Annotated in this window: 94 protein-coding genes and 2 pseudogenes (1 of these 96 cut by a window edge); 51 read left to right on the top strand and 45 right to left on the bottom strand. The window is 71.8% G+C overall.

The genetic code is table 11. From position 1 onward, the window contains the following. A protein-coding gene (locus ACZ7LS_RS31650; protein WP_385132853.1) for a PP2C family protein-serine/threonine phosphatase crosses the window boundary here: on the top strand, positions 1-1,242 show its 3' portion. Its footprint begins 177 nt before the window's first position; 1,242 of the gene's 1,419 nt are visible here — the last part of the coding sequence; its start codon lies beyond the left edge, outside the window; its stop codon occupies positions 1,240-1,242. 98 nt (positions 1,243-1,340) lie between these two features. Here the strand turns inward: ACZ7LS_RS31650 and ACZ7LS_RS31645 are convergent, their stop codons facing one another. Beyond that, entirely contained in the window at positions 1,341-2,834 is a 1,494-nt protein-coding gene (locus ACZ7LS_RS31645) for a DNA-binding protein NsdB (RefSeq protein WP_382526857.1), read from the bottom strand. Positions 2,835-3,065: 231 nt separating this feature from the next. Here ACZ7LS_RS31645 and ACZ7LS_RS31640 point away from each other — a divergent pair, with 231 nt between their 5' ends. Together ACZ7LS_RS31640 and ACZ7LS_RS31635 are read left to right on the top strand one after the other, a co-directional pair. Continuing rightward, positions 3,066-4,196 carry an aminoglycoside phosphotransferase family protein gene (locus ACZ7LS_RS31640; protein ID WP_385132856.1) on the top strand — a complete coding sequence of 377 codons (1,131 nt, stop codon included), beginning with the start codon at positions 3,066-3,068 and terminating at the stop codon, positions 4,194-4,196. A gap of 388 nt (positions 4,197-4,584) precedes the next feature. Then, positions 4,585-6,561 (top strand): N-acetylmuramoyl-L-alanine amidase, encoded by a 1,977-nt coding sequence (locus tag ACZ7LS_RS31635; RefSeq protein ID WP_385132859.1) that lies wholly within the window; start codon positions 4,585-4,587, stop codon positions 6,559-6,561. 141 nt (positions 6,562-6,702) lie between these two features. On the opposite strand, the gene ACZ7LS_RS31630 is transcribed toward ACZ7LS_RS31635, so the two are convergent. The 5 genes from ACZ7LS_RS31630 to ACZ7LS_RS31610 form a co-directional block, all read right to left on the bottom strand. Beyond that, positions 6,703-7,812: a baeRF3 domain-containing protein gene (locus ACZ7LS_RS31630; RefSeq protein ID WP_382526866.1), complete on the bottom strand. Its 1,110-nt coding sequence runs from the start codon at positions 7,810-7,812 to the stop codon at positions 6,703-6,705. 186 nt (positions 7,813-7,998) lie between these two features. After that, the gene (locus ACZ7LS_RS31625) at positions 7,999-10,350 is read right to left on the bottom strand and encodes a glycoside hydrolase family 95 protein (protein ID WP_382526869.1); all 2,352 of its coding nucleotides are present in this window, start codon (positions 10,348-10,350) and stop codon (positions 7,999-8,001) included. A gap of 146 nt (positions 10,351-10,496) precedes the next feature. Continuing rightward, positions 10,497-10,997 (bottom strand): hypothetical protein, encoded by a 501-nt coding sequence (locus tag ACZ7LS_RS31620; protein ID WP_030353882.1) that lies wholly within the window; start codon positions 10,995-10,997, stop codon positions 10,497-10,499. A 105-nt stretch (positions 10,998-11,102) separates the two neighbouring features. After that, on the bottom strand, positions 11,103-11,345 hold the full coding sequence (locus ACZ7LS_RS31615; RefSeq protein ID WP_129767557.1) for a DUF397 domain-containing protein: 243 nt from the start codon (positions 11,343-11,345) through the stop codon (positions 11,103-11,105). Between the two features lie 93 nt (positions 11,346-11,438). Then, the gene (locus ACZ7LS_RS31610; RefSeq protein ID WP_382668734.1) at positions 11,439-11,720 is read right to left on the bottom strand and encodes a hypothetical protein; all 282 of its coding nucleotides are present in this window, start codon (positions 11,718-11,720) and stop codon (positions 11,439-11,441) included. Between the two features lie 84 nt (positions 11,721-11,804). On the opposite strand from ACZ7LS_RS31610, the gene paaK reads away from it, so the two are divergent. Continuing rightward, positions 11,805-13,091, top strand: a complete 1,287-nt coding sequence (gene paaK, locus ACZ7LS_RS31605; protein WP_385132863.1) for a phenylacetate--CoA ligase PaaK — start codon at positions 11,805-11,807, stop codon at positions 13,089-13,091. A gap of 120 nt (positions 13,092-13,211) precedes the next feature. Here the strand turns inward: paaK and ACZ7LS_RS31600 are convergent, their stop codons facing one another. Then, positions 13,212-14,750: a fatty acyl-CoA synthetase gene (locus ACZ7LS_RS31600; protein ID WP_385132866.1), complete on the bottom strand. Its 1,539-nt coding sequence runs from the start codon at positions 14,748-14,750 to the stop codon at positions 13,212-13,214. Between the two features lie 113 nt (positions 14,751-14,863). Continuing rightward, the gene (locus tag ACZ7LS_RS31595) at positions 14,864-15,970 is read right to left on the bottom strand and encodes a calcium:cation antiporter (RefSeq protein WP_385132869.1); all 1,107 of its coding nucleotides are present in this window, start codon (positions 15,968-15,970) and stop codon (positions 14,864-14,866) included. A gap of 154 nt (positions 15,971-16,124) precedes the next feature. Between ACZ7LS_RS31595 and ACZ7LS_RS31590 the strand changes: the two genes are divergently transcribed. After that, positions 16,125-18,035, top strand: coding sequence for a serine hydrolase (locus tag ACZ7LS_RS31590; protein WP_385132871.1), 1,911 nt, complete (start codon positions 16,125-16,127; stop codon positions 18,033-18,035). A 130-nt stretch (positions 18,036-18,165) separates the two neighbouring features. Here ACZ7LS_RS31590 and ACZ7LS_RS31585 read toward each other — a convergent pair whose 3' ends face one another. Both ACZ7LS_RS31585 and ACZ7LS_RS31580 read right to left on the bottom strand, forming a co-directional pair. Next, positions 18,166-20,502: a serine/threonine-protein kinase gene (locus ACZ7LS_RS31585; protein WP_385132873.1), complete on the bottom strand. Its 2,337-nt coding sequence runs from the start codon at positions 20,500-20,502 to the stop codon at positions 18,166-18,168. Then, the gene (locus ACZ7LS_RS31580) at positions 20,484-21,461 is read right to left on the bottom strand and encodes an oxygenase MpaB family protein (RefSeq protein WP_385132876.1); all 978 of its coding nucleotides are present in this window, start codon (positions 21,459-21,461) and stop codon (positions 20,484-20,486) included. Before ACZ7LS_RS31580 ends, ACZ7LS_RS31585 begins: the two co-directional genes overlap by 19 nt. A gap of 136 nt (positions 21,462-21,597) precedes the next feature. Between ACZ7LS_RS31580 and ACZ7LS_RS31575 the strand changes: the two genes are divergently transcribed. Then, a complete protein-coding gene (locus tag ACZ7LS_RS31575) occupies positions 21,598-23,253 on the top strand; it encodes an ATP-dependent DNA ligase (RefSeq protein ID WP_385132878.1) in 1,656 nt (551 codons plus the stop codon). 150 nt (positions 23,254-23,403) lie between these two features. On the opposite strand, the gene ACZ7LS_RS31570 is transcribed toward ACZ7LS_RS31575, so the two are convergent. Beyond that, positions 23,404-24,438 carry a phosphatidylinositol-specific phospholipase C domain-containing protein gene (locus ACZ7LS_RS31570; protein WP_382526896.1) on the bottom strand — a complete coding sequence of 345 codons (1,035 nt, stop codon included), beginning with the start codon at positions 24,436-24,438 and terminating at the stop codon, positions 23,404-23,406. A gap of 255 nt (positions 24,439-24,693) precedes the next feature. On the opposite strand from ACZ7LS_RS31570, the gene ACZ7LS_RS31565 reads away from it, so the two are divergent. Beyond that, a complete protein-coding gene (locus ACZ7LS_RS31565) occupies positions 24,694-25,290 on the top strand; it encodes a TetR/AcrR family transcriptional regulator (RefSeq protein ID WP_382526898.1) in 597 nt (198 codons plus the stop codon). A 148-nt stretch (positions 25,291-25,438) separates the two neighbouring features. Here ACZ7LS_RS31565 and ACZ7LS_RS31560 read toward each other — a convergent pair whose 3' ends face one another. The 10 genes from ACZ7LS_RS31560 to ACZ7LS_RS31515 form a co-directional block, all read right to left on the bottom strand. Further along, entirely contained in the window at positions 25,439-25,639 is a 201-nt protein-coding gene (locus ACZ7LS_RS31560; RefSeq protein ID WP_382526901.1) for a hypothetical protein, read from the bottom strand. Between the two features lie 108 nt (positions 25,640-25,747). Beyond that, the gene (locus ACZ7LS_RS31555) at positions 25,748-27,679 is read right to left on the bottom strand and encodes a potassium channel family protein (protein ID WP_385132979.1); all 1,932 of its coding nucleotides are present in this window, start codon (positions 27,677-27,679) and stop codon (positions 25,748-25,750) included. Positions 27,680-27,895: 216 nt separating this feature from the next. Continuing rightward, positions 27,896-29,059, bottom strand: a complete 1,164-nt coding sequence (locus tag ACZ7LS_RS31550) for an NAD-dependent formate dehydrogenase (protein ID WP_382526904.1) — start codon at positions 29,057-29,059, stop codon at positions 27,896-27,898. A gap of 102 nt (positions 29,060-29,161) precedes the next feature. Then, entirely contained in the window at positions 29,162-30,115 is a 954-nt protein-coding gene (locus tag ACZ7LS_RS31545) for a LysR family transcriptional regulator (RefSeq protein ID WP_382526907.1), read from the bottom strand. A 79-nt stretch (positions 30,116-30,194) separates the two neighbouring features. Beyond that, positions 30,195-32,150 (bottom strand): ABC transporter permease, encoded by a 1,956-nt coding sequence (locus ACZ7LS_RS31540; protein ID WP_382526910.1) that lies wholly within the window; start codon positions 32,148-32,150, stop codon positions 30,195-30,197. Positions 32,151-32,181: 31 nt separating this feature from the next. After that, entirely contained in the window at positions 32,182-32,997 is an 816-nt protein-coding gene (gene modA, locus ACZ7LS_RS31535) for a molybdate ABC transporter substrate-binding protein (protein ID WP_385132881.1), read from the bottom strand. Between the two features lie 182 nt (positions 32,998-33,179). Continuing rightward, positions 33,180-33,575, bottom strand: a complete 396-nt coding sequence (locus tag ACZ7LS_RS31530) for a TOBE domain-containing protein (RefSeq protein ID WP_385132884.1) — start codon at positions 33,573-33,575, stop codon at positions 33,180-33,182. Between the two features lie 125 nt (positions 33,576-33,700). Beyond that, entirely contained in the window at positions 33,701-34,999 is a 1,299-nt protein-coding gene (locus ACZ7LS_RS31525) for a methyltransferase (protein WP_385132886.1), read from the bottom strand. Positions 35,000-35,161: 162 nt separating this feature from the next. Continuing rightward, positions 35,162-35,404, bottom strand: coding sequence for a hypothetical protein (locus ACZ7LS_RS31520; protein WP_382526920.1), 243 nt, complete (start codon positions 35,402-35,404; stop codon positions 35,162-35,164). Between the two features lie 4 nt (positions 35,405-35,408). Further along, on the bottom strand, positions 35,409-36,383 hold the full coding sequence (locus ACZ7LS_RS31515) for a TetR/AcrR family transcriptional regulator (protein ID WP_385132889.1): 975 nt from the start codon (positions 36,381-36,383) through the stop codon (positions 35,409-35,411). 254 nt (positions 36,384-36,637) lie between these two features. On the opposite strand from ACZ7LS_RS31515, the gene ACZ7LS_RS31510 reads away from it, so the two are divergent. Beyond that, a complete protein-coding gene (locus tag ACZ7LS_RS31510; RefSeq protein WP_385132891.1) occupies positions 36,638-37,990 on the top strand; it encodes a DUF2252 domain-containing protein in 1,353 nt (450 codons plus the stop codon). A gap of 28 nt (positions 37,991-38,018) precedes the next feature. Here ACZ7LS_RS31510 and manD read toward each other — a convergent pair whose 3' ends face one another. Then, the gene (gene manD / locus ACZ7LS_RS31505; RefSeq protein WP_382668702.1) at positions 38,019-39,260 is read right to left on the bottom strand and encodes a D-mannonate dehydratase ManD; all 1,242 of its coding nucleotides are present in this window, start codon (positions 39,258-39,260) and stop codon (positions 38,019-38,021) included. A 127-nt stretch (positions 39,261-39,387) separates the two neighbouring features. Next, positions 39,388-39,942 carry a TetR/AcrR family transcriptional regulator gene (locus tag ACZ7LS_RS31500; protein WP_385132982.1) on the bottom strand — a complete coding sequence of 185 codons (555 nt, stop codon included), beginning with the start codon at positions 39,940-39,942 and terminating at the stop codon, positions 39,388-39,390. Between the two features lie 151 nt (positions 39,943-40,093). Between ACZ7LS_RS31500 and ACZ7LS_RS31495 the strand changes: the two genes are divergently transcribed. Beyond that, positions 40,094-40,552 (top strand): nuclear transport factor 2 family protein, encoded by a 459-nt coding sequence (locus tag ACZ7LS_RS31495; RefSeq protein ID WP_382873012.1) that lies wholly within the window; start codon positions 40,094-40,096, stop codon positions 40,550-40,552. Positions 40,553-40,623: 71 nt separating this feature from the next. On the opposite strand, the gene ACZ7LS_RS31490 is transcribed toward ACZ7LS_RS31495, so the two are convergent. After that, a complete protein-coding gene (locus ACZ7LS_RS31490; RefSeq protein ID WP_382526938.1) occupies positions 40,624-41,373 on the bottom strand; it encodes a DUF4118 domain-containing protein in 750 nt (249 codons plus the stop codon). Between the two features lie 299 nt (positions 41,374-41,672). Between ACZ7LS_RS31490 and ACZ7LS_RS31485 the strand changes: the two genes are divergently transcribed. Beyond that, the gene (locus ACZ7LS_RS31485; RefSeq protein WP_382668688.1) at positions 41,673-42,182 is read left to right on the top strand and encodes a GNAT family N-acetyltransferase; all 510 of its coding nucleotides are present in this window, start codon (positions 41,673-41,675) and stop codon (positions 42,180-42,182) included. Between the two features lie 52 nt (positions 42,183-42,234). Here the strand turns inward: ACZ7LS_RS31485 and ACZ7LS_RS31480 are convergent, their stop codons facing one another. Next, positions 42,235-42,453, bottom strand: coding sequence for a hypothetical protein (locus ACZ7LS_RS31480; RefSeq protein ID WP_382526944.1), 219 nt, complete (start codon positions 42,451-42,453; stop codon positions 42,235-42,237). A 494-nt stretch (positions 42,454-42,947) separates the two neighbouring features. Here ACZ7LS_RS31480 and ACZ7LS_RS31475 point away from each other — a divergent pair, with 494 nt between their 5' ends. The 3 genes from ACZ7LS_RS31475 (at position 42,948) to ACZ7LS_RS31465 (ending at position 46,755) form a co-directional block, all read left to right on the top strand. Beyond that, positions 42,948-44,198: an FUSC family protein gene (locus ACZ7LS_RS31475; RefSeq protein WP_382873007.1), complete on the top strand. Its 1,251-nt coding sequence runs from the start codon at positions 42,948-42,950 to the stop codon at positions 44,196-44,198. A 436-nt stretch (positions 44,199-44,634) separates the two neighbouring features. Continuing rightward, positions 44,635-45,279 carry an LAETG motif-containing sortase-dependent surface protein gene (locus ACZ7LS_RS31470; protein ID WP_382526950.1) on the top strand — a complete coding sequence of 215 codons (645 nt, stop codon included), beginning with the start codon at positions 44,635-44,637 and terminating at the stop codon, positions 45,277-45,279. 417 nt (positions 45,280-45,696) lie between these two features. Further along, positions 45,697-46,755 (top strand): PHP domain-containing protein, encoded by a 1,059-nt coding sequence (locus ACZ7LS_RS31465; RefSeq protein WP_382668678.1) that lies wholly within the window; start codon positions 45,697-45,699, stop codon positions 46,753-46,755. A gap of 123 nt (positions 46,756-46,878) precedes the next feature. Here the strand turns inward: ACZ7LS_RS31465 and ACZ7LS_RS31460 are convergent, their stop codons facing one another. The 3 genes from ACZ7LS_RS31460 to ACZ7LS_RS31450 form a co-directional block, all read right to left on the bottom strand. Then, a complete protein-coding gene (locus ACZ7LS_RS31460; protein ID WP_382873001.1) occupies positions 46,879-47,556 on the bottom strand; it encodes an HAD family hydrolase in 678 nt (225 codons plus the stop codon). 194 nt (positions 47,557-47,750) lie between these two features. Then, positions 47,751-48,278, bottom strand: coding sequence for a DUF6328 family protein (locus ACZ7LS_RS31455; protein WP_382668676.1), 528 nt, complete (start codon positions 48,276-48,278; stop codon positions 47,751-47,753). 73 nt (positions 48,279-48,351) lie between these two features. Then, positions 48,352-49,413, bottom strand: coding sequence for an NAD(+)/NADH kinase (locus tag ACZ7LS_RS31450; RefSeq protein ID WP_385132897.1), 1,062 nt, complete (start codon positions 49,411-49,413; stop codon positions 48,352-48,354). A gap of 341 nt (positions 49,414-49,754) precedes the next feature. Here ACZ7LS_RS31450 and ACZ7LS_RS31445 point away from each other — a divergent pair, with 341 nt between their 5' ends. Further along, positions 49,755-50,681 (top strand): DUF2382 domain-containing protein, encoded by a 927-nt coding sequence (locus ACZ7LS_RS31445; protein ID WP_385132899.1) that lies wholly within the window; start codon positions 49,755-49,757, stop codon positions 50,679-50,681. 232 nt (positions 50,682-50,913) lie between these two features. Here the strand turns inward: ACZ7LS_RS31445 and ACZ7LS_RS31440 are convergent, their stop codons facing one another. Then, positions 50,914-51,531: a COG4315 family predicted lipoprotein gene (locus ACZ7LS_RS31440; protein ID WP_382526966.1), complete on the bottom strand. Its 618-nt coding sequence runs from the start codon at positions 51,529-51,531 to the stop codon at positions 50,914-50,916. A gap of 458 nt (positions 51,532-51,989) precedes the next feature. On the opposite strand from ACZ7LS_RS31440, the gene ACZ7LS_RS31435 reads away from it, so the two are divergent. Continuing rightward, positions 51,990-52,574 (top strand): TMEM165/GDT1 family protein, encoded by a 585-nt coding sequence (locus ACZ7LS_RS31435; RefSeq protein ID WP_382526969.1) that lies wholly within the window; start codon positions 51,990-51,992, stop codon positions 52,572-52,574. A 129-nt stretch (positions 52,575-52,703) separates the two neighbouring features. On the opposite strand, the gene ACZ7LS_RS31430 is transcribed toward ACZ7LS_RS31435, so the two are convergent. After that, positions 52,704-53,765, bottom strand: a complete 1,062-nt coding sequence (locus ACZ7LS_RS31430) for an ABC transporter substrate-binding protein (protein ID WP_382668669.1) — start codon at positions 53,763-53,765, stop codon at positions 52,704-52,706. A gap of 160 nt (positions 53,766-53,925) precedes the next feature. On the opposite strand from ACZ7LS_RS31430, the gene ACZ7LS_RS31425 reads away from it, so the two are divergent. The 4 genes from ACZ7LS_RS31425 (at position 53,926) to ACZ7LS_RS31410 (ending at position 57,489) form a co-directional block, all read left to right on the top strand. Further along, positions 53,926-55,020 carry a FecCD family ABC transporter permease gene (locus tag ACZ7LS_RS31425; protein WP_385132903.1) on the top strand — a complete coding sequence of 365 codons (1,095 nt, stop codon included), beginning with the start codon at positions 53,926-53,928 and terminating at the stop codon, positions 55,018-55,020. Further along, a complete protein-coding gene (locus tag ACZ7LS_RS31420; protein ID WP_382877711.1) occupies positions 55,017-56,081 on the top strand; it encodes a FecCD family ABC transporter permease in 1,065 nt (354 codons plus the stop codon). Before ACZ7LS_RS31425 ends, ACZ7LS_RS31420 begins: the two co-directional genes overlap by 4 nt. A gap of 100 nt (positions 56,082-56,181) precedes the next feature. After that, on the top strand, positions 56,182-56,712 hold the full coding sequence (locus ACZ7LS_RS31415; RefSeq protein WP_385132905.1) for a DUF6153 family protein: 531 nt from the start codon (positions 56,182-56,184) through the stop codon (positions 56,710-56,712). Positions 56,713-56,859: 147 nt separating this feature from the next. After that, the gene (locus ACZ7LS_RS31410) at positions 56,860-57,489 is read left to right on the top strand and encodes a DUF305 domain-containing protein (RefSeq protein ID WP_382668657.1); all 630 of its coding nucleotides are present in this window, start codon (positions 56,860-56,862) and stop codon (positions 57,487-57,489) included. A gap of 189 nt (positions 57,490-57,678) precedes the next feature. Here ACZ7LS_RS31410 and ACZ7LS_RS31405 read toward each other — a convergent pair whose 3' ends face one another. Further along, entirely contained in the window at positions 57,679-58,287 is a 609-nt protein-coding gene (locus ACZ7LS_RS31405; RefSeq protein ID WP_385132908.1) for a GNAT family N-acetyltransferase, read from the bottom strand. A gap of 249 nt (positions 58,288-58,536) precedes the next feature. On the opposite strand from ACZ7LS_RS31405, the gene ACZ7LS_RS31400 reads away from it, so the two are divergent. From ACZ7LS_RS31400 to ACZ7LS_RS31390, 3 genes are all read left to right on the top strand, one after another. Continuing rightward, entirely contained in the window at positions 58,537-59,196 is a 660-nt protein-coding gene (locus ACZ7LS_RS31400) for an N-acetylmuramoyl-L-alanine amidase (RefSeq protein WP_382526989.1), read from the top strand. 178 nt (positions 59,197-59,374) lie between these two features. Continuing rightward, entirely contained in the window at positions 59,375-59,791 is a 417-nt protein-coding gene (locus ACZ7LS_RS31395; protein ID WP_385132911.1) for an SH3 domain-containing protein, read from the top strand. Between the two features lie 20 nt (positions 59,792-59,811). After that, positions 59,812-60,600, top strand: coding sequence for a class I SAM-dependent methyltransferase (locus tag ACZ7LS_RS31390; protein ID WP_382879210.1), 789 nt, complete (start codon positions 59,812-59,814; stop codon positions 60,598-60,600). A 54-nt stretch (positions 60,601-60,654) separates the two neighbouring features. Here the strand turns inward: ACZ7LS_RS31390 and ACZ7LS_RS31385 are convergent, their stop codons facing one another. Then, a complete protein-coding gene (locus tag ACZ7LS_RS31385; RefSeq protein WP_385132915.1) occupies positions 60,655-62,547 on the bottom strand; it encodes a LamG-like jellyroll fold domain-containing protein in 1,893 nt (630 codons plus the stop codon). A gap of 253 nt (positions 62,548-62,800) precedes the next feature. Here ACZ7LS_RS31385 and ACZ7LS_RS31380 point away from each other — a divergent pair, with 253 nt between their 5' ends. The 4 genes from ACZ7LS_RS31380 to ACZ7LS_RS31365 all read left to right on the top strand — a co-directional run bounded on the left by ACZ7LS_RS31380 (position 62,801) and on the right by ACZ7LS_RS31365 (position 67,527). Further along, positions 62,801-63,292, top strand: a complete 492-nt coding sequence (locus tag ACZ7LS_RS31380) for an Lrp/AsnC family transcriptional regulator (protein WP_382524582.1) — start codon at positions 62,801-62,803, stop codon at positions 63,290-63,292. 128 nt (positions 63,293-63,420) lie between these two features. Further along, a complete protein-coding gene (gene ddaH / locus ACZ7LS_RS31375) occupies positions 63,421-64,236 on the top strand; it encodes a dimethylargininase (RefSeq protein WP_385132919.1) in 816 nt (271 codons plus the stop codon). Between the two features lie 374 nt (positions 64,237-64,610). Further along, positions 64,611-66,152 carry a hypothetical protein gene (locus ACZ7LS_RS31370; RefSeq protein WP_385132922.1) on the top strand — a complete coding sequence of 514 codons (1,542 nt, stop codon included), beginning with the start codon at positions 64,611-64,613 and terminating at the stop codon, positions 66,150-66,152. 220 nt (positions 66,153-66,372) lie between these two features. Beyond that, positions 66,373-67,527, top strand: a complete 1,155-nt coding sequence (locus ACZ7LS_RS31365) for a lectin (protein WP_382524578.1) — start codon at positions 66,373-66,375, stop codon at positions 67,525-67,527. Positions 67,528-67,712: 185 nt separating this feature from the next. Here the strand turns inward: ACZ7LS_RS31365 and ACZ7LS_RS31360 are convergent, their stop codons facing one another. Beyond that, positions 67,713-68,750, bottom strand: a complete 1,038-nt coding sequence (locus tag ACZ7LS_RS31360) for an alcohol dehydrogenase catalytic domain-containing protein (protein WP_385132925.1) — start codon at positions 68,748-68,750, stop codon at positions 67,713-67,715. Between the two features lie 52 nt (positions 68,751-68,802). Beyond that, the gene (locus ACZ7LS_RS31355; protein ID WP_385132928.1) at positions 68,803-69,246 is read right to left on the bottom strand and encodes a (R)-mandelonitrile lyase; all 444 of its coding nucleotides are present in this window, start codon (positions 69,244-69,246) and stop codon (positions 68,803-68,805) included. Between the two features lie 241 nt (positions 69,247-69,487). Here ACZ7LS_RS31355 and ACZ7LS_RS31350 point away from each other — a divergent pair, with 241 nt between their 5' ends. Then, the gene (locus tag ACZ7LS_RS31350) at positions 69,488-70,354 is read left to right on the top strand and encodes a helix-turn-helix domain-containing protein (RefSeq protein ID WP_382524572.1); all 867 of its coding nucleotides are present in this window, start codon (positions 69,488-69,490) and stop codon (positions 70,352-70,354) included. Between the two features lie 34 nt (positions 70,355-70,388). Here the strand turns inward: ACZ7LS_RS31350 and ACZ7LS_RS31345 are convergent, their stop codons facing one another. Beyond that, the gene (locus tag ACZ7LS_RS31345) at positions 70,389-72,521 is read right to left on the bottom strand and encodes an alpha-galactosidase (protein WP_385132931.1); all 2,133 of its coding nucleotides are present in this window, start codon (positions 72,519-72,521) and stop codon (positions 70,389-70,391) included. A gap of 179 nt (positions 72,522-72,700) precedes the next feature. Here ACZ7LS_RS31345 and ACZ7LS_RS31340 point away from each other — a divergent pair, with 179 nt between their 5' ends. From ACZ7LS_RS31340 to ACZ7LS_RS31310, 7 genes are all read left to right on the top strand, one after another. Then, positions 72,701-73,876 (top strand): ROK family transcriptional regulator, encoded by a 1,176-nt coding sequence (locus tag ACZ7LS_RS31340; RefSeq protein WP_382524569.1) that lies wholly within the window; start codon positions 72,701-72,703, stop codon positions 73,874-73,876. An 8-nt stretch (positions 73,877-73,884) separates the two neighbouring features. Continuing rightward, positions 73,885-75,198 (top strand): ABC transporter substrate-binding protein, encoded by a 1,314-nt coding sequence (locus tag ACZ7LS_RS31335; RefSeq protein ID WP_382969793.1) that lies wholly within the window; start codon positions 73,885-73,887, stop codon positions 75,196-75,198. A gap of 21 nt (positions 75,199-75,219) precedes the next feature. Then, positions 75,220-76,164 carry a carbohydrate ABC transporter permease gene (locus tag ACZ7LS_RS31330; protein ID WP_382668625.1) on the top strand — a complete coding sequence of 315 codons (945 nt, stop codon included), beginning with the start codon at positions 75,220-75,222 and terminating at the stop codon, positions 76,162-76,164. Next, positions 76,161-77,084, top strand: coding sequence for a carbohydrate ABC transporter permease (locus ACZ7LS_RS31325; protein ID WP_382524564.1), 924 nt, complete (start codon positions 76,161-76,163; stop codon positions 77,082-77,084). The genes ACZ7LS_RS31330 and ACZ7LS_RS31325 overlap by 4 nt, the downstream gene beginning before the upstream one ends. 145 nt (positions 77,085-77,229) lie before the next feature. Continuing rightward, positions 77,230-79,122, top strand: coding sequence for an alpha-galactosidase D (locus tag ACZ7LS_RS31320; protein ID WP_382668621.1), 1,893 nt, complete (start codon positions 77,230-77,232; stop codon positions 79,120-79,122). A gap of 163 nt (positions 79,123-79,285) precedes the next feature. After that, a complete protein-coding gene (locus tag ACZ7LS_RS31315; RefSeq protein ID WP_385132936.1) occupies positions 79,286-81,709 on the top strand; it encodes a glycosyl hydrolase family 95 catalytic domain-containing protein in 2,424 nt (807 codons plus the stop codon). A gap of 83 nt (positions 81,710-81,792) precedes the next feature. After that, positions 81,793-82,983, top strand: coding sequence for an SGNH/GDSL hydrolase family protein (locus ACZ7LS_RS31310; protein ID WP_385132985.1), 1,191 nt, complete (start codon positions 81,793-81,795; stop codon positions 82,981-82,983). Between the two features lie 65 nt (positions 82,984-83,048). On the opposite strand, the gene ACZ7LS_RS31305 is transcribed toward ACZ7LS_RS31310, so the two are convergent. After that, positions 83,049-85,814 carry an ABC transporter substrate-binding protein gene (locus tag ACZ7LS_RS31305; RefSeq protein ID WP_385132939.1) on the bottom strand — a complete coding sequence of 922 codons (2,766 nt, stop codon included), beginning with the start codon at positions 85,812-85,814 and terminating at the stop codon, positions 83,049-83,051. Positions 85,815-85,984: 170 nt separating this feature from the next. Between ACZ7LS_RS31305 and ACZ7LS_RS31300 the strand changes: the two genes are divergently transcribed. After that, positions 85,985-86,512 carry an SRPBCC family protein gene (locus ACZ7LS_RS31300; protein ID WP_382668613.1) on the top strand — a complete coding sequence of 176 codons (528 nt, stop codon included), beginning with the start codon at positions 85,985-85,987 and terminating at the stop codon, positions 86,510-86,512. Positions 86,513-86,657: 145 nt separating this feature from the next. Next, on the top strand, positions 86,658-88,982 hold the full coding sequence (locus ACZ7LS_RS31295; protein ID WP_385132942.1) for an FdhF/YdeP family oxidoreductase: 2,325 nt from the start codon (positions 86,658-86,660) through the stop codon (positions 88,980-88,982). A gap of 110 nt (positions 88,983-89,092) precedes the next feature. Here the strand turns inward: ACZ7LS_RS31295 and ACZ7LS_RS31290 are convergent, their stop codons facing one another. Beyond that, a complete protein-coding gene (locus ACZ7LS_RS31290; protein WP_385132987.1) occupies positions 89,093-89,281 on the bottom strand; it encodes a hypothetical protein in 189 nt (62 codons plus the stop codon). A gap of 190 nt (positions 89,282-89,471) precedes the next feature. On the opposite strand from ACZ7LS_RS31290, the gene ACZ7LS_RS31285 reads away from it, so the two are divergent. Together ACZ7LS_RS31285 and ACZ7LS_RS31280 are read left to right on the top strand one after the other, a co-directional pair. Continuing rightward, positions 89,472-89,837 carry a BlaI/MecI/CopY family transcriptional regulator gene (locus tag ACZ7LS_RS31285; protein ID WP_129767620.1) on the top strand — a complete coding sequence of 122 codons (366 nt, stop codon included), beginning with the start codon at positions 89,472-89,474 and terminating at the stop codon, positions 89,835-89,837. Continuing rightward, positions 89,834-90,736 (top strand): M56 family metallopeptidase, encoded by a 903-nt coding sequence (locus ACZ7LS_RS31280; protein ID WP_382668607.1) that lies wholly within the window; start codon positions 89,834-89,836, stop codon positions 90,734-90,736. The genes ACZ7LS_RS31285 and ACZ7LS_RS31280 overlap by 4 nt, the downstream gene beginning before the upstream one ends. A 155-nt stretch (positions 90,737-90,891) precedes the next feature. Here ACZ7LS_RS31280 and ACZ7LS_RS31275 read toward each other — a convergent pair whose 3' ends face one another. Continuing rightward, complete coding sequence (locus tag ACZ7LS_RS31275; protein ID WP_382524550.1) at positions 90,892-91,932, bottom strand: C40 family peptidase; 1,041 nt, start codon at positions 91,930-91,932, stop codon at positions 90,892-90,894. 378 nt (positions 91,933-92,310) lie between these two features. On the opposite strand from ACZ7LS_RS31275, the gene ACZ7LS_RS31270 reads away from it, so the two are divergent. Continuing rightward, on the top strand, positions 92,311-93,810 hold the full coding sequence (locus ACZ7LS_RS31270) for a CehA/McbA family metallohydrolase domain-containing protein (protein ID WP_385132946.1): 1,500 nt from the start codon (positions 92,311-92,313) through the stop codon (positions 93,808-93,810). 142 nt (positions 93,811-93,952) lie between these two features. On the opposite strand, the gene ACZ7LS_RS31265 is transcribed toward ACZ7LS_RS31270, so the two are convergent. After that, positions 93,953-94,426, bottom strand: a complete 474-nt coding sequence (locus ACZ7LS_RS31265) for a hypothetical protein (protein WP_385132949.1) — start codon at positions 94,424-94,426, stop codon at positions 93,953-93,955. A 273-nt stretch (positions 94,427-94,699) separates the two neighbouring features. Between ACZ7LS_RS31265 and ACZ7LS_RS31260 the strand changes: the two genes are divergently transcribed. From ACZ7LS_RS31260 to ACZ7LS_RS31230, 7 genes and pseudogenes are all read left to right on the top strand, one after another. Beyond that, entirely contained in the window at positions 94,700-95,173 is a 474-nt protein-coding gene (locus ACZ7LS_RS31260) for a carboxymuconolactone decarboxylase family protein (RefSeq protein ID WP_382668597.1), read from the top strand. Between the two features lie 34 nt (positions 95,174-95,207). Continuing rightward, a complete protein-coding gene (locus ACZ7LS_RS31255) occupies positions 95,208-96,131 on the top strand; it encodes an RNA polymerase sigma-70 factor (protein ID WP_382524543.1) in 924 nt (307 codons plus the stop codon). Positions 96,132-96,301: 170 nt separating this feature from the next. Next, a complete protein-coding gene (gene dhaK / locus ACZ7LS_RS31250) occupies positions 96,302-97,294 on the top strand; it encodes a dihydroxyacetone kinase subunit DhaK (protein ID WP_382524541.1) in 993 nt (330 codons plus the stop codon). A gap of 100 nt (positions 97,295-97,394) precedes the next feature. After that, positions 97,395-98,000 (top strand): dihydroxyacetone kinase subunit DhaL, encoded by a 606-nt coding sequence (dhaL, locus tag ACZ7LS_RS31245; RefSeq protein WP_382668859.1) that lies wholly within the window; start codon positions 97,395-97,397, stop codon positions 97,998-98,000. Then, positions 97,997-98,407 carry a PTS-dependent dihydroxyacetone kinase phosphotransferase subunit DhaM gene (locus ACZ7LS_RS31240; RefSeq protein WP_382524539.1) on the top strand — a complete coding sequence of 137 codons (411 nt, stop codon included), beginning with the start codon at positions 97,997-97,999 and terminating at the stop codon, positions 98,405-98,407. The genes dhaL and ACZ7LS_RS31240 overlap by 4 nt, the downstream gene beginning before the upstream one ends. A gap of 262 nt (positions 98,408-98,669) precedes the next feature. Beyond that, a pseudogene (locus tag ACZ7LS_RS31235) lies at positions 98,670-99,341 on the top strand (monooxygenase); the annotation flags it as partial. A gap of 121 nt (positions 99,342-99,462) precedes the next feature. Then, positions 99,463-101,052: an SDR family oxidoreductase gene (locus tag ACZ7LS_RS31230; RefSeq protein WP_382524537.1), complete on the top strand. Its 1,590-nt coding sequence runs from the start codon at positions 99,463-99,465 to the stop codon at positions 101,050-101,052. 74 nt (positions 101,053-101,126) lie between these two features. On the opposite strand, the gene ACZ7LS_RS31225 is transcribed toward ACZ7LS_RS31230, so the two are convergent. From ACZ7LS_RS31225 to ACZ7LS_RS31205, 5 genes and pseudogenes are all read right to left on the bottom strand, one after another. Beyond that, positions 101,127-102,110, bottom strand: coding sequence for a M56 family metallopeptidase (locus tag ACZ7LS_RS31225; RefSeq protein WP_382524536.1), 984 nt, complete (start codon positions 102,108-102,110; stop codon positions 101,127-101,129). A gap of 196 nt (positions 102,111-102,306) precedes the next feature. Continuing rightward, a pseudogene (locus ACZ7LS_RS31220) lies at positions 102,307-102,708 on the bottom strand (BlaI/MecI/CopY family transcriptional regulator); the annotation flags it as partial. 314 nt (positions 102,709-103,022) lie between these two features. Beyond that, positions 103,023-104,300 (bottom strand): cation:proton antiporter, encoded by a 1,278-nt coding sequence (locus ACZ7LS_RS31215; RefSeq protein WP_382524534.1) that lies wholly within the window; start codon positions 104,298-104,300, stop codon positions 103,023-103,025. Between the two features lie 6 nt (positions 104,301-104,306). Then, positions 104,307-104,792 (bottom strand): cation:proton antiporter regulatory subunit, encoded by a 486-nt coding sequence (locus ACZ7LS_RS31210; RefSeq protein WP_382524532.1) that lies wholly within the window; start codon positions 104,790-104,792, stop codon positions 104,307-104,309. Between the two features lie 435 nt (positions 104,793-105,227). Next, the gene (locus tag ACZ7LS_RS31205; protein ID WP_382524530.1) at positions 105,228-105,521 is read right to left on the bottom strand and encodes a DUF3040 domain-containing protein; all 294 of its coding nucleotides are present in this window, start codon (positions 105,519-105,521) and stop codon (positions 105,228-105,230) included. 206 nt (positions 105,522-105,727) lie between these two features. On the opposite strand from ACZ7LS_RS31205, the gene ACZ7LS_RS31200 reads away from it, so the two are divergent. The 3 genes from ACZ7LS_RS31200 to ACZ7LS_RS31190 all read left to right on the top strand — a co-directional run bounded on the left by ACZ7LS_RS31200 (position 105,728) and on the right by ACZ7LS_RS31190 (position 108,506). Continuing rightward, positions 105,728-106,780 carry a HAMP domain-containing sensor histidine kinase gene (locus tag ACZ7LS_RS31200; RefSeq protein WP_385132955.1) on the top strand — a complete coding sequence of 351 codons (1,053 nt, stop codon included), beginning with the start codon at positions 105,728-105,730 and terminating at the stop codon, positions 106,778-106,780. A 2-nt stretch (positions 106,781-106,782) separates the two neighbouring features. Continuing rightward, positions 106,783-107,442 carry a response regulator gene (locus ACZ7LS_RS31195; protein WP_385132958.1) on the top strand — a complete coding sequence of 220 codons (660 nt, stop codon included), beginning with the start codon at positions 106,783-106,785 and terminating at the stop codon, positions 107,440-107,442. Positions 107,443-107,630: 188 nt separating this feature from the next. Further along, positions 107,631-108,506, top strand: a complete 876-nt coding sequence (locus tag ACZ7LS_RS31190; RefSeq protein ID WP_382524525.1) for a TroA family protein — start codon at positions 107,631-107,633, stop codon at positions 108,504-108,506. Positions 108,507-108,756: 250 nt separating this feature from the next. On the opposite strand, the gene ACZ7LS_RS31185 is transcribed toward ACZ7LS_RS31190, so the two are convergent. Continuing rightward, positions 108,757-110,841, bottom strand: a complete 2,085-nt coding sequence (locus tag ACZ7LS_RS31185; protein WP_385132961.1) for a SpoIIE family protein phosphatase — start codon at positions 110,839-110,841, stop codon at positions 108,757-108,759. A gap of 310 nt (positions 110,842-111,151) precedes the next feature. Between ACZ7LS_RS31185 and ACZ7LS_RS31180 the strand changes: the two genes are divergently transcribed. Then, positions 111,152-113,623 (top strand): RICIN domain-containing protein, encoded by a 2,472-nt coding sequence (locus ACZ7LS_RS31180; RefSeq protein WP_385132964.1) that lies wholly within the window; start codon positions 111,152-111,154, stop codon positions 113,621-113,623. Between the two features lie 151 nt (positions 113,624-113,774). After that, positions 113,775-114,448, top strand: a 674-nt coding sequence (locus tag ACZ7LS_RS31175) for a discoidin domain-containing protein (protein WP_382668568.1), incomplete at its 3' end; no start/stop codon positions are given.

The following is a 114,448-nucleotide window of genomic DNA, read 5'->3' as shown; positions in this document are numbered from 1 at the left end:
CTGGCGGTACGTCAACTGGACCAGCTGGGCTCCCACTTGGACCAGCTCAAGGCGGGCAGGCCGAACGAGGAAGGCGCGCGGGACCGCCCGGCGCGGGACGCCTCCCCGGACCAGGACTCCCCTCAGGACGGCCCCGGCCCACGGCTCGGCCGGGCGGGCAGCGGAGAGTGGAACCTCCTGACCGACGAGGTCAGTTGGTCGGACGAACTGTTCCGGATCCTCGGACGCGAGCCGGAGAGCGGGCCGCTGACGCTCGACGAACTCCCTTCCCTGGTGTTCCCCGACGACCAGACGCTGCTCACCGCGATGGTGACGGACTGCCTGATCGACGGGAAGCCCATCGACGGCGAGTTCAGGATCGTCGCGGCCGACAGCGAGATCCGTACGCTGCACATGATGGGCGAGCCCGTCCTCGACACCGACGGCTGCACCGCCTCCATGTGGGCGGTGATACGCGACATCAGCGTGCTGCGCGACGGCGAACGGTCCGTACGCGACTCCCGTGACTCCCTCCGGCGCGAGCACCATCTCGCGCAGACCGAACACCGGCTGGTGGCCGAGTTGCACGAGGCGGTGCTCCCCGCCTGGCACGGCTCCTCGTATCCGCCGGGGAGCGGACCCGGCGCGCTGGACCTGGCCGCCCGCAGGCTCCCCGCCACGGCGCACCCGGCGACCGGCGGTCACTGGTTCGACACCCTCGAACTGCCCTGCGGGGAAACGCTGTTGACCATCGGCGAGCTGACCGGGCGCGGGGTGGCCGGGGCCTCCTCGATGGCCATGCTGCTGGGAGCGCTGCGCGGAATGGCCGTGGCGGGTATCGCGCCCGGAGCGCTGCTCGGCCATCTCAACCAGCTGCTGGAGTCCTCGGAACAGCCCGCGCTGGGCAGCGCGCTCTGCTCCCGCTACGACCCGGAGACCCGGATCCTCTCCTGGGCGCAGGCGGGCCACCCCGCCCCGCTGCTGTTCCGCGACGGGACGGGGCACGCGCTCACGCCACCGGACGGCGTACTGCTCGGGGCGACCTCGGGGGCCGCGTACGAGCAGGCCGAAGTCCAGCTCCTGCCCGGGGATCTCCTGGTACTGCACACCGACGGACCGACGCGCGAGCGCCTCGTCCGACTGGCGCCCCGGGCGGCCGGGACCCGCTCAGCGCGGGAGTGCGCTCAATTGATCGCCGAGGAGTCCGACAGGGCCGAACGCGCGGACGGGGCCTGTCTGATGGTCGTCAGGATCCCCGGCTGACGGAGGATTCCCGGACGGCCCGGACGACCGGCTCCCGGACGACCGGCTCCCGGACAAGCGGCTCCGGACAGCAGGGGATGCCGGACAGCGGAAGGACGCTAGACATCCGCCTTCCCCGTCCGCTTCACCGGCCCCCTCGGCATGGCCAGCTTCAGCTCCTCGCGCAGATCGTCGATCTTCTCGTACCCCGCGTACTGGCCGGTGAGCCGGTACATCTCCCGCAGCCGGTCCCAGGTGCGGTGCGAGGAGGTCTCCCCCATCGACACCAGCGCCAGCCGCGCGTAGCGGTCGGCCTGTTCGGGATCGTCGGCGATGAAACAGGCGGACGCCAGCGAGATGTAGTCGAAGATCTTGGAGCGCTGCCGGTCGTTGCCGCGCAGCTCCAGCGCGCGTTTGGCGTGCTGCTGCGCGGTGATCGCCGCCGCGGGCTCGTGGTCGGCGAGGGTACGGAAGGCCAGGGCCTCCATGCCGTGCAGATCGGCCTCGTCGAACATCTGCATCCAGCAGGGCGACGGTACGTCCTGCTTGTCCGCGACGAAGAGTTCCTCCGCCTCGCCCAGGGTGCGGCGCATGGCCTTGCCGCGCCCCATGGACGCGTGCGCCCATGCCTCGATGGTGCGCAGCATGGCGCGGGTGCGGGGCAGAGCCTCCTCGCCCGAACCCGAATCCGCGAGCTTCATCAGATCGAGTGCCTCGTCGGGCCTGCCGAGGTGGACCATCTGACGGGCGGCCCTGGACAGGGCCTCGCCCGCGCGGGGCCGGTCGCCGCCCTCGCGCGCCGCGTGCGTGGCGATGACGAAGTACTTCTGGGCCGTGGGTTCGAGCCCGATGTCGTGGGACATCCAGCCGGCGAGTACGGCGAGGTTGGCGGCGACGCCCCAGAGGCGCCGCTGGAGATGGTCGGGGTGACGGTAGGCGAGCATGCCGCCCACCTCGTTGAGCTGGCCCACCACGGCCTTGCGCTGGAGTCCGCCGCCACGGGCGGCGTCCCAGGCGCGGAACACCTCGACGGAGCGCTCCAGGGCCTCGATCTCCTGCGACCCGATGGGGGCGGCCTCGTAGCGGTCGAACCCGGCGGGTTCCGCGTGCAGGGGATCGTCGATCCGTGGGGCGTCGGACGAGAGTGCGGGGTCGGAGTGCAGCCAGTCATGCATGGCGCTGGTGAGTGCTGAGCCTGCGGTGAGCGCGGCACCCGCGCCCACCAAGCCGCGACGGTTGAGCATGAGGTCCATTCCCGTGAATTCGGTGAGGACCGCAGCCGTCCGGTCGGGCGCCCAGGGGAGGGCGTCGGGGTTGTCCGCGTTCCCGGCGTCCCGTCGTTTCCCCGCGCGCCCGCTCCGTACGAACCCGAGGTCCTCGATGGTCACGACACGACCGAGCCGCTCGGTGAACAGGGCTACCAGCACTCTCGGCACGGGATCGCGCGGGGTCTCCCCCATGTCGATCCAACGCCTCACCCGCGAGGTGTCGGTGGCCAGCTGGGGGTGGCCCATGGCCGCCGCCTGCCGGTTCACCAGCCGTGCGAGTTCGCCCTTGGACCAGCCGGCCAGGCCGAACAGATCCGACAGACGGGTGTTGGGTTCTCCGCTCACGTCAAGCCCCCAGGTTCTCGGCTGAGTTGACAGTAACCGCCTGTCAGAGGCGTGGCGACTATTCGCCACGGTTCGCCAGGCTTCGCCAGCTCGTGTGCCAGGGGGTCGACGGTGTCAGGTAGGAACGCGCCATCCCGGCCCGGCAGCCGGACGTACTCCCCAGGGTGCCCCATGGCTGCCGGGCGGGAGGCGCGAGTAATTCGTCGGCACACGAAGGGATCTGTATCGCCCATGTACACAGCATCGTCCTCCGTGTCCGCTCCGCCCCGGTCGCAGCGTACGGTCGCCCCCGGCAGCGGGCCGTATCTCGACCCCACGCATGCGGGGCGGCCGCGGCTCAGGGCGGGGACGGTCAGCCAACCGCTCAGCGGGAGAATCGACTTGTCCGGCCCCCAGGGCGCGCAGCTGCGCATGGCGATCACGGCGGTGCACCGGGTCTGCCCGGAGTTCAACCCGGTGCAGGTGCTGCGGCGCAGCGGGCGCTCCGTGCTGCTCGTCGGAACCACGGGGCGCGCCAACGCGGTCGCCAAGTGCCTGCTGGACCACTCCCCGGTCTGGACCGAACGGTTCAGGCACGAAATAGCTGCTTATCGCTCCTTCGTCCGGCACCGGCCGCCGGTACGGGTCCCCCGGCTGATCGCCGCGGACCCGGAGAACTGCGCGCTGGTGATCGAGCGGATGCCGGGGCGCGCCGCCGCGCTGACCCGCCATCCGGTGGAGGCGCCGCCGCGCGCCGATCTGCGTGCCGCGCTCGGCGCGATCGTCAGGCTGAACACCTGGCGGCCCCCGGCAGGTCTGTTCGACAAGCCGCTCGACTACGCGTCGCGGATCGCCCGCTACCACGAGCTGGGGCTGTTCACCGACCGGGATCTGGGTGATCTGCAGAAGCTGCTGCACGGGCTGGCCGGCGCCAGGCAGGGCATGGAGTTCTGCCACGGAGACGCCCTGCTCTCCAACGTCCTGCTGTCCCCGGCGGGTCCTGTGCTCGTCGACTGGGAGCACGCGGGCTGGTATCTGCCGGGCTACGATCTGGCGACGCTCTGGGCGGTCCTCGGGGACGCCCCGCTGGCGCGCCGCCGGATCAGTCAGCTCGCGCAGGCCGGCGGGCCGGTGGCGCGTGACGCGTTCCTGGTCAATCTGATGCTCGTGCTGACCCGGGAGATCCGGATGTACGAGACGGCGGTGCAGCGCGCGCTGCGTGAGACACCGTCATCCGGTACGGGCCCGTCCGCCCGCCCGTCGCCGTCCGCGCAGCAGAGCGGTCTGACGCCGGCCGAGGAGCAGCGGCTGCTGCTGCGGCGGTTGCACGACGACTGCGCGATGGCACGGCGGGCCGTACGCGCGGCGGTCGGGACCCGCTGATCCGGCCCCCGTACGAGCGGGAACGAACAGCGCCGCACGCCCCGTGCAGACCCACGGGGCGCGCGGCACGTCCGGCGCGGCCGCGGGGCCGGCCCCGGTCCTGCGCGGCTCCGCGACTCCGCGGCTCCGCGGCTCCGCGGCTCCCCGGCCGTGCCAGGCCCAGCCGGCGACTCCCGGCCGGTCCCATTGGCGCATGTCTGATCATTGGTCCATTCCACTGACGCGCCGCAGGCCCGGACCCCACCGCCACGAAACTCCGTGACACCCACGCTGACGTGCGAAATCCCCTCCATGCCTGATGATTGACGGATCCTCCGGAAGCCGATACCCCTGTAGTCCAGTCGGCCCGGCAGGCCCCTTCGCGCATCACCCGTCACTGGAGGCTGCATTGCAAGGTTCCGTCCCCCCACGACCGAGGTTCCCGCGTGGTCGCGCGCTGCGAGCGGGGGGTGTCGTGGCGTCCGCCGCGCTGCTGCTGCCCCTGGTCTCCGCCACTCCGTCCGTCACCGCGGAACAGCCGGGATCCGGCGCGCTGCAGAGTGAGTTCGCCGCCGCGGCCGCGCGGTACCAGGTGCCGCAGAGCGTGCTGCTCGGTGTCTCGTATCTCCAGTCCCGCTGGGACACGCACAGCGGAGCCCCGAGCGTCACCGGCGGCTACGGCCCGATGCATCTGACCGACGCCAGAACCGCGCTCGCCGACGCGCCGCACCACTCGGAGGGTACGGAGGACCCGCGCGGGGACACCTCGCGCGCGGCGAAGACCGTCACCGGGGCCGCGCTGCCCAGGACCTCCGAACTGCCCGCCCGGCTGCGCACCCTGGACCGCGCCGCCGAGCTGACCGGCCTGCCCGCCAAGGAGCTGCGGCGCAGCCCCGCGGCCAATGTCCGGGGTGGCGCGGCGCTGCTGGCCGCGGCCCAGCGGGAGCTGGGACAGCCGCTGAGCGCCGATCCGGCCGACTGGTACGGGGCGGTGGCCCGGTTCTCCGGGGCGGACGACTCCGCGACGGCCGCGACGTATGCCGATGACGTGTACGACGTGATCAGGAACGGTGAGCACCGGACGACGGACAGCGGCCAGCGGGTGGCGCTGCGCGCGGCCCCCCGGGTCTCCCCCGACACCGCGCAGACGGCGCGGCTCGGTCTGCGGAAGGCCAGCACGGGGCGGGCCGAGTGTCCCGGCAAGGTCGCCTGCGAGTGGATCCCGGCGCCGTACGCGGAGTTCGGCGAGAGCGACTACGGCAACCACGACAAGGCCGACCGGCCGACGTCGCAGTCGGTCGACTACATCGTCATTCATGACACCGAGGGCTCCTGGGACACCACCCTCAAGCTGATCCAGGACCCGAAGTATGTATCGTGGAACTACACGTTGCGCTCGTCCGACGGGCATGTCGCCCAGCATGTGGCGACCAAGGATGTCGGCTGGCACGCCGGCAACTGGTACATCAACTCCAAGTCGGTGGGGCTGGAGCACGAGGGCTTCCTCGCCGCGCCGGACGCCTGGTACACGGAGGCTATGTACCGCGCCTCCGCGCGGCTGGTCGGGTACCTGGCGAAGAAGTACGACATCCCGCTGGACCGTCAGCACATCCTGGGCCACGACAACGTGCCCGGCACGACCACCGCGACGATCCCCGGAATGCACACGGACCCGGGCCCGTACTGGGACTGGGCGCACTACTTCCAGCTGCTCGGCAAGCCGTTCAAGGCGACCGCGGGGCCGGACGCGCCGGTGGTCACGATCCGTCCGGACTACGCGTCCAACCAGCCGTCGTACACCGGCTGCGAGAAGGCGGGCCAGGCCTGCGCCCCGCACGGCTCGGGCGCCGTACGGCTGCACACCGCCCCGGCCGCGGACGCGCCGCTCGCGAAGGACATCGGGCTGCGGCCCGGCGGCGAGGACTCCACGACCGACGTCAACGACCTGGGCGCCCGCGCCTCGACGGGCCAGCAGTACGCGGTCGCCGGGCGCCAGGGCGACTGGACGGCGATCTGGTACCTCGGCCAGAAGGCGTGGTTCCACAACCCGCGTACGAAGCCGACCGCCGTGGGCGCCAAGGCGTCGGTGCTGACGCCGAAGGCCGGGCTGGCGGAGATCCCGGTGTACGGACGGGCGTATCCGGAGGCCGGTGCCTACCCGGAGGGGGTTCCGGTCCAGACGGTCTCGGCGTTCCCCTACAAGCTGCTCGCCGGCCAGCGCTATGTGGTGGGCGCCCAGGCACCGGGTGAGTACTTCTTCGCGCCGACCTTCGACACCGCGGGACACCGGGTGGTGCGGGGCGAGGACACGTACTACGAGATCCAGTTCGGGCACCGGGTCGCCTATGTGAAGGCGGCCGATGTGGAGGTGCGGCCGGCCCGCTGATACCACACCGGCAGGGGGATGCCGGGCGTCGCCGGCCGCGGGGGAACCGGTGACGCCCGGCATACGTCTGTCCTGGGTTCGTACGGCGGTGCGGTGGCGCGGCGTCGGAGTCAGCAGCGTCAGGACGGCGGCGGGCCGGGGTCAGTAGCGCAGGACGGCGGCGATCCGGTCGTGGACGGCGAGCGCGTCGTCCGGCAGGAAGACCACCTCGGCGCCGCCGTCCAGGGCCGTTTCGACGAGTTCGTCGACGATGTCCTCGCGTACGTCGGGGGCCGTGGCGGACTCGTCGTCGACCGGGATCAGATGGCCGTCGCTGACGCGGACCGTACGGCGGTAGTGCTCTTCGAGCGCGACCAGTTCGGCCCGCTTCTCGCGTACGGACTCCCAGACCTCGTCGAGTCCGGCGGCGAAGGTGCGGCGGCCCTTGGCGTCGTCCAGCCGGGTCAGTACCTCGGCCTTCTCGCGGCGCGCGTACTCCTCGACCACGGGCCGGAGTTCCTTCAGCAGGACGGGCGCGGGGCCGTCCGTCAGACCGCCCTTGACCAGCCGTCCGACGGCCGTATGGGTGGCGTTGCCCGTCTCGTCCAGCAGGGCGAGCGCGGGGGCGAGACCGACCAGATGGAGCGGCCGGGGGCGGCGCGCCAGTACCGCGCCCATGGCCTCGTCGACGGACCGCAGGAATCGGCGGGTCTCCTCGTCGGTGAAGGTGCTCGGGGTGTCCCCGATCCGTTCCTCGCGTTCGACGTCCCAGGTCTCCTCGGGAGGCGTCAGGGGAAAGCCGTCCTCGCGGTGCTCGCGCAGGGACTCACCTGACCCGCTCCAGAGCGTCGCGCGGTCGGCGGCGATCGCGAGCGCCCAGAACGGCCGTGACTGCGCGGTCGCGGCCACGAGGTTCCGGGTCAGATAGGTGTCGGAGAGGACGACACGCTCGGGCACCTCGCGCGGCAGGTACCAGACCCGGAACTCCGCGGCGTCGGCGAGCAGCAGCAGTCCGTCGAGCAGATGGCGCAGATCGACCTCGGCGACGGCCTTGTCGAGCTGGCCTCTGACGGCGGCGCGGGACCGCTTGTCCAGACCCGGTTCGGCCTCCAGCCGGCGTCCCGCCTCGGCCAGCAGATTGCGCAGCCGTACCGCGTCCTGCTCGTGGTGGGGTTCGCGGCGGTGCGTGGGCATCGTCAGGGACACGGCCGGATAGGTGCGTGGCGCACGCAGTTCCCGCAGGACGTCGGGGTTCAGACCATTGCTGTCCATGCTGTCCCTTCGCTCGATGAAGGTCCGGCGGCGGGCGGACAGGCGCGTGCCGGCCCCCACTCGTGCATCCATCTTGCGCGATTCCGCCCGGTTCCGCAGGAGGGGCGGTCCGCTCGGCCACGAGGGCCCCACCGGCCGTGCGGCGGATGGGGCCCAGGTCCGGGACCGTCCGGGACCGTCCGGGACCTACGGGGTGAACTCGTACGTCTGTCCCGCGGTCGCCCGGAAGGTCCGCTCACCGCCGGGGAGCAGTGTGCTGCGCAGGGTCAGGTCGGTCGTACGGCTCGCGCGCAGCGTGATCCGGCTCGCCCTGCCGCCGCTCCAGCTGATGTCGAGCGTGACGCCGCCGCGCGCCCGCAGCCCCGTCACCCGGCCGTTCGGCCAGGATCCCGGCAGTGCGGGCAGGATCTCGATCGGGCCGTGCTGGCTCTGGACCAGCATCTCGGCGACCCCCGAGGTGGCGCCGAAGTTGCCGTCGATCTGGAAGGGCGGGTGGGTGTCCCAGAGATTGGGCAGGGTGGAGCTCTTGAGCTGCTCCGCGAGCATCTTGTGGGCGTGATCGCCGTCCCGCAGCCGCGCCCAGAAGTTGATCTTCCATGCCTTGCTCCAGCCGGTTCCGCCGTCGCCGCGCGCGGTCAGCGAGACCTTGGCCGCCTCCGCCCATGTGCTGCCCGCGACGATCTGCCGGCCCGGGTGGAGCGCGAAGAGATGCGAGACATGGCGGTGGTCGTCGGTCCTGCTGTCGACATCGGTCTTCCACTCCTGGAGCTGGCCCCAGGAGCCGATACGGAGCCCGGGGTCGAGGTCGCGGAGGGCGGTCTCCAGCCGGGTACGGAAGGCGGGCGCGTCCCCCAGGGTCCTGGCGGCCTCCAGGGTGTTGGTGAACAGGTCGTACACGATCTGCTGGGACATCGCCGCGCCCGCCGTGAAGTCCCCGTGCTCCGGTGAGTAGCTGGGCGTGACGACGAGCTTCCCGTCGCGCGGGTCGGTGCGGAGATTGGTGAGCCAGAACTCCGCGGCCTCCTTCATCACCGGGTAGGCGGTGGAGCGCAGATAGTCGGTGGAGCCGTTGAACCGGTAGTGGTCGTAGAGCTGCTGGGTGAGCCAGGCCGCGGCCTCCGGGAACCAGAACGAGGTGGCCCAGTTGTGCACGCCCGTGAAGCCGAACGGGTTGGTCTCGTTCTGTACGACCCAGCCGGCCGAGCCGAAGATCTCCCGCGCGCTCACCCGGCCGGGCGCGCGCATCGCCTCGACATAGCGGTCGTAGGGAGCCGTGGTCTCGGCGAGGTTGGTGACCTCGGCGAGCCAGTAGTTCATCTGGAGGTTGATGTTGACGTGATAGTCCGCCGACCAGGGCGGGTTGGTGACGTTGTTCCACACGCCCTGGAGGTTCGCGGGCAGGGAGCCGGCCCGCGAGGAGGCGATCAGCAGGTACCGGCCGTACTGGAAGAACAGCGCTTCGAGCGCCCGGTCGGCGGCGCTGCCGCCCCCCGTGTACTGCGTCAGCAGCTGGTTGGTGGGCAGATCGGGGAGTTGCTGGCCGATGTTCAGGGAGACCCGGCCGAAGAGCGCGCCGTGGTCGTTCACATGGGCGGCGCGCAGGGCGTCGTACGAACGGCCGGCGGCCGTGTCGACCGCGCGGGTGACCGCTCCGTGCGGGTCGGCGCCCCGGTAGCGCGGATAGGTGTCGGCGTAGTCCGTACCGGCGGCGAGGACGAACCAGGCGCTGTTGGCGCCGGTGACGGTGAGGGTGCCGTTCGCCCCGGCGCTGACCCGGCCGCCGTCGGTCCGTACCCGGATCTGGGTCTCGAACCGCATCCCGTTGTCCTGGAGCGCGCCCTTGACGGTGAGCCGGTCGCCGCTCGCCGTGGCGGTGAAGTCGGTGCGCGGCGAGGTGTAGCGGAGCGTGAAGCCGGCCTTCCCCGGCTGGTTGGCGGAGAACCGGCCGACGATGACCTTGCCGGGGTAGGAGGCGAAGAACTCCCGTGTGTACGCGACGCCTTGGTGGGTGTACGTGACGGCGGCGAGCGCGGACGCGAGATCGAGGGTTCGCCGGTAGGAGCCGTCGGGGGCCGACGGGGCGCCCGGTACGGCCAGTTCCAGATCGCCCAGCACCTGGTACGCGCCGAAGCCGTGCTTCGGCTGGCCGAGTTCGGCGGCGACGGCTTCCGGCGTGAGCTTGCCCTCGGTGTCCAGACGCCGCTGTACGGAGGCGAGGACGCCGGGCCGGGGCTGGGTCCAGTTGCCGTGGTCGTATCCGCCGGCGGCCCCGGGGCCACCGGTCCACAGGGTCTTCTCGTTGAGGGTGAGGCGCTCGGTGGCGAGGGTGCCGAACACACTCGCACCGAGCGCGCCACTGCCGATGGGCAGCGACTCGCGCTCCCAGTCGGCGGCGGGTGTGTGATACCTGAGCGTCAATTCATCGGAGGGGTTAACGGCGGCTGCGGCTCCGGATATAGCCGGAATGCCCAGCGTCAGTGCGCCCGTTACCCCGATCGCGGACTTGATCGTGGTTCTGCGGCTCATCCCAGGGGTCATGGCAGGCACGGTAAAAGTCCGATGACTGAAATGGCAAGGGACATGACAAATTCACTCCCGGACGGCGTGGACACGGCCGGCACCGACTCGTGATCCACACCGCGCGGGAGCGATCGGCGACGTGCCCGGCTCCGCCGTACCCTGGCTCAGCCCTGCTGGAACAGCTCCGCGGGCAGCGGCTTCAGCAGCGCGTAGAGATCGTCCGTGATGGGCCGGTCCCAGCTGGCGATGGTCACCAGCACATCGTCGCTGCGGTCGAACTGCACGCAGGAGATCCGGCTCTCCGAGAGCTTGAGCCGGCGCACGATCAGGAGGTTGTCCCCCTGCATCACCGGGATGTCCTCGGCCCCGGTCACCTCGACCGGCTCCTCGTTCTCCAGCGCCAGCAGCAGCTGCGCCACCTCGAACGGGATCTGCCCGTCGGCCAGCTCGCGGGCGGGCGACCCCGCGGGCAGATTGCCGATGATCATCGCGGGGCCGCGGCCACCGAACAGGTCGTACCGGAGGAAGACACCCTGGCAGCTGCCATCGGGCGCGGGCAGCAGCCCCGCCCCCAGATTGCCGGGCCAGTCACCCGGGTCCATGGCCAGGACATCGAAGTCCGGGCCCGCGGGTGTGGCGGCGCTGCGGCGGCGGAGAAAGGACATCCCACCATGGTACGGGGTCGTACCACGTCACCGGAGCCGGCCGCCCACGCTCTGTCAGCCGGGACGCGCTCCGCCGGCCGCGCCGCCCGCGCCTGTTCCGTTCCGTCAGGTGAGGTCGAACTCCCCGTCGCGGGCGTTGATCACGAAGGCTCGCCACTCGGCCGGGCTGAAGATCAGCGACGGGCTCTCCGGGCGGCCGCTGTTGCGCATGGCGATGAACCCCTCGACGAAGGCGATCTGGACGTCACCCGTGCCCCGGCTGCTCGACTGCCAGTCCGCGTTGCTCAGATCGAGTTCCGGCTTGTCCCAGCCCGAAAGCGGCTTATGGGTGGTGGTGCTCTCAGCCACGTCCTGCTCCTCCCACTGCGTCGTCCCGGGGGCCACCCTATCGACCGGCGTCGGTCCCGGACAGGCCGCGCCGCGGGGTCCGTGCGGGACGGGTCACGGCCGGCGGACGGAGCCGAGGGCGCGGTGCGGCGCCGTCATACGCGGTGTGTCCAGGGGCAGTTCGCCGCCCGCCGGAGCCGCCGGGACCGGCGGCACGCCGTCGCAGCAGGGCGCGCCGCGCTCCCCGGCCGTCCGCACGACCGCCTCCGGGACCCGCCGCTCACGGACGGGATCGTCCACGGGGCCGCTGGAGCCCGGACCGGGCGGGCGGGCGCGGTCCTGCGGGCGGGGAACCGCCGCGCGGGCCGCGTCGCGGCTCTTGACGCTCGTCGGCACTCCTGAATTACTGATCCGGGGACGATCAACCGAATGATCGGTCGATCGGATGACCGCACTGTCCGAGGGACCGGGAGAGCGCCCATGACATCTCTGCTGGACGCGGCGGAACAGCTCAGCCGCGAGGAACTGGCCGCACTGCAACTGGAGCGGCTGCGCGCCACACTGCGGCACGCCTACGACAACGTCGGCCACTACCGGCTGGCCTTCGACCGGGCCGGGCTGCGACCCGAGGACTGCCGCTCGCTCGCCGATCTGGCGCGCTTCCCGTTCACCGCCAAGGCCGATCTGCGGGACAACTATCCGTTCGGGATGTTCGCCGTGGACCAGTCGGAGGTGCGGCGCGTCCATGCCTCCAGCGGCACCACGGGCCGGCCGACCGTCGTCGGGTACACCCAGCGGGATCTGGACACCTGGGCCGATGTGGTGGCCCGCTCGATCCGGGCGGCGGGCGGCCGCCCCGGGCACAAGGTCCATGTGGCGTACGGCTACGGCCTCTTCACCGGCGGCCTCGGCGCGCACTACGGCGCCGAGCGGCTCGGCTGCACGGTGATCCCGGCGTCCGGTGGCATGACCGCCCGGCAGGTCCAGCTGATCCAGGACTTCCGCCCCGAGATCATCATGGTGACGCCGTCGTACATGCTGACGCTGCTCGACGAGTTCGAGCGCCAGGGCGTGGACCCCCGTACGACCTCCCTCCAGGTGGGCATCTTCGGCGCCGAGCCCTGGACGGAGGAGATGCGGCGCGAGATCGAGGAGCGGTTCGCGATCGACGCGGTCGACATCTACGGGCTGTCGGAGGTGATGGGCCCGGGGGTCGCCCAGGAGTGTGTGGAGACGAAGGACGGCCTGCACATCTGGGAGGACCACTTCTATCCGGAAGTGGTCGATCCGTTCACCGGGGAGGTGCTGCCGGACGGTGCGGAGGGCGAGTTGGTCTTCACCTCGCTCACCAAGGAGGCGATGCCGGTGATCCGCTACCGGACCCGGGATCTCACCCGGCTGCTGCCCGGTACGGCCAGGGTCTTCCGCCGGATGGAGAAGATCACGGGCCGGTCCGACGACATGGTGATCCTGCGCGGGGTGAACCTCTTCCCCACCCAGATCGAGGAGATCGTGCTGCGTACGCCGGGGGTGGCCCCGCACTTCCAGCTCCGGCTGACCCGCGAGGGCCGGATGGACGCGCTGACGGTACGGGCCGAGGCCCGTGCGGACGCGACCTCCACGCAGCGCGCGGACGCGGTGCGGGCGATCGCCACGGCCGTCAAGGACGGGGTGGGGGTCTCGGTGGCGGTGGAGGTCGTCGATCCGGAGACGCTGGAGCGCTCGGTGGGCAAGATCAAGCGGATCGTGGACCTCAGGTCCCACTGAGCCGGGCCCCGGGCCCCGGACCCCGGCGTCCGGCCCCGGCGTCCCCGCTTGCGGCACCGGCGTCCGGTCCTGGCGTCCGGTTCTGGCGTCCCGTCCCGGCGTCCGGTCCCGCGCGGTGTCTCAGGACTGGCCGAGACGGTCCCGCAGCTCGCGCTTGAGAATCTTCCCGCTGGCGTTGCGCGGCAGCGCCGCCATGAACACGATCCGCTTCGGGGCCTTGAAGTGGGCGAGCTTCTCGCGTGCGTGGGCGAGGAGTTCGGCCTCGGTGACCTCGCCGCGCGGGACGACGACGGCCGTGACGGCCTCGATCCAGCGGTCGTCGGGCAGTCCGACGACCGCGGTCTCGGCGACGCGGGGATGGGTGTAGAGAGCGTCCTCGACCTGCCGGGACGCGACCAGCACCCCACCGGAGTTGATGACGTCCTTCACCCGGTCCACGACCGTGTAGTAACCCTCCGCGTCCCGCACGGCGAGGTCCCCGGAGCGGAACCAGCCGTCGCGGAACGCCTCCGCCGTCTCCTCCGGCTTGTCCCAGTACCCCGCGCAGAGCTGCGGCGACCGGTAGACGACCTCGCCCGCCGTACCGTCCGGAACGTCCTCGCCGTTCTCGTCGACGACCCGTGCCTCGACGTGCCGGACGGGCCTGCCGCAGGAGTCCATCCGGCCCTCGTGCTCGTCGGGTCCGAGGACCGTGGCGAGGGGGCCGATCTCGCTCTGTCCGAAGCAGTTGTAGAAGGCGAGCGAGGGCAGCCGGGCGCGCAGCCGTTCCAGTACGGGCACCGGCATGACCGAGGCACCGTAGTACGCCTTGCGCAGCGCGGTCAGGTCGCGCGTGGTGAACTCGGCGTGCTGCGAGAGGCCGATCCATACGGTGGGCGGCGCGAAGAGGCTGTCCGCTCGGCCGGCGCCGACGAGTTCGAAGATCGTCTCCGCGTCCGGCGCGTCCAGGATCGTGTTCTCGGCGCCGACCGCGAGATACGGCAGCAGGAACACATGCATCTGGGCGGAGTGGTAGAGCGGCAGCGAGTGGACGGGCCGGTCGCTCTCCCGCAGGTCCAGGGCGGTGATGGAGCTGGCGTACGCGTGCACCTGGGCGCGGTGCGTCATCATGGCGCCCTTGGGCAGCGCGGTGGTGCCCGAGGTGTAGAGCAGCTGGGACAGCTCGCCGGGATCGCCGGCCCGTTCGTACGGCCTCGGCACGGCCAGTGCGGCGAGCAGCGAGCCGTCGGCGTCTCGCAGCGCGCGTACCGGAACGTCTCCGGGGATCCGCCCGGCGAGGTCCGGATCCGCGAGGACGAGCGCGCTGCCCGACTGCCGTACGAGATAGCCGAGGTCGTCGCCGGTGAGATGCTGATTGACCGGTACGTGGACGAGCCCGGCCCGCGCGCAGGCGAGGTAGGCGATCAGATAGACGTCCGAGTTGTGGCCGTAGGACGCCACCCGGTCGCCGTCCGCGAGACCGTGACCGCGCAGCTCGGCGGCGGCGGTGGAGACGGCCGCGTCCAGCTCCGCGTAGGTCCAGGCGCGGTCCGCGTACCGTACGGCCACGCGGTCGGGCACCCGGGCCGCGGTGCGGCGCACCACGCCGTCGACGGTGCTGTCGAGCAACTCCCGCAGCGGATCGGCGGGTTCCGGCGCGGTGTGGTCCTCGGCGTTCATGGCGCGATCCTCCGGGCGGCCGCGGTCCGGGTCAATCCCCCGGACGGCCCCGGACCGCCCCCGGACCTTCCGGACCCTCGGCCCGCCGCCGGAACGGCCGGGGCCCGACCGGGTCATGGGCTGATGGCGAGGAAGACGAACGCGGCGAAGATCCCCAGATGCACCCCGCCCTGGAGGAGTGTGGCCCGGCCCGGAGCGACGGTCAGGGCGCCCACCACCACGGTCAGCGCGAGCAGCACCATATGGATGGCGCCCAGCCCGAGCACCAGCGGCCCGCTCAGCCAGATCGTGGCGAGCGCGATGGCCGGGATCGTCAGACCGATGCTCGCTATGGCGGAGCCGAGCGCCAGATTGAGGCTGGTCTGCACGCGCTCGCGGCGGGCGGCGCGTACGGCGGCGAGGGTCTCGGGCAGCAGCACCAGCAGCGCGATGACCACACCGACCACGGCCTGCGGCAGTCCGGCCGACTCCACGCCCGACTCGATGGTGGGGGACACCGCCTTCGCGTCCCCGACGACGGCGATCAGTGCCACGACCAGCATCATCAGGCTCAGGACGGTCGCGGGGCGGGTGGGCAGCGGGGCGTGCGAGTCCTCCTCCCGCACATCCCCCTCCTGGGTGACGGGCAGAAAGTAGTCGCGGTGACGGACGGTCTGCACGGCGACGAAGAGCCCGTACAGGACGAGCGAGGCGACGGCGGCGAAGCCCAGTTGCGCGGGCGAGAACTCGGGGCCCGGCTTGCTGGTGGTGAACGTCGGGATCACCAGGGTCAGGGTGGCCAGGGTGGCGACGGTGGCCAGCGCGGTGCCCGTGCCCTCCGCGTTGAACACGGCGACCCTGCTGCGCACGGCGCCGACCAGCAGACAGAGGCCGACGATGCCATTGCAGGTGATCATGACGGCGGCGAAGACCGTGTCACGGGCGAGCGAGGCGGTCTTGTCCCCGCCGTCGATCATCAGCGTGACGATGAGCGCCACCTCGATGACCGTGACCGCGACGGCGAGGACGAGTGAGCCGAAGGGCTCCCCCACCCGGTGGGCGACGACCTCGGCGTGGTGCACGGCCGCGAGCACGGCGCCCGCGAGACAGACGGCGACGAGCGCGACCGCGAAGCCCGGCAGGCTGCGCCCCCAGCTGAAGACCAGCGCGACCACCGCGACCAGCGGCACCACCACGGTCCACTGGGACATCAGTGACCTGATGCCGATGCTCGTCCTCATGCGCCTCACGCTGCCAGAGGTGCTGGTGGTGCGCTCGGTGACGGCGCCGTACGGCGGCCCCGTGCCGTCCCCCGTGATGCGGTGTCAGTTCCGCTGTGGTAAGAGGTCCTGACGGTGAGATCCCAGGAGACGACGTTCAGGGGAGGGCTGCCGCATGGCGGAGGACCGGGCGGACGAACAGGGAGCGAGCGGTACGGAGGGCGGCGGACGGAGCCGCGCGCGGACCAGCGCGGGGGACGGCGGGCGGAGCGGCGGGCGGGACGCCGGGCGGAGCGATGCGCGGCCTCTGAGCCGGCGCGGGCTGGGCAGGGGCGTGCTGGCGCTGGGCGGCGCACTCGCCGTGGCGCCGATCCCGTTCGCCGACGGCGCGGCCCGCGCCGCCGCGGCGGGACCGCGTGGCGGGTCCGGCGGCAGGGGGCGGACGACGCTGCGGCACGGCTCCGCCGAGCGGGCCGGCCTCCTCCCCGGCCAGCTGGACCGGCTGGTCGACGAGGCGACGGCCTTCCTCGGCCCCTCACCGGCGCACCCCTGGTACGCGGGCGCCGTGCTGCTCGCCGGGCGCGGAGGGACGGTCGCCCTGCACCGGCCGCTCGGTGCGGCCGTTCGCTACGCGGCGTACGACGAGAAGACCGACACCGGAGTGGAGCTGCCGCCCGAGCGGCGGATCGCGATGGCCGAGGACACGGTCTTCGATCTCGCCTCCCTCTCCAAACTGTTCACCTCGATCCTCGCCGTCCAGCGGATCGAGCGCGGAGAACTGGAGCTGGCGGCCCGTGTCACCACCTATCTCCCGGAGTTCGGCCGGGCGGGGAAGCAGGACGTGACCGTGCGCCAGCTGCTGACGCACACGTCCGGCTTCCGTGCCTGGGTCCCGCTCTATACGGCGCCGACGTACGAGGGCAAGCTCCAGTTGCTGTGGAACGAGGCCCCGGTGAGCCCGCCCGGCACGGCCTATCTGTACTCGGACCTCAATCTGATCACGCTCCAGCTGATCCTGGAGCGGATCACCGGTCGCACGTTGGACACCCTGCTCTGCGACGAGATCACCGCTCCGCTCTCGATGCACCGCACGCGCTACAACCCGCCCGTCTCCTGGAGACCGAAGATCGCCGCCACCGAGGACGCGCGCCCGCCGTGGTCCGGGCTTGACCGGGGGCTGGTGTGGGGCGAGGTGCACGACGAGAACGCCTACAGCCTCGGCGGGGTCGCGGGCCACGCCGGAGTCTTCTCCCGCGCCTGGGACCTGGCGGTCCTCGCCCGTACGCTGCTGAACGGCGGCGCCTACGGCCGGGCCCGGATCCTGCGGCCCGAGTCCGTCGAGCTGATGTTCACGGACTTCAACTCCGGCTTCCCCGGCGACGCCCACGGACTGGGCTTCGAGCTGTACCAGCACTGGTACATGGGCGCGATGGCCACCCCGCGCACGGCGGGGCACACCGGGTTCACCGGCACCAGTCTCGTCCTCGACCCGACCACCGACTCCTTCCTGATCGTCCTGGGCAACTCGGTGCACCCCGTGCGGAGCTGGCGGTCCGGCAGCGCGCCGCGCGCCGCGACGGCCGACCGGATGGCGCGGGCCGTCGCGGTGCGGCCCGCGCACGGCCGTACCGCGTGGTTCTCGGGCATGGCGGGCGCCACGACGGCCACGCTGACCCTGCCCCCGGTCACGGCCCGCGCCGGGGTGCTGCGCTGTGCGCTGTGGTGGGACACCGAGCCGGACGCGGACGGGCTGTTCCTGGAGGCGTCGGCCGACGCCGGGAAGAGCTGGCGGCCGGTGCCTTTCACGACCGTACGCACCGGGCAGGAGCCGCTGGCGCACCCGGCGGGTTCGGCCACGGGCTGGTCGGGGCGTGTCTGGCACCGGCTGACCGCGGACCTGGCGGCCTGGCGCGATACGGCGGTGCGGCTGCGCTGGCGGTACACGACGGACCGGCTGTACGGGGGACGGGGCGCGTACGTGGACGGGCTGCGGATCGAGGACGGTGGGCGCCCGGTCTTCGACGAGGCGCGGCGGGAGGACGCGGCGCGTATCGAGGCGGCCGGCTGGGTGGCGTCGGAGGACTGACGGTGGTGGCCGCCCCGGACGACGGGCCGGCGCCCCTCAGGGGGTACGGGGCGGACGGGGGGCGATCGCGGCCTTGGCCTGTGCGACCTTGGCCTGGGGCTACGGGCGGACGAGGGGCGGGGACGCGCGCTCAGCGGCCCCTGGTGCCGTGCTGCTGGCGCAACGCGGCGACCTGGCGGTACAGCTCCACCGCCTCGGCCCCCCGTCCCAGCTGCTCCAGGCAGTGCGCCTCGTCGTTCCTGGCCGCCAGGGTCTCCGGGTGGACGGGGCCCAGGACCCGGTCCCGCGCCTCCGCGACCCTCCGGTAGACGGTCAGGGCCTCGGGCCAGCGGTCCAGCCAGCCCAGGCCGACGGCGATCTCCCGGCGGCTGACGAGGGTGTCGGGATGGTCGGCGCCGAGGACCTGTTCCCGGGCCGCGCACACCTCACGGGCCTCGGCGAGCGCCTCGTCCCAGCGCGCGAGCCGGCCCAGGTTGACGCCGAAGCCGTGCCGGGCCCGCAGGGTCTCCGGATGCAGCGGCCCCTGGACACGGCGCCGGTCGGCGACGAGCCCGCGGTACAGATCGAGGGCTTCCTCGCTGCGGCCCAGCCGTCCCAGGCTGATGCCGATCTCGTAGCGCGCGGAGAGCGTGTCGGGGTGGTCGGGGCCCAGCGCGCGGGCACGGACGGCGGCCACCTCACGGTAGGCGCCCAGCGCCTCCGGCCAGCGGCCGAGCCGTCCCAGCGCGTAGCCCACCTCGTACTGGCTGACCAGCGTGTCGGGATGGTCGGCGCCGAGCACCCTGGCGCGCGCGGCGGCGACCGAGTGGGCCAGCCGGTACGCGTCCTCCAGCCGGCCGAGACGGCTGAGGTTGTACGCCAGGTTGTGGCGGCAGCGCAGGGTGTCCGGATGGTCGGGACCCATCGTGCGCTCGCGCGAGGCGAGCACCGTGGCGAACACGTCATGAGCCTCGAAATGCCGTCCGAGCTGCCCCAGCGCGAACGCCATCTCCTGGCGGGCGGCGAGCGTCTCCGGATGGTCCTGGCCGAGCGCGCGGGCCCGGCCCTCCGCGACACGGGTGAACTCGCGCAGCGCGTCCGCCGCCCGCCCGGTCCTGCTGAGCGTGAACCCGACCTCGTACCGGCTGGCGAGGGTGTCGGGATGGTCGGGGCCGAGGGCGTGCTCGCGTTCCGCGGCGACCGCGCGGTGCACCTCGCCCGCCTCCTCCCAGCGGCCGAGCCGGCCGAGGCTCAGACCCGCGTTGTGCCGGCTGACGAGGACGGCGAGCTGCTCGGGGGACGGGGTGGGCCGCGCCGCGGCCGGGTACGTCCCGGTGGTGGCGCGCGGATCGGCCGGGCGGGTCCACTCGCCGGTGAGACCCGCGGAGTGGTCGGGCGGGGTGGGCCGCTGCACGGACACACCGGTCGCCTTGTGACCGGTGGTCATGGAGCGGGCCCAGGCCGGCAGCCGGGGACCACCCGGCGGCCCCCAGCCGCCCGGACCGTACGCCGCGGGGCCCTCGTCCCGCGCGGGGAACGCCGGGGGTGTGTGCGGCCCGGTGCTCACCGGTCCCGTGCTCACGGCGCCCGTGTACCCGGGCGCCACGCTCCCCGGGACCGTGCCCGCCGGGCCCGGGGCCGTGCGCGCGGCGCCGATCCTGCGCCGCAGATCCCCCGCGTCGGTGGGCCGCTCCTCCGGTGTCTTGGCCAGCAGGTCGAGGACGAGCCGGTCGAAGAACTCCGGCAGCTCCGACCGGTGCTTGCGCGGCGGCTCCGGGATCGTGTCGCGGTGGCCGACCAGTACCGCCCAGGTGTCGCCCAGGTCGAACGGCGGGGCGCCGGTGGCGATCTCGTACAGCACACAGCCCAGCGAGTAGAGATCGCTGCGGTGGTCGACCTGGCCGGCGCCGATCTGCTCGGGCGACATGTAGTGCGGTGTGCCCATCGCGATGCCCGTGCCGGTCAGCCGCGAGGTGAAGCCGATGTCATGGCCGAGCCGCGCGATGCCGAAGTCGCAGATCTTCACCGTGCCGTCGGAGAGCCGCATGATGTTGGCGGGCTTCAGGTCGCGGTGGATGATGCCCTGGCCATGGGTGTACGCGAGGGCGTCCGCGACCTGCTCGGCGATGTCGACGACATGCGGCACCGGCAGCGGATGCTGCTGGTTGTCCTCCAGCAGCTGGCTGAGATTGCGTCCGTCGAGCAGCTCCATCACGAGATAGAGCACGCCGTCGTCCTCGCCGAAGTCATGGACGACGGTGACGCCCCGGTGCTGGAGAGCGGCGGCGACCCGCGCCTCCCTGCGGAACCGCTCCCGCATGATCCGGGTGAAGGACTGGTCCTGCTGCGGGCCCAGCGGCTTGAGGCATTTGACCGCGACCTGCCTGCCGAGCGATTCGTCGCGCGCCCGCCACACCTCGCCCATCCCCCCGCGCCCGATCCGGTCGAGCAGCCGGTAGCGGCCTTGGATCAGCCTGGTGTCCGCCATCGCGTGCTGTCGCCCCCGTCACCTCGCTGCGCCCTCCCCGGCCCGTCCAGTATGGCCGCACCGTCCTGGAGTGTGTACGGGGCGGGACGGGTGTCGGCGCCGAGCCTGGCCATGGCCCGGAGAATGTGCTTGGGCGGCAGCTGCCATCGCACCCGGGCGGGAATGAGGCGCAACAGGTTTCCGGTCGCGGTGAGCCGACGGGTGACGGTCCCGGGATCGGGCGCGGGCCTGCCGTACAGCTCGTGGGCGTACGGCGGCAGCGACGCGTAGGCGAGGGAGGCCACCCGCCGCCAGAGCAGCGCACGGGCCGGGACCAGCGGGGCGGGGACCGGCGGCCTGCGCAGGAAGTCGTCGACCTCGCGCGCCTCGGGTCCGCAGGCCAGTGCGGGACGCACCTGTGCGAAATACCCGGCCAGCTCGGCGGTGGTGGCCGGGACCCGGTCAGGATCGAGGCCGACCAGCCGGGCGCCCTCGCGGTGTTCGGCCACATAGCGGTCGGCGAGCGCGTCGCCGAGCGGGATGCCGGAGCGGCGCAGGACCTGGAGATACGAGTCGACCTCGGCGCAGTGCACCCAGAGCAGCAGCTCCGGTTCGTCGACGCCGTAGCGCTCGCCCGTCGCGGGGTCGGTGGCCGTGAGACGGCGGTGTATGGCGCGGACCCGGGCGCCGGCCCGCTCGGCGGCCTCGGTCGTGCCGTAACTGATGGTGCCCACGAACCCGGCGGTGCGGCGGAGCCTGCCCCAGGCGTCGTGCCGGAAGTCGCTGTTCTGCGTCACGCCGCGCACCGCGCGGGGGTGCAGCGCCTGGAGGTAGAGGGCGCGGATCCCGGCGATCCACATGACCGGGTCGCCGTGCAGCTGCCAGGTGACGGAACGGGGTCCGAAGAGCCCGGGGTCGGGGGCGGGGACGGTAGGGGCTGCGGGGCCGGTGGCGCCGGTGCCGGTGCCGGTCTCGCCCATGCCTGCCTCCCTCGCCGACTCTCGGCCATACGTTCGTAGACCATAGAGTTGTTCGATTCGAGCTTGCCAGGCTCGCGCGCCGGCGGGTATCCGGCCAGGACGGGCGGACCCGCGCGCGGCGTAGCACGATGGCAGCATGCTGTTGGCACCGCTCGCGCATGTCTCCCGGGAGGTCGCCGAGACCTCGGCCCGCTCCCGGAAGATCTCCCTGCTGGCCGGACTCTTCCGTACGGCGGGCCCCGAGGACGTGCCCGTCGTCATTCCGTATCTGGCCGGGCGGCTGCCGCAGGGCAGGATCGGAGTCGGCTGGAACGCGCTGAAGGACCCGCCCCCGCCCGCGGACCGCGCCGGGCTGACCGTGCACCGGGTCGACGCCACCTTCACCGCCCTCGCGGCCGTGGCGGGCCGCGGGGCACAGAGCGAGCGACGGCGGCTGGTCCAGGAACTGCTGGGCGCGGCCACGGAGGAGGAGCAGCGCTTCCTGGTGGGGCTGATGTCCGGCGAGGTGCGCCAGGGCGCGCTGGACGCCGTGGCCGTCGAGGCGCTGGCGGAGACCTCGGGCGCGCGGCCGGCCGCGGTGCGCCGGGCGGTGATGCTGGCCGGCTCCCTCCAGAAGGTGGCGGAGCGGCTGCTGGCGGAGGGGCCGCGGGTGCTGGAGGAATTCCTCCTCACGGTGGGGCGGCCCGTACTGCCGATGCTCGCGCAGAGCGCGGCGAGCGTCGCGGAGGCGATCGACCGGCTCGGGGAGTGCGCCATCGAGGAGAAACTGGACGGCATCCGGGTGCAGGTGCACCGCGACGGGCCGACGGTACGGATCTTCACGCGCACGCTCGACGACATCACGGACCGGCTGCCCGAGGTGACCGCGATCGCGCTGGAGCTGCCGGGCGACCGCTTCGTCCTGGACGGCGAGGTCATCGCGCTGGACGCGGAGGGCAGACCGCGGCCGTTCCAGGAGATCGCGAGCCGGGTCGGCTCGCGGATGGACGTACAGTCCGCCGCGGCGGCCGTGCCGCTGTCGCCGGTCTTCTTCGACATCCTCGCCGCCGGGGGCGAGGACGTGCTGGAACTGCCGTGCGCGGAGCGGTACGAGGCGCTGGCGCGGCTGGTCCCCGGGCCGATGCGGGTACGGCGGCTCGTGGTCAGCGGCACGGCCCGGGAGGAGGCGCGGGCCGCGGAGGCGTTCCTGCGCGACACCCTGGCCCGGGGCCATGAGGGTGTGGTGATCAAGGCGCTCGACACCCCGTACAACGCGGGGCGGCGCGGGGCGGGCTGGCTGAAGGTGAAACCGGTGCACACCCTGGATCTCGTGGTGCTCGCCGCGGAATGGGGGCACGGCAGGCGCACCGGCAGACTCTCCAATCTGCATCTGGGCGCGCGCCGGCCGGACGGCTCGTTCGCGATGCTCGGCAAGACCTTCAAAGGGCTGACGGACCAGATGCTGGAGTGGCAGACGGAGCGTCTGCGGGAACTGGCGGTCCGGGACGACGGCTTCACCGTGACCGTACGTCCCGAGCTGGTGGTCGAGATCGCGTACGACGGTCTCCAGCGCTCGTCCCGCTACCCGGCGGGTGTGACGCTGCGCTTCGCCCGGGTGGTCCGCTACCGCGAGGACAAGTCCGCGACGGAGGCGGACACGGTGGAGACGGTCCTCGGGGCGCACGAGCGGGACGTGGGCGGCCGGGATGTGGGCGACCGGGACGCGCACGACGGGGATGCGCAGGACGGGGATGCGACGGACGGGGATGCGACGGAGCCCGGCCGGCGGCACGGGACGGACGCGGCCGTGTGACCGGCCCGTCCCGGCCCCGGCGGCGAGCCCCGGGGCCGGTGAGCGGTACCGGCCCCGGGACGTGTGCGGTTCCCCACGGCGATACGGATGCCGCGCGCCGGGGAACCGGCGGGATGCGGCGCGCCGGGCTCCTCAGCCGCGCCGGGTTCCTCAGCCGCGCGGGACGACGGTCGCGAGCACTGTCGGCAGCGAGCGCCAGTCGGCCGAGATCAGACTGGCGTTCCGCTGGGCCAGCAGCGTCAGCCGGTCGCGGGCCTGCTGCTCGGTGGGGTTGGAGCCGTCGATGGCCGGCGGGACGTTGTGGGCGTCCGTCATGAGCAGGAAATAGTTCCGCTGCGCGTACCAGGCGGTGTCGATGGTGCCCGCCGCGTAGGCGGAGGCGTCGCCGTCGAAGAACACGAACCAGGGCCTGATCGTCGCGTCCGTGTAGCGGGTGCGCGGATCACCGGCGGTGGCCTTGTGGACGGCGGGGAAGGCCGCGGCCTCGCCCAGCCGTCCCGCCGCCTTGAGGTCACGCAGATGGATGGCGTACTCACGGTCGGTCCACAGGGTGTCGAGCGGGTTCTGCTCCTCCACCGTGCCGGGGATCAGCTCGACGATGAACTTGCCGGCCATCCGCGCGCGCGTCGGCCAGGCGCCGGCCTGGGCGGCCTGGTCGAGGTCGGCGCGGTCGCCCACCAGGTCGGCGGGGCGGTAGAGCGCGTCGCCGAGCTTGCTGGTGAGCAGCGCGTCGAGGGCGGCGGGGCCACGGCCGGCCTGCCCCTGGAAACCGTCCTTCATCTCGATCTTGATGACGATGGGCCGGTGGCCCTGGTGGGCGTCGTGCCAGGTCCTGAGGTCGGTCAGACAGCCGGCCAGATCGCGGTTCTGCGCGTTGGTACGGAGCTGGCTCACCGTGGTGGCGTTGGCGCAGTTGTTGTCATTGCCCAGCGGATTGCTGTGGGACACGCGCCAGGAGGCGCCGAACACATTGGTCCATACGTCGAGTTCGAGCATCCCGGCGCCGGAGTCCAGGGCGTCCGCGAAGTACGGGAAGGTGGCCTTCTCGTACGCGTTGTGGACACCGACCCCGGTGGTGGAGGGGTACGGCAGCGTGCCCGTGTCGGCGGCGCCGGCCGACGTGGTGGCGAAGGCGAGCACGGCGACGACACCGGCCGCCACCGTGGTGCGAAGGAGCTTTGCCATATCCCTTGTTCCTCCCGTTGCGCATGTCTTGGGCATGTCAACCGAGAGGGAGCGTAAGCGAGTTCGGTGACGAACGGGAGGACGCGAGCTTACGGATGCGATCAGCGGGGCCGCGGCCCGGGGGCGATCACCGGTGCGAGGTCAGGCGCCACGCACCCGGCCCCCCGGGTCTGCCATCATGGGCGAAACGGAACCGTGCTCCACTCGCGATACGGATCATCGTTCCGCTGTGTACCTCACGGAAGGAGCGTCGCGGTGAACGACAGCGGCCCGAACCAGGGCGCGGGAGACGCGGCCGGTTCCCGGCGCAAGGACGCCCGGCGCAACCGCCAGACCCTGCTGGAGGCGGCCGCCACGGTCTTCGTCACCTCGGGGGTGGAAGCGCCGGTACGCGATATCGCCGCCAAGGCCGGCGTCGGGATGGGCACGATCTACCGCCACTTCCCCACCCGGGCGGACCTCGTCATCGCCGTCTACCGCCACCAGGTCGACGCCTGCGCCGAAGCCGGGCCGGTCCTGCTGGCGGCCGGCCCGACACCGCACGCGGCGCTCGGCCGGTGGGTGGACCTCTTCGTCGACTTCCTGGTCACCAAGCACGGGCTCGCCGCCGCGCTGCGGACCGACAACGCCCGCTTCGAGACGCTGCACGCCTACTTCCTCGACCGGCTCGTGCCGGTGTGCGCCGAGCTCCTCGACGCCGCCGTCGCCGCCGGTGAGATCCGCTCCGGCTTCGACGCCCTCCAGCTCATGCACGGCATCGGAAACCTCTGCGTCGGCGCCGACAGCGACCCCGACTACGACGCACGCGGACTGGTCGCACTCCTCGTCGCGGGCCTGCGCCGGCCACACTGACCGCGTAACCCCCCTCGTCGTGCGCGGTGTTCCGCGAGACCGCCGCCACGGGGTGACGCCCGGTCAGACCGAGCGGGTCGCATGAAGAAGCGCGCCCCACCGCTCGGCGGGACGCGCTCGGGGCGCGTGGCCGGGAAGGGCCGCTGCTCTAGGGCAGCTGCTCCTCGATGGCCGCGCGGCCCCTCTCGGCCAGTCGGCGCCTGGCCCATTCGATGTTCTCCGGGGTGAGATCGCGGCCGGAGGCGAGCGTGAGATCTTCGGCCGTGACCTGGTCGCAGGCGCCGGTGTGCAGCAGCCGGTCGGGGGTCACGCTCTCGGGTTCCGGTTGCGCCGTGGACTCTGCGTTCATGCCGCCTCCTCGTTCATCCGGTGTTCGCCATTCTCGTGCCCGCCAGGCCCCGCCGCATCCCCGGTACGCCGCGGCGGGAGGCCGCGCCGCAGCCGCGGGGACCGGGGATCACCCCGCCGGGCGGGTCCGGGAGGCCGACCGCCGCCCCAGCAGCTCCGCCAGGCCCCTGCGGGTCGCCGCCAGCACCACGCGGTCCCGTGGGTGCAGCACATAGCCGGGGTGCAGGTCCCAGACCAGCCCGGCCGGCCGCCGCTCCTCGTGATCGAGCCGGGTGTCGGCGAGATCGGGCACCCGGTCCCCCGGGGCTGCGGTGTCCAGCGCGATGACCCGCCAGGCGCCCGGCCGGAACACCTCCGCGACCGTACGGCCCTCCAGCCGCGGATGACCCGCGACATCGATGGCGGCCATCAGCAGCACCTTGCGTTCCACCGGGATCGCCCCGAGGATCTGGCGCCCCATCATGGCGATGGCGAAGGCGGGGGCCGCCAGGGTGGAGACGCTGCGGCTGCGGGTGAGCGCCCCGGGGTGCGCCGCGCGCAGGGTGCGGTAGACGGCGGTCGCGAAGTCGTCGTCGTACAGCCGCAGCGCCACCCGCAGATCGGGGGCGACGGAGCGGGCGTACAGCGCGGCCTCAAGATTCGTGGTGTCCACGCTGGTGAGGGCGAGCAGGGCGTGTGCCCGCTCGATCTTGGCCGCCTCCAGCACCCCCTCCTGGGTCACGTCTCCCAGGACGGTCGGCACCCGCAGCGCGCGGGCGAGCGCGATCCCCCGCGCGTCGGGGTCCTCCTCCACGCACACCACGGGGATGCCCAGCTCACGCAGGCGTACGAGCACCCGGCTGCCGATCTTGCCGAGTCCGAGGAGTACGACATGACCGGAGATGCCGCGGGGCGGCCGGCGCAGCGCCGATGCCGTACGGAACGTGCCGAGCGCCTCCAGGACCGCCGCGAGCACCACCGGCAGCAGCAGGACCCCGGTGACCATGGCGAGGAGCTGCATGACCTGCCGGGGCGCGGGCTCACCCACGGCCGGATCGCCGATGGCGAAGAGATCGAGCAGCGTGAGGTACATCGCGCCCAGCGGATGGGCCCCGGTGACCAGCGACGACACGACCGCGAGGGCGAGTACGGCGGCGATGATCCCGGCGAAGGACCACCGCAGCCTGCGGGAGAACAGTGAGGTGAGCGGGGCGCCGCGGCCCGTGAGCCTGCGCGGCGGCAGGTCGGGGGCGGCGTGCGAGACGGCTTCCAGCACGACCGTGCCGCGTCCGGTGGCGGCGGCGGCGCTCGCGTCGTCGGGCAGCAGCCGCGGGCCGTCCTGACCGCTGTTGTCCGAACCCTCCGCCCCGGCGGGGTCGTTGGTGGTGGCGGAGAGCAGCGCGAGGGTGCACAGCCCCGGGTCGGCGACCTCGCCTGGCCCCGGCGGGTTGCGCTCCACGGCGCGCAGCAGCAGGCCGTCGGCCCGTACCACCTTGCTGGTCCCCGCGACGGCGGTGGCGGCCAGCGCGGGGGCGGCGGTGTCGGCGTCGGAGAGGACGGTGGTGGTGGCGTCCAGGGCCGCCCGGTCGAGACCGGGGAGGGCGACGGCCGCCGCCTGGTCGAGCAGCTCCTCCAGATGCTGGCCGAGCTTGCGGTTGTAGAGCCGGATGACCAGTCGCAGCTGCGGGTTGAGCCGGCGGGCGGCGAGGGCGACCCGGATATTGATGTCGTCGTCGTCATGGACGAGGGCGAGCGCCGCCGCGTCCTCCACTCCGGCGTCGACGAGGACGTCCTCGTCGAGTTCCGCCGCTTCGAGGAGACGCGGACCGTCCGGTCTCCTGGCCCCCTCCCCCGCCGGCTCCGGGAGCGTCGCGGCCGTACGGGCCATGGCCGCGGACATCCGTCCGAAGAAGGCCGAGGCCCTGCCCAGACCGGCCAGCGGCGCGGGCGGGAGGCGGGAGGGGCGTACCGGCGGGACGACGAGCGTCACCCGCTCGCCATAGACGTCGCGCAGCTCGCTCGCCAGCCGGTGGGCCAGGGTGTCGTCGCCGCAGACGACCATATGGCCGGTCGGAAGGCCCTGTTGTACCTGGTGAGGAAGTGTGGACACGGCACCAGTGTGCCGAACGCGCGAGCGGACGCGACACAGCCGCCCCGGCCGGAAGCGTGCGCCGGGAGCGGCTGAATCGACGTCAGATCACTTTGTCACGAGGAGCTGTGACAGAGGATCAGATGTCCTGATCAAGCGCCTGATCAGGTGTCCGGAGCGGAGTCCAGGTCAGGTGTTCTTCACGGAGTACGAGTGCGCGCCGACCCCGGCCAGCGCCCCCTTGTCGACGATCAGATACTCGTCGCGCAGCGGGGTGTCCGCGAACCAGGACTCCAGGATCTCCCGGGTCCCGGCGGCATAGCGGGCCTGGGCGGAGAGCGAGGAGCCGGAGATGTGCGGGGTCATGCCGTGGTGCGGCATGGTGCGCCAGGGGTGGTCGGCCGGCGCGGGCTGCGGGTACCACACGTCGCCCGCGTACCCGGCGAGCTGGCCGCTGCGCAGCGCGCGGTCGATGGCGTCGCGGTCGGCGATCTTCGCGCGGGCGGTGTTGATGAGGTAGGCCCCGCGCTTCATGGTGGCGAGCAGTTCGTCGCCGAAGAGTCCCTCCGTCTCGGGGTGGAGGGGGGCGTTGATCGTCACCACGTCGCAGTGCGGGACCATGTCGGCCGCACTCTCGTGCCAGGTGAGCCCCAGCTCCTGCTCGACGGACTCGGGCAGCCGGTGCCGGTCGGTGTAGTGCAGCCCGACGTCGAAGGGTGCCAGCCTGCGCAGGACGGCGAGCCCGATCCGGCCCGCGGCGACGGTGCCGACCTGCATGCCCTCCAGGTCGTACGACCTGGCGACGCAGTCCGCGATGTTCCAGCCGCCGTCCAGGACCCACTGGTGCGAGGGCAGGTAGTTCCGTACGAGCGACAGCGTCATCATCACGACGTGCTCGGCGACGCTGATGCTGTTGCAGTACGTGACCTCGGCGACGGTGATGCCCTTGGCGATGGCGGCGTCGAGGTCGACATGGTCGGAGCCGATGCCCGCCGTGATGGCGAGCTTCAGGTTCTCGGCCTTGGCGATGCGCTCCGCCGTCAGATAGGCGGGCCAGAACGGCTGCGAGATGACCACATCGGCGTCGACCAGCTCCTGGTCGAAGACCGAGCCCTCGCGGTCCTTGTCCGAGGTGACGACGAGGGTGTGGCCGCGGGACTCCAGGAACGTACGCAGCCCCAGCTCACCGGAGACACTGCCGAGGAGCTGCCCGGGGGTGAAGTCGATGCCCTGCGGAGTGGGGGTGGTCTGGCCGCCCGGGTAGTGGTCGATACGCGGGAGGTCGTCCCGGGCGTAGGTCTTGGGGTATCCGTCGACCGGGTCGTCGTACAGCACACACAGCACCTTTGCCATGACTGCGGCTCCTCATTCATTGCTGCGGGAAGATGTCTTCAACACTCCTGCACCGCCGGGTCATGGTCAAAATGAACGCTTCTATGTCGGGATAGGAAACGGCTATGCCGAATCTCCCGGCGGGGGCGCCGGACTCAGATAGGTGTCCAGGAGCCGGTCGAGCGCCTCTCGTACGCCCGCTTCCCTGGCTATCTCCAACAGGGCTCTGGCCAGCACGGGTTCGGGGCTGCGGTCGGCGATGACCAGGCCCACACGCGGTCCGCGCGCCGGGTGTTCCAGCGGAATCACCCGCATTCCGTCGGGAACTCCGAACATATGCAGCCAGGCGTGGGAAATGACGCTCGACCAGTGGCCGGCCGCGAGATGCGCGTACAGACCGGCGACGGAATCCGTCTCGATGGCGGGGGTCACGGCCGTCACACCCTCGGCGGCGAAGTACTCGTCCATGATGCGGCGGTTGCGCATCTGCGGGGAGAGCAGACAGAGCGGCAGCCCGGCGATCTCCGCCCAGCGGGCGGCCGGGCGGCCGGTCATCGATCCGTCGTGCGGGGTGAGCAGCAGATAGCGCTCCTCGTACAGCGGACTCCTGCGGACATGACCGAGGCTGTCGTCGTCCAGATAGGTGAGCGCGATGTCCAGTTCGAACTCGGCCAGCCGCTGCGCGATCTCGCGGGAGGAGAGGGAGTCGAGCGAGACCCGGGCCCGGGGATGGCGTTCCACGAAGGGGGTGGTGAGCAGGGAGGCGGCGGTCAGGGCAGTGGGGATGGCGCCCAGCCGCAGGGTGCCGGCCAGGCCGTCGCGCATCGCGGAGAGTTCATGGCGCAGGGCGTCGCGCTCGGCGAGGATGCGGTGCGCCCACAGCAGCACCCGTTCGCCCTCGGGGGTCAGCCCCTCGAAGCGGCGGCCTCGCTGGACGATGGGCACGTCCAGTTCGTGTTCCAGTTTGCGGATCGCCGCGGACAGCGAGGGCTGCGACACGTAACAGGCCGCCGCGGCACGGGCGAAGTGCCGCTCCCTGGCGAGTGCCACCAGATACTCCAGCTGACGCAGCAACATCGCTCGCTCCCCTGCTCGGTCCGCGTACTCACCCTGTCAGGCCCGCGCCGCCGGCGGGACCTCCCCGGCGGGCCCGGTCTCACAGGGCGACGAGGGTGACCTCGGTGGCCTTGACACTGGTCCATACGGATACGCCGTCGGCCAGGCCCAGCTCGGCGGCGGACTGCGGCGTGATCTCGGCGACCAGATCGGGGGCCTCGTCCGAGGTGATCAGTACGCGCAGCCTGCTGCCGAGCGCGGTGATCTCGCGCACCGTGCCGGGCCAGACGTTGCGCGGGCTGCCGGCGGGGCGCTCGCGGTGTACGGAGACGGCCTCCGGGGCGATGATCGCGAGAGCGGCCGTGCCCTCGGCGGGCGGCTCGGCGACGATCAGCCGCCCGCCGGCGGTGAGTTCGAACCCGGCGGGCCCCGACCTGCCCGCCCAGGCGTTGCGCCCGAGCATCCGGGCGACCCACGGCGAGCGCGGGTTGCGGGTCACCTCGGCGGGCGGGGCGTCCTGGAGAACCCTGCCGTCGTCGAGTACGAGCACCCGGTCGGCCAGCGAGACGGCCTCGACCGGATCATGGGTGACAATCAGACAGACACCGCCGAAGCCGTCGAGATGGCCGCGCAGGGTGTGCCGCACCCGCGCCCGGGTGGTCTGGTCGAGCGCGGCGAGCGGCTCGTCGAGGAGCAGCAGCCGGGGGCGGGCGGCGAGCGCGCGGGCCAGCGCGACCCGCTGCGCCTGGCCGCCGGAGAGCTGGTGCGGCTTGCGGTGGGCGAGTTGCCCGACACCGAGCCGGTCGAGCCACTCCCGCGCGCTGCGGCGGGCCTCGGCGCGGGGGACGCCATGGGCGCGCAGGCCGTACGCGGTGTTGGCGAGCGCGTTGAGATGGGGGAAGAGGGCGCCGTCCTGCGGGACCCAGGCGACGCCGCGGCGGTGCGGCGGGAGGCCGGTGACATCGCGGTCGCCGAGGCGGAGTTCGGCGTGGGCGCGCGGGGTGAGGCCGAGGAGGGCGCGCAGCAGTGTCGTCTTGCCCGCGCCGTTGGGGCCGACGACGGCGATGGTCGTGCCGGGCTCGGCGTCCAGGACGAGCCGGTTGAAGCCGGTGACCTCCGCGTGCAGCCGCCAATGTTCCGCCGGGGCCGGGGACTTGCCCGCCGGGAGGGCGGTGTCGTCAGGTCCTGCGGATCCGGACGGTACGGACGTCGCGTCGGTGTCGTCCGGCAGCGGCGCACGGCCCGGTACGCGGTCGGCCGTCACGCCCGTCCAGCGTCCCCGCAGGGCGATCAGTACGGCCATCGCGATGGCGAGCAGCAGCAGGGAGACGGAGGTCGCGGCCTCAGGTGAGTCCTGGAGCAGCAGATAGACCTGGAGCGGAAGGGTCTGGGTGGTGCCGGGGAGGTTGCCCGCGAAGGTGATCGTGGCGCCGAACTCGCCGAGGGCGCGCGCCCAGGTCAGCGCGGCGCCCGCGACGAGCCCCGGGGCGACCATGGGCAGGGTGACGGTGAGGAACACCCGTACCGGCGAGGCGCCCAGGGACGCGGCGGTCTCCTCGTAGGCGGGCCGCATTCCGGCGAGGGTGCCTTCGAGGCTGATGATGAGGAACGGCATCGCCACGAACGTCGCGGCGATCACCGCGCCCGAGGTGTGGAACGGCAGGGTGATGCCGAAGGAGTCCTCAAGCCAGGGCCCGAGCAGCCCCCGCCGGCCGAAACCGAGCAGCAGCGCGACCCCGCCGACCGTGGGCGGCAGCACCATCGGCAGCAGGACCAGTGCGCGCACCAGCGTCTTGCCCGGGAACCTCACCCGGGCCAGCAGCCATGCCAGAGGCACCCCGAGCAGCAGAGACAGACCGAGCGCCCAGAAGGAGACGAGCAGCGACAGCCGCAGCGCCTCCACCACACCAGGAGAGGTGAGATGCGTCCCCAGATCGCCCCAGGGGGTGCGGACGAGAATGCCGAGCAGGGGCAGCAGCAGAAACGCGATCGCGAGCAGCGCGGGAAGCGCCAGCGCGACGGGAGCGCCGGTGCCTCGGGCATGCGTGCGTCTCATCGGGGGTCCTGGGTGGTGGAGTCGCCGGGGGTTACGGCTTCTGGAACCCGGCGTCCTGGAGGATCTTCTGCGCCTCGGGCCCGCTGAGCCAGCCGACGAACGCGGCGGCGGCCTCGGTGTGCTCGGAGGTCTTGAGGGTGGCGGCGGGGTAGGCGGCGATGGCGTTCTGCGCGTCGGGGATGGCGACGGCGTCGACCTTGCCGGTCGCGGACTCGGCGTCGGTCTTGTAGACGATGCCCGCGTCGGCCTCGCCCAGCTCGACCTTGCTCAGCACGGCGCGCACGTTCGGCTCCTGCGAGACCGGCTTGACCACGATCTTCTGCGCGTCCAGGACCTGCTTGCCGTAGCGGCCGACGGGCACCTCGGGCGCGGCCAGGACGACCTTCAGCTTGGGGTCGGCGAGGTCCTTCAGGCTCTCGATCCGGTCCGGGTTGCCCTCGCCGGTGGCGATCACCAGCCGGTTCCTGGCGATGATCTCCGGAGAGCCGGTGTCGCCCCGGAGACCGTCCATCGTCTTGGTGTCGGCGGTGACCAGCGCGTCGGCGGGAGCGCCCTGCTTGACCTGCGCGGCCAGCTCCTGCGAACCGGCGAAGGAGAACGTCACCTTCGTGCCCGGGTGCGCCTTCTCGTAGGCGGCGCCCGCCGTCTTGAACACATCGGTCAGCGAAGAGGCGGCCAGCACGGTCAGGTTCGCCGCGTGGGCACCGCTCGCCGACGCCTCGGCGCTGGAGCCCGCGCCGGAGTCCTTCTTGCTGTCGCTTTCGCCGCCGCAGGCGGCCAGCGGCACGAGCAGGGCGGCGGACACGAGCACGGTCGCGGCACGACGCCGGGTGAGGGCGAGAGACATGAGGGTGGACTCCTTGGCGGTACGGGCCCGTACGGGCACGCGAGCGGACAGTGACAGGAGCGCCGGGGACGGGCGACGCCTCGGGGCGGTACGGAGTGCGGCACGGAAGGCCCGCGGGCCGCGCGGGCCCGGGAAACGGCGGCGTCGCGGCGCGCACCGCGACGCCTCGGGAACCGCGCGGGTCACGTGCGGTCGATGTGCACGCTGGTGGACTTCACACGGGCGGTGGCCTGTACGCCGACCTCAAGACCCAGTTCCTCGACGGCTTCCCGGGTCAGCAGGGAGACCAGCCGGTGCGGACCGGCCTGGATCTCCACCTGGGCGGCGACATCTCCGAGCTTCACGGCGGTGACGATGCCGGGAAACGCGTTACGGGCCGAGGTGTACGAGACGTCCTCCTCGCCCGTGTCGGTCTGCGCGAGCTCGATGGAGAACGCCGCGAGCGCGCGGCCGTCGATGAGACGGCGCCCGCCCTCGTCGCGATGGGTCGCGACCCGGCCCGCGTCGGCCCAGCGGCGCGCGGTGTCGGGGCTGACCCCGAGAAGCCTGGCCGCCTGACCGATGGTGTAGGACTGCATGTGCGACAAGATAGGCCGTATTCGCTCGCACATACAATTCTCAGGTCAATCATCCAGCGCTTTTGCGAGGTGCCTGGAGGAAGCCCCGAAAGCCCCGGTGGCCGGCCTGCCGCCCGAGAGCCGACTCAGCGCTTGACGGCCCGCAGGATGACGAACTTCGGATCACTGGTCACGGTCTCGCAGTTGCCGAAGAGCCGCCGCAGCTTGGTGTGGTAGCCGAGGTGGCGGTTGCCGATGACCCACAGCTCGCCCCCGGGCCGCAGCGCGGCGCGCGACCCGGTGAACATCCGCCATGCCGTCGCGTCGGTGGTCGCCTGATGCGTGTGGAACGGCGGGTTGTTCAGCACGAGATCGGCCGTCCCCGCCGGTACGTCCGTCATGCTGTCGCCGAGGACGAACTCGGCCGCGGTCCCGGCGTCGACGTTCTTGCGGAAGGTGGCCTCGGCCGACGCCACCGCCGAGAACGACTCGTCGATGAAGGTCACCCTGGCCGCCGGGTTCTCCAGCGCCATGGCCGTGCCCACCACGCCGTTGCCGCAGCCGAGGTCGACCACGTGCTCGGGTCCGTGGCGCCGGGGCAGATTGCGCAGCAGGAAGCGCGTACCGATGTCGAGCCGCTCGGCGCAGAAGATCCCCGCGTGGTTGACGACCGTACGGCCCGATACGGTTCCGAGCCCTTCCGGCAGCGCGTAGCTGTGCGGCCAGGGGCTGGGGGCTCGTGTGCGCCCCGGCGGGGCCGTGCCGAAGATCAGCCGTGCCTTTCTGACCGCGAGCGAGGTCCTGGTCGGGCCGAGGATCTGCTCGAACAGTCTCAGTGTGGACGTGTGGATCTCGGTGACCCGTCCCGTGCCGATGACCTCGGTCCCCGGATGCACCGCAGGGGCGAGCCGGTGCAGTTGGTCCTCCAGCAGCGCGAGGCTCTTGGGGACACGGATCAGCAGGACGTCGACGCGTTCCGGCGGGGTGTCCCTGGCCGAGAGCAGCCGTACGGAATCGCCGCCGACGCCGGCCCGGCGCAGATTGGCGCGGGTCGCCTGCTGGGTGAGATACGAGTCGGTGATCTGGACGAGCGGGTCCGCGACGAGCTGTTCGAGCCGGTGCGCGGCGAGGACCGTGGTCAGCGCGCCCCAGCGGTCGCCGACGACGACCACCGTGCCCGACAGGTCCGTCGGTTCGGTGCCTTCCTGCGCGTCGGCCGCCGGCCCGGCGCCGGAAGGCCCCACGCCCGTCGGGCCCGCGTCCGGTCGGCCCTCGTCCGCCGGCGCGTCGCCCGGCCGTCCGCCCTCCCCCTGCGCCGTGTCGGCTCCCGCGAGGTGCCGCAGCAGATACTCGTCGGCGGCGTCCCACGCGCGCAGCGTGTCGCGGGGATGCTCGGGGAATCGGGTGAGGCCGAACTCGCCCCAGGGTGTCGTCAAACGGTTCATCGTGGTCACAGGCTATCCGCCCGGGAGCGCGGCGTACGCGCCGAGGCGCACGCGGTGCCTGTTCAGCGCGGGTACGGCGCGCACCTTCACCGCCTCGGTCATCCGCTCGTCCACCACGACGCCGTCACGCCACCCACATCTCCCCGCCGCCGGTCCGTCCGCTCACCGGGCCGGCCCGTCCTTCGCCATCCGGCGCGCGCGGTCCAGGGCCGTCCGCGCCTGCCCGACCGTGAGGACGGCGGCGAACTCGCTGCGGGCGATCTCCAGCACCACCTGGGCGTCGGCGGGCGGATGAGGGTGTTCACGCAGCGCGATGTCCGCCGCCGCCTGGGCGAGCAGATCGTCGTCGGGGGACGCTCCCGGCTGGGACATGGTGCGCAGGACCTGGTGCCAGAGTCCGGCCATCGCGTCATTTCCCTTCGTGCGCGAGCCCGCCGCGCGCGCCGTCCGCACCGCCCACGCCGTCCGCAGTGTTCCCGGCGTCCGCACTGTGCCCGCCATCTCCACTGCGCCCGCCATCCCCACTGCTCTGGCCGGCCACACCGGTCCCGCCGTCCCCGCCGTCCGTGGGAAGCCCGGATCCAAGCCCGGATCCAAGCCCGGATCCGCCGTGGCCGGCGGAGAGGCCGAGGACGGCGAGAGCGTGGTGGACCAGTTCGTCGGCCAGCATCAGCGACGAGAACGCGCAGGTGTTACGGGCCCAGTGCCCGACCAGTTCGTTGACCGCCCCGATGAGGGCGACCATGGCGAGCCCGTAGTCGCGCCGTACGGCCTCGCCGCGCTCCACGGCGCGCTCGGCCTCCCCGATCAGGAAGTCGGTCCACAGGCCCCGCCAGAGCAGCCGGTGCTCCTCCACCGCGCGCCCGGCGCCGATGACCTCGATGAAGGCGATCCGGGTGGCGGCGGGATCGACGGTGACGGCGTCCACGTAGGCGCGGGTCAGGGCCGTGATCCTGTCGCGGGTGTCGGCGGACTCCGTCGCGGGATCGCTGAGGACCGTCAGGGCGGCTTCCATGCCCGAACGGGCGACATCGTTGTGCAGCGCGATCAGCAGTGCCTCGCGCCCCTCGAACTCCTCGTAGAACGCGCGGATGGAGACGCGCGCGGTGACACAGATGCGCTCGATGGACGTGGCCGGGTAACCGCGGGTGGTGAACAGTTCGGTGGCGGTCGTGAGCAGCCGCTCGCGGCGCCGTGCCCTGCGCGCCTGGCCCGTGCGGTCCTGCGCCGGGACCGTGTCCCCGGGGGGCCGGCCCGTACCGGCGGACGGCGGAGGCGGCTCCGCGGGCGACGGGCGCGCACCGGCGGGTGGTGGCCCCGTTCGCGCGGGCGACCGGCCCGTACCGGCGGGCGACGTGTCTGTGGATTTCCGGACCGGATCCATCCGACCTCCCCGAATCGCCCTGTGAACGTGCTGTGTTGCGTTGTCGCGTGGGGTGAGGGCGCTTATCGAGCATGGCACGCGTCGCAGGCCGACACGCCGTAATCCGAGAATGCTCCGCTGTCCGCCGTCGCGGTGCATTCCCGTGTGAAAACCACCCGAATGGCCGTCACGCCGGGCTCCCCCGGCGCCTGACGGCGATGCTCGTGCTCACCGGCGATACGGCGTCACCGACCAGCGGAGGGAGAGGGGCCGTGATGACCACTCCCGCGGACCGGGCGGAGCGCGGCCGGGCCGCACGCAAAGAGGCGTCCCGCTCCTCGCACGGTCTGTGGATACCCGCCGCCGACCGGCTCGATCCGCTCACCGTGCTGGCGCGCCAGACCGCCGGCCGCGTCCCCGAACTGCTGCCGCTGCGCTACGAACGCATGGCCGCCTCCCCGTTCGCCTTTCTGCGCGGCGCCGCCGCCGTGATGGCCGCGGATCTGGCCACCCAGCCCCGCACGGGACTCACGGTCCAGCTCTGCGGGGACGCCCATCTGCTGAACTTCGGTGTGTTCGCCTCGCCCGAGCGCGCGCTGCTCTTCGACCTCAGCGACTTCGACGAGACGCTTCCCGGCCCCTTCGAGTGGGATGTGAAGCGGCTCGCCGCGAGCATCGCGGTCGCCGCCGGCGAGAACGGCCACTCCGAGGCCCACACCCGGCAGGCCGTGCACGCCGCGTCCGCCGCCTACCGGATATCGATGCGGCGGTTGTCCGCCCGCGGTGAACTCGACGTCTGGTACGAGCGTCTGGACGCCGAGGACATCCTTCCTCTCCTGCGCGCGGAACACCGCAAGCGCGTCGGGTCGCGGCCGGCCCGCACCGAGGAGCGCATCGGGCTGCGGACACTGGACATGCTGACCGACGCGCAGGAGGGGCAGCGCGGGATCACCCCCGACCCGCCCCTGCTCGAACCGGTGAGCCGGCTCGACATGGCCGTGCTCCGCCGGATCTTCATCGGCTACCGGAGCACACTCCCGGAGGAGCCGCGCACACTCCTCGACCGGTTCCGCTTCATCGACGCGGCCCGCAAGGTCGTGGGCGTCAGCAGCGTCGGGACGCGCTGCTACATCGTGCTGCTGGAGGGCCGGCACGCCGGGGATCCGCTGTTCCTCCAGATCAGGGAGGCCGAACGGTCCGTGCTCGAACCCCATCTGCAGCAGAGCGCCTACCCGCATCAGGGCCACCGGGTGGTGGCGGGACAGCGGCTGCTCCAGGCGGCGAGCGACATCTTCCTGGGGTGGGTGACCGGGCCTGAGGGCCGGCACTTCTACTGGCGCCAGCTGCGCGACATGAAGGGCTCGCTCGTCGTCGAGGACATGTCGCCGCCCCTGCTGCACGACTACGCGCGGCTGTGCGGCGCGGCGCTGGCCCGCGCGCACGCCCGGTCCGGCGACCGGATCGCCATCGCGCACTACCTCGGCGGCTCCGACGCCTTCGACCGCGCCATGGCCGACTTCGCGCTGCGTTACGCCGACCGGAACGCGGCCGACCACGCCGCGCTCGCCGCGGCCCTCGCGGCGGGCCGGCTGCCGGAGGAGCGCCCCGGGCCGGTGGGGCGCCGCTGAGTCCGCGCCCGGTACCGCGCCGCCGCGGCTACCAGTCGTGCACGGTCCCGTCCGTGAGCCGGTTGACGGGCAGATAGGCCGGTTCGTACGGGAAACGCGCGGCGGCCGCGTCGTCGAGTTCCACACCGAGGCCAGGCTGATCGGAGGGATGCAGCAGCCCCTCCTCGAAGCGGTAGGAGGTCCGGAAGACCTCCAGCGTCCTCGCCGAGTGCCTCATGTACTCCTGGATCCCGAAGTTGTGCACGGCCAGGTCGAGATGGAGCGCCGCGGCCATCCCGACGGGAGAGATGTCGGTGGGTCCGTGGATGCCCGACTTGATGCCGTACAGGGCGGCCAGATCGAGGAGCTTGCGCATCGCCGTGACGCCGCCGACATGCGTGACCGCCGAGCGTACGTAGTCGATCAGCCGCTCGCTCAGCAGAACGCCGTAGTCGTGCGGGGAGTTGAAGACCTCACCGATGGCCAGCGGTGTGGTGGTGTGCTGCCGGACGAGACGCAGGGCCGTGGGGTCCTCCGCGGGCGTGGCGTCCTCCAGCCAGAACAGGTCGTACGGTTCGAGGTCCTTGCCCAGCCTGGCCGCCTGGACGGGCGTCATCCGGTGGTGTCCGTCGTGCAGCAGCGGCAGTGCGGGGCCGAACTCCGCGCGTACCGCCTCGAACACCGTGGGCATATGGCGCAGATACGCCCGGGTGTCCCAGACCTCCTCCACCGGCCGCGGCGGTCCGTCCGCCGCCCGGCGGGCGGGCTCGTAGTCGTAGCGGTCGCCACCGCCCGCGCCGGAGGCGGCCACGCCGTACACCGAGTCCAGCCCCGGGATCCCGGACTGGATACGGATGGCGCGGTACCCCTGGGCCAGATGGGCGCGTACGGAGTCCAGGATCTCGGGCACGTCCCGCCCCGAGGCATGGCCGTAGGCGAGGGCGCCGGTGCGGGAGGCCCCGCCGAGCAGCTGGTAGAGCGGCATGCCCGCGGCCTTGGCCTTGATGTCCCAGAGCGCGGTGTCCACGGCCGCGACGGCGGCCATCGTCACCGGCCCCCGGCGCCAGTACGCGCCGCGGTACAGGTACTGCCAGGTGTCCTCGACACGCCCCGCGTCCCGGCCGATCAGGAGCGGCGCCACATGGTCCGACAGATAGCTCTCGACGGCCAGTTCACGTCCGTTGAGGGTGCCGTCACCGAGCCCGGTGATGCCGTCCTCCGTGGTGACGCGCAGGGTGACGAAGTTGCGGCCGGGGCTGGTCACGATGGTGTCGGCAGCGGTGATCCTCATAGCGGGCGCGGCTCCTGTCGTTCGTACGAGAGGGAGGTGTGGCGGTGCCGTACCGCTCCAGGATGGCCCATGGCGTGTCCGCGCCCCAGAGTGTCTCCCCGGTGGGGCGCTCCCGGCGGCGGTCCGCTCAGCGCGCGGTCCGCACCAGCAGGAAGGCGGCCTCCCGCGCCCGCAGTGCCGGTTCCGCGGTGCCGAGTATCGCGGCGGTCACCATGGCTCCCTCGGCCAGGAGCTGGAGCTGGTCCGCCGTGTCCGGGGGCAGCTTCGCGGCGGCCACCAGACCGGCCAGATACCCCTTGAAGGCGAGCTTGTGCGCCCGCGCCTGCGCCGCGACCCGGGGTGAGGTGGCGCCGAGTTCGCCGTACGCGTTGATCCAGGCGCAGCCGCGGAAGTCCGGCTCCCCGAACCACGTGTGCAGATGGTCGAAGACCGCGAGGATCCGCTCCTCGGGATCCCGGTGGCGGTCCACGCGCTCGGCCAGTCGCCGCCGCCACACGAGGTCGCGCCGCGCGAGGTACGCCTCGACCAGCTGGTCCTTGGCGGGGAAGAGCTGGTAGAGCCGCTTGAGTGAGACCCCGGACGCTCCGCGGATGTCGTCCATGCCGACGCTCTGGACACCCCGGGCGTAGAACAGCCGCTCCGCCGCGTCCAGCGCCTGTTCCCTGGCGGCCGCGCCGTCCATCCTCGCCACACTCCCCACCCCGTTTCTGGTCCCTTCGCTCCTTGACCGGAGAACCATCGTTCTCTAGCGTAGCAACGAGAGTGGAGAACGCTGGTTCTCCCCCGTTGTCCGCACCGGTCCGCACCCCACTCCGCACCAGAAGGAGCCCGCGATGAGCACCCGCCCGCCCCTGCCGCCGTTCACCCTCGATACGGCGAAGCAGAAGGTCCAGGCCGCCGAGGACGCGTGGAACACCCGCGATCCGCACAAGGTCTCGCTCGCGTACACCGAGGACTCGCGGTGGCGTAACCGGGACACGTTCGTCACCGGCCGGGACGCCATCGTCGAACTGCTCACGCGGAAGTGGGAACGCGAGCTGGAGTACGCGCTGCGCAAGGACCTGTGGGCCTTCGAGGGCGATCGCATCGCGGTGCGCTTCCAGTACGAGTGCCACGACGCGGACGGTCAGTGGTGGCGCTCGTACGGCAATGAGCTGTGGGAGTTCGACGCGAACGGACTGATGTCCCGCCGCGAGGCGAGCATCAACGACGTACCGATCCGGGAGAGCGAGCGCCGGATCTTCGGCCCCCGGCCCGACGCGGAACGCGGGGAGTCCTTCCCCCTCCGCTGAATCGTCACGTGAGCCGTCGCGCGGCGTGCGCCACCGGACCGTCGAGTCGCGGTCCGCCGGGCGGGCGCGCCTCAGCCCGTGCTCAGGACCGGGCCCACGGTGTCGAGGGCGGCCCCGGCGTCATCGGCCAGCGTCACCGCCACCAGCCGCACCTGCTTGGACGGTACGAGGCCGGGGTTGGGCCGGAGCATGAACCGCCCCACGTAGTGCCCGCCGCCCGAGGCCCGCAGCTCGATGTCGCCCTCGGGCCAGCCGAGGTGTTCGATGTCCCACGGCTTGCGGTCCACGGTCAGCGTGCCGTCCTGTTCCAGCCGCGCCGGATGGCCGAGGAGGCTGCCGTACTCGAACCGGCAGCCGCGCAGCCGCAGGATCTCCACGAGATGGCGGCTCACCTGGTCGACCAGGGCGTCGGGCGAGCCGGTGGACTGCGCGAGCCGTGCGGTGTCATGGATCCGGCCGAGCAGCCCGGCGTCCACCACCGTCATGACATGCAGCCGTCTCGCGTGGGCGGCCAGCTGCGATACCGCGAGCCCCACCGCCAGCAGCAGCACCGCGGTCTCGATGTCGTTCGCGCCCGTGATGCTGAACCGCTCGAACGGCCGGGCCAGGAAGAAGTCGAACCACAGGGCCGCCGACAGCGCGGCCACCGCGCCGGCGACACGGTTGCCCAGGGCGGCGACCCCCACGACGACCAGGACGAGGATCAGCGCCAGGTCGGCGCTCGCCATGCCCGAACGGAACGGCAGCAGCACCAGGGCGACCGCGAGGGGCGCGATCAGCGCCGCGCCCAGTGCCACACGGTCGCGAAGCGGGAATCCCATGGTCCACCTCGCCGTCGTACCTCGGGAGCCGGGACCGAACCGTCCGGCCGCCGGATTCAGGACCGCCGCGACGGCCCTCGCTGTGAACTTTCCCGCGGCGGCCTCCGGGAACCCGGGCCGCCGGGGGTCTTGACGCGGCCCTGCCGCCGGCCGCGTCGACCTTGACGCGATCTTGACGCCCTCGGACCGGCCGTCCGTGCCGTACGGAGCGGCGGACACCCGACGTGGCGGCGGACGGGGCATGCACATCGGATAAAACGCCTGTGGTGCCACCGCGGCGCGTGATACGTCTCCGTGTCATGGACGATCTTGTGACTGAGCGGCTCGTGCTTCATCCGTTGAGTGTTCTGGAGGCCGAGCGGGTGGCCGCGGCCGAGCCGGCGGACGGGGATCTCTGGGCGCCCGGGTATCCCGCCGACGGCGACATGGTGGGGGCCAGACGCTATCTGACGACCTGTGCGATCACCGGTGATCCCCAGCCCTTCGGGCCGTACGAGATCCGCCGTCGCGAGGACGGGTACGCCATAGGCGGGCTCGGCTTCCACGGCGCCCCGGACGAGAACCTCACCGTCACGATCGGGTACGGCCTGATCCCGTCGGAGCACGGCAGGGGATACGCCTCCGAGGCCCTGCGCGAGCTGCTGCGGTTCGCGCGGACGAGCGGTATCACCCGTGTCCAGGGCGACACCGACCACGAGAACACCGCGTCCCAGCGCGTCATGACGGCGGTCGGGATGCGGCTCGTCTCGGAGGACGAGCAGGTGAAGTACTACGGGATCGTCTGGGCGGACGGCCGGCAGGCCGGGTGATGGTCCGGTGGCACCCGGCCCGTCGGGGCGGTCCGCCGCGCCGCGTCCCCCGCTATCCGCGGCGCGGGGTGGGCGTACGGCGGCGGGCCGACGGCCGGTCGAACACGCTGTCCATGGAAGGTTCGTCCTCCCCCTCGCCGTCGGGCAGCGGTGGCAGTTCCACGGTGTAGCGCGGTTCGAGGAAGATGTCGTGATGCTGCGGACGCGCGTTCGGCGCGGCCCCCGTGCTCGGTCCCTGCGACGGATCCTGACGGGACGGTGAAGAAGGCATGCACAACCGTTCGGAGAGTCGAGCGGCCGCGCGGCCCGAATGCCGATCGACCCGCTGGGAAGGTGTCTACCTCATCATTCCCCGTCCCGCATCAGCGCGGGTGGCCGGAGCGTGGCGCCACCGGTCCCGGCTGCTCGTCCGGCGTACCGCGTCGGCAAGTTCCACCGGGTGCGGGCCGGGGTGGTGAGAGGGCCCGTCCGCGCACCGCGCACCGGTCGGTGAGCAGGCTCGTACGGAGCTGATTCAGCGTACGCGAGAGCGGCCGCGGGACCCGCATCAGGAGGACCCGGAACCGCTCACCGGGCCGTTCACGCGCCGCCGTTCCGGCCCGCCGCTCCTCCGGGGAGCTTCCGTGACGCCGAGGCGGAACGCGCGTGCGGGCACTCGTACGGATGAATGAACCGCGGGCTGCCGCGGGGGCCGCCGGGGGCGACCGGGGGCGGTCCGGGCGAGTTGGGCGGGCCAACCGGGCCGGGCCGGGGAAGGGTGAGGTCGTGCGTCTTGTCCGAAACGCCGTGAGAGAGCCGGTGGCCGAGCTGGTGAAGGGGCGGCGCCCGCAGCCGGTCCTGGTCCAGACGATGCGGTCGGCCGCCGCCGCGACGATCGCCTACGTGGTCGCCCTGTGGCTGAGCAACGAGCCGGCGCCGCTGACCGCTCCCCTGACAGCGCTGCTCGTCGTGCAGGTCACGCTCTACTCGACCCTGACCACCGGCATCCGCAGGGTGAACGCCGTCGTCGCGGGGGTGCTGGTGGCCAGCGGCTTCAGTGTGCTGGTCGGGCTGACCTGGTGGAGCCTGGGGCTGATCATCGTGGCCTCGCTGATCGTCGGGCGGCTGGTCCGCGTGGACGAGTTCGTGCCGGAGGTCGCGATCAGCGCGATGCTCGTCCTCGGGGTGACACGGGTGGCGTCGACCGCCTGGGACCGGGTGCTGGAGACGCTGATCGGCGCGGTGGTGGGGCTGCTGTTCAACTTCCTGTTCGTGCCGCCGGTGTGGGTCCGTACCGCCGGCCAGTCCATCGAGGATCTGTCCCGCCGTATGCGCCAGTTGCTGCTGCGCATCGGGGAGGGGCTGACGGAGACCACTCCGGTGGAGCGCGCCGCCGACCGGCTGCACGAGGCGCGCCGCCTCGACCACGACATCAGCGCGGTGGACGCGGATCTCCGGCAGGCCGAGGACAGCGTCCGGCTCAACCCCCGGGTCAAGGAGGGGCTGCTGCGCCGCGTGGTGCTGCGTACCGGTCTCGACACTCTGGAGATCTGCACGGTGGTGCTGCGCGTACTGGCCAGGACCCTGACCGACCTCGCCAAGGAGCGTACGGAGGAGCCGCTGTTCCCGCAGGAGGTGGGGATCGCGCTCCAGGAACTGCTGGCCCGTGTCGGCAACGCCGTCGTGAGCTTCGCCGTACTGGTCACCACGGAGGCCAGCCAGAGCGCGGAGACCGCCGAGGCACGGCTCGCGGAGGATCTGGAGGCGGCGAACGCGAGCCGGGAGCGGCTGGCGGGGCTGCTGTTGGAGGGCGTCCAGCGGCACCCTCGTCAGTGGCAGCTCCATGGCGCGCTGCTCACGGAGATCGACCGGATCCTGGACGAGCTGGATATGGAGAACCGCTCCAAGCGGCTGATGGAGGAACTGGACCGCGCCTCGCGCGAAACGCGTGAGCGATACCCCCGGCTGGCCGCCATGTGGCAATGGGTACGCGACGCGTGCCACTGGGTACGGGACGCGCAGCCGCGGCGGGGTTAAGGGACCGGCCGGCCGATATACCGAACGGGGAAAGGGCGGCGTGGCGCCGGGCCTCTCCCGGCCATCGCTCTGGCGTGAATCGCTCGTTCACGGGGCAACGGGAAACTTCCGCCGGAATATTGACGGAGTTTTTGCCCGGAACGCAATGTGCCGAGGTGTATTCGGGCACGGACACCGTCCCGCGCTCCCTCCTGGCCCTGTAATCATGGGCGCCATCAGCGAGGACGGCGAGATCCGGCCGCCCGGCCGGATGTGATCAGGGGCCGCGCCCCCGCCGTCCGCGCCCGCCGGGCGGCCCGCTTTCCGGCGTCTCAGCAGGTCCATGGGGTGCGCGGAGAGCCAGAGTTGGGTGGGGCGGTTGAGGCACTCCCTCCGGATGGCGGTACTGTGCGCGCGCGCCGTCATCGTGGGCGGCGCGGTTATCGCGGAGGATTTTGTGACTCTATTCAGCGGATCATGGCGGCGCAGAAGCGCCCTCATAACCGTCGCCACGGCAAGTGCGCTCGGTGTCGGCCTGTCGGCCGTTCCCGCGTCCGCGCACACGCCGACGTGGTCGGTGACCTGCTCCGAGGTCAGCCTCGACCTGACCGCTTACGGCAACAGCGACAAGAACACGGTGACGGTCACCGTGGACGGCAAGGACCTGCTGCCCACGCAGAATTTCAAGAACGACTTCCACAAGAAGCTCGACCTTCCCGAGCACAAGAGCGAGCTGAGCGTTCGTCTCGTCGTGGTGGCCGCCGACGGCGACCAGTTCTCGAAGGACGAGACGAAGACCGCTCCGGTCTGCGAGGAGCCCAGCCAGCCGCCGTCCTCGGAGCCGGCTCCGACGCCTACGGAGGCGAAGCCCACCACCGAGGCGCCCACGCCGGCGCCTTCGGAGACGGTCACGCCCACGGACGAGGCCAGCGACTCGGCGCCCGCGGTGCCCTCGTCGCAGCCGAGCCCGGCCGGGGACGACCTCGCCGAGACGGGTTCCTCCAGCTCCACCCCGCTGATCGCCGGTGCGGCCGCCGTCGTACTGGTCGCCGGCGCGGGCATCATGTGGGCGTCGCGCAAGCGTCGTACCGCGGGAAACTGACCGACCGGTTCCCGCACACCGCCCCGCCGCCACGTCGGACGCCGTCCGGACTTCACCGCCAACACTCGGCGGCCCGGACGACGGTGACCCGGCCATGAGGCATGGACCGGACGACTGCTCGCCCGCCAGGGGCGCGTCGGCCGGGCTCCCCGCGGCGGAGACGGTGTGAGAAGCCGAGGAGATACGGAACGGGCGGGCTGCCCCGACGGGGCGCCACCCCGACGTACTCCTCGCTCAGTGTGAGGCCCCGCGGCATCCCCCGTCCGCGGGGCCTCGCCATGCGCGCCGCGGCCCGCGCGCGGACAATGGACCGGACACCCGCCGACGGAGCGAATCCCCGGCGGCGCGAACCCGGCGGCGAGACCTCGCCGCCGGACCGGAAGCCCGCCGACAGGCCACCGACACACTGGGGGCGCCATGGATCCGGTGGAGGCTCTCGACAGGATCGCCTTTCTGCTGGAGCGCTCGCGGGCCGAGACCTATCGGGTGCGCGCGTTCCGTACCGCCTCGGCGGTGGTGGCCGGCATGCCCGCCGAGGAGGTCGCGCGCCGCGCCGAGGCGGGCACGCTCGGCCGGGTGCGCGGCATCGGCCCCAAGACGTCCCAGGTCGTGGAAGCCGTGGTGAAGGGCTCCGTTCCGGAGTATCTGGCGCGGCTGGAGCAGGAGGCGGCCGGGCCGCTCGCGGAGCGTGGACACACACTGCGCGCGGCGCTGCGCGGTGACTGTCATCTGCACTCCGACTGGTCGGACGGCGGCAGCCCCATCGAGGAGATGGGGCGGACGGCGGCCGCGCTCGGTCATGAATGGGCCGTGCTCACGGACCACTCCCCCACCCTGACCGTGGCCCGGGGGCTGACGGCCGGGCGGCTGCGCGAACAGCTCGATGTGATCGCGGAGCTGAACGAGCGTTGGGCGCCGTTCCGGCTGCTGACCGGCATCGAGTGCGACATCCTGCCGGACGGCTCGCTCGACCAGGAGCCGGAGCTGCTCGACCGGCTCGATCTGGTGGTGGCGTCCGTCCACTCGAAGCTGCGCATGGACGCCGCTCCGATGACCCGGCGCATGGTCGCCGCCGTACGCAATCCGCTGACCGATGTGCTGGGTCACTGCACGGGACGGCTGGTCATCGGACGGAGCCGGCGGGATCGCGGCGGATCGGGCGGCAGCCGGCCGGAGTCGGCGTTCGACGCGGACGCGGTGTTCGAGGCGTGCGCCGAATCGGGCACCGCGGTGGAGATCAACAGCAGGCCCGAGCGGCTCGACCCGCCCCGCCGGCTGCTGCGCCGGGCTGTGGCGGCCGGGGTCCTCTTCGCCATCGACACGGACGCGCACGCGCCGGGGCAGCTCGACTGGCAACTCCTGGGCTGCGCGCGGGCGGAGGAGTGCGACGTGCCCGCCGACCGGGTCGTCAACACCTGGCCGGCCGAGGGGCTGCGGGAGTGGACGCGGACCCGCCGTGCCCCGTCCCCGGGCTGAACGGCGCCCGCGGTACGTACGGGAGAGCCGGACCGCGGCGGCGGGCCGGCGGGCGTACGTGAAGGCCGGGGCTCGGCTGCGCGTGTGAGGTCGGGGGCCCGGCGGCGTACGTGAAGGCCCGGCTCAGCCGCCGTCCAGCTCGGCGAACAGACTGGTGTCGAGGCGGGCCAGCAGATCGGTCGGATCCTCGTACACCTCCGCCGCGCCGCCGGACTCCAGGGCGGCGCGCGGAATGCCGCCCGACAGCAGGGCGACGGGGCGGACACCGGCTCGCGTCGCCGCCTCCATGTCCCACACCGAGTCGCCGACGAACACCGCCAGTTCCGCCGGCACCCCGGCCAGCTCCAGTGCCGGGCCGACCGGGTCGGGGACCGGCCTGCCCGCCGGCAGGTCACCCCTCGCGCCCGCCGTCCCGAGGATGACGTCGTCGGCGTCGATCGCCCCGCGCAGCGCGGCGATCTCGGCCTCGCCCGCCGAGGTGGCGAGCACGATCCGCCAGCCGCGGTCGGCGAGCGACCGCAGCAGATCGCCCGCCCCCTCGAAGGCGGGCAGCCGGTCCAGCCAGGTCCCGTACAGCGTCGTGTGCGCGGCGCTGATCCGCGCGTCCTGGCCCCGGTCCCGCTCGTCGCCGAGCAGATGCGCGATCAGGTCGCCGGAGCCGAGGCCGATCGCCCGGTGGATCGCCGACATCGGCACCGTGTGCCCGGCCTGGCGGAACGCCTCCCACCAGGCGGTCACATGGAGGTGGTTGGTGTCGACGAGTGTTCCGTCGATGTCGAACAGTGCCGCGCGCGTCGCCATGTGTGTCCCGTTCCCGTTCGGGTCGGACCCCGGGGCCACGCCCCGGCGCCCCGGATGCCTGGAGCAACGTCTTGATCATGCCGTCTCCTCCCGGCCAGGCAGGGGTTGAGCGGAGCCGTACGGGTGAACCACCTGCCTCGGCAGGGGCCCGGCCGCCGAGCCTCCGGCGCCTCCCCCGCGGGCGCGGCCGGCGGTCACCCCTCCGTACGACGGCCGCCCGGCCCGCCCGTTCCGCTCTCCGAGCGCGCCGCGTGACGGGCCCGCGCGGGGAGCACACCCCAGCACACGACGAACCACACGGCCATCACGCCGACCAGCCAGAGGGCGAGGGTGTGGTCCACCGCCAGCCGCAGGATGAGCAGCAGGGCCGAGGCCATCGTGCAGAAGAGCAGCACCAGCCCGACGACGGTCAGCCGGGAGGCCCAGACGACCATCGTCGGCTTCAACCGCCGCCCGGTCAGCAGACGGTGGAACGACACCGGCCCGATCAGCGCGCCGACCGCCGCCGCGCCGAGCATCACCGTGCTGGTGTAGATGGCCCGGTCGGTGTCCGACAGTTCGGTGAACCGCGACTGGAAGACGACGGTCAGCAGGAATCCGAACAGAATCTGCACGCCCGTCTGCGCCACGCGCAGTTCCTGGAGCAGCTCGCCCCAGAGGCGGTCGGCACGCTCCTCCACCGTCTCGTGCCGGCCGTGGCCGTCCTCGTCCTGTCTCGCCATACCGGCCTCCCGGGCCTCGCTCCCGCTGTCCACGGACGCGTCGTCGCGTACCGCCTCCGAGCCCCGTGAACCGTCAGTCCAAGGGCGGCGGTGGCAGACGCAGATGGGCCAGGTCCTCCGGGACCGGGGTGTTGGGGCGGAACAGCGGGGCCGACTCGCCGTCGGCGGCCGTCGCTGGCGCGTCGGTGAGCCTGAAGCGGGCGCGCAGCCGGGTGTAGAAGTCGGTGGGGCCCAGCCTGACCAGCCGCAGCCGGTACTTGGCGCCGTACACGCCGACCCAGTCGCCCGGCCCGAGCACTCCGCGCAACTGACCGTCGATGCTCAGCGCCACCTCACCGGAGTGCGGCAGTACCCGCAGGGCCACCGATTCGTCGGGCGCCGCCACGACCGTGCGGTCGAACGTCATGTGCGCGGCCACGGGCGTGAAGACCACGGCGTCCATGTGCGGGGAGAGCACCGGTCCTCCGGCCGCGAAGCTGTAGGCCGTCGAGCCGGTCGGGGAGGCCACGATGACCGCGTCCGCCGAGTACGCGGCGAGGAGGCGCCCCGCGATATAGACCCCCAGGCTGACCTGCCGGTCCCGGACGAGCTTCTCCAGTACGACGTCGTTGACCGCGACGATGTCCAGTGCCACCCCCCAGCCGTCGCCCTCCGTGGTGTCCGGCCGGACATGGGGCGGCGGCAGCGACGGCACCTGGCTGGAACGCAGCAGCGCTTCCATGACGGTCGGCATCTGCGGGACACGCGACGTCCTCATCGTGAGCGTCATCCGCTCCTCGATCTCGGCACGGCCCTCGTGGACGGCGTCCAGTGCCTTCGTGACCTTCTCCGCCGGGACCTCTGTCAGGAACCCGACCCGGCCCAGGTCGACCCCGAGCACCGCCGCGTCGTTCTTGGCGGCGATCCGGGCTCCGCGCAGGAACGTGCCGTCGCCGCCGAGGGTCAGTACGAGGTCGGGATGGCCTGCCGCGGTGGCTTCCTCCTCGCCTCCGTGGCGCGGTTCATGGACCTTCCACACATCGATCTCGGTACACGGGATCTCGTGCGCGCGGCACCAGGCGTGGACGGCGCTCGCCGCCTCGACGGCCGCGGGGCGGCCCCGGTGAACCACGAGGCCGATGCGTTCGACAGACATGCTCGCGCTCCCCGTACGTCCGGTCCCTCGGTATCCGTCCGCTCCGGCGGTCGGGCACCGCCGCACACTTTCCAGGGTCGCCGATTACCCGGCGGGACGGCCGGGGCCGGTCGGCCCCTTATCGGATTCACCCGAATGGCGGATAGCCACGGATGGCACCGCGACGGCACCGACCACCGTGAACGCTGCTCCGACAGGCACCCGGGGCCGGCTCGGGACACTGCCGGCACGCCGCCCCGGTTGCCCCGGGTCCCGGACGGATGCGCGATGGAGTCGTGCGCGCCTGACCGTGAGGGGCCAATCCCGCAGACGCGCTTCCCCCACGCGAGGAGTGATCGCTGATGTCAGCCGATGGCGTGTTCGACAGCCCCAGCAGGCTCAACGGTTTGCCCATATACGACAAGGACGGCGACAAGATCGGCAACGTCGGCCAGGTCTATGTGGGCGACCGTTCGGGCCGCCCGGAGTGGGTCACCGTGAAGACCGGTCTGTTCGGCATGAAGGAAAGCCTCGTCCCGCTGTCCGGCGCCCGCCGCGCGGGTGAGGACATCCATGTCCCGTACGCGAAGGAGACCGTCAAGGAAGCTCCGCGGCTGGACGCGGACGAGCATCTGGACCCCAGTCAGGAGAAGCAGCTCTACAAGCACTACGGTCTGACCGCCACGGGCGGGGGTCTGGGCATGGCCTCGGGCGCCGCCGCAGGTACGGGCACGACCTCCGGCACGGCCACGAGCGCGGCTTCCGGCACGGGGCGGACGGGGGCCGGGACGGGGGCCGGCGCGCGGCCGGGTCTCGCCGCCACCGCCGGCGCGGCACGGCCGATGGCCGGGGTGCGCGGCTCGATGCCCGGCGAGGGCAAGGAACAGTACGGCGAGGAACTGATCCGGTCCGAGGAGCAGCTGCACGTCAGCACCGAGGAACACGAGGTGGGCCACGCCCGGCTGCGCAAGGTCGTGGTGACCGAGAACGTGACCACCTCCGTACCGCTCAGCCATGAGGAGGTCCGGGTCATCCACGAGGCGATCGCGCCCGAGGACCGGTCCGGCATCCGCGGCTCCCGTATCGGGGAGGCCCAGACCGAGGTGACCCTGCACGCCGAACAGCCTGTCATCCGCAAGGAGTCCGTCCCGGTCGAGCGCGTGCGCATGGAGACGGAGAAGGTGACCGAGCAGAAGGAGGTCTCCACCGAGGTCCGCAAGGAACAGATCGAGTACGACACCGATCAGACCGACACGGGCACGGGAGGCAGGCGCGGCTCCGGCCGCTGACCCGGCCGGCAACCGGCCGTACGCGAACGCCCCCGCCCGCCACGTCCGCGTGGCCGGCGGGGGCGGGCCGTGCGCGCCCTCGGCGGCCGGCTTCCCGGGGTCGAGGGCGCCCGGCGACGTGCACCCGGCGCGTACGGTGGGTGAGCGGCATGGCCTCTCCGAGCGTTCGGGCCGGTGCGGGGACGTGGAACCGCCGGTGCGGGAACGTGGAACCGAGCGGTGGGACCGAGCGTCAGCTCGCACTCGGGCTGACGCTGGCGCTCGTGCTCGGGCTGGTGCTCGCGCTGGGGCTCGCGCTCTGCGGCGGGGTGGTGATGGCCTTGCCCTCGGGGCTGACGACGAACCACTTGGCGCCGAACTCGGTCAGGTCCTGGCCCTTGGTCTCGCCGGGCTTGGTGTCTTCCCTGAACGTGTAGAGCGGGTGGCCGTTGTACATGGCCTGCTTGGTCCCGTCACTGCGCGTGGTGGTGGTCAGCAGATTCGCCTTGACGCCGGCGCCTGCCTGCGGAGTTCCCTTGACGAGCGCGGGCGGCCAGTCGACCTCGCAGTCGCCGGTGCACGTGGACTTCTTCGCCTTGTCCGCCTCGAAGAGGTAGAGCGTATGGCCCTTGCCGTTGACCAGGATCTTTCCGAAGGGTCCGGTCTTGACGGATACCTTGCCCACTTCCTCGGACGGGTTGACCGACGGGGAGCTCGTCACGGACGGGGAGGTGGAGGCCGAGGCCGCCACGAAGTCCGCGGGCTGTTCCTTGGAGGCCGATCCGCTCCCGCTGTCGGAGCAACCGGCGACCACCCCGGCGCAGAGTGCGGCCGCGGCCAACGCGGCTGCTGTCCTGGTGTTGATCCTCATTCAAGTCTCCTCCAGCTCAGGGCCGCCCCAGGGGCAGCGCAGCGCCCGCCCGATCGCGGTCGCAGATCCCACTACACGACAGGCTCCGAAAGCGGGCCACCGGACAGAGCCGTTCGGAGTACACGGCCCCTGACCAGGCGGCCGTCCGGCCCTCACCGGGCCCAGGGCAGGGGCCTTGCGGGGCCTGGCCCGTACCGGCCTGGGCTCCTCCGGACGAGTGAGGTACTGTGGGGGGCTGCGAAGGGGAGTAGCCCCGCGAACCGGTCGTCGACACACTGGAACCCCAGGGTTCCCGGTGGCCGGGCCCACTGGTCCAGTGGGCGGGCGAGACCTTCGGTCAGGCATTGACGGTGTCCACGCCTTGTGGGCACCACCGTCGTGCCGGGCCGAGTGTCCTCCTGGCTCCGTACGGGGCTTCGCGAAGATCCGGGCCCGGCCCTCAGAGAAAGCCACCCGGAATGCATCTCGACCCCCTGGCGATCTTCACCGCCTTCGGGCTGATCTTCCTTGCGGAGCTCCCCGACAAGACCATGTTCGCGTCCCTTGCCATGGGGACGCGCATGCGCCCGCTCTATGTATGGTTCGGCACCTCGACGGCGTTCCTCGTGCATGTCGCCATCGCCGTCGGCGCGGGCAGTCTGATCGGGCTCCTGCCCGGCTGGATCGTCAAGCTCGTCTCCGCCGCTCTCTTCGCGTTCGGCGCCTTCATGCTGCTGCGCGGCGGAGGCGACGACGAGGACGAGAACGGCGAGACGAAGACCGTCACCGGCTTCTGGCCCGTCTACTCCACCGCGTTCATGGCCGTCTTCATCAGCGAGTGGGGCGACCTCACCCAGATCACCACCGCCAACCTCGCGGCCAGCAACGGCACCTGGTCCACCGCCATCGGTTCGGCCGCCGCGCTCATGTCCGTGTCCGCGCTGGCTCTGCTCGCCGGCCGGTTCATCGCCACGCGCGTTCCCCTCAAGACCGTCCAGCGCATCGGCGGTCTGTGCATGCTCGGCCTCGCGATCTGGTCCGTGACCGAGATCTTCGTGGGCTGACGACCGGTCGGCTCCGCGCGAAGGCGGAGGTATGGGGAGAGCCCTGCCCACCGGTGAAAACCGGCGGGCAGGGCTTCTTCGGACAGGACGCTTCTACGAACAGGACGCTTCTGGAAGGGGACAGCGGGCTCAGGCGGCCGGGGCCAGGTGCTGGTCGAGCACCGCGAGGACATCACGGGCCGCCGCGGGCCCGGTGTTGAGATAGAAGACGTCGTCGTCGACCGGGATCGCCGTCTTGCCCGCGACGGCGGACAGGGTCGGCCAGAGCGGCGCCTTCGTCAGCTCCGAGACCTTGGACGCGGGGCCCTGGACGCCGTAGAACAGCCAGTCGGCGTCGGCCCGGTCCAGCTGCTCGTTGCTGATGTTCTGGGAGGTCTTGTCGAACCGCTGGCTCTTGGGACGGCCGAGCCCGGCGTCCTCGGCGATGCTCCCGGTGAACGAGGGCACGCCGAAGACCCGCAGCCGGTCGCCGTTCAGCCGCAGGAAGGAGACGGTCACCGGCTTGTCGAGGCTCTTGCCGAGCTTTTCGGCGTCGGCGTGGAAGTCGTCGAGGTACGTCCGCGCCTGCTCGGTCTTGCCGAGCCCGTCGGCGACGAGCAGGAAGTCCTGCTTCCAGTACAGCCCCGTGCCCTGCGTGGCGATGGTGGGCGCCAGCTCGGTCAGCGCGGTGTAGAGGGTCTTGGCGTTCTTGCCCGCGATGTTCATCAGGATCAGGTCCGGCTTGATGTTCGCGATGGTCTCCAGGTTCGGGTCGACCCGCGAGCCCACGTCCACGACCTTCGCCAGCCGCGCGGCGTCCTTCGGGAAGTCCTCCTTCAGATAGCGGGGTACGAGCTCCGCCCCGTCCCCGCGGGTCGAACCCGCCGGTACCGTGCCGAGCGTGAGCAGCGCGTCGGCCTGCCCGGTGGAGATCACCACGACCTTCTTCGGCGCGGCCTCAAGGGTGGTCTTGCCTTCGAAGTGGCTGACGGTGCGCGGGAATTGCCCGTCCGGTTTTCCGCTGCCCATGCCCTTGGGCACGGAGCGGGGCGCGGTGTGGGTCGACGCGGCCGGTGCGGCCGGCGCGTCGGAGGTCGCGGCGTCGCCCGACGTGTCGGCCGACTGGGTGGAACAGCCGCTGAGCAGCAGGGCGCCGGCTACGGCGACGCCACTGACGAGACGGATGAGAGGGAGATCACGGAAGCGGTACACGAGGCATTAGCTTAGGCTTCCCTAAGTGCGGATGAGTAGGTACGGCGGTCATGCGATGGATCACATATCCGGAGGTGCGAATTCCGGAAAGGCGGGCTCTGGAAAGGCGGAGTCCGGAAGGACGGGGTACGGAAGGACGGGGTACGGGGAAGCGGTTCCCGTGAAGGCGGAGCCGGCTGCCCCGGCCGGAGACGGGCAGCGCCCCGACAGCAGGCGAACCTCCGGCCCACCGGGCGCGCGCCCACGGCCCGGCGGGCTGTGGCGCGGAAGACACCTCGCCGCCCTGGTCGGCTGTCTCGCCCTCGTCGTCCTGCTCGTACTGATCAGCCTGGGCGTCGGCGCGCGGGGCATCCCCCTGGGGACCGTGGGGCGCGTGCTGCTCCATGACGACGGAAGCCCGGAGGCCATCATCGTCCGGCAGTTGAGGATGCCCCGTACCGCCCTCGCGGTCGTCGTCGGTGCCGCGCTGGCGCTGGCGGGGGTCGTCATGCAGGCCATCACCCGTAACCCGCTCGCCGAGCCGGGCATCGTCGGCGTCAACGCGGGCGCCTCCTTCGCGGTCGTGATCGCCATCGCCGCGTTCCATGTCACCGGCGTCTCCGGATACATCTGGTTCGCCTTCGCCGGAGCGGTCCTGGCCGCGCTGGTCGTCTACACGCTCACCTCGGGTGCCACCCGCAGCCACCACCACACCCGGCTCGTCCTTGCGGGGGCGGCGCTGTCGGCGAGTCTCGGTGCCTGTACCGGCATCATCACGATGTTCAACACCACGGCCTTCGACTCGTACCGCTTCTGGGTGGTGGGGGCGCTGGAGAACCGGGGTACGGAGGCGCTCACCGCCGCGGCCCCCTTCGTCGTGGCCGGCACGCTGATCGCGCTGGCGCTCGGCCCGTCCCTGAACGCGCTCGCGCTCGGAGACGAGACCGGGGCGGCTCTCGGGCTGAGAGTCACCTGGGTGCGCGCGGCCGGGTTCCTCTCGATCATGCTGCTCTGCGGCGCCGCGACCGCCGCCGCGGGGCCGATCGGGTTCGTCGGTCTGGTCGTTCCGCATGTGCTGCGGCTGGTCCTCGGCCCCGACCTGCGTCCGCTGCTCGTCTTCGCGCTGCCCGGCGGCGCCATCCTGCTGCTCGTCAGTGATATCGCGGGACGGGTGCTCGCCCCGCCGGGCGAGATCGAGGTCGGTATCGTCACCGCGTTCGTCGGGGCCCCCGCGCTGCTCTGGCTCGTCGGCAGGCGCAAGGAGGTCGCGGCGTGAACGCCTCGTACCGTCCCGCCGCCCCGACGCGTGTCCTGCGGCTTCCCGGCGAACTCACCCTGCGCTACTCGGGCCGGACCGCCGTCGTGGCGGCCGTTCTGCTGGCGGGATGCGCGGTGGTGTGGGCGCTCAGCGTGTTCACCGGTACGTACCGGATCGACACGGGCCGGATCCTCGACGTACTCGCCGGTGGCGGATCGGGGACGGACCGGTTCATCATCGTCGGCCAGCGGCTGCCGCGCGTCTGCGCCGCGCTGCTGGTGGGCGCGGCTCTCGGGCTGTCCGGGGCGCTGTTCCAGAGCCTGTCGCGCAACCCCCTGGGCAGCCCGGACGTCATCGGGTTCACCACCGGTTCCACCAGCGGCGCGCTCGTCGTCATCCTGGCCGGCGGGGGTACGGCCGGGCTCGGCGTCGGCGCGGGCTCCGTGCTCGGCGGGCTGGTGACGGCGGTGGTCGTGTACGCGTTCACCGCCTCGCGCGGTGTCTCGGGCAACCGGCTGGTGCTCGCCGGTATCGCCGTCGGCGCGATGCTGGCGTCGGTCAACGACTTCCTTCTCACCCGCGCCGATCTGGAGTCCGCTGAGAGCGCCAAGGCCTGGACGTTCGGCAGCCTGAACGCCGTCTCCTGGCCGCAGGTCACTCCGCTGGCGCTCGCGCTGCCCGTACTCGCCGTGGCCACCCTGGCCGTGGGCCGCCCGCTGCGGCTCATGGAGATGGGGGACGACACGGCGGGCGCCCTCGGAGTGAACATCGCGCGCGTCCGGGCGCTCGGCCTGCTGCTGGGGGTCGCTCTGGCGGGCGCGGCCATCGCCGTCGCCGGCCCGATCGGCTTCCTCGCGCTGGCGGCCCCTCAACTGGCCCGCAGAATCACCCGGGCCCCTGGCGCCCCGATCGGCTCGGCCCTGCTCATGGGCGCGCTGATCCTCGCCACCGCGGATCTGCTGGCCCAACGACTCCTGTCCCCGTTCCAGATCCCGGTGGGGCTGGTCACCGGCGCCCTCGGCGGTCTCTATCTGCTGTGGCTGCTGTCCAGAGAGAAGAGGAACACCGGGCCCCGGTGACTCCGTGATCCGGCGGTCGGTGACCGGTGGGCGGAAGAGGTCGCTCCCGCACGGCCGGGCCGCGCCGTGTTGACCGCCATGCATTGTTTACGATGATCGTATGAAGCGTTGGTCACCACGTGGCAGGACCCGGTCCAGTGGGCCGCGGGTTCCGCTGCTGCTGTTGGTGACCGCGGTGATGACCGGTCTGCTGGCGATGCACGGGCTGTCGCCCGTTCCCACGACGGAAGCGCACGCCGCGTCCGCCATGGGCCCGCGATCGGCTTCCGTACCGGCGTCCTCCGTATCGGCGTCTTCCGTACCGGCGTCCTCCGTACCGGCGTCCTCCGTACCGGCGTCTTCCGAACCCGCGTCCTCCGTGCCCGCGCCGTCCAGTCATGCCATGGCCGCGGGCACGGTGGACGGGGACTGCGCGCATCAGCGGCACGGGGGCGGCGGGCATCTGGACCACGCGGATGCCACCTGCGCCGCCGCCGGTGTCGGTGCCGGCCCCGCGCTGCCGACCTCGCTCGCCTCGGCTCTGCCCTCCGGCCCGCTCGACGTGCCCGCCGCGCTGCGCCAGGCTCCCGGGACGGCGACGGGCGACCGGGCTCCTCCTTCATTGAGCGAACTCCAACTCCTGCGTATATAGGCGCCGCTCCCGCGGCCGTCGCCCGCTGCCGAGCCGATCACATCGATGCGCGTCGATTCATGTCGATCGCGTGGACCGGTTCGCCGGGCCGGTGGCCGCCTCCGGTATGCCCTCATCTCCCCCACCACGCACAGGAGTCGTTCCACCATGACCTCGTACCGTCGCACGGCCCGTACGGCCGCCACCGCCGCGGCCGTGACCGCCGCCGCGCTCACCCTCGCCGCCTGCGGCGGGGACAACGGAAGCCCGTCCTCCAGCGCCTCGACGTCCGCGTCCGCGTCCACCCCCGCTTCGGCGGCGGCGGGCTCGGCGCACAACGCCGCGGACGTGTCCTTCGCGCAGGGCATGATCCCGCATCACCAGCAGGCGGTGGAGATGGCCGACCTCGCCGCCACCCGGGCCTCCTCGGCGGAGGTCGGGAAGCTCGCCGCCGAGATCAAGAAGGCCCAGGACCCGGAGATCAGGACCCTGTCCGGCTGGCTCACGTCCTGGGACGCGCAGGTGCCCACGCAGGGAAGCATGGATCACTCGGGCTCGGGGCACTCGATGCCCGGGATGATGGCCGAGGGCGACATGTCCACGCTGGAGAAGGCGTCGGGCCGGGCGTTCGACACCGCGTTCCTGAAGCTGATGGTCAGGCATCACGAAGGCGCGGTCGAGATGGCCAGGACCGAGAAGTCCGACGGGGCCGACCAGCGCGCCAAGGACATGGCCGATGCCATCATCACGTCCCAGAGCGCCGAGATCACGCGGATGAACAACCTGCTCGACAAGTAGCACCGGCCCCGGGGCCTTGACGACCGGGGACCGCGCCGAACGCGCGGTCCCCGGTCGGTCGCGGGCGGCGCTCCGCCACGAGAGCACCGGCTCCGCCGGAGAGCATCGCTCCGTCACGAAAGCACCGCTCCGTCACGAACGCGCCGCTCCGTCGAGAAAGCGGCTATCCGCCACGAAAGCGGTTCTCCGTCAAGAGAGCAGTGCTCCGCCATTCCTCCCGGGCCCCGCGATCGCGACGACCGGTATCGGGATCTCCAGTTCGGGCCGGTCCCACATCACGGCCGGCGGGTTCGCGGCGACGGTGCCGGTGCGACGGGCGCCCACGCTGCGGTAGAAACCCTCGGCGGGCGGATGGGAGACGACACGGACGGCGTCGGCTCCGGCGCCACGCGCCTCGTCCGTCATGTGCTCCACGAGCCGGCGGCCGATCCCGAGCCCCTGCGCCGCGTCCGCGACGAACATCAGATCGAGCTCCGGCGGGACGAGGACGAGAGCGTAGAAGCCGAGCAGCCGCTCATCGGTACGCGCGGTGTCGACGTCGGCGCCGGTGTCGGCGCCGGTGTCGACACCGGCGTTGCCCGCGGCCCGTCCGGTCGCCACGGCCACAAAGACCCGGTGGGTCTCGATGTAGTCGGGGCCGACCCGGTACCCCGCGATCATCGGGGCGTACGGGCCCTCGTAGGCGCGGGAGCCCCGGACGAGCCGGGTGAGCCGCCGGGCGTCCCGGGCGGTCGCCCGCCTGATCGAGACCGTCGCACCGGCCACCCCGTCACCCACACGCGTAACTCGCGAAACCATAGGGTGAGTATTACACCCGCGTCACACCCGACGCGTGGCGCCCTTTGCGCGAACCCGGACGGCCGACAGGATGAGGCCGGGGCCGGTGCGCCGAACCGCCCCCGGGGTGCGTCACGTACGCCAGAGGTCCAGACCGGGAACCACTTTCTTTCTTTGCCGGGCGATTATTGGCATGGCCATGTGGAAGCTTCAGCATGGAACCGCACTACGCGCGTCACCCCCTCCGGGCAATGGATTTCGGGAGACACCATGGAAGCCCACGTCCCCACCCCGTCCCCGTCCCGCCGCGCCTTACTGCGTTCAGGGGCCGGTCTCGGCGCCGCCGCGCTGGGACTCGCCACGATCTCCGCCTCCACCGCCCGAGCCGCCGGCGAACGGAGCGCCCCGGACGAACGGAGCGCTCCCGGCGCCGGGGCGCGTGCCTCCGCCGGCTATCCGCCCACCCACTGGATCCCGGCCAGCGCCGCCAACTACACGGTGTCCAGCCGTCCGACCACGTATCGGGTCGACTTCGTCGTCATCCATGTGACGCAGGAGACCTTTCCCGACGCGATGAAGATCTTCCAGGACCCGGCCAAGAAGGTCTCCGCGCACTACATGGTCGCCTCGGCCGACGGCTATATCGGGCAGTTCGTACGGGAGAAGGATGTCGCCTGGCACGCGGGCAACTGGGACTACAACACCCGCAGCGTCGGCATCGAGCACGAGGGCTGGGTGGACAGGCCGGAGTACTTCACGGACGCGATGTACGCGTCGTCCGCGGCGCTGACCGCCGCCGTGTGCGCCAGATACGGCATCCCCAGGACACGGGAACACATCATCGCCCACAGCGAGGTGCCCGGCGCCACGCACACCGACCCGGGCCCGCTCTGGGACTGGGACAGGTACATCGGTCTGGTCAACGGCTGACCTGTCCACGGCTCCACCCCGGGCGCGGTCGGAGGCCGTTGCCGATCGCGTCACCGAACACCATGTGCACACCGACTCGTTCGGGTGAGGAATCCCGACCGGTCTGGCGGTCGTCCCATCCCACGTGCCATAAGAAGGAGCCAGCATCCCATAGGGGAAAGAGAACACCGTGTACAGAATGCGCACGGGGCGCCGCGTCGCCTCGGCTCTCGCCGTTCTCGTGATCGCCTGCTCCGGGCCGCTGGCCGCGACACCCGCCGGCGCCGCCTGGTCCCCCGTCGGCGCCGCCAGGTCACCCGCCGCCTCGTCCGCCGCGGACGGTACCCCGGCCCCGCGGGCGGCGAAGGTACCCGTGGGGGAACCCAAGGGCAAGGTCGTCTCGCGGATCACCCTGAGCATCCGTGAGGAGCCGACCTCCCGCTCCGCCTATCTGGGCGGCCTGCGGCCCGGCACGGTCATCCCCCTCTTCTGCAAGGTCAGGGGCGAGAACGTGGACGGCAACACCCTCTGGTACCTGCTCGGGGACGCACGGCCCGGCTATGTCGCGGCCCGTTACGTCGAGAACCAGTCGCCGGTGCCGTTCTGCCGGCGCTGACCGACCGGCGAGGAGCGAGCGTGCACGACGATCCCTTCGGTGATCCCTTCGGCGAGGCCTACCGGCTGGGCCACGCCGGTGGCGGGCGCCCCGGCAGCGCCCATCTGGTCTTCGAGCTGGCCAACGGGTACTGCTACGCGCAGGATGTCGCCGAGTACTTCACCGGAGCGGACACGTGGTGGGAGTGCGACCGGATCGCCTGCGGCCGGGTCGCCGGGCGTGTGCTGGACATCGGCTGCGGGCCGGGCCGCCACAGCGCCCCGCTCGCCCGCGACGGGCACGACATCGTGGGGATCGACACCTCGCCCGGCGCGGTGGCCCTCGCCCGTGACCGGGGCGTACGCGCCGAGATCGGCGGCGTACCGGACGATCTGCCGGCCGGACTCGGCACGTTCGACACCTTCTTGATGCTCGGCGCCAACCTCGGCCTTCTCGGCGACACCGAACACCGCCACCGTGTACTGCGGGCGCTGGCCGGCCTCGCGCGGCCCGGCGCGCAACTGCTCGGCAGCAATGTCACCTTCCCCGCGCGTCCTCCCGCGCGTCCTCCCTCCCGTTCTTCCTCGGGCGACGCGACCGGCGCCGCACGCCCGGGAGTTGCCGCACGGGCGACGGTGCCGGGGCTCACCTCCCTGCGGGTGCGCCATGGCTTCGCCGCGTCCCCCTGGCACGACTTCCTCGGCTGTCCGCCGCGTCACCTGGCGGACGCCGTGGCGGGGACGGGGTGGCGGGTCGAGGAGGTGCGCGAGGACAGCGCCGCCGGCTCTCCGGCCTATCTGGCGCAGCTGCGCCTCGTCGACCGGCCCTGAGGACGGCCCGGTGGCGGCGGACATGAGCCCGCCGCCGCCACCGGGCCCGCCGCGTCACACGTACGGCGTCAGGAAGTCCTCGGGCGCGAGCGCCCGGCTGACGATGCGCGTGTCACCGATCCAGCCGTAGAAGCCCTGGCCGAACAGCTCGTCGAACTGGGTGGCCCCGATCACGAAGGGCTTGCCCAGCGTGGCGATGCCGGTCGACTTCTGGGCCGGGTTCCGCGCGATCTTCGAGCCGTCGACGTACATCACCGTACGGCGGCCGTCGTTGACGAGGGCGATGTGCATCCAGCGGCCGACCGGGACGGCGTGGCTCCAGGAGGTGGGGTCGGCGTCCTGGCGCTGCGGGTAGACGACGAACTGGAGGAACCGCTCGGGGGAGAGATTGAGGCTGCACGTCGGCTCGTCGGGCGACCAGCCGGTCGTCTTGCCCGCGTCGCCGTTGCGCCCCTCCCAGCTGAGGATCCCCATCCAGGCGTGATCACCGTCGAACGGCTCGGGGAGCTTGATGAACGTCTCGATGGTGTAACCCGACGTGAAGGTGGCGCTGTTGAGCGGGGCGCCCGCCGCGGTGGTGAGGACCGCGCCCCGGTCCGGGGCCTTGCCTCCGTCGAAGCGCAGGCTCGCGTGGGCCGGCTGGCCGTGGTGGTGCTCGGCCGACCAGGTCAGCGCGTCGGCGCCGCTCGCGTGGAGCCGGCGTACCGTCAGATCGTTGCCGTTGCCGGTCAGGTCACGGGCGACCCTGCCGTCCGTCACGGGCTTGCCCGCCCGGCCCGTGTCCGGCAGGCCGGAGGAGTCGAACCGCCAGTAGGCGACGGTGCCGCGCGGCATCACGGCCGAGGCGGGCCGGGGGGCGGGCGGTGTGTCCGGGGCGAAGCCCGCGAAGCGTTCGGTGAAGTCGATGTCCAGGCTGAACCGGTCGACGGGGCCGGTCAGTTCGATGGTCTCGGCTTCCAGGGGTGTCCGCTTCGCCGGATCGCGGGAGAGGAACCACGGGGAGAACGTCTCGACGTCGATGACTCCACGGGCCAGATCGAAGCCGTACAGCCGGATCATCCCGGCGCCGCCGTAGTAGCGGTCCTGGTAGTTGGTGATCTGGACGTGCACGTCATGACCGGCGTCGTTGGTCAGTACGGTGCGGCCGGGCGGCCAGTAGTGGCCGCCCAGGGCCAGGAAGATCTGGTCGTTGCCGCGGACGATGCCGTCCCACAGCCGCTTGCCGTTGTCCGACAGCTGGGCCGCGCCGTCGTCGTCGGACCAGGCGAGGTCGTGGGTGGTCAGCACGGCGGGCAGCGACGGGTGCTTGTCGAGCACGCCCTGCGCCCAGCGCAGTCCGCCGTCCGACACCCGCCAGTCCAGCGCGAGGATCAGCCACTCGCGGCCCGCCGCGCGCAGCACGTGGTAGCTGTTGTAGCCGTCGGGCGAGGCGCCGCCGAAGGTCGGCATGGAGGAGTAGCGCTTCGGTCCGAACGCCTTGAGATACGCGCTGTCGCCACGCTGGTCGTCCGTCGACCCGTTGATGTCGTGATTGCCGGCGAGGACGCTGTAGGGCACCTTGCCGTGGAGGGTACGGAAGGTGTCGGCGGCGAGTTCGATCTCTTCGCCGGTGCCGTGTTCCGTGACATCACCGAGGTGCGTCATGAACGCGATATTGGATTCGCCGCGCTCCGAGACGAGATACCGGAAGGTCTCGCGCAGCGGCGCGGGGTCGGAGCTGTCGGCGTCGAAGAGGTACTGGGTGTCCGGGAGGACGGCCAGCGCGAACCGGGGGCTGTCGGCGTCGAACCGGCCTCCGCCGCCCCCTGCCGTGGCCGCCGCCGTCGCTGTCGCCGCCCGCGCCGGTACGGTGTCGAGCGCCGTGGCCGCGGCGCCCGCGGCGGGTACGACGAGCGCGGCCTGAAGCAGCGCCCGTCTGTCCAGATTCTTCTTGCTGTCCGTACTCATGCGCACTCCATGTACTGGATGTCCGTGTCCGCTGCACTGTGCTGATCGGCTGTGTCCGTCCGATGGCAGGGAGCTGAACGGTGGCCGCCCTTCGCCGCACGAATGGGCCCACACGGCGCGAAGTGGCCCGGATCGTACGGTGGGCTCCGGCGCGGCCGGGTGCACCGCTGACGCCGTCGTTGTGATGCACGAAGATCGTCACTACGGCCGCGCGACTGCGCGTGCGCCCGAGTCCGAGTGGAGGGGATTCCTGATGCGCCGTCACGGAACTGTCCTGGATGACCTCGATCGCAAGATCCTCGCAGCGCTGATCGCCGACGCCAGGGCGAGTTTCAAGGAGATCGGTCTGTCCATCGGGCTGTCGGCGCCCGCGGTGAAGCGCCGGGTGGACCGGCTGCGGCAGGACGAGGTCATCACCGGTTTCACCACGGTGGTCACACCCTCGGCGCTGGGCTGGCACACCGAGGCGTACGTGGAGGTGTTCTGCGAGGGGGCCGCGCCGCCGAAGAGGCTGGCGGAGGTCGTGCGGAACCACCCCGAGATCCAGTCGGCCGTCACCGTGACCGGTCGCGCCGACGCGATCCTCCATATCAGGGCGCTCGATGTCGAGCACTTCGAGGATGTCCTCGAACGGATCCGGGCGGAATCGTTCGTGAAGGAGACGCACAGCTTCGTGGTGCTGTCCCATCTGCTGCCGACCAGTCCCGAGGCGGGTTCGGGGCGCTTCTCCCGGATCGCGGATTAACGAGTAGCCGCTCTCGCGCCCTCGCACGCAACAGAGTTGCGGTCCCGCGCAACATTCGTCTCTTGTTCGCCCGTCCCGGGCCTCCCTATTCTGTTGCTCATCCCGCCGGTTCCACGAAAGGGCCGTTCATGAGGGAGAGACGGACAGCGAGCAAGCGCCGTTATCTGATGTGCTCGCCGGAGTATTTCGAGGTCCGCTATGCCATCAACCCGTGGATGACATCGGAGGAGCCGGTGGATTCCGCGCTGTCTCTGCGACAGTGGGAATCCCTTGTCGCCGTGTACCGGGATCTGGGGCATGAGGTGGAGACGATGACGCCCGTCGCCGGGCTGCCTGACATGGTGTTCGCCGCCAATTCCGCTCTGGTGCTCGGTGGGCGGGCGTTCGGGGCGCGGTTTCTCGCACCGGAGCGGCGGCCGGAATCCGGCCATTACCGGGCGTGGTTCGAAAGCGCCGGATTCGAGGTGGGCACCCCCGTCCATATCTGCGAGGGAGAGGGCGACTTCACACCGGTGGGGGAACTGCTCCTCGCCGGGACGGGATTCCGTACGCTGCCGCAGGCGCACCAGGAGGCCCAGGAGTTCTTCGGTGTGCCCACGGTCGGCCTGCGCCTTGTCGACCCGCTCTTCTACCATCTGGATACGGCGCTGTTCGCGCTCGACGACGACAATGTGGCGTACTATCCGGGCGCGTTCTCGCCGGGTAGCCGGCGCGTGCTGGAGACCCTCTTCCCCGACGCGGTGATCGCGACGGCGCAGGACGCGAAGTGTTTCGGGCTCAATTCCGTGTCGGACGGACAGCACGTGGTGATCGCCCAGGACGCCACCGGTCTCATCGCGGCGGTGGCGGACCGCGGATACCGTCCGGTCCCGGTGGATCTCTCGGAATTCCGGAAGGCCGGCGGCGGGGTGAAATGCTGTACGCAGGAAGTCCGTACCCGGTAGTCCTGTGGACGGTGGGCGGGTACGCGGCACTCCTGTGCACGGTGCCCCTGTACGCGGCACTCCTGTGCACGGTTCCCCTGTACGCGGTGACCTGCGCCCCGTGGCTCCAACGGCGCCCCCGGCGACCGACCCCACGCCCCTCAACACGTGGGCGGAGAAGGGCGGTTGGCCACTAGAATTCGGGTACGGGCGCGTTTGTCGCGTCCGACGGATTGGGGGGCTCGATGTCTTGGGATCAGCAGGACGGGGACAGAGGTGACACCGGAGCCGGAGGGTTCGGTGTCACCGGAAACGGGACCGGGGGGTCCGGGGGACCCGGAAGCGGGACCGGGGGATTCGGCGGGGCCGGGGGATTCGGCGGGGCCGGAGGGTTCGTGATACCCCCGCCGCCCGCCCAGCCGCCGGCCGCGCCGCCCCCGCCGCACGGTCCCGCGGACCCGGTGCGGGCCGTCGCGGTGGCCCTGCTCAACCTCAGTGGCCTCGGGCTCGGTTACGCGCTCCTGCGTCGCCCGCTCGCGACCGCCGTGTGCGTGATCGTGACCGGCGTCCTGCTGGTGATCGCCCTCCCCGCGGAGCCGGACGGCGTCTCCGGTGGGGTACTCGCCGCCTACCTCGCCTTCCTGGCCCTCGCGGCCGCTCACGGCGCGGCCCGGGGGCTGCGTACCCCGCTGGCCTGGACGCCGCGGTCGCCCGTCGCCGTGCTGCTCGGTCTCGTACTCCTCGCCGCACCGGTCGGAGGAGTGGTCCTCTACGACGGGGCGCGCGAGGAGGCCACACAGCGGATGCTCCTCGACCGCCTCGGCCGGGCGGACCAGCTCGTACGGACCGCCACGAGCAAGCCGTTCGAGGCGGCCGAGCCGGACTACACCGAGGCGCTGGCCGTCTACCGAGGTCTGCGCGAGGCCCACGCCGGCTCCCGGGCCGCCCAGCGCGTCCCCGAGCGGCTGAACGCGTACTACACGACGATCGGCGCGCCGTACGACGAGCGGAAGTACTGCGAGGCGATCGCACCGCTGAACTATCTTCGGTCGGTGCCGGACACCATCGGCGAGAAGGCGCTCGGCTCGCTGGTCAACTGGCCCGACGACCGGCTCGCCACCTCGCTCTACGAGTGCGGGCTGCCCGGTCTCGGCAGCGTCATGTCCGGCGCGGAGACCGGCGGCCACCTCTACGAGCTGCTGACGACCTTCCCCCGCTCCGCGCAGGCCGCGCGGGTCGAACCGGCCGTCAGCTCCGCGATCGACAAGGCCGCCGGGGACCTGAAGGGCGGCGAACCCTGCGTGGCCAACGAGACGATGCGCAACCTCGCCGAGCAGGCCAAGGACCTGCCGGGCGACGCGGCGGGCGTGTCCGCCGCCCTGGACAAGGACGCGGCGAAGGCGAAGCGGCATGTCCAGGCCGGTACGTACGCGTGCGGCGTCGACCAGTACAAGGACGGCAAGTTCGACGAGGCGCAGAAGACGATGGACGACTTCGCCGGCACGTACAGGAACGACAAGAACCGGGCGCGCGCGCAGAAGATCGCCATAGCCGCGGAGATAGCCCAGGACGAGCCCGCCGCGGGCAAGCGTCTGCCCACGACGGCCTCCGGCGGCAGCATCACCGTCACCATCAGCAACGACAGCCCCGAAGAGGTCGAGATCCTCTACACGGGCCCGGTCACCGGCAGCGTCAAGCTCAAGGCGTGCGACGGGTGCAGGCGGTACCAGAGCTCCGTGGCCGCGTCGGTCAGCGCCTGTCAGGGCGGCAGGAACTACCCGAGCAAGACGATCAGCCTGCCCGCGGGCACCACCTACTTCCTGCACAAGTCCACGGGCGGCTCCGCCTCGACCGGTACGGACACGACCAAGATCGAGCCGGGCTACACGTACACGGAGTGTGCCTACGTGGTCGAGGGCCTCGGCACCGGCTTCTAGAGTTCCCGACAGATACGGCGAAGTCCCGCCCGCCGCCGGTGGGGCGGGACTTCGCCGCCGGTGGACGGGACTTCGCCGCGTGCCCTGTGCGTCGTCCGCGCCCCCCGATTGGTCCATACCAAACCCTTGACGCGGGCTTCACTCACACCTTGAATCAAGTACTGAAATCCCTTGTCAACTCCCCCACTGGTGTGAGTCTCGCGAAAGGTATGACATGGGCATGAGAATTCAGTGGAGACGCCTGGCCGCCCGGCGCCACACCTCCTTGACCCGCAGGGCGGCGTACGCGGCCGTCGGCTCCCTCGTCGTGGGACTGCTGAGCGTGCTCCCCGCCTCGCCCGCCGCGGCCGCCACCGGCCAGATCAGCGGACTGGCGGGCAAGTGTGTCGATGTGGCGGGCGCTTCGAGCGCCAATGGCACGCCCGTGCAGCTGTACGACTGCAACGGCAGCGGCGCCCAGCAGTGGAACGTCGGTTCGGACGGCACGATCCGGGCCCTCGGCAAGTGTCTGGACGTCACCGGCAATTCGACCGCCAACGGTGCCGTGCTCCAGCTGTGGGACTGCTCCGGCGCCGCCAACCAGCGGTGGGCCGTGAGCGCCGCGCGGGACATCGTCAGCATCGCGGCCGACAAGTGCCTCGATGTCACCGGTAACAACGCGGCCAACGGAACCCGCCTGCAGATCTGGACCTGCACCGGCGCGGCGAACCAGAAGTGGACGGCGCCGTCCGCCGGCGGCGGCAACCCGAGTCCAGGCGGATTCGTGGTCTCCGAGGCCCAGTTCAACCAGATGTTCCCGGGCCGGAACTCCTTCTACTCGTACAGCGGCCTGACCGCCGCCCTCAGCGCCTACCCCGCCTTCGCCAAGACCGGCGGTGACACGATCCAGCGCCAGGAGGCGGCCGCGTTCCTCGCGAACGTCAACCACGAGACCGGCGGACTGGTCCATGTCGTGGAGCAGAACACCGCCAACTACCCGCACTACTGCGACTGGGGCCAGCCGTACGGCTGCCCGGCGGGCCAGGCGGCGTACTACGGCCGCGGGCCGATCCAGCTGAGCTGGAACTTCAACTACAAGGCGGCCGGTGACGCGCTGGGCATCGACCTGCTCAACAACCCCTGGCTCGTGCAGAACGACTCGGCCGTGGCCTGGAAGACCGCCCTCTGGTACTGGAACACCCAGACCGGCCCCGGCACGATGACCCCGCACAACGCCATGGTCAACCAGCGCGGCTTCGGCCAGACGATCCGCAGCATCAACGGTTCCCTGGAGTGCGACGGGCGCAACCCCGCCCAGGTCCAGAGCCGCGTCGACGCCTACCAGCGCTTCACCTCGATCCTCGGCACCTCACCGGGCGCCAACCTCTACTGCTGACCACCGGGACAGGGTTCCGTAGCCCGATAAGGGTTCCGTAGCCCGACAGAGGATCCAGGGGGCTGTCCGGCCGCGTGCCGGGCGGCCCCCGTCGTGCGTCACCCACGCCAGGCGGCGCCGTCACCCACGTCAAACGCCGTCCCGCACGTCGGACGCGGTCGCGCACGTCGGACGCGGTCGGGGCGTCAGGGGCGGACGAGTACCTTCAGTGCCTCGCGGTCGTCCATGGCACGGTAACCATCGGGCACCTCCTCCAGGCCGATAATGCGGTCGAAGACGCGGCCCGGCTCGACTTCGCCGTCGAGGACGCCGGGCAGCAGTTCGTCGATGTAGGCGCGCACCGGAGCGGGGCCGCCGTTGAGAGTGATGTTGGGCCCGAACAGGCTGCCGAACCCGATCGGGGCGTCCTCGTACTGCGGCACGCCGACGCGGCTGATCACGCCACCGGGACGCACCACACCGACCGCCATCTCGTACGCGCTCATGTATCCGACGGCCTCCAGCACGGTGTGGGTGCCGTCGCCGCCGGTGAGCTCCCGCACCTTCGCGATGCCCTCCTCACCGCGCTCGGCGACCACGTCGGTGGCGCCGAAGTCGCGTCCGAGGTCGGTGCGGTCCTTGTGCCGGCCCATGAGGATGATCCGCTCGGCGCCCAGACGCCTGGCGGACAGCACGGCCATCAGCCCGACAGCGCCGTCGCCGATCACGGTGACCGTGGTGCGCGGGTTCACGCGGGCCATCTTCGCCGCGTGGTATCCGGTGCCGTACACGTCGGACAGGGTCAGCAGGGACGGCAGCAGCGCGGAGTCCTCGCCGACGGGCAGCTTCACCAGCGTGCCCTGGGCCTGCGGGACACGGATCGCCTCCGCCTGGCCGCCGCCCACGCCGCCCGCGGCCCAGAACCCACCGTGGCGGCAGGAGGTCTGCAGACCCTCACGGCAGAAGTCACACGTGTTGTCGGCCCACGCGAAGGGGGCCACGACGAGATCGCCCCGCCTCAGCCCGGAGACGTCGGAGCCGAACTCCTCGACCACACCGAGGAACTCATGGCCCATCGGCGTTCCCTGCTCGGAGGCCGGGATGTGGTGGTACGGGTGCAGGTCACTGCCGCAGATACAGGTGCGCACGATACGCACGATCGCGTCGGTGGGCTGCCGCAGAACGGGGTCGGGCGCGTTCTCGACGCGCACATCGCCGGGACCGTACATGAATGTGGCTCGCATGAGGCACCTTTCCTGGTGATGAGGTGGTGGCGGGGTTCATCGGTGTCGGTGGTCAGCCGGTTTCGGCCGGTTTCGGCGGCCGGCCCGTTTCGTCGTGGTATTCGTCGTGGTATTCGTCGTCGGTGACATGCTCGCCCCACTGGGTTTCCGGGCTGCCGTCGCCGGGGCCCTCCCACAGCGCGATATGGGTCATGAAGTGGTCCGGAGCGGCGCCGTGCCAGTGCCACTCGCCGGGCGGGGTGTGGACGGTGTCCCCCGGCCGCATCACGACGACCTCACCGCCGCGGGACCGCACCAGCCCGACACCGTCGGTGACGTGCAGCGTCTGCCCCACCGCGTGTGTGTGCCAGGCCGTACGGGCGCGGGGGGCGAAACGCACCGTGTTCGCCCGCATACGGGACGGTTCCTGGCCGGCGTAGATGACGTCGAACCACACGTCACCGGTGAACATCTCGTCCGGCCCTTTGGCCGAGGGCTTCTTCGGCAGCTTTTCCATGCCGGTCGCTCCTTGCGTCGTGCTGTGCCACCGCGGATCAGGGGAAGGGGAAAAGACACCGCGGTCGGCCGATGGGCGGTGCCACGCGGTCGTGCGTTCTTCTTCGCGCACCGGCCACAACATCCAGCCTCGCATTCCCGCACCGGCCCGCAAAGGGGAGAATCTCCTCCCCGGGACGCATTCATCCTGGGAGGAAACTGTCCCCCTCACCCGAGGGCCGGCCGGTGGGACACTGGTGCGCATGAACCGCGACGCGCACCTCAATGAGCTGGGGGAGTTCCTCCGGGCCCGGCGTGCCGGGCTCAGCCCCCGCACAGTGGGGCTGCCCGACAGCGGCTCACCTCGGCGGGTGCCCGGCCTGCGCCGGGAGGAGGTGGCCCAGCTGGCCGCGATCAGCACCGACTTCTACACGCGTCTGGAGCAGGGCCGCATCCAGGCGTCCGCGCCCGTACTGGCCGCCCTCGCCCGTGTGCTGCATCTCGACGACGACCAGCGCGACTATCTCTTCGGGCTGGCGGGAAAGGACCAGAAGCGGCCCCGGCGGCGCGCACTGCAGAAAGTGCAGCCGCAATTGCGGCGGCTTCTCGACGACCTCACCGCGACTCCGGCGATTGTCATGGGCCGTCGCATGGACGTTCTCGCGTGGAATGCGCTCGCCGCCGCTCTGGTCACCGATTTCGGCCGGATTCCGGAAAGGCACCGCAATTACGTGCGGCTCGTCTTCACCGACCCCGCCATGAGGACGCTGTACAGCGACTGGGAGACCGTCGCGCGCACCTGCGCCGCCCAGTTGCGCATGGAAGCCGCCAAGTATCCCGACGACCCGCGCCTTGCCGCGCTCGTCGGTGAACTGTCGGTCCAGGACCCGCAGTTCCGCCAGTGGTGGGCCGCCCACCACGTCGCCACGCTGAGTGTGGGCACCAAGACGCTCCATCACCCCGTCGCCGGTGACCTCACCCTCGACTGGGACACCCTGACCGCCAGCACCGACCCCGACCAGCAGCTCGTCATCTGGACCGCCGAGGCGGGCACTCCGTCCCACGACGGGCTGCGCATCCTGGCCTCATGGGCCGCGGACCACCCGAGGGCCGCCTCGGACAGCTCCTGACGCGGCGCCGCCCGAGGCCCCTCCCGCCTCTCGCCTACGCCTCCTCGTCCACCCTGATCAGGTGCAGGGACGTGCTCGCCCAGTCTCCGGCCGGCAGTTCGGGCATGATCCCGTACCCGGTGAGGACGGACGCGTGGTGCACGGCGCCGGTACGGGCGTCCCGGTAGCGCGCGGCGGGGTCCAGCCCCGCGAGCCTGAGGGCGGGGCGCGGGGTGCCGTGGCGCGGTGCCCGCTGCCAGACCAGCACGAACGCCTCCCGCCGGTCCGTGGTGGTGTACTGCACGGCGGACGGCGCGTCGTCGACGGGACCGCGCAGCCGGTGCAGGGTGCCGTGCTGCACGATGTGGCGGACCTTCTTGTACTCGGCCACCCACTCGGCGCCCTCGGCGCGCTCCGCCGCCGTCCAGCGCGCGAGATCGCCGCCCACCGCCAGCACCCCCGCCATCGCGACATGGAAGCGGTAACGCAGGGGCACCGAGCGGCCGGTGAGCTGGTTGGGCACGTCCGTCACCCAGGCCGCCATCGTCCGTGCCGGGTAGATCTGGCCGAAACCGTGCTGGATCGAGACACGGTCCGCCGCGTCGGTGTTGTCGGACGGCCACGCCTGGTCCGTACGGGAGAGGATGGCCAGGTCGACCCGGCCCCCGCCGCCGCTGCACGTTTCGATCCGCAGCCCCGGGTGGTCCGCGCGCAGCCGGTCGATGACCTCGTACAGATGGTGGGTGTACCGCGTCCACAACACGTCCTCGCCGCCCTCGCGACCGGGCCAGCCGGCCTCGCTGAAGGCGCGGTTCATGTCCCACTTGAGGAAGTCGATCCCGTTCTCCGCGACCAGCCGTGTCAGCCAGCCGTACGCCCACTCGGCGACGTCGTCCCGGGCGAAGTTCAGCACCAGCTGGTTGCGCAGCTCGGTGCGGGTGCGGTGCGGGAAGTGCAGGACCCAGTCCGGGTGCGCGCGGTACAGGTCGCTGTCCGGGTTGACCATTTCGGGCTCCACCCACAGGCCGAAGCGCATACCGAGCCGGTGGACCTCCTCGATCAGCGGGGTGAGCCCGTCGGGGAAGCCCCCGGCGGCCGGCGACCAGTCGCCGAGTCCGGCCGTGTCGTCGCGGCGGCCGCCGTACCAGCCGTCGTCGACGACGTAGAGCTCCACTCCCAGCTCCGCGGCCCGCGCCGCCAGCGCCTTCTGCCCCGCCTCGTCGACTGCGAAGCCGGTGGCCTCCCAGGAGTTGAACAGGACGGGACGCGACTCCTCGGGGTGCGGCAGCACATGGGCCAGGATGTACGCGTGCCAGGCGCGGCTGGCCGCGCCGAAGCCGCCGTCGGTGTACAGGGCCGCGTAGCGCGGGGTCACGTACTCCTCGCCGGGACCGAGCGGGACCGGCGCCCCGTCGTGTCCGGCCCCGCCGGTGAAGGCCGTCCGTCCGTCGGGGGTGCGCTGCACGGTGACGTGCCAGCTGCCGCTCCAGGCCAGGGCCGCGCTCCACACCTCGCCCCGGTCCTCGGTGGCGTCACCGGCGTCCAGCATCAGCCACGGGTTGGCGTGGTGGCTGGTGATGCCGCGCCGGCTGGTGAGCACGGTTTCGCCGTGCGGTACGGGCTCCCGGTGGAGCACGCCCTCCGCCGACCACTGTCCGGTGACATGGCTCATCCGGTAGTCGTCGCGCGGCGGCAGTGTCCAGGCCGCGGAGTCGGCGCGGGCCAGCGTGAGCGGTTCCCCGCCGGTGTTGCGCAGCACGGTCCAGCGCTCGACGACGTCGGTGTCCTCGTGGACGCGGTAGTGCAGGGTGACCGCGAGCGGGTAGTGGCGGTCCCGGAACTCCAACGCCAACTCGGCTGTCCCCGGGGTCTGTTCACCGGTGCGGTGGCCCACGTACCGCCACTCGAAGGCGCGGGTGCCGTCGGCGAACCGTACCCGCAGCGAGGGCGCCCCGTACCGCGCCCCTCCGTCGACGGGCAGCTCCTCGCCGGCCGCCGGGCGGCCCTCGAAGCTGCTGATCTCCACGGCCGGAGGAGGTACGAGTTCCGCGGCCGCCGCGAGGGTCAGCCGTGGTCCCCACGCGAGGTGGCAGGGCGCTCCCGTGTCATCGATCCGCAGCGCGTACGACGTGCGCGCGGTGGAGAGCAGCCAGGCCCCGGAGGCCGGGGCGAAGGAGATCAGAGACATTGATCCTCGCGTTCAAATAGCGCCACAGGAGAGGTGAGCAGCCAACCTCTCCTTCGATCGACTGTCAACACCTGCACCAGATCTTTGTTTTACAGGTTGAAGGTACCTGTAGAAGGTTCTTCACATGAGGTCTGTTTCTTTCATTGACAGCAGAAAAGAATCACCCTAGCTTTCCGGCCATGCGCTCAACCACTCCTCATGAGGCGGTTCCGGCGGCGACGCCGGCCGCTTCCCTGGTCTTCACGACCGTGCTGTCCCACGGCCCGCTCACCCGGGCCGAGATCGCGCGGCGGGCCCGGCTGTCCCCGGCCGCGGTCACCAAGGCGGTGCGCCCGCTGATGGAGGTCGGGTATCTGGTCGAAGGGGTGGACGAAGGCGCGCCGCCCGCGCTCGGACGTCCGGCGAACCTGGTACGGGTCGACGCGGGCAGGGCGCTGTTCATCGGGATCAAGGTGACGGGCGACGAGATCATCGCCGTCCTGGCCGACCTGTGCTGCCGTATCCGGGTCGCCCGGCATGTACGGCTCACGGACCGCGAGCCGGGGGCGGTGCTCCCCGCCCTCACCGCGCTGGTGCGGGAACTGCTCCTGGAGGCCGACGGTTTCGGGGTGCGGGTGCGGGGGCTGGGCGTCGCCGTCTCGGGTGATGTGGACCGCGCGGACGGTGTGGTGCGCTACTCGCCCTTCCTGGACTGGCGGGACATCCCGCTCGCCGAGATCGTCGGAACCGCGACCGGTCTGCCGGTCACGGTCGACAACGACGTACGGGCGCTGACCGTCGCCGAGCAGTGGTTCGGGGCCGGGGTCGGGCTCTCCGACTTCGCCCTGGTGACCGTGGGCGCCGGTATCGGCTGCGGTCTGGTGGTGCATGGACGGGTGGTGTCGGGCGCGCACGGCGTGGCCGGCGAGATCGGGCATCTGTCCATCGACCCGCTCGGCCCGCCGTGCCACTGCGGCAACAACGGATGCGTCGAGGCCATCGCGGCGGACCCGGCGATCCTGCGCGGAGTCCGGGAGGCCACGGGCAGGCCCGTGAGCACCGCGGCCGAGGCCCTGGAACTGGCCCGCGGCGGCGACCCCGGGGTCCGCGGGGTCTACGCGCGGGCCGGCGAGGCCATCGGCAGGGCCATCGGCTCGGTGGTCAATGTCCTCGGTCCGGAACGCGTGATCATCTCCGGCGAGGGCCTGGCCGCGTACGACCTGTTCGCCGAGGGCATCCGCGACGCGTTCACCGCGTCCGCGTTCGGCACCGCCGCGCAGTGCGACGTGATGACACGTCCGCTGCCCTTCGAGGAGTGGGCGCGCGGGGCCGCGGCCACCGCGATCCAGTCCTTCATCGGATCAGACACGCAATAGGAGTAGCGATGACGCTGCAGAGCCGCACCCCCAGGACCTCCGTGGGTCCGCACCGCAGAAGGGTGGTCCAGGGGCTGTTCGGTGTCGGGGCCGCAGCCCTGGCCATGCCCGCCCTCGCCGCCTGCGGCGGAGGGGCCGCGTCCGACCCGAAGACGGTGACCTTCGGCTCGAACGGCGCGGACGCCACCCCGAAGAAGGCGTACGCCGCGCTGACGGACGCCTTCGCGAAGGACAGCAAGCTCACGGTCAAGACGAACACCGTCGACCACGACACGTTCCAGAAGAGCATCTCCACCTATCTCCAGGGCACCCCGGACGATGTCTTCACCTGGTTCGCCGGCTACCGCATGCAGCACTTCGCCAAGAAGCGCCTCGCCAGCCCCATCGACGACGTGTGGGAGACGATAGGCGCCGGTTACAGCGACGCCGCCAAACAGCTGTCCAAGGGGGAGGACGGGAAGTACTACTTCGTCCCGCTCTACAACTACCCGTGGGCCGTCTTCTACCGTAAGAGCGTCTTCCGGCAGTACGGCTACGAGATCCCCGTGACATGGAGTCAGTTCACGGCGCTGGCCAAGCAGATGAAGAAGGACGGCCTCTCCCCCATCGCCTCCGGCTACGGCGGCGGCGACACCTGGAGCATCCTCGGCGCCTTCGACTATCTCAATCTGCGTGCCAACGGCTATGACTTCCATATGTCCCTGATGCGGGGCCAGGTCGCCTGGACCGACAAGCGCACCGCCAGGGCCATCGATCTGTGGCGCGAGCTCACCCCGTACTACCAGAAGGGCGCGGGCGGCCGTTCCTGGCAGGACGCCGCGCAGTCGCTGCTCGACAAGAAGTCCGGCATGGCGATCATCGGTCTCTTCCTCGGCCAGCAGATCACCGACGAATCCCTGCGCTCCGACATCGACTTCTTCCCGTTCCCTGAGATCGACCCGGCGTACGGCCAGGACACGGTCGAGGCGCCCACCGACGGCTTCATGCTCAGCCGCCGGCCGAAGAACCCGGACGCCGCGAAGAAGTTCCTCGCGTTCCTCGGCGGCGCCAAGGCCGAGAACCTCTACATGGATGTCGACCCGAGCAATGTCGCCGTCAACTCCGGTGCCGACACCGGCTCGTACAACGCGCTCCAGCGGAAGTCCGCCCAGCTCATCGCGGGCGCCAAGCACATCACCCAGTTCGGGGACCGCGACAGCGACCCGGGATTCATCTCCACGGTGGTCCAGCCCGGCTTCACCGAGTGGCTGAACCACCCGGACGACGGTTCGGCCCTGCTGAAGAAGATCGAGTCGCAGCGCTCGCGCTTCTTCACGGCCTGATCCCACCGGAGAGGTTCCACCATGTCCTCCGTGCGTACCGCGCGCCGGTCCCCGTCGCGCGCACACCCCCGTCCTCGCCGGCTCGGTCCTGGTGACCGCCTCTTCCTGACGGTGGTCGTCGGCATCCCGCTGATCGCCCTGCTGGTCTTCGTGTGGCTGCCGGCGCTGGCCTCCATCGGTCTGTCCTTCACCAGCTGGGACGGCCTCTACCTGGCCGACATCCACTGGGTCGGGCTGGACAACTACCTGCAGATCTTCACCAACTACCCGCCGTTCTGGCCGGCCGTGCGGAACAACGTGATCTGGCTGCTGTTCACGGTGCTGCTGCCCGCGCCGTTCGGTGTCTTCCTCGCCTACCAGCTGGACCGGAAGATCCGCTTCACCCGGATCTACCAGACGGCCATCTTCCTGCCGATGGTGCTGTCCCTGGCGGTCGTCGGCTTCATGTGGGAGATCATCTACAACCCGGACAACGGGCTGCTGAACGGCGTGATCGGCGCCGTATCGCCCGGTCACCACATCGACTGGCTGGGCGACCCGAACCTCAATCTCTGGGCCGTGCTGCTCGCTTCCGGCTGGCGGCACGCCGGCTACATCATGATCCTCTACCTGGCGGGGCTCAAGGGTTTCGACCCCGCCCTGAAGGAGGCCGCCGCCCTCGACGGTGCCAATGGGCGCCAGACCTTCCTGCGCGTGGTGCTGCCTGCCATGAAGCCGGTCAACATCATCGTCCTGGTCGTCACCGTCATGGAGTCCCTGCGCGCCTTCGACATCGTCTACGTACTCGGCGGCGGTACCGGCAGCAAGCCCGGCATGGAACTGCTGTCCCTGCTCATCACCGACAACATCATCGGTGAGTCCAGCCATATCGGATACGGTTCCGCCCTCGCGGTCATCCTCCTCCTCGTCTCCCTCGCGGCGATCGGGGCCTTCCTCTTCCAGACCTTCCGCAAGGAGGACCAGTGACCGCGACCGTCACGCCGCCGGCCCCCCGGTCACGCACCGCGCTCCCCCGTACCGCCGAGGCTCCCCGGGGGCCGAGGCGGCAGACCGGACGGCACCTGATGCTCAGCGGCATCGCGCTGCTGTGGCTCGTCCCGCTGCTGTGGGCCGTCTACACCTCCCTGCGGCCCTACTCCGACACCACGAAGCACGGTTATCTGTCCTGGCCGCGCAGTATCGGCCTGGAGAACTTCGCGGACGCCTGGAGCCAGTCCGGGATGCCGCGCTTCTTCTGGAACTCGGTGCTCATCACCATTCCGGCGGTCCTCGGCACCCTGTTGTTCGCCGCGGCGGTGGCCTTCTTCGTCTCGCGGTTCGACTTCCGCTGGAACATCGCGCTGCTGATCCTCTTCACCGCGGGGAACCTCATCCCCGCGCAGGTGCTGATCACGCCGCTGTACCGGCTGTATCTGCTGATCCCGCTGCCCGGGTGGATGAGCGACTCCCTGCTCGTCTACAACTCGCTCTGGGGCATCATCTTCATCCACATCGCCTACCAGTGCGGCTTCTGCACCTTCGTGCTCAGCAACTACATGAAGACGATCCCGAAGGAGATCTTCGAAGCCGCGCTCGTGGACGGCGCCCCGGTGTGGCGCCAGTTCTTCCAGATCGTGCTGCCGCTGTGCCGCCCGGCGTTCGCGGCGCTCGCCACGCTGGAATCCATCTGGATCTACAACGACTTCTTCTGGTCCCTGGCGCTGATCGAGACCGGTGACAAGCGTCCGGTCACCTCGGCCCTCGCCAATCTGCAGGGCCAGTACTTCACCAATCCGAACCTCATCGCGGCGGGCGCCCTGCTGACCGCGATCCCGACTCTGCTGGTCTACTTCGCGCTCCAGCGCCAGTTCATCAGCGGGCTCACCATCGGCTCGGGCAAGGGCTGAGCCGCCGCACGCGTACCGCCGCCCCGCTCGTGGACCGTACGAAGTCACCGCGAGCGGCCGGCCGGCCCCACCGTCAGGAACACACGTCCCCTGGCCGGTTCCACCCGCGCGATCCCCGTGACCCGACAACAGGAGGTGCGACCCCATGCGGTCATCCTCGTACCCCGCCCCGCCGGCAGCCCGGACCGGCTCCGCGCGCCGGACCATGCGAGCCATGCTGGTCCTGGCCGTCACCGCCGGTCTCGCCACGGCCGTTCCCGCCGCCGAGGCCACGTCTCCCGCCCGGGTAGCGGCGGCGGCCCCGTCCGCCGCCGCGACCACGGCGGGCGCCACCGCCACTGCCACCGCCTCCGCCGAAGCCGCCGGCATCGCCGCCAAGCCCTATATGGGCTGGTCCAGTTGGAGCATGCAGTCCTCCAAGTACCCGGGGCTGAACCCGGACGGCGACTACAGCTATCTCACCGAGGCCAACGTCCTGAAGCAGACGGACGCCCTCGCCGCCAAGCTCAAGAAGTACGGCTACGACCGCGTCAACATCGACGCCGGCTGGTGGCGCGACAACGACTGGAAGCCCGGGTTCGACGCATACGGGCGGCAGACGCACGACCCGGTCCGGTTCCCCCGCGGCATGAAGCCGGTCGCGGACCACATCCACTCCAAGGGCCTCAAGGCGGGCATCTACCTGCCCGTCGGCCTGGAGAAGGAGGCGTACGGCGGCGGCGAGGTGCCGATCTGGAACGCCCCCGGCTGCACCACCGCCGATATCGTTCACCCGGACCTGCGGACCACCAACGGCTGGGACAGCTCCTACAAGATCGACTTCGCCGACCCGTGCGCGCAGAAGTACATCGACTCGCAGGCCCGGCTGTTCGCCGACTGGGGCTACGACTTCCTCAAGCTGGACGGCGTGGGCCCCGGCTCGTTCAAGTCGGGTGACAACTACGACAACGTCGCCGACGTCGCCGCCTGGCAGAAGGCCATCGCCGCCACCGGGCGCCCGATCCACCTCCAGCTCTCCTGGTCGCTCGACATCGGCCATGCCGCCGACTGGAAGCGCCACTCCAACGGCTGGCGCATCGACACCGATATCGAGTGCTACTGCAACACCCTCGTCACCTGGGAGAACTCGGTCAACGACCGGTGGGACGACGCCCCCGCGTGGAGCGACAAGGCGGGCCCGGGAGGCTGGAACGACTTCGACGCGATCGATGTCGGCAACGGGGAGATGGACGGCCTCACCAAGGCCGAGCGGCAGAGCTATATGACCTTGTGGGCGATCAGCAAGTCGCCCCTGTACACCGGTGACGACCTCACCAAGCTGGACAGTTACGGTGTCTCGCTGCTGACCAACCGCGAGGTCATCGCCGTCGACCAGAGCGACTCGCCCGTGGCACGTCCGGTCACCCCGATGGGCGACCAGCAGGTCTGGGGCACCGAGAACCCCGACGGCAGCTACACCGTCGCCCTGTTCAACCTCGGCGACTCGCCGGCCTCGGTCACCGCCCACTGGGCGTCCTTCGGCTTCACCGGCGACGCCTCCGTGCGCGACCTGTGGAACAAGGAGAACCTCGGACGCCACAAGAACAAGATCACCGCGGCCCTGCCCGCGCACGGCTCGCGTCTGTTCACCGTCAAGCCCGGCGGCGAGACACTGCCCACCACCGGCTACGAGGCCGAGTCCCCGGCGAACACCCTGTCGGGCAACGCCTCCCTCGCCGGATGCGACGCCTGCTCCGGTGGCCAGAAGGTCGGCAACCTCTACACCGGCGGCAAGCTGACGTTCAACGACGTCACCGTGAAGAAGGACGGGATCTACACCGTACGCGTCGGCTACGTCAGCGGCGACGCGCGCTCGGTGACCGTCTCCTCCAACAGCGGCAACGGAAGCAGTCTGAAGTTCCCCTCCACCGGCGACTGGGGCACCGCGAAGACCGTCAGCGTCCAGCTGGCCCTCAAGGCGGGCTCCAACACCATCACGTTCGACAGCGGCAGCGGATACGCGCCCGACCTCGACAGGATCGACGTACCGCGCTCCTGACGTACCCCCGCGGGGCCCGGTGACACGACCCGGGCCCCAAGCAGGGCTCCCGCGGTGACCTGACCGGCCCCGCACGCCCACCGAGTGATCCCCCGACGTCACACCGACGGTCCCCGGCCGTCGTTCCCGCCTGCGCGTTTCCCCGGATATGGAGTGCACACCCGTGGACATCCCGCACACGCACACCCCCTCCCCCGACGACCACCGCCCCAGCCGCAGAGGCTTCCTCGCGCTCACCGCCGCCGGCGCGGCCACCGCGCTCGGTGCCCTGCCCGCCTTCTCCGCCTCGGCCGCCCCGCTCCGTCCCACCGAGTCGCCCCTGCTGTCCCCGGCCGACGCCGCGAGGAACCAGCTGTGGTGGCAGGCTCCCGGCTCCGCCGGCTCGATGATCGAGCAGGGGCTGCCGGTCGGGAACGGGCGCCTCGGGGCGCTCGCGAGCAACGATCCCGCCGCCGAGCTCCTGCTGATCACCGACGCCACCCTGTGGACCGGCGGCCTCAACGACACCCTCCAGAGCGACGGCCAATTCCCTTACGGCCGCGACGACTTCGGCTCGTTCACCCTGCTCGCCGAGCTCACCGTCGCCCTCCCGGACCATGACCTGGGCCGCGTGCACGACTACCGCCGCACCCTCGACCTGGCCCAGGGGCTGGTCACCACCTCGTACGAACTCGCCGGTGTCACCTACCGGCGGCAGATCTTCGCCAGCCGTCCCGACGACGCCATCGTCCTGCACTTCTCCCAGCACGGCGGCGGCGCGTACACCGGCACCCTCTCCCTCGCCGGCACACACGGCGAGTCCACCACCGCCAACAGCGCCCGCCGCTACGCGTCGTTCGGCGACTCCTTCGCCAATGGCCTGAAGTACGGCGCGGCCGTCACCGCCCACAGCGCCACCGGCACGGTCCGGGTCCGCGGTACGTCGATCACCTTCAGCGGCTGCCAGGACCTCACCGTCGTCGTCAGCGGTGGCACCAACTACGCGCCCGACGCCGCCGCCGGCTTCCGCGACCCGTCCCTGGAACCGGAGCGGCTGGCCAGGACCAAGGTCCTCGACGCGGCGGGCCACTCGGCGAACAGCCTGCTGCGTACCCATGTCGCCGACTTCCGCGCGGTGTTCGGACAGCTCGGCATCGACCTCGGCGCCTCGTCCGCCGCACAGCGCGAACTCGACACCTGGGAGCGGGTACGGGCACGCGACCGGGACAACGTCCCCGACCCGGAACTCGAAGCCGCCTACCTCCAGTTCGGCCGCTATCTGATGATCTCCGGATCACGGGGCAGCCTGCCGCTCAACCTCCAGGGCCTGTGGCTGGACGGCAACGACCCGGACTGGATGGGCGACTACCACACCGACATCAACGTCCAGATGAACTACTGGCTGGCCGACCGGGCGGGGCTGTCCGACTGCTTCGACGCCTTCGCCGACTACTGCCTCGCGCAGCTGCCCGCCTGGACGGATGTCACCCAGCGGCTGTTCAACGACCCGGCCAACAGGTTCCGCAACTCCAGTGGCAAGATCGCCGGCTGGACGGTGGCCTTCTCCACCAACCCCTATGGCGGCAGCGGCTGGTGGTGGCATCCGGCCGGCAACGCCTGGCTCTGCCAGAACCTCTACGAACACTACGAGTACACCCAGGACCGCGCGTATCTCGGCAAGATCTACCCCCTCCTCAAGGGCGCCGTGGAGTTCTGGGAGGCCCGCCTGCTCACCACGACCGTCACCGACGCGTCCGGAGCCTCGCGCGAGGTCCTGATAGCCGACAGCGACTGGTCGCCCGAGCACGGTCCGCAGGACGCCAAGGGCCTCACCTACGCGCAAGAAGTGGTGTGGAACCTCTTCGGCAACTACCGCGCCGCGACCGAGACGCTCGGCCGGGACACCGGCTACGGCAGGACCGTCGACCGGCTGCGGGAGCGGCTGTACCTGCCCGAGGTCAGCCCGAAGACGGGCTGGCTCCAGGAGTGGATGTCGCCCGACAACCTCGGCGAGACCACACACCGCCATCTCTCGCCGCTCATCGGGCTCTTCCCCGGCGACAGGATCCGCCCCGACGGATCGACTCCGAAGGACATCGTCGACGGCGCGACGGCCCTTCTCGACGCGCGCGGCATGAACAGCTTCGGCTGGGCCAACGCCTGGCGCGGCCTGTGCTGGGCGCGGCTGAAGGACGCCGAGAAGGCGTACCGGCTCGTCGTCACCAATCTGAGGCCGTCGGCCAACGGCAGCAACGGCAGCGCGATGAACCTCTTCGACATCTACGAGGTCGAGCAGGGGCGTGGCATCTTCCAGATCGACGCCAACTTCGGCACCGCCGCCTCGATCATCGAGATGCTGGTCTACTCGCGGCCGGGGCACATCGAGCTGCTGCCCGCGCTGCCCGCCGCCTGGGCGGCCTCCGGTTCGGTGTCCGGTGTGGGTGTCCGGGGCGGCTTCGTCGCCGACGTCAGCTGGCAGAACGGCAAGGTCACCCGCGCGACGCTGAAGAGCGTGGGCGGCCGTCGCACGACCGTCGCCGCCGGTGGCACGACGCGCGGGATCAGCCTCAAGCCCGGTGAGTCCGTCACCCTGCGGAACCTCGGATGAGGGCCGCCGCGGCGCGTCCGGGGGGCCGGTGGGTACGGTCCGCGTCCGGGCGCCGCGCGGTGGGTGTCGTGTGCGCGCTGGTCATGGCGGTCTGCGGCGCGCCGACCGCCGTTCCCGCGGCGCGGGCCGCGCAGTCGGCACAGGCCGCGCAGGCCGCCGGAGGGCGCACGCACACCGTGGTCACCTGGGGCGCGAGCGCGGAGCGGCAGGGCGCCGGCCCCGCCGACCGCGGTTACCGGCTGATCGTACGCACCAGCGTGGGCGGTACGGACCCGCGCGTCCGGCTCACCAACGCCTTCGGCGACCACCCGGTCACCTTCGCGAGCGCCTACGCGGGGCTGCGGAAGCAGGGGGCCGAGCTGATCCGCGGCTCCAACCGGCGGCTGACGTTCGGCGGGGCCGCGTCCGTCACCGTACCGGCCGGTGAGACCGTGCTCAGCGATCCCCTGCCCGGGAGGCTGGCCGCCGGAAGCGATCTGGCCGTCAGTCTGTATGTGACGGGTGCGCGGGGGCCGACGACCGGTCACGGCATGGCCATGCAGACCAACTACGCCGCCGCCGGCGATCACACCGCGGAGGAGGGCGCGGCCAACTGGACCGATCCGACGGGCTCCTGGTACTGGCTGGACGCCGTCAGTGTGGAGACATCCGCGAAGACCCGCGCGGTGGTGACGCTCGGGGATTCCATCACCGATGGATGGGCCTCCTCCACGGACCGGAACCGCCGCTGGCCCGACTATCTGTCCCAGCGGCTCCTGGCCGCGCCCGGCAGCACCGTGAAGGGGGTCGCGAACGAGGGCATCTCGGGCAACAAGGTGCTCGCGGACGGGGCCGGGGAGTCGGCGCTGAACCGGCTGGAGCGTGATGTGCTCTCCCAGCCCGGGGTCGGCACGGTCTTCCTGTTCGAGGGCATCAATGACATCAAGGCGCACTCCGGTGTCACGGTGGACGATCTGATCGCCGGATACCGGCGGATCATCGACCGGGTGCACGCGGCGGGGAAGTGTGTCGTCGGGGCGACGGTCATGCCGTTCAAGGGCTGGTACGAGTACGACACCGAGGGCGAGGCCGTACGCCAGGGTGTCAACGACTGGATCAGGAACAGCGGTGCGTTCGACGCCGTGACGGACTTCGACAGGATCACGCGAAATCCCTACGACCAGCAGCGGATCCTGCCGTTCTTCGACGGCGGCGACCATCTCCACCCCAACGACAAGGGGATGCAGGCGATGGCCGACGCCGTCGATCTGTCCGCTCTGCACTGCGCTCGCTGAGCCGCGGGACGGCGGTCACGAGGGACCTGGGCGACGAGCGGGGGCCGGATACGGGCCGGGGGCGGTCACGGGCAGGGGTGCTCCTTGCCCGTGACCGGCCCCCAGGTCGTGCGCCGGTCGCCGCGTGCCACCGTGCCGCACAGCAGTTCGGTCACCGGCTCGTCGTCGGTGCCGCGCAACACCGCGAGCAGTTTGTCGTCCGTCAGCCGTCCCCCGCCCGCCGCGCCATGGGCGTCGATCCTGCCGGTGGCCCCGTCGAAGCCGCCGTCGCCCAGGCCCTGGTAGAGCACGCCTTGCAGCAGTGTGCGGTCCAGCCGGTCGTCACGTCCGCCGGTGGTCCGCCAGGCCTGGTCGACGCCTTCGGCGAGATAGCGCAACGCGTCCCAGGCGAGGGCGACATGACCGTCCCCGCGCATGGCCCACGTCGCGGCGCCGCGGTCGCGGCCGTACGCACGGTCGTACGCGGTGAGGAAGGCGGCGGCCTCCGGGCTCCGTTCCGCCTGCGCGGGGGCGTAGCCGTGCGAGGCGTAGAAGAGGGTGAGGCCCTTGAAGTCGTCCAGGAGGCGCCGGTCCTCCGTCAGCGCGGTGGTGACATCGTCGCCGCCGAGCACACTGATCTCCGGGCAGTCGCCGGAGAGCCGGGCGATCTCGGTGAGGAACAGCGGTAACTGGCTGCCCCGCGCCGACCACACCACCGCGGTCCTCGGCTCTTCCCGCACGGACCGGCAGACCTCGCGGGCCAGGTCCTCCACGGTGGGTACGGACCGGCCGCCCAGCGCGCCGGGCACCGCTCCGGGCTCCGGCGCGTCGGTGGGGGTGTAGAGAAGTACGTCGGTGCGGCCGGGCCCGTACGAGGCGCGGAAGGACGCGGCGAGACTGTTGCTGTAGGCGTCGGTGGCGTCGGCGACGAGCACCACCCCACGTACGGTGAGTCCGTCCGCGGTCATCCCGGCGTGCGAGGCGAACGCCGCCATCAGCTCCGCGGCCCGCGCGTCGGTGGGGGCCGTCTGGTAGTAGTGCTCGCCCTGGCGGAGCAGTTCGTCGGCGGTGCCGGAGGTGCCGACCATCGGGATGCCGGCCGCGTCGAGGGTACGCATCGCGTCGTACGTGTTGCGGCGGCTCTGCCCGAAGCCCACCACGCCCGCGATGGACGGATCACGCGCGGCGAGTTCCGCGATCCGGTCGGCGACGGCGGGGGCGTCCTTGAAGCGGTCGCCCGCGTTGGCGGCGAGCACCCGCAGCGGGACGCGCTCGCCGGACCGCAGCGCCAGGGTGTTGATGTGGCGCTGCGCCAGCGCGATGCCGCGCAGCTCCGCCAGGGTGCCGCCGCGCACCGGGTCCTCGGCGTCCTCGCCGCCGGTGAGCGGGCCGAAGTAGACGACGGTACGGCGACCGGGGCGCGGATCGCCGGCGGGCCGGCCCGCGAGCGCCGAGTCGACCTCCTCGTTCTGCCGCTCGATCTGCTGGAGCACGGCCTGTACGGCCTGCTCGCCGGGGGCTCCGCCGAAGCCGGACGCGCCGTCCGCGACGCCGACACACTGCCCGTCCGCGCCGAGGAAGGTGGAGCCCTGGCAGGGGTCGTCCGCCCCGCGGCTCGCGAAGTCCGGTACGAGGACGAGACCGGCCGCCAGTGTCAGCGCGAGCGCCCCGATGCCCAGCACCCCCGCCACCTCCGCGCCCGGCCCCCAGCGGGGGGACGGTGTGACCAGGGTGGGCCAGCGGCCGAGCCAGTACACCGCGGCCTGGTCGTCCTCCGGCCCCTCCTCCACCGGCACGACGATGCCGGTCGGCTGCCCCGGCGTCATCCCGCGCCGCTCGATATTGATCAGCTCGGCACCGGCGTGCGCGAGCCCCGTCGCGTCGATGTCGGGGATGCGCGAGGCCAGCGAGCGTACGCCGCCCGCCACCGCGAAGACCGAGGTGCAGCGCAAGTCCTCCATGGCGGAGCGCAGTTCACGCAGAAAGCGCTGGGCGCGCGAGTCGGCCGGCCCGGCCTCGTCGAAGAGGAGCACGAACCGGGAGGTGCGGCGCCGCCGCCAGGGGTTGAGGAGACGGGCCCGGCACGCCTGGTCGAGGTCGGCGAGCAGGGCGTGCATGAGTACCCGGTCCATACGCTCCGGCTCCTGGGCGGGCTCGCCGTGCACGAGGTCGAGCGCGGAGCGGAAGAAGTCGGTGGGCGGGCTGCCGTGCTGGCGGCGCACCCACTCCGCGTACCAGCTGCGGCTGCGGGCCCGCCCGAGCATGCGGCGGTTGGCGCGCCAGCCGAAGACGGCGCGCGGCAGCCGCTGGAAGAGCGGGCCCGCGATGAAGTTCCACAACAGTTCGAGCAGTGTGCCGCCGCTGGCCTGGTCGCGGCCGCCGAGCCACCACAGGCTCTGCGCGGTGCGGGACCAGTTGCGGTGTTCCGCGTAGCAGTGGTTGCGCAGTTCGGCGTGGCGGCGCTCCATGAGCCCCTCGATGGCCGGTGCGGTGACGACGGAGCGCAGCAACCGGTAGCTGTGCGGCCGGAGTTCACCGGTGCCGGGCGGCATGGTCTCGGCGAGCTGGAGGGTCAGATGCTCGAAGAGTTCGAGCGGCGGCCGGTCGGCGCCGTCCGGGATCCGCGGGATGTACGCGTGCGGGGCCAGCACCTCGCTGCGGCCGCGCATCCGTGAGCGGAGTCCCGCCACGATCCGGCGGCCCGCGTCACCGCCGCCCGGCTCGCTGAGCAGGACGACCGGCACCCTGCTGCGGCTGCGCCGCGACTGCACCACCAGTTTGTCGAACGCGTCGACGAATCGTTCCACGCCCGGATATGCCGGAATACGGCTGTGCGGATCCCCTGCGGTCATGAACGGGCCCCCTCGTTCCCCCTGAGGAACAAGGGTCTATTCGCCCGAGCCGCTCGGCGCAAGGCCGCCGCGCCGGACGGCGCGGCCGGGCCACGGCCGGGTCGCGTCCCGGTCTGGTGCCGCTGACGACATGCGTGCCGATATCTCCCGTTATCTAATGGAAAAACCTCATGGAAAAGGCCACTATGAACATGATCGAGAAGTCGATCGACGTCGATGTCCCCATCCGGGTCGCCTACAACCAGTGGACGCAGTTCGAGACCTTCCCCCGCTTCCTGGAAGGGGTGGAGCGCATCGATCAGCCCCAGCGCACGCTGGCGCACTGGGTCACCCGTACCGGCGCGCTCACGCATGAGTTCGATGTGGAGATCGTGGAGCAGCGGCCCGACGAGTGTCTGACCTGGCGCACGCTGACCGAGCCCCGGCACGAGGGCACCGTCACCTTCGAATCCCTCGGCCCCGACCGTACGCGGGTCAGCCTGCGGCTGGACCTCGAAGCGGGCGGAGTGATCGAGAAGACCGGAAGCGCCCTCCACCTCGCGCGGGGCCGGGTCCACCGGGGGATGGAGTCCTTCAAGGAGTTCATCGAGGGGCACGGCCGGGAGACCGGCGGCTGGCGGGGCGAGATCAGGTCCGGCCGGGTACGGCCGGATCCCGCCGATGAGGCGCCGCGGGTTCCCACCTGGCCCACGGGCTGAGCGTGCGGGGACCTGTTGTGCGCGTGTGTCCGATGTGCGTGCGCGCCTGATGTCGGCGTTGACCTGATGTCGGCGTTGACCTGATGTGCGCGCGGACCTGAGGCGCGCGGACCTGATGTGCGTACCGAGCGAAAGGCTGAGACTTGTGTCGAGGAAACCACCGGCCGACGACCCCGGCGGTGACAAGCCGCGCATCACACCGCCGAAGACCTGGGCGACGGGTGTACCCGCGGTGGTGCACGCGATGGAGTACTCGCTGGAGCAGACCTCGCCCCGGCGCACCGCCCTGACGCTGCTGAACATCAACCAGACCCAGGGGTTCGACTGTCCGGGCTGCGCGTGGCCGGATCCCGGGCCGGGGCACCGTAAGCGGAACGAGTACTGCGAGAACGGCGCCAAGCACGTCAACGACGAGGCCACGTCGCGCCGGATCACCGCCGAGTTCTTCGAGCGGTATCCGATCAGTGAGCTGGCCGGGAAGTCGGATCAGTGGCTCAACCAGCAGGGCCGGCTCACCGAGCCCATGGTGAAGCGCGTCGGTTCCGACCACTACGAACCGCTGACGTGGAACGAGGCGCTGAATCTGCTCGCCGAGGAGCTGCGCCGGCTGAACTCCCCGGACGAGGCCGTGTTCTACACCTCGGGGAGGGCCGGCAACGAGGCGGCGTTCGTCCTCCAGTTGTTCGCGCGCGCCTTCGGTACCAACAATCTGCCCGACTGTTCCAATATGTGCCATGAGTCGAGCGGTGCCGCGCTGAAGGAGACCCTGGGCATCGGCAAGGGGGATGTGAGCCTCCGGGACATCCACCACTCGGACCTGGTGTTCCTGGTGGGCCAGAATCCGGGCAGCAATCATCCGCGCATGCTCACCGCGCTGGAGGAGACCAAGCGCAACGGCGGGCGTATCGTCGCGGTGAATCCGCTGTACGAGGCCGGTCTGATCCGGTTCAAGTACCCGCAGCGGCCGCGCGGGGTGGTCGGCCGGGGCACCCAGATCGCCGATCAGTTCCTCCACATCCGGATCGGTGGCGACCTCGCCCTCTTCCAGGCGCTGAACCTGCTGCTGCTCGAAGCCGAGGACGCCCGTCCGGGCACGGTGCTCGACCACGAGTTCATCGAGAACCACACCAGCGGCTTCGCCGAGTTCGCCGCTCATCTCCGGCAGCTGTCGTGGAAGGACGTCCACACGGCCACCGGCCTGGCGCGCGCGGAGATCGAGGAGCTGCGCGACCTGGTACTGGGCAGTGAACGGATCGTCGTCTGCTGGGCGATGGGCCTGACCCAGCAGAAGCACGGCGTTCCCACGATCCGGGAGATCGTCAATTTCCTGATGCTGCGCGGGAACATCGGGACCCCCCGCGCCGGAGTGTGCCCGGTGCGCGGGCACAGCAATGTCCAGGGAGACCGCACCATGGGCATCTGGGAGCGGATGCCGAAGGAGTTCATGGACGCGCTGGGCCGCGAGTTCTCGTTCACCCCGCCGGCCAAGCACGGCTGGGACACGGTGAATTCCATCCGGGCCATGCTCGACGGCCGCGCCAAGCTCTTTCTCGGCCTCGCGGGCAACTTCGTACGGGCGACGCCCGACAGCGCGGTCACGGAACGCGCGATGCGCAGGTGCCGGCTCACGGCGCACATCTCGACCAAGCTGAACCGCTCGCACACGGTCTGCGGGGAGATCGCGCTCATCCTCCCGACCCTGGGCCGCAGCGAGAAGGACAGGCAGGCGGGCGGCGAGCAGTTCGTCACCGTCGAGGACTCGATGAGCCAGGTGCACGCCTCGTACGGGCACCTCGAACCCGCCTCCAGCACACTGCTCAGCGAGGTGGCCATCCTGAGCCAGCTCGCCCGCCGCACCCTCGGCGGCACGGTGGACGTGCCCTGGGCCGGGTTCGAGGCGGACTACCACCTCATCCGGCAGCGGATCGCGCGCGTCGTGCCGGGCTTCGAGAACTTCAACGAGCGCGTGGTCAGGCCCGGCGGGTTCGTACTCCCCAACCCGGTGAACGAAGGGGTGTTCCCGACCCCGAGCGGCAAGGCGATCTTCACCTCGAACGAGTTCCAGATGCCGCACGTCCCCGACGGGCATCTGCTCCTGCAGACCCTGCGCTCCCACGACCAGTGGAACACCGTCCCGTACACGCTGAACGACCGTTATCGCGGAATCCACGGATCCAGACGCGTCGTGCTCGTCAACCCGGCCGACATCCGGGCACTCGGGCTCACCGACGGCGCCCAGGTCGATCTCGTCGGGGTGTGGCACGACAGTGTCGAGCGCCGCGCGGACGGGTTCCGCCTCGTCGCGTACCCGACGGCACGGGGGTGCGCCGCCGCGTACTACCCGGAGACGAATGTGCTGGTGCCCCTGGACAGCGTCGCGGAGATCAGCAACACCCCCACGTCCAAAGGGGTCGTGGTCCGCCTCGAACCCTCTCCCCACCAGGCGGCGGCGCCCCGTTCATCGGCGTGAACGCCGGGCACGACGTTGCCCCGCGGCCGGGTCGTCGGTCAAGGGTGCCCGAGGACCCGGGAGCGCGCCATGGCCTCGATACTCCGGTCGGGCAGGGGCTCTGACAGGGCCTATTCGTCCGCGCTCGTGCTCCGGTTCGTCCGGTTCGTACGCCCCGCCCGGCTCACGAGTTCACCCGCCGCCCGGGTCGAGGCCGCCACCACGCGCACCCAGCGGGGGCCGCCCCGGGCCGCCCACACGACACAGACGCACCCTCCGACGGCGAGCACGAGGACACCGGACAAGACGAGCACGAGCATGTTCATCCCCCTACCTTCTGTTGCGGTCCGCGTCATCCTCTCAGTTCGCGGCCGGCGCGCAGATCCCGGCCGCGCTCTGCCGCGGTCCGGCACCGATGCCGGGTCCTGTACGTCTCCGACGCCGATCGACGACGTCTACCATGTCCGTTGGCACGGTGGCACGAAGGCGGTGGCGGAGAGGACACGGGGCATGCGGTGGCTGGGGGAGCTGGAGGCCGAGATCTTGGACTGCCTGTGGAAGTGGGACAGACCCGCCACGGTCCGCGAGGTCGTCGACGACATCAACACACGCCGCCCGGCCGCCTATTCGACCGTGATGACCGTGGCCACGATCCTCTACAACAAGGGGTGGCTGACCCGCGAGAAGCAGGGCCGTGCCTGGCTCTACACGCCGGTGCGCAGCCGGGAGGCGTACTCCGCGGCTCTCATGGAGGACGCGCTGGGGGCCAGCCAGGACCGGCCGGCCGCTCTCGCGTACTTCGTCGAGCGGATGACCGACGAGGAAGTGGCCGCGCTGCGCGAGGCGCTCAGGACCGTCGGCCGTCCCGCCGAATGAACGCCGCTCCCGCCCTCATCGGCTACGCGGCCGCTGTCGGCTGGGTCGCCCCGCGTGTGATGCTGCGGAGCGGCTGGACACACCGGTCCCCCGCGCTCGCCGCGACGGTGTGGACCGCGTTCGCGGTCTCCTTCTCCCTGTGCGTCGCCCTCGTCGCTCTCCATCTCGCCACGCCGACGGCGCATCTGCACGGCATTCTCTACTCGTGCCGGGTGGCCTTGGGGATCGACTCCCCCGGCGCGAGCACGGTGGAGCGCCTCGGCGTCGCGGCCTCGGCGACGGTGGTGGCCGCCCTCGCGGCGAGCTTCGTCTTCCACGCGTCGCGCGCACGCGGGGCACGCAACGGTCACCGCAGGATCCTGGACAAGGTCGGCCGCCCGTCGGCGGGGCTGCGCGCCACGGTGATCGAGCACGGCGTACCGGCCGCCTACTGCCTGCCGGGCCGGCGCCCCAGGATCGTCCTGAGCACGGGGGCTGTCGAGCTGCTCTCCCCGGCGCAACTGGGCGCGGTGGTGGAACACGAACGGGCTCATATCGCCTGCCGCCACCATCTGGTGCTCGTCGCGGCCCAGTCCTTCGCGGCGGTCTTTCGCGGACTGCCGCTGGCCCGGCATCTGCGTGAGCAGATACCGCTCCTGCTGGAGATGGCCGCCGACGACCGGGCTCTGCGCCGCTACCCGCACGGGGTGCTGGCCACCGCCATGGTCGAATTGGCGTCAGGGAGCGCCGCCCCTCGGGGCACGCTGTCCGCGGGCGGCCCCACGGCGCTGGTGCGGCTGCGGCGGATCCTGGCGCCGAAGCGGTGTGCCCACCCGGCGCTCCGCGGTGTCATGGCCGCGACCGCCGTCATGACACCGCTGCTGCCCCTTCTCGTCGCGTGCCCTCCCGGACTGGCCTGAGGCTCGCGGGCCGGGAACGCGCGGGCCTGGCGGAACACGCGGGCCTGGAACTCGCGGGCGGGCGGCGTGGGCCCGGCTCCCGTACGGTCCGCCGCCGTGAGGCGGGGGGGCGGCGGGCCTCCCACGCGGCCGGGGGCCCTCACACGGCGGGGCTCTCAGCTGATGCGTACGCCCCACATGAACGGCATGCCGCTCCGCGCGATCGACTCGTACCGCACCTGGGCCCCCGGCTTGGGTGAATGCAGGATCTGGCCGTTGCCCGCGTAGAAGCCCACATGGCTCAGGTCGGTGCGCATGATGATGAGATCGCCCGGCTTGAGCGCGCTCAGCGAGTTGATGCGCGTGCCGGCGTTGGCCTGGGCCTGGGAGGTACGGGGTATGGACACCCCCGCCTGACGGAACGCCCACGACGTCAGCCCGGAACAGTCGAAGGAGTTCGGCCCGGCCGCTCCCCAGACGTAGGGCAGACCGACGCGGCTCTTGGCCGCGCTGAACGCGGAGGCGGTCCGCTGGGACGCGCTGGCCTCGTTGCCGAGGTCGACCCGGTCGCTCGACCGGTTGGCCCGGTCCTGCTCGGCTTCCCGCTTGTCCCGTTCCTCGGCCGTCAGTGTGTTCAGGAGCCTCTGCGCCTCCGCCAGCTTGCCCTGGATCGTCTTCTTCTTGCTGCCGAGTTCCTTACGGGTGTCCTTGAGGTCCTGGAGCTTGGCGGCGGCCTGGCTGCGCTGCTGGCTCAGTTCACGCTGCTGTCCCAGGAACCGCTCCAGCATGCCCGCCTGTTGGGCGCTGAGCCGGTCGAGGTCGGACACCTTGTCCAGGTAGGCGTCGGGATCGGCCGAGAGGAAGAGCTGGAGCGACGGGTCGAGACCGCCGCTGCGGTACTGCGCGGTGGCCACCGAGCCGAGGTGGTCACGGAACTCGTTGAGGTCCGCCTGCTTGCGGGCGGCGGCGTCCTGGAAATCGTCGACCTGCTTCTGCAGTCCGTCGGCCTTCTCCTTCGCCCCGTTGTACTTCTCGGTGGCCTGGGTCGCCTCCTCGTACAGGCGGTCGATCTGCGCCTGCACCCCCTTCTTGTTCGGGTCGGGCAGCGGGTCGGCGGAGGCCGACTGCGCCGACACCGCGACGGCCGCCGCGGCTGTCACCGAAAGAACGGTCGCGTACGTGTGGTTCGACTGCTTGGGACGACGGTGGGACGCCACGAGAGGCCAGCTCCTTCTTCCACAGCCCGCCACCGGAGGGACAAACGCAGCTGTCCTCCGGCTCCACCCGGGCATGGCGGATCCGGCGGCGCCTCCGCCGCCACCCCCGGCGGGTGATCGACCGAACGAAGGCCAGAACCCGAACACTAATCCACTTAAAGGTTTAGTACCAGGCGCGCCCGCTCGGCGGCGGAACCCGGACGGACCCGGGCGCCGTCCTGGCGCGCTCCCCCCGCCCACCGCCCAGCCGCGAGGCCGCCCTTGGGGCCGGGAGTTCGTTGTTAGCCGTACTCCCGGCCGTTGTTCACGCCACGTTCGGTTTGCTCTCCGAGACTCGGTGATCGCCCCCCGCAGAGCTGTTGAACGAGAGGCTCCATCGTGAAGGACAGAAACAGCGAAGATCCCGAGTCCGCGGCGCTATCGCGGCGACGACTCGTCAAGTTCGCCGGCGTCGGGGCGACACTGGCGGCCGCGAGCCCGCTGGTGGGCGCCGGTCAGGCGTGGGCGAGTGACGATGACGAGCGCGAGCACGGGAAGCCGGGCGACTCCCGCCGCGCGTGGCGGGCCGGTGATCACCATGTGCACTCGGAGTACAGCGGCGAGTTCGACACCTCGACGAACCCCCCTACGTTCCACAAGGGTGCCGACGCCGTCTACCCGATCGTCACCAACGCCATCATGGCCAAGCACTTCGGCCTCAGCTGGGTGATGTGCACGGACCACGGCGGGCCGACGCACTCGAAGGTGAACCTGGAGCAGGCCTACCCCGACCTGCTGCGTTCACGTGTACTCGTGCCCGGCGTCCTGCAGTTCTGGGGCATGGAGTTCGACGCACCGGCTCTGGACCACCACACGCTGATGATCCCTCACCACCGTCATGAGGCACAGCAGTTGTTCGAGCTGGAGAGCCGCTTCGCCAAGTTCGACGCGTTCCCCACCGACAGCGGCCGTGACACCGAGCCCAAGATGATCGAGTTCCTGAAGGCCGCGAAGGACATGAGGCGCAAGCCTCTGGTCATCGCCCACCACGCCTCGCGCTCGGCGACCGGTCTCGGCGTCTACGGGCAGGACACACCGCGGGAGTTCCGCAACGGCAACAACGCCGCACCGGAGATCTACGTCGGCTTCGAGGGCGCTCCCGGCCACCAGGCCGGCCCGCTCAACGGCGGCGCGCGCGGCGGTTACGGGAACTACCCCACGCACGGCGGCTTCGACCAGATGACGGCGCGTGTCGGCGGGCTCTGGGACGCGCTGCTCGGCGAAGGCCGGCGCTGGTGGATCACCGCGACGTCGGACTCGCACGTGCACTGGACGCGCGGCGGCTCGGACTTCTGGCCGGGCGAGTACAGCAAGACCCATGTGCTGGCCCGGCAGGACTACGCCGACATCATGGACGGACTGCGCAACGGGCGGATCTGGGTCGGGACCGGCGATCTGATCACCAGTCTCGACCTCACCGCGAGCAACCGCGGCCGCGACGCCGCCGTCGGCGAGACTCTCACCGTGAGCAGCCGCAACCGCACCGATGTCGAGATCGAGATCAGGTTCCGGCCGCTGGAGGGCAAGAACGCCAACGGCGACCGGCCCGAGGTCCGGCGTGTCGACCTGATCGTGGGTCAGATCACCGGCCCGAGCCCCAGCCTCGACACGGACACCAACCCGACCACGAAGGTCGTCGCCCGCTTCGGCCCCCGCGACTGGCACAAGCAGGGGAAGGACTACGTCATCCGGCACACCCTGCGGAACGTGGAGGGCGACCTCTACGCCCGTGTGCGCGGCACGAGCACGGACGAGGCCGAGCCGCTCGCCGACGGGAAGGAGAGCCCCTGGGACGACCTGTGGTTCTACTCGAACCCGGTCTTCGTCCAGGTCCGCTGAGCCCCCTGGCGGCCAGGGGCGGCATGCCGCGCCGAGGCGGGTAGAGCCCCGTCCTCCGGCGCTGTACGCGCCCTTCTGATGCCTGCCGGTCCGGGCGCGCCGAACGGGCGCCCGGACCGGTTACGTGCGTCGCGACGGCGCTTCAGCCGGCCGGTGGCAGGCGCGGATCCGTACAGCCGTGCCGCTTCGCCGACCGCTCCGCGCATTCCCGGAACGCGGGCAGCCCGAAGGTCTCCTCGCCCTTCTCGCCCGGCAGCCACACGGTGGCCGCCCCGACCGGCACGATTCCTGTGAACAGGGCCCGCCCGGAGTGACCGGGACAGCGCGCACCGGCCCGCTGTCCGCGCGCGTTCGCGTCCAGCCGCTTGTCGCGGCCGAACGGCAGGCCCGCGCAGGTGCCGTCCGCCGAAGCCGTCGACGTGGAATCGCCGCGGACCACGGGCACCGACCGGACGGCCCCGCCCTTCGCGGCCTCGCAGCCCCGTCGCGCCGAGGCCTTGACGGCCGTCGCGGTGGCGAACCGCGCCCGGTACAGGTCACCGTCGGGCCGGCCGCCGGCAGCACCAGGGCCGGCACCCCCGCCGTCCACGCCGTCCACGCCGTCCACCGGACCCATGCCGTACGCGCCACGCCCGACCCCACACCAATCCCCGTTCCCCGGCCCCGCGAAGGGCTTGTCGTGTCCCCCGCTCCATCCGCTCACCTGGCTACGGCCACGCGTCGGGGCCGCGGGACACGGTCCGGCGGACAGCGCGGGCCGCTCCTCCGGCCCGCCGTGCGCCGCCGTACGGCGGGCCGGGAGACGCGGGTCACACGCGTCCGTGTCACAGGGGGCCGGGCTGCCTCGTCTCAGGGGTGTAGCCAACGACGAACCACGGAGGAGCACACCATGGACGCGCGACTGAACTACCTGGCCGACCCGACCGCAGGCAGGACCGTCAAGCACTTCATGTCGATCGGCAAGGCGCTCAAGGACTCGCCGCTGCCGGCCGCCACCCAGGAACTGGTGGCGCTGCGCGTGAGTCAGATCAACGGCTGCGCCGTCTGCCTCGACATGCACACCAAGGAGGCCGCGGCCGCCGGCGAGACCTCGGCGCGGCTCAACCTGGTCGCGGCCTGGCGGGAGGCCACCGTCTTCACCGGCGCCGAGCGTGCCGCGCTGGAGCTGGCGGAGGAGGGCACCCGCGTCGCGGACGCGGCCGGTGGGGTCAGCGACGAAGTGTGGGCGTCGGCCGCCGAGCACTACGACGAGGCGCAGCTCACCGCCCTGGTGATCCTGGTCTCCTTCATGAACACGGTGAACCGGCTGAACATCATCACGCGGCAGCCGGCCGGCGACTACCAGGCCGGGCAGCTCCACTGAACGGCATCGGCGCTTCGAGGGAAGGAGACATGGCGTGAGCAAGGTCGAGGAGTTCGCGGAGCTGCGGCCCCTGCTGTTCTCGATCGCGTACCGGATCCTGGGCAGTGTGGGGGAGGCCGAGGACGCGGTGCAGGAGACCTGGCTGCGCTTCGACGGCTCGGCGACCCGGCCCACGTCGGCCAAGGCCTTTCTGTCGGCCGCGGTGACACGGATCTCGATCGATGTGCTGCGGTCCGCGCGGGTGCGGCGGGAGGAGTACGTCGGGCCGTGGTTTCCCGAGCCGCTGCTGAGCGATCCGTACGAGGATCCGGCGCGGGCGGTGGAGCTGGCCGACTCGGTGTCGATGGCGGCGCTGCTGCTCCTGGAGCGGCTCAGCCCGCTGGAGCGCGCGGTGTTCGTCCTGCGGGAGGTGTTCGCCTTCGGGTTCGACGAGATCGCCGTGGCGGTGGGGCGTTCCGAGGCGGCGTGCAGGCAGCTGCTGGTGCGGGCACGGCGGCACATGGAGGCCGGACGGCCCCGGTTCGCGGCGGACCGCCAGGAGCGGCGGGAGCTGGCGACGCGGTTCTTCGACGCGCTCAGGGACGGCGATGTGGGCGGGCTGCGGGAGCTGCTGGCCGCCGATGTGCGGATGGTCGGGGACGGCGGCGGGAAGGCCCCGCAGCTGGCCAAGGCCGTCGTGGGCGCGGAGAACGTGGCCCGGGTGCTGGGCACGGTCTTCCCCTGGCTGATCCGGATCGACGTGTCGTGCGAGCCGCACGAGATCAACGGCCAGCCAGGGGCGATCTTCCGCGACCGGGACGGCAAGGTGCTCCATGTCCTGGTCCTCGATGTCCTCGACGGACAGGTGCAGACCGTCCGGGCGGTGATCAATCCCGACAAGATCGGCCACCTCGGGCCGGTCGCCGACGCCTGGGCGGTCGACCGCGAGGTGAAGCGGGTCCGCCGGCAGCCGAACTGACCTCGGGGGTCCCGCTGTTCGGGACGGAGCGGCGGGCCCGCGCGCGAGCGTATCGCCGCGAGGCCGGGGACGAGTGGTCATTCCACAGACCGTGCCGCGCGGGCTCGTTGGATCGATACTGAATCCGGAGGCGTGCCGCACCGTTCTGCCAGCCGACCGAGGAGTCAGCCATGAAGATGCTCATCAATGTGCCGGAGACCGTCGTCGCGGATGCCCTGCGGGGTCTGGCCTCCGCGCATCCCAGGCTCTCCGTCGATGTGGACAACCGTGTGGTGGTACGGAGCGACGCGCCCGTGGCGGGGAAGGTCGGGCTCGTGTCCGGGGGCGGGTCCGGGCATGAGCCGCTGCACGCCGGGTTCGTCGGTCCCGGGATGCTCTCCGCCGCCTGTCCCGGTGAGGTCTTCACGTCCCCCGTGCCCGATCAGATGGTGCGGGCCGCCGCCGCGGTCGACAGCGGGGCCGGGGTGCTGTTCATCGTCAAGAACTACACCGGGGACGTCCTGAACTTCGACATGGCCGCCGAGCTGGCCGAGGACGAGGGCGTGCGGATCGCGAAGGTGCTGGTCAACGACGATGTGGCGGTGACCGACAGTCTCTTCACGGCGGGGCGGCGCGGTACGGGCGCGACCTTGTTCGTCGAGAAACTGGCGGGGGCCGCGGCCGAGGAGGGGCAGCCGCTGGAGCGGGTCGAGGCGATCGGCCGGCGGGTGAACGAGAGCGCGCGGAGTTTCGGTGTCGCCCTGACCGCCGTCAGCACGCCCGCCAAGGGCAGCCCGACCTTCGACCTGCCCGAGGGCGAGCTGGAGCTGGGGATCGGGATCCATGGCGAGCCCGGCCGTGAGCGGCGCGCGATGATGACGTCGCACGAGATCGCGGACTTCGTGGTGAACGCGGTGCTGGAGGATCTGCGTCCGTCGGGCCCGGTGATCGTTCTGGTCAACGGCATGGGCGGCACACCACTGCTGGAGCTGTACGGATTCAACGCCGAGGTGCAGCGGGTGCTGGGCGAGCGGGGTGTCGCGGTGGCCCGTACTCTCGTCGGCAACTACGTGACCTCGCTCGACATGGCAGGCTGCTCGGTGACTCTCTGCCAGGTGGACGAGGAACTGCTGCGGCTGTGGGACGCGCCGGTCGAGACCGCCGCGCTCCGCTGGGGCCGCTGAGCACCGAGGGGAACCCGGCACGGCAGGGACGGACAGCAGGGTCGGCAGGGCGCGACCCACGGGGCGAGGAGATCACGTGACCGATCAGAATCCCGGCCGGATGCTCGACACCGGCTTCTTCCGCGGCTGGCTGACCGCGGCGGCGGCCGCGGTGGAGCGTGAGGCGGACCGGCTCACCGAGCTGGACTCGGCCATCGGCGACGCCGACCACGGCAGCAATATGCAGCGCGGTTTCCGGGCGGTCGTGACCGCTCTGGAGAAGGAGGAGCCGGCCGGCCCCGGCGCCGTACTGATGCTGGCGGGACGTCTGCTCATCTCCACGGTGGGCGGCGCGTCCGGGCCGTTGTACGGGACGCTGTTGCGGCGCACGGGCAAGGCACTCGGCGACGCCACCGAGGTGACGTCCGCGCAGCTGACCGAGGCGCTGCGGACGGGGGTGGCGGCGGTGGCCCAGCTGGGCGGGGCGAAAGCCGGCGACAAGACGATGCTGGACGCGCTGGAGCCCGCGGTCGAGGCGCTCGGCACCTCGTTCGCGGCGGCGGCGGAAGCGGCGGACCGCGGGGCGCTGGCGACCGTACCGCTCCAGGCGCGCAAGGGCAGGGCGAGCTATCTGGGCGAGCGGAGCGTCGGGCACCAGGATCCGGGGGCCACGTCCTCCGCCCTGCTGATCGGCGCGCTCGCGGAAACGGCGGGGGCCGCGGAATGAGCATCGAGGCGCCGGTGGGCATCGTGCTGGTGTCGCACAGCGGACCGGTCGCCGTGGCCGTCGCCGCGCTGGCCCGGGGGCTGGCGGGCGGCGGTGCGACCGCGCCGGTGGCGGCGGCGGGCGGCACCCCCGACGGCGGGCTCGGCACCAGCTCCGAGCTGATCGCGGCCGCCGCCGCGGAGGTGGACAGGGGGGCGGGTATCGCGATCCTGGTGGATCTCGGCAGCGCCGTGCTGACCGTGAAGTCGTTGCTCGCCGAGGGGGACGAACTGCCGGAGGGCGCGCGGCTCGTGGACGCGCCTTTCCTGGAGGGCGCGGTGGCCGCGATGGTCACCGCCTCGGCCGGCGGCGACCTGGACGCGGTGGCCGCCGCGGCGGCGGAGGCGTACCAGTACCGCAAGGAATGATCCCCTGCCCACGGGAACGATCCGCCGCCGCGAGGAGCGACCGGCGGACGGTCCGGCGCGCCGGGGCGCCGCCGCCGAGGTGACACATGGCGGAGAAAGCGTGGAAAAAGGCGCATAGCCGTCGTGATCGGCGCAACACCTCACAGGAATACTGAACCCTCACGGATCGGCGGTGCCGACAGCTCCGTTGGCGTCGGCATGCCCCGTCGGCATGACCCGGAGGGACCAGCGTGGTGAACGCGGCGGACGCGGGGACCGACCCGGCCGCGCCCTGCCCATCGAGAACGGCCGCTATCTCGTCACGCTCTCCGGGCTGCGCGGCAGCGAACCGCCCTCGGACGGTGCCGCGTTCACCGAGTTCACGGCGCTGCTCCCCCATCCGGCGCTGCACGAATGGCTGTTGCGGGCCCGGCCGGAGTCGGCGGTCCACGCGTTCCGCTCGACGGCCAACGTCCGGCGGCGCTACGACCTCCAGGGCCGCCGGCCGGCCGGGTTCCTGGCCGTGGGCGACGCGCTGTGCGCCTTCAATCCGGTGCACGGGCAGGGTATGGCGGTCGCCGCGCTGGGCGCGCTCGCGCTGCGCGACGCGCTCGCCGACCCCCGCCGTACGCCGACGACCCGGCGCGTACAGCGGGCCGTGCTCGGGGCCGCGCGGCAGGCCTGGGACATCGCGGCGGGCGCGGACCGGGTGCTGCCGGGGGCGACCGGCAACGCGGCGCGGACGCGGCCGGCGGACCGTCCCGCCGCCTGGTACGTCCAACGGGTGCTGGACCGCGCCCCCGGCGATCCGGTGGTCGGAGCGGCGTTCCGCGCCGCGTGCGCGCTGACCGCGCCGGTCAGCGGGCTCTTCGCGCCGAGGGTGGCGCGCGCGGTGCTCTTCGGGCCTCCCCTGCCGGCGCCGGCGGATCCGCCGCGGCGGGCGGAGGGAGCATGAGTACGTGAGGTGTCCTCGCCGTGAGGTGCCCTCGCTACGTGGGGTGCCGCCGCCTTGCCGACGGTCCGTTCCGGGCACAGGCTCACTCCTGAGGGATCGAACGGAGTGGGGTGTGTGGCGCATGACATCGGACGAGCCGGATCTCCCGGCCGCTTCGGAGCGGGCGGAGCCTTGGACGGAGCCCGGCGAGCGGGCGCGCTGTCTGGTCACCGGTGCCACGGGATATCTCGGCGGCCGGCTGGTGCCCGAGCTGCTGGACGCCGGACATACGGTCCGCTGCCTGGCCCGGTCGCCCGGCAAGCTGCGTGATCATCCCTGGGCCGGCCGTACCGACGTGGTGCGCGGCGATGTGACCGACCCCGAGTCCGTCCGGGCGGCCATGGACGGCATCGACGTGGCGTACTACCTGGTGCACGCGCTGGGTACGGGACGGGACTTCGCGGCCACGGACCGCAGGGCCGCCCGGATCTTCGCGGAGCGGGCCAGGGCCGCGGGCGTACGGCGCATCGTCTATCTCGGCGGGCTCACCCCGGCCGGGGTCCCGGAGCGCGAACTCTCCCCGCATCTGCGCTCGCGCGCCGAGGTCGGCCGTATCCTCCTCGGCTCGGGAGTGCCGACCGTGGTACTGCGCGCCGCGGTCGTCATCGGCTCGGGGTCCGCCTCGTTCGAGATGCTGCGCTATCTCACGGAGCGGCTGCCGGTGATGGTGACGCCCAGCTGGGTGAGTACGTCCATCCAGCCGATCGCGGTCCGTGATGTGCTGCGTCTTCTCGTGGGCTGCGCCCGGCTGCCCGCCGAGGTCTGCCGGGCCTTCGACATCGGCGGGCCCGACGTGCTGACGTACCGGGACATGATGCGGCGGTACGCGGCCGTTGCCGGGCTTCCCCGGCGGCTCATCCTTCCGGTGCCCGTCCTGACACCGGGGCTGTCCAGCCACTGGATCGGTCTGGTGACGCCGGTGCCCCGTTCGATCGCCCGGCCGCTGACGGAGTCCCTGCGTCACGAGGTCGTCTGCCGTGAACGGGACCTCACGCGGTACCTCCCCGATCCGCCGGGGGGTCCCGTCCCCTTCGACCGCGCGGTGGAACTGGCCCTGCGGCGTATCCAGGACGCCGAGGTGACCACCCGCTGGTCGTCCGCGTCCGTACCGGGCGCGCCGAGCGATCCGCTGCCCACCGACCCCGACTGGGCGGGCGGCAGCCTCTACACCGACCGCCGCGAACTGACGGTGAACGCGTCGGCCGCTTCGCTGTGGCGCGTCATCGAGGGCATCGGCGGTGACAACGGCTGGTACTCGTTCCCGCTCGCCTGGGCGGTACGGGGCTGGCTCGACCGGTTCGTCGGCGGGGTCGGGCTGCGCCGGGGCAGACGCGATGCCGCACGGCTGCGGGTCGGTGACTCGCTGGACTTCTGGCGGGTGGAGGAGATCGAGCCGGGCCGGCTGCTGCGGCTGCGCGCGGAGATGCGGCTGCCGGGGCTCGCCTGGCTGGAGCTGCGCGCGGACCTGGACGACCGGGACCGTACGGTTTTCCGGCAGCGGGCGGTGTTCCATCCGCAGGGGCTGCTCGGCCACGCGTACTGGTGGAGCGTCTCGCCGTTCCACGCGCTGGTGTTCGGCGGGATGGCCCGCAATATCGCGCGGGCGGCCGAGGCCCATGAAGCGGCCGGGGCGGCGGCGGAGGCCGGGACCGGAGAGCCCGCGCGGACCTGAGACCGTCAGGGGGCGCGGCGGCTTTCCGTCAGGAGGCGCGGTCGCTTTCCGTCACAGGGCGTGGGCGCTCTGCGTCAGAGGGGCGTGGCCGCCTTCAGTACGAGGAAGAGCGTGATGGTCGCGTTCGCCGAGGAGAAGGCGGAGCCGAGCGTTCCGGCTGCCGCCGCCCAGACCGCCAGCCCCACCGCGGTGAACATCGGTGGCCAGCGGACCGCCGAGGGCTCGGGCCCCAGCAGCGCGGCCACCCTGCGCGGCACCGGCCCTGGGCCCGGTCCCGACGCCGCGAAACCGGCCAGAGTCGGCGTCGGGGTGCCCCGGGAGACCAGCGCGGCCTTGCCGATGGCGCGGGCCACGACCGTGCGCTCGCCGGTGGCCAGGGCCGCCTCCTCGTCCGCCCAGCGTTCGGTGGTGTACGCCACCGCCGCCCTGAGCGGCCGCAGCAGTGGATTGGCCCGCGCGGCGAGCCGTACCGCCAGCAGGAACCGGTGGTGCCGGCCATGGAGATGCGCGTGCTCATGCGCGATCAGGGCGGTACGTTCCTGGTCGTCCAGGCACGCGAGCATGGCGGTGGAGACCACGATCCGTCCCGGCGCGGCGGCGCCGGAGCCGACGGCGGGCCCGGTGGCGGCCCGGGGGCCGGGCAGCGCGTAGGCGTACGGCGCGTCGTCGGTCAGTACGGCGAGTTCGCCGTCGGGCAGTCCGGCCAGCGCGTGCTGCGCGCGGCGGCGCACCCGGTGATGGCGCCAGGCGGCGGCCGCGCAGCCGACGGCGACCCCGGCCAGGGCGACGATGGCCGCCTTGCCCGCTATCTCGTCGTACGGGACCGCCTCCCTGACCTCAGGGTCCGACCAGCCGTCGGGCAGGGGGTTGCCCGGCAGCTGCGCCGTACCGACCACCACCAGCAGCCCCAGACAGACGGTGCTGCACAGCGCCAGGACGCCGGCCAGCGCCGACAGCAGCCGGGTGGCGACACGGGGATGGAGATGGACCTCGGCCAGGCGCGCGATCGGCAGTGCGGTCAGCGGCAGGACGAGCGGCAGAAAGACGAACAGCCCCATTCCGTCAGGCCCCCGCCCCGTTCCCGGACGCGTCGCCGGAGCCGCCCCCGGAACCGGCATCGGGTCCGGATCCGGGCGCACGGCCGTCGCCGGAAGCGCGGCTGTCGCCGGACGTAAGGCCGTCGCCGGACGTACGGCCGGATTCGGGCGCAGGGCCTGGTGCGGCCGCGCGGCCAGATCCAGGTGCGTGGCCGTCCTCCGGTTCCGGGCCGTCCTCGGGGAGGACGAGCAGGTCGCGCAGCAGCCGTTCGTCGTCCGGGGAGAGCGCGGTGACGAAGCGCGCCAGCACGGCCTCGCGGTCCGCTTCCCCGTCCAGCACCTTGCGCATCCGGAGGGCGGCGAGTCCCGCCTCGTCCGAGGCCGCGCGCCATTCGAAGGAGCGGCCCGCGCGCTCCCGCGTCACCGCCCGCTTCGCCTGGAGCCGGGTCAGGATGGTCATCACCGTCGTGTACGCGAGTTGCCCGCCGATCCGGTCCTGCACCCAGGCGGCCGTGACGGGCCCCGGCGCCTGCCGCAGCGCGGCGAGTACCTGGGCCTCCAGCTCGCCCTGGCCGCGTCGGCGGGGACGCTCGTCCGGACTGCCGTGCACCCTCACGATGTCTCCCTCCTGCCGCGCCGTCACAGCACGGGGGCAGGTCGTACATGCTACTGAGCCGGGAGCGCCCCGCGCTCACGCGAGGGCACTCCCGGAATCTTCTACAGTCCTGTAGATTTCAGCTCGGGCCACCGGTCCGCGCTCGCCGGCGTCGCGGCGGGATTCCGCCGTGGGGGTCCGCCGGCAGGCCGGACACCCGGCACCGGCGGCGCAGGGGGCACAGGGCGCAGGGCGCGCGCCCTGTGCCCCGTACTCGTCGCAGCTGGATTTCGCCGCCCGTGCCCGTCTTCGCCGTTCCGCCGACGGACCGGCGAGGCTCAGGGGTGGCTGGGCGCCGTGTCGTTCGCCTCCGTCGCGGGCGGCTCCGCCACGGGCGAGGCGGACGCCTGCGAGGGCGCCGGGGCGGCGGGAGCGGCGGCGGGCGGCACGGGCGCGGCGGGGGCCGGCTTACGCGTGAGGCGCCGGGCCAGAGGCTCCGTCCAACGGGCCGCCAGCGGGCCGAGGATCACCAGGATGAGTACGTACGCGGTGGCCAGCGGCCCGATCCGGGGCTCCACCCCGACCGCCAGTCCGGCGATGACGATGGAGAACTCTCCGCGCGCCACGAGCGTGCCGCCGGTGCGCCAGCGGCCGGCGGTGCGCACTCCGGCCCGTTTGGCCGCGTACCAGCCGGTGCCGATCTTCGTCAGGGTGGTGACGGTCGCCAGGATCAGCGCCGGTACGAGGACCGGCGGAATGGCGGCCGGGTCGGTGTTCAGGCCGAAGAAGACGAAGAAGACGGCGGCGAACAGATCGCGCAGCGGGGCGAGCAGGTTGTGCGCGCCCTCGGCGACCTCGCCGGAGAGCGCGATACCGACGAGGAACGCGCCGACGGCGGCGGAGACTTGGAGCTCCTGCGCGACTCCGGCGACCAGGACCGTGAGCCCGAGGACGACCAGGAGCAGCATCTCCGGGTTGTCGGAGGAGACCGCACGGCTGATCAGCCGGCCGTGCCGCAGGGCCAGATAGAGGACGGCGCCGACCGTGCCGAGCGAGATCAGCAGCGTGAGACTCCCGCCCGCGAGGCTGAGTCCGGCGAGCAGCGCCGTGAGAAGCGGCAGATAGACGGCCATGGCGAGGTCTTCGATGACCAGGACACCCAGGATCACGGGGGTTTCGCGGTTGCCGAGCCGGCCGAGGTCGCCGAGGACCTTCGCGATCACGCCGGACGAGGAGATCCAGGTGACACCGGCCAGGGCCACCGCCGCGACGGGACCCCAGCCCAGGATCAGCGCGGCGGCGGCGCCCGGCACGGCGTTCAGGACGAAGTCGACGATGCCGGAGGGGTATTGGGTCTTGAGGTTGGAGACGAGTTCCGAGGCGCTGTACTCCAGCCCCAGCAGGAGCAGCAGCAGGATGACGCCGATCTCCGCGCCGGTGGCGACGAACTCCTCGCTGGCGTTGAGCGGAAGCAGCCCGCCCTGGCCGAAGGCGAGCCCGGCGAGCAGATAGAGCGGAATGGCGGAGAAGCCCACCCGGCCCGCGAGCCGGCCGAGTATCCCGAGGCCCAGGATGATGGCCCCGAGTTCGATGAGCAGAGCGGTGGTGTCGTGCACGGGCGCTTATCCTCCGGTGATCAGTTCGGCGACGGCGTCCACGCCTTCCCGGGTGCCGACGACGACGAGCGTGTCCCCCAGGGCGAAGCGGAAGTCCGGGGTGGGTGAGGGGAAGGCGTCGGTGCGGCGCAGGACGGCGACGATCGAGGCGCCCGTGCGGGTCCGCACCTGGGTGGCGCCGAGAGTCCGGCCCACGTACGGGGACCGCTTGGTGAGCTGGATGTGCTCGGTGAGCAGATCGATTTCGAGGTGCTGGTGCAGATGCGCGACGGGATCGGGCGTCAGGAGTTTGGAGAGCGCGGTCGCCTCGTGCGGGGCGAGCGTCGCGGCGTCCCGGCAGTTGTCGTCGTCCTCGGGATCGTGGAAGGCGAGGATGCGCCGGCCGTCCTGGTGCACGACGACCGACAGATGCTTGCCCCCTTCGGTGCTGAGGTCGTAGCGAGTGCCGACCCCGGGCAGGGAGGTTTTGCTGACGTGAGCTGTGGGCTCCATGAGAACGCTCCATACGGGCGTGACGTGAGGGTGTGCGGGCACGGCGGCCCCGTGGACGGGCCCACCTGGCGGCCGGGCGTGACGGCGTGTCGCCCACCACCGGACAGGGATTCCGCGTCATGCATCACGCGCCGTGCGTCATGCGCCGTGCGGAAGCACCGTCACGGGAGGCGACGGTGCGGGAAACTCGGGTAAGGGCACCGGCGACGGGACCGACGCGGCGTCAGTCGATCCGGCGCGGCGAACGGGCAGGGGAGCGCGCATATGGAAACCGCCCCCTCAAGCCCCGCGTGACCGACCGTCCGCCCAGAATCACCGCCATGGGCACACCAACACTCAAGGAAGCGTCGGTCACCCGCTTGCCATTTTAACGTAAAATAAAATGTACCGATTGACCCTTACGGGAAGGAAAGGGCGGTCTGCCCCGTAAAGGGGTTATTCCGAGGTGCGGGCGATGCCCTGCCGGACGCGGCCCCGGTCGGGGTCGAAAAGATGGGCGGCCGCTCCGGCCAGCACCAGTCCGCCGGCGATGAGAAGCCCGTGGCCGACGACGACACCCAGGACGAATCCGCCCAGTGCGACGGCCACCAGCAGCCAGGCGACGCCGTGCCGGTACTCACGCGGACGGCAGGGGGAGCCGGTCTCCAGAGCGCGCGCGAAGCGGGGGTCGTCCTGACGCAGCCGTGTGGCGAGATCGCCGAGTCGCCGGTCTTCTTCGAAGGCTGCCACGAGTTCCCTTCCCGTCGGGTCCCTCACACGATCACCCGCCCTGGCACCGGGGCGCCATCGGAGCCGACACCCATATCCGGGGGTGGCCGACATGTAGACGCGCGGGCGTACGCCCCCATGGAGGACGCCCGCCCGGGGCGGCCGGCGGACCGCGCTCTCCGGGCGGGCGATAGTGGAGGGCGTCTACTGCGAGGAGGCCGTGCTCCGTGTCCCTGTTCTGGCGGATCTTTCTGCTCAACGCCGCGGTCCTGTTCGCGGCCACCGCCCTGCTCCTGCTCGGCCCCGTCACCGTTTCCGCTCCCGTACTGCTCACGGAAGCGCTGATCATGGCCCTGGGGCTGGTGGCCATGCTCGTCGCCAACGCCGCGCTGCTGCGGATCGGGCTCGCTCCGCTGCAACGGCTCACCCGGGCCATGACCACGACCGATCTGCTGCGCCCCGGACGCAGGCCCGCGGTCTCGGGGCATGGCGAGATCGCCGGGCTGATCAGGACGTTCAACACCATGCTCGACCGGCTGGAGGCCGAACGCGCCGCCAGCAGCGGACTCGCGCTCTCCGCCCAGGAGGCCGAACGCCGAAGGATCGCGCGGGAGTTGCACGACGAGATCGGCCAGACCCTCACGGCGGTGCTGCTTGAGTTGAAGCGCGTCGCCGACCGGGCGCCCGCACCGCTGCGCGACGAGCTGCGCCATGTGCAGGAGACGACCCGGGGCAGTCTGGACGAGATCCGCCGGATAGCCCGTCGGCTCCGCCCCGGCGTCCTGGAGGAGCTGGGTCTCATCAGCGCGCTGAAGGCACTGACCAGCGAGATCACCGCGCACTCCGGCCTCTCCGTACGGAGCGGCTTCGACAGCGCGCTGCCCCGGCTGGGCGAGGACGTCGAGCTGGTGCTCTACCGGGTCGCGCAGGAGGGCCTCACCAATGTCGTGCGCCACGCCGACGCGCGCCACGTGGCTCTCACGCTCCGGCGCACCACCGGGATGGTGGAGCTGCGTCTCAGCGACGACGGACGCGGGATCGGCGGGGCGACCGAGGGCGCGGGCATCCGCGGGATGCGCGAACGGGCCCTGCTCATCGGCGCCGAGCTGTCGGTGGGGCGCGGCAGCGAGCGCGGTGGCGCCCCCGGCGGCGGAACGGACGTACGGCTGCGCGTGCCGATCGGCGAGCACGCCGGAAACAGCGGGAACGACTCCGGAAGCGGCGGCAGCGGCATCGGCGGCCGGAGTTCCGAGAGCGACGAGATCAAAGGAAGCGACTGACCATGCCCGAGGCGCCCCAGACCCGCATCCTCCTGGCGGACGATCACGCCCTGGTCCGCCGGGGCGTCCGGCTGATCCTCGACAACGAACCGGATCTGACGGTCGTCGCCGAGGCGGGCGACGGCGCGGAAGCCGTGGAGATGGCCCACGCCCACCGGCCCGACCTGGCCATTCTGGACATCGCGATGCCCCGGCTGACCGGCCTCCAGGCGGCGCGCGAACTCGCCGCGCGCCGGCCGGAGATCCGCATCCTGATGCTGACGATGTACGACAACGAGCAGTATTTCTTCGAGGCGCTGAAGTCCGGGGCGAGCGGCTACGTCCTCAAGTCCGTCGCCGACCGGGACCTGGTGGAGGCGTGCTGGGCCGCGATGCGCGACGAGCCGTTCCTCTACCCCGGGGCCGTGACCGCGCTGATCCGCAACTACCTCGACCGGGTACGGCAGGGCGACGGCATCCCCGACAGCGCGATCACGCCCCGCGAGGAGGAGATCCTCAAGCTGGTGGCCGAGGGGCACACGTCCAAGGAGATCGCCGGCCTTCTGGTCATCAGCGCCAAGACCGTCGAACGCCATCGCGCCAACCTCCTCCAGAAGCTCGGGCTGCGGGACCGGCTGGAGCTCACGCGCTACGCGATCCGGGCCGGTCTGATCGAGCCGTAGGGCCCGGCCTCGAAGCCCCGCCCGGCAGGGAACGCCGGTACGGACGCCGCCACTTGTGGCCAGGGCCTGGTCGGCGGCGGGAGTCCGCGCGCCCCGTGCTGGGCAGAGAGTGGGTGGCGCCCGTGCGAACCCGCGTACGGATTCGGCGCCCAGGACACCGCACCAACACAAGCGGAACGAGGCGAGGCATGAACCCGGGCAACAGCTGGGAGTTCACTGACGACCGCGGCCATCTCACCGTGGCACGGAACCACCCGACGCGCGTGGTGGCCTACATACAGGCGGGCGCGACCCTCTGGGACCACGGTCTGCGTCCCCTGGGGATCTTCGGATCCCACCATGACGGGGACACCCCCGATCCGGCGAAGGCGGGCGAACTGCCCCTCGCCGAACTGCGCTCCTTCGGCGCGGGCAGCGCCCTCGATCTGGACGCCCTGTCCGCGGCCGAACCGGATCTCGTCGTCGCCGTCAGCTACGGCGGCGGGCAGGTGTACGGCATCGACCCGGAGGCGGCCAAGCATCTGGAGGAGCAGGTGCCCGTCGTCGTCCTCGACGTGGGGAAGGACCGCTCGCTCGACGGGATCAGGGACCGGTTCACCGCGCTGGCCCGCTCGCTGCGGACACCGCTCCGGCCCGCGGCGGCCGATCTGGAGCGTGCGGAGGCCCGGCTGCGTACCGCGGCGGCGCGCCCCGGCGCGCCCCGGGTGCTGGCCCTCTCGGCGGCGGGACCGGAAACGGCGTATCTGGCCCGGCCGCTGACCTGGCCCGATCTGCGGGCCGTCAGCGAGCTGGGAGTGGCGCTGATCGAGCCCGCGGAGGGCGGCGGGGCCAACTGGCGTACGGCCGAGTGGGCCGAGGCGGCCGCGCTGGAGGCGGACATCGTGCTCGCCGACGTACGGGCGAACGCGGCGCCGCGCGACGGGCTCCGGGGCAACGCGCACTGGCGTGCCCTTGAGGAGCGGGCGCGGATCGTGCCGTGGAACCCGGAAGCGCCGGCCAGCCACCGCGCGCACGCCCGGTTCCTCCACACGGTCGCCGACGCCGTGGACGCGGCCGGCGCTTAGGCCGTCGTCTGCGCGGGCGCGGGCGTGGGCGTGCGCGCGGGCGTGCGCGCAGACCGTCGTCATCGCAGGCCGTCGTCATCGCAGACCGTCGTCATCGCAGGCGGGAGCGGGCGCGTGGGCGCAGGCGCCCAGGCGTCCCCGCCGACCAGGTCCGGGGACGCCGCCCCCGGACCCGTCCGCCGGCATCCGCTCCGCGTCGCGGGGCGCCGGCATCCGCTTCCCGGGAGCCGCGCTCCCCGCCCGGTCGCGCTCAGCCCGGTCTGCCGTCCGGCTGGAACTCGCACCAGACCGCCTTGCCGTCCCCGCGCGGCTCGACCCCCCAGCGGGCGGCCACCGCGTCCACCAGCAGCAGCCCTCTTCCCGAGGTGGCCGCCTCGCCGGGCTCGCGGCGGCGGGGCCAGACGCTGGAGCGGTCCTTGACCCACAGGCGTACCCTGCGCACCGGCTCCGGCAGGACCTCCAGGGTGAGTACGGCGCCACCCTCGGTGTGGAGCAGCACATTCACGAGCAGCTCGCCCGCGGCCAGCTCCACATCGTCGATGAGCGCGGCCAGCCCCCAGTCGGCCAGCGCCTGGCGCAGCACGGCACGGCTCTCGACCAGGCCCTCCGGGTCCGCCTGGTGGACGTACAGATGGATACGGGGCGCCTGGTCGGTTCCGGGATCGGGGCGGCGGCGCAGCACGAGCAGCGCGATGTCGTCGCCCGTCCCCCAGCGCTCCCACAGCCGCTCCGAGAGATGGTCGGCCAGCTCGCCCGCCTGCCCGGGACCGGTCCTCACCATCTCGGCGAGGGCGTCCATCCCAACGGAGATGTCGCTGCCGGGCTCCTCGACCAGCCCGTCGGTGCACAGCACCAGGGTCTCGCCGGGTACGAGGTCGAGCCGGGTCTCCGGGAACTCCTCCTGTCCGAAGGCCGTGGCGTACCCCAGCGGCAGTCCGCCGCGCAGATGGGGCCAGCCGATTCGGCCGTCGTTGTGCCGGACGAGGGGGCCGAGATGGCCGGCCCGTACGGCGCGCATTCCGCCGGTGACCAGGTCCACCTGGGCGTATACGCAGGTCGCGAAGCGCTCCGTGTCGAGTTCGGAGAGAAAGCGCGAGGCGCGTGCCAGGACGGTCGCGGGCGCGTGCCCCTCCCCCGCGAAGGCGCGCAGGGCGATACGCAGCTGGCCCATGATGGCGGCGGCGTGCGTGTCGTGCCCCTGGACGTCACCGATCACGATGCCGACCTGGCCCTCGGGCAGTGTGATCACGTCGTACCAGTCGCCGCCCACCTCTCTGCCGCTCCAGGCCGCGTGATAGCGGACCGCGATCTCGGCGCCGGGGAACTCCGGGATGTCGCGCGGCAGCATGGACGCCTGGAGGCCGGTCGCGAACTCGCGCTCCTGGTCGAAGAGGACGGCGCGCTGGAGCGACTGGGCCACGATGCCCGCCAGGCCCATGAGTGTGGTGCGGTCCTCGGCCGAGAAGTTCGTGCGGTGCCGGTAGAAGAGCGCCAGACAGCCGATGGAGCGGGACTGGGCGACCAGCGGCAGAAAGGCCGCCGCGTTGGCCCCGAGCCCCCGGACGTACGGCCGGAGCCGGGGGAAGCGGTCGATCACCAGATCACGCAGGGAGCTGACGAACCTCGGCCGCTGGTTCAGGACCGCCTCGGCGAGCGGCAGGGACCCGTCGAGGCGGTGGAGCCGCAGGTCGTCGAGCACGTCGATGGACTCGCCCGCCAGCGCGATGAGCTTCAGGGCGCCGCCCTCCACCACTCCGAGCGCGAGTCCGTCGGCACCGAACTGCTCAAGACCGCCCGCGCCCGTCAGCGCGGCGGCGACATCGTCCACGGTGATCGCCCGGGAGAGGACGTCCGAGACGCTGTGGACCGCGCCTGTCATGCCCGCGCTGCCCGTACCGCCGGTATCGCCCGTTTCCGCCGGGTTGACCACGGTGAACTCGGAGAGGTCCGCCGTGGCGTTCCGCACGATGCCGATGATGCGGTACGGATGGCCCTGTTCGTCCCGCAGGATGCGGCCTCGCGTATGGGTCCACTGCCGCATTCCGGTGCGGCGCGTCAGCTGGAAGTACGAGCCGTACGAGGACCGGCCGCTGCGGATCGCCGCGTCCACCACGGCCTGGAGGCGCAGGCCCTCCTCCCGGGGTACGCGTGAGGCCAGGGTCCCGGCCACACCGTCGTACTCGTCGGGGCGCATGTCGAACACAGCGAGGCCCGCCGCATCGAGCTCGAAGGCCCCGCTGTCGAGGTCCCAGTCGAAGCTGCCCATGCGGTTCAGTGCGAGTCTCTCGTCCGCACCGATCACCGGCCGGTCCCGGTCCCGATCGCGTCCTGCCATGCGCCCGCTCCGGAGGTGGGCTGGGGAGCCCGGTCAGCCGGCCGGGGCTCCTCACTGAGTTTTCGTGGCGTTCGAACGCATGTAGCGTAACTTTCCCGGCAAAACGTCGCATTATGGGTCAAATCAGGACTACTGTCCGCCCCCCCCTCGACCGGGCCCCGCGGTGGGCCACCGGGCCGAAGAATCCGCCGGCCTTCCGGTCCGCTCCGCCCCATGCCTGGACAGAGCGACAGCCGCGTGCTGTGATGCCAACTCCCCCTGTTTTCAACGTTGTACAGCTCGGCACTGACATGGATGGGAGTCCCTGATCATGCTCGACCGACGACGTTTTCTGCACACCGGCGCCCTCGCGATCGGCAGCGGGGCCCTCCTCGGCCCCTTCGCACCCTCGGCCTCCGCCTCAGCCCCGGCCCCGGCCGCCGCCCCCGCCTCGTCCACAGCCCCTGCACGCGGCGGCTGGTACACGCCGAACGCCGCGCCGCTGGCCCCCACCGCCTTCCAGAAACTCCCTCTCGGCAGCGTCACGGCCCGCGGCTGGCTCTCGGGGCAGCTGCGCCTCCTCCTCGACGGCCTCTTCGGCCGCTACGCCGAGATCTCCCACTTTCTGCGGTTCGACGAGTCCGGCTGGGCGCACCCGGAGAAGGACGGCTGGGAGGAGGTCACCTACTGGCTGCGCGGATACGTCGGCCTCGCCGCGCTCACCGGCGACCGGGACGCCCTCGCCACGAGCCGCCGCTGGATCGACGCGATCCTCGCCACGCGGCAGCCGGACGGTTTCTTCGGCCCCACCCGGCTGCGTACGGCTCTCAACGGCGGCCCCGACTTCTGGCCCTACCTCCCGCTGCTCCAGGCACTGCGTTCGCACGAGGAGTCCACCGGCGACCAGCGCGTCCTGCCGTTCGTCGTGCCGTTCCTCCGCTATATGAACGCGCAGGGCCCCGGGGCCTTCAACTCCAGCTGGGTTTCCAAACGCTGGGGCGACGGTCTCGACATCGCCATGTGGGTCTACAACCGCACCCGCGAGCCCTTCCTTCTCGACCTGGCCGACACCATGCACACGCACGGCGCGAACTGGGTCGACAACTTCCCCGATCTGCACAATGTCAATATCGCGCAGGGTTTCCGCGAGCCCGCGCAGTACGCCCTGCGTTCGGGGTCCGCCGACCTCACCCGGTCCACCTACCGCAACTACGCCGCCATCATGGGCACTTACGGCCAGTTCCCCGGTGGCGGATTCGCGGGGGACGAGAACGCCCGGCCCGGCTTCGGCGACCCCCGGCAGGGCTTCGAGACCTGCGGAATCGTCGAGTTCATGGCCAGCCATGAACTGCTCACCCGTATCACCGGCGACCCGGTGTGGGCCGACCGCTGCGAGGAGCTGGCCTTCAACCTGCTGCCGGCCGCCACGGACCCATGGGGCCGGGGCGTGCACTACATCACCTCCGCCAACAGCGTCGGTCTCGACAACTCCCGCAAGACCCAGGGGCAGTTCCAGAACGGCTTCGCGATGCAGTCGTTCCAGCCGGGCGTCGACCAGTACCGCTGCTGCCCCCACAACTACGGCATGGGCTGGACCTACTTCACCGAGGAGTTGTGGCTCGCGACCCCCGACCGGGGGCTGGCCGCCGCGATGTACGCCGCGAGCCGCGTCCGCGCGAAGGTCGCCGACGGGACGGAGATCACCGTCACCGAGGACACCGACTATCCCTTCAAGGAGACGGTCACACTCACCGTCTCCACCCCGCGCCGCCTCCGCTTCCCGCTGTATCTGCGGATTCCCGGCTGGTGCGCACAGCCCGAACTCTCCGTCAACGGGCGGCGCACAGCCGCCACGGCGGGCCCCTCCTTCGTCAAGGTCGACCGCGCGTGGAGCGACGGGGACCGGGTGACGCTGCGGCTGCCGCAGCGCACCACCGTACGCCGCTGGGACGACAACCACGGCGCCGTCAGTGTCGACCACGGCCCGCTGACCTATTCCCTGCGGATCGGCGAGCGATACGAGCGCTACGCCGGGACGGACGACTTCCCGGAGGTCGCCGTGCACGCGAGCGGACCGTGGAACTACGGCCTCGCCACCGACCGGCCCGGTGATCCGCCGGCGGATCTGCGGTTCACCGCCGACAGCGGCCCGCTGCCGGCCGATCCCTTCACCCAGGAGGGCACCCCGGTCCGGATCACCGCCCCCGCCCGCCGGATCACCGAGTGGGTCGCGGACGACGAGCGGGTCATCGCTCCCCTCCAGGACGGACCGGCCCGCAGCACGTCGGCCGTGGAGCGGGTCACGCTGATCCCGATGGGCGCGGCCAGGCTCCGTGTCACCGCCTTCCCGACCGCACACCCCGAAGGCCGGCCCTGGATACCCGAACCCGCCTTCCACCGTGTCCAGAACAAGCACAGCGGGAAGGTCCTGGCCGTGGACAGGATGTCGCTGACTGACAGCGCCCGGGTGGTGCAGTTCGACAACTCCGGTACGGCGGACCACGCCTGGCAGCTGACCGACGCCGGCGGCGGCTGGTCCCTGATCCGGAACGGGAACAGCGGCAAGGTGCTCGGCGTCGACGGAATGTCCACCGCCAACAGCGCGCCGGTGGTGCAGTTCGCGGACAACGGGACCGACGACCACCTCTGGCAGCTGCTGGACAACGGCGACGGCTGGTACCGCATCCGCAACAAGCACAGCGGGAAGGTGCTGGGCGTCGACGGGATGTCGACCGCCAACAGCGCCCAGGTGGTCCAGTTCGACGACAACGGCACGGACGACCATCTGTGGAAGCTGCTCTGACAGGACCTCACCACGGCCGCCCGCGCCGGGATCGCGCACAACTCTTGACGAGCAGGAGGCGCGGGAGAAGCATCTCGGGTACTCAGAGAGCGCTCTCCAGGCTCTCTCCCACCACACCTCCCGCAGTGCCGATGACTCAGGAGACCTGCCCATGCACGCTCCTCCGCTCGCTTCACCGGTGTTCCGCAGACCCTCGCCCGCACGCCGGCGCCCCGCAGCCCGGCGCCCGGCGAGCAGGCGAGGGCTGGCCGCCTCCCTCGCGGCCACCCTGATCGCCTCCCTGCTCCTCCTCATCCCCGGCACCTCCGCCCAGGCCGCGCCGACCCTGCTCTCCCAGGGCAAGCCCGTGACCGCCTCCAGCCAGGAGAACGGCGGCACCCCCGCCACCGGGGCCGTCGACGGCGACAACGGGACCCGCTGGTCGAGCGCCGCGTCCGATCCGCAGTGGATCCAGGTCGACCTGGGCGCCACCGCCGCCGTCAGTCAGATCGTGCTGCGCTGGGAGACCGCGTACGCCACCGCGTACCGGATCGAGTTCTCGGCCAACGGCACGAACTGGACCACCGCGTACTCCACCACCACCGGGCCCGGCGGCACGGAAACGCTCAATGTCTCGGGCAACGCCCGCTACGTGCGGGTGTACGGCACCGCGCGCGCCACCCAATGGGGCTATTCGCTCTGGGAGTTCCAGGTCTTCGGCGGCACCTCCGGCGGCGGGGGCCCGCTCCCGGGCGGTGGTGATCTGGGGCCGAACGTGGTGGTCTTCGATCCGTCGACGCCCAACATCCAGGGCAGGCTGGACGAGATCTTCCGGCAGCAGGAATC

This window comes from Streptomyces sp. NPDC039430, from assembly GCF_055639435.1.
Note: the sequence above shows the minus strand (reverse complement) of the source record. Positions and strands in the feature narration are given on the sequence as shown.

Excerpts from the sequence above, each read along its gene's own strand:
- ACZ7LS_RS31590 (WP_385132871.1), top strand. The coding sequence starts at position 16,125 with ATGGCGGAGGACCGGGCGGACGAACAGGGAGCGAGCGGTACGGAGGGC.
- ACZ7LS_RS31400 (WP_382526989.1), top strand. The coding sequence starts at position 58,537 with ATGGAAGCCCACGTCCCCACCCCGTCCCCGTCCCGCCGCGCCTTACTG.
- manD (WP_382668702.1), bottom strand. The coding sequence starts at position 39,260 with ATGAGGATCACCGCTGCCGACACCATCGTGACCAGCCCCGGCCGCAAC.
- ACZ7LS_RS31560 (WP_382526901.1), bottom strand. The coding sequence starts at position 25,639 with ATGAACGCAGAGTCCACGGCGCAACCGGAACCCGAGAGCGTGACCCCC.
- ACZ7LS_RS31545 (WP_382526907.1), bottom strand. The coding sequence starts at position 30,115 with ATGTTGCTGCGTCAGCTGGAGTATCTGGTGGCACTCGCCAGGGAGCGG.
- ACZ7LS_RS31465 (WP_382668678.1), top strand. The coding sequence starts at position 45,697 with ATGGATCCGGTGGAGGCTCTCGACAGGATCGCCTTTCTGCTGGAGCGC.
- ACZ7LS_RS31310 (WP_385132985.1), top strand. The coding sequence starts at position 81,793 with ATGGCGGTCTGCGGCGCGCCGACCGCCGTTCCCGCGGCGCGGGCCGCG.
- ACZ7LS_RS31260 (WP_382668597.1), top strand. The coding sequence starts at position 94,700 with ATGGACGCGCGACTGAACTACCTGGCCGACCCGACCGCAGGCAGGACC.
- ACZ7LS_RS31350 (WP_382524572.1), top strand. The coding sequence starts at position 69,488 with ATGAACCGCGACGCGCACCTCAATGAGCTGGGGGAGTTCCTCCGGGCC.
- ACZ7LS_RS31520 (WP_382526920.1), bottom strand. The coding sequence starts at position 35,404 with ATGGCCGGACTCTGGCACCAGGTCCTGCGCACCATGTCCCAGCCGGGA.
- ACZ7LS_RS31585 (WP_385132873.1), bottom strand. The coding sequence starts at position 20,502 with ATGGCGGACACCAGGCTGATCCAAGGCCGCTACCGGCTGCTCGACCGG.
- ACZ7LS_RS31620 (WP_030353882.1), bottom strand. The coding sequence starts at position 10,997 with ATGTCCTTTCTCCGCCGCCGCAGCGCCGCCACACCCGCGGGCCCGGAC.
- ACZ7LS_RS31480 (WP_382526944.1), bottom strand. The coding sequence starts at position 42,453 with ATGCCTTCTTCACCGTCCCGTCAGGATCCGTCGCAGGGACCGAGCACG.
- ddaH (WP_385132919.1), top strand. The coding sequence starts at position 63,421 with ATGAGGGAGAGACGGACAGCGAGCAAGCGCCGTTATCTGATGTGCTCG.
- ACZ7LS_RS31485 (WP_382668688.1), top strand. The coding sequence starts at position 41,673 with ATGGACGATCTTGTGACTGAGCGGCTCGTGCTTCATCCGTTGAGTGTT.
- ACZ7LS_RS31285 (WP_129767620.1), top strand. The coding sequence starts at position 89,472 with ATGCGGTGGCTGGGGGAGCTGGAGGCCGAGATCTTGGACTGCCTGTGG.
- ACZ7LS_RS31230 (WP_382524537.1), top strand. The coding sequence starts at position 99,463 with ATGACATCGGACGAGCCGGATCTCCCGGCCGCTTCGGAGCGGGCGGAG.
- ACZ7LS_RS31395 (WP_385132911.1), top strand. The coding sequence starts at position 59,375 with ATGCGCACGGGGCGCCGCGTCGCCTCGGCTCTCGCCGTTCTCGTGATC.
- ACZ7LS_RS31495 (WP_382873012.1), top strand. The coding sequence starts at position 40,094 with ATGAGCACCCGCCCGCCCCTGCCGCCGTTCACCCTCGATACGGCGAAG.
- ACZ7LS_RS31355 (WP_385132928.1), bottom strand. The coding sequence starts at position 69,246 with ATGGAAAAGCTGCCGAAGAAGCCCTCGGCCAAAGGGCCGGACGAGATG.
- ACZ7LS_RS31600 (WP_385132866.1), bottom strand. The coding sequence starts at position 14,750 with ATGAACGCCGAGGACCACACCGCGCCGGAACCCGCCGATCCGCTGCGG.
- ACZ7LS_RS31210 (WP_382524532.1), bottom strand. The coding sequence starts at position 104,792 with ATGGAGCCCACAGCTCACGTCAGCAAAACCTCCCTGCCCGGGGTCGGC.
- ACZ7LS_RS31435 (WP_382526969.1), top strand. The coding sequence starts at position 51,990 with ATGCATCTCGACCCCCTGGCGATCTTCACCGCCTTCGGGCTGATCTTC.
- ACZ7LS_RS31445 (WP_385132899.1), top strand. The coding sequence starts at position 49,755 with ATGTCAGCCGATGGCGTGTTCGACAGCCCCAGCAGGCTCAACGGTTTG.
- ACZ7LS_RS31290 (WP_385132987.1), bottom strand. The coding sequence starts at position 89,281 with ATGCTCGTGCTCGTCTTGTCCGGTGTCCTCGTGCTCGCCGTCGGAGGG.
- ACZ7LS_RS31405 (WP_385132908.1), bottom strand. The coding sequence starts at position 58,287 with ATGGTTTCGCGAGTTACGCGTGTGGGTGACGGGGTGGCCGGTGCGACG.
- paaK (WP_385132863.1), top strand. The coding sequence starts at position 11,805 with ATGACATCTCTGCTGGACGCGGCGGAACAGCTCAGCCGCGAGGAACTG.
- ACZ7LS_RS31280 (WP_382668607.1), top strand. The coding sequence starts at position 89,834 with ATGAACGCCGCTCCCGCCCTCATCGGCTACGCGGCCGCTGTCGGCTGG.
- ACZ7LS_RS31415 (WP_385132905.1), top strand. The coding sequence starts at position 56,182 with ATGAAGCGTTGGTCACCACGTGGCAGGACCCGGTCCAGTGGGCCGCGG.
- ACZ7LS_RS31185 (WP_385132961.1), bottom strand. The coding sequence starts at position 110,841 with ATGGCAGGACGCGATCGGGACCGGGACCGGCCGGTGATCGGTGCGGAC.
- ACZ7LS_RS31335 (WP_382969793.1), top strand. The coding sequence starts at position 73,885 with ATGACGCTGCAGAGCCGCACCCCCAGGACCTCCGTGGGTCCGCACCGC.
- ACZ7LS_RS31345 (WP_385132931.1), bottom strand. The coding sequence starts at position 72,521 with ATGTCTCTGATCTCCTTCGCCCCGGCCTCCGGGGCCTGGCTGCTCTCC.
- ACZ7LS_RS31450 (WP_385132897.1), bottom strand. The coding sequence starts at position 49,413 with ATGTCTGTCGAACGCATCGGCCTCGTGGTTCACCGGGGCCGCCCCGCG.
- ACZ7LS_RS31460 (WP_382873001.1), bottom strand. The coding sequence starts at position 47,556 with ATGGCGACGCGCGCGGCACTGTTCGACATCGACGGAACACTCGTCGAC.
- ACZ7LS_RS31225 (WP_382524536.1), bottom strand. The coding sequence starts at position 102,110 with ATGGGGCTGTTCGTCTTTCTGCCGCTCGTCCTGCCGCTGACCGCACTG.
- ACZ7LS_RS31570 (WP_382526896.1), bottom strand. The coding sequence starts at position 24,438 with ATGGCAAAGCTCCTTCGCACCACGGTGGCGGCCGGTGTCGTCGCCGTG.
- ACZ7LS_RS31340 (WP_382524569.1), top strand. The coding sequence starts at position 72,701 with ATGCGCTCAACCACTCCTCATGAGGCGGTTCCGGCGGCGACGCCGGCC.
- ACZ7LS_RS31555 (WP_385132979.1), bottom strand. The coding sequence starts at position 27,679 with ATGGTCGTCTGCGGCGACGACACCCTGGCCCACCGGCTGGCGAGCGAG.
- ACZ7LS_RS31330 (WP_382668625.1), top strand. The coding sequence starts at position 75,220 with ATGTCCTCCGTGCGTACCGCGCGCCGGTCCCCGTCGCGCGCACACCCC.
- ACZ7LS_RS31595 (WP_385132869.1), bottom strand. The coding sequence starts at position 15,970 with ATGAGGACGAGCATCGGCATCAGGTCACTGATGTCCCAGTGGACCGTG.
- ACZ7LS_RS31580 (WP_385132876.1), bottom strand. The coding sequence starts at position 21,461 with ATGGGCGAGACCGGCACCGGCACCGGCGCCACCGGCCCCGCAGCCCCT.
- dhaL (WP_382668859.1), top strand. The coding sequence starts at position 97,395 with ATGCTCGACACCGGCTTCTTCCGCGGCTGGCTGACCGCGGCGGCGGCC.
- ACZ7LS_RS31385 (WP_385132915.1), bottom strand. The coding sequence starts at position 62,547 with ATGAGTACGGACAGCAAGAAGAATCTGGACAGACGGGCGCTGCTTCAG.
- ACZ7LS_RS31300 (WP_382668613.1), top strand. The coding sequence starts at position 85,985 with ATGGAAAAGGCCACTATGAACATGATCGAGAAGTCGATCGACGTCGAT.
- ACZ7LS_RS31305 (WP_385132939.1), bottom strand. The coding sequence starts at position 85,814 with ATGACCGCAGGGGATCCGCACAGCCGTATTCCGGCATATCCGGGCGTG.
- ACZ7LS_RS31410 (WP_382668657.1), top strand. The coding sequence starts at position 56,860 with ATGACCTCGTACCGTCGCACGGCCCGTACGGCCGCCACCGCCGCGGCC.
- ACZ7LS_RS31530 (WP_385132884.1), bottom strand. The coding sequence starts at position 33,575 with ATGCAGTCCTACACCATCGGTCAGGCGGCCAGGCTTCTCGGGGTCAGC.
- ACZ7LS_RS31575 (WP_385132878.1), top strand. The coding sequence starts at position 21,598 with ATGCTGTTGGCACCGCTCGCGCATGTCTCCCGGGAGGTCGCCGAGACC.
- ACZ7LS_RS31360 (WP_385132925.1), bottom strand. The coding sequence starts at position 68,750 with ATGCGAGCCACATTCATGTACGGTCCCGGCGATGTGCGCGTCGAGAAC.
- ACZ7LS_RS31265 (WP_385132949.1), bottom strand. The coding sequence starts at position 94,426 with ATGGGTCCGGTGGACGGCGTGGACGGCGTGGACGGCGGGGGTGCCGGC.
- ACZ7LS_RS31195 (WP_385132958.1), top strand. The coding sequence starts at position 106,783 with ATGCCCGAGGCGCCCCAGACCCGCATCCTCCTGGCGGACGATCACGCC.
- dhaK (WP_382524541.1), top strand. The coding sequence starts at position 96,302 with ATGAAGATGCTCATCAATGTGCCGGAGACCGTCGTCGCGGATGCCCTG.
- ACZ7LS_RS31640 (WP_385132856.1), top strand. The coding sequence starts at position 3,066 with ATGTACACAGCATCGTCCTCCGTGTCCGCTCCGCCCCGGTCGCAGCGT.
- ACZ7LS_RS31240 (WP_382524539.1), top strand. The coding sequence starts at position 97,997 with ATGAGCATCGAGGCGCCGGTGGGCATCGTGCTGGTGTCGCACAGCGGA.
- ACZ7LS_RS31515 (WP_385132889.1), bottom strand. The coding sequence starts at position 36,383 with ATGGATCCGGTCCGGAAATCCACAGACACGTCGCCCGCCGGTACGGGC.
- ACZ7LS_RS31440 (WP_382526966.1), bottom strand. The coding sequence starts at position 51,531 with ATGAGGATCAACACCAGGACAGCAGCCGCGTTGGCCGCGGCCGCACTC.
- ACZ7LS_RS31380 (WP_382524582.1), top strand. The coding sequence starts at position 62,801 with ATGCGCCGTCACGGAACTGTCCTGGATGACCTCGATCGCAAGATCCTC.
- ACZ7LS_RS31630 (WP_382526866.1), bottom strand. The coding sequence starts at position 7,812 with ATGGACAGCAATGGTCTGAACCCCGACGTCCTGCGGGAACTGCGTGCG.
- ACZ7LS_RS31500 (WP_385132982.1), bottom strand. The coding sequence starts at position 39,942 with ATGGACGGCGCGGCCGCCAGGGAACAGGCGCTGGACGCGGCGGAGCGG.
- ACZ7LS_RS31540 (WP_382526910.1), bottom strand. The coding sequence starts at position 32,150 with ATGAGACGCACGCATGCCCGAGGCACCGGCGCTCCCGTCGCGCTGGCG.
- ACZ7LS_RS31365 (WP_382524578.1), top strand. The coding sequence starts at position 66,373 with ATGAGAATTCAGTGGAGACGCCTGGCCGCCCGGCGCCACACCTCCTTG.
- ACZ7LS_RS31190 (WP_382524525.1), top strand. The coding sequence starts at position 107,631 with ATGAACCCGGGCAACAGCTGGGAGTTCACTGACGACCGCGGCCATCTC.
- ACZ7LS_RS31490 (WP_382526938.1), bottom strand. The coding sequence starts at position 41,373 with ATGGGATTCCCGCTTCGCGACCGTGTGGCACTGGGCGCGGCGCTGATC.
- ACZ7LS_RS31550 (WP_382526904.1), bottom strand. The coding sequence starts at position 29,059 with ATGGCAAAGGTGCTGTGTGTGCTGTACGACGACCCGGTCGACGGATAC.
- ACZ7LS_RS31525 (WP_385132886.1), bottom strand. The coding sequence starts at position 34,999 with ATGAACCGTTTGACGACACCCTGGGGCGAGTTCGGCCTCACCCGATTC.
- modA (WP_385132881.1), bottom strand. The coding sequence starts at position 32,997 with ATGTCTCTCGCCCTCACCCGGCGTCGTGCCGCGACCGTGCTCGTGTCC.
- ACZ7LS_RS31180 (WP_385132964.1), top strand. The coding sequence starts at position 111,152 with ATGCTCGACCGACGACGTTTTCTGCACACCGGCGCCCTCGCGATCGGC.
- ACZ7LS_RS31625 (WP_382526869.1), bottom strand. The coding sequence starts at position 10,350 with ATGACCCCTGGGATGAGCCGCAGAACCACGATCAAGTCCGCGATCGGG.
- ACZ7LS_RS31320 (WP_382668621.1), top strand. The coding sequence starts at position 77,230 with ATGCGGTCATCCTCGTACCCCGCCCCGCCGGCAGCCCGGACCGGCTCC.
- ACZ7LS_RS31455 (WP_382668676.1), bottom strand. The coding sequence starts at position 48,278 with ATGGCGAGACAGGACGAGGACGGCCACGGCCGGCACGAGACGGTGGAG.
- ACZ7LS_RS31510 (WP_385132891.1), top strand. The coding sequence starts at position 36,638 with ATGACCACTCCCGCGGACCGGGCGGAGCGCGGCCGGGCCGCACGCAAA.